General features: G+C 67.0%; 136 protein-coding genes, 2 tRNA genes and 2 other RNA genes (2 of these 140 only partly in view). 79 read left to right on the top strand and 61 right to left on the bottom strand.

Annotation, left to right across the window (positions count from 1 at the left end):
• The 7 genes from HRJ34_RS15565 to HRJ34_RS15535 all read right to left on the bottom strand — a co-directional run.
• Positions 1-325, bottom strand: the 5' end (the start) of a protein-coding gene (locus HRJ34_RS15565; protein WP_208631745.1) for a DUF2213 domain-containing protein. Its footprint begins 752 nt before the window's first position; only the first 325 of its 1,077 coding nucleotides appear in the window; the start codon lies at positions 323-325; the stop codon falls past the left edge of the window.
• 58 nt (positions 326-383) lie between these two features.
• On the bottom strand, positions 384-722 hold the full coding sequence (locus tag HRJ34_RS15560; protein WP_208631744.1) for a hypothetical protein: 339 nt from the start codon (positions 720-722) through the stop codon (positions 384-386).
• Positions 722-1,015, bottom strand: a complete 294-nt coding sequence (locus HRJ34_RS15555; protein ID WP_208631743.1) for a hypothetical protein — start codon at positions 1,013-1,015, stop codon at positions 722-724. Before HRJ34_RS15555 ends, HRJ34_RS15560 begins: the two co-directional genes overlap by 1 nt.
• A complete protein-coding gene (locus tag HRJ34_RS15550) occupies positions 1,012-1,356 on the bottom strand; it encodes a hypothetical protein (RefSeq protein ID WP_208631742.1) in 345 nt (114 codons plus the stop codon). The genes HRJ34_RS15555 and HRJ34_RS15550 overlap by 4 nt, the downstream gene beginning before the upstream one ends.
• 248 nt (positions 1,357-1,604) lie before the next feature.
• Positions 1,605-2,441 carry a phage minor head protein gene (locus HRJ34_RS15545; RefSeq protein WP_208631741.1) on the bottom strand — a complete coding sequence of 279 codons (837 nt, stop codon included), beginning with the start codon at positions 2,439-2,441 and terminating at the stop codon, positions 1,605-1,607.
• 3 nt (positions 2,442-2,444) lie between these two features.
• A complete protein-coding gene (locus HRJ34_RS15540) occupies positions 2,445-4,310 on the bottom strand; it encodes a phage portal protein (RefSeq protein WP_208631740.1) in 1,866 nt (621 codons plus the stop codon).
• 128 nt (positions 4,311-4,438) lie between these two features.
• Positions 4,439-4,515 (bottom strand) — tRNA-Met (locus tag HRJ34_RS15535).
• 174 nt (positions 4,516-4,689) lie between these two features.
• Here HRJ34_RS15535 and HRJ34_RS15530 point away from each other — a divergent pair.
• A complete protein-coding gene (locus HRJ34_RS15530) occupies positions 4,690-4,917 on the top strand; it encodes a hypothetical protein (RefSeq protein ID WP_208631739.1) in 228 nt (75 codons plus the stop codon).
• On the opposite strand, the gene terL is transcribed toward HRJ34_RS15530, so the two are convergent.
• The 16 genes from terL to HRJ34_RS15450 form a co-directional block, all read right to left on the bottom strand.
• The gene (gene terL / locus HRJ34_RS15525) at positions 4,914-6,413 is read right to left on the bottom strand and encodes a phage terminase large subunit (RefSeq protein ID WP_208631738.1); all 1,500 of its coding nucleotides are present in this window, start codon (positions 6,411-6,413) and stop codon (positions 4,914-4,916) included. The two genes, HRJ34_RS15530 and terL, sit on opposite strands and share 4 nt — an antisense overlap.
• The gene (locus HRJ34_RS15520) at positions 6,343-6,810 is read right to left on the bottom strand and encodes a terminase small subunit (RefSeq protein ID WP_208631737.1); all 468 of its coding nucleotides are present in this window, start codon (positions 6,808-6,810) and stop codon (positions 6,343-6,345) included. Before HRJ34_RS15520 ends, terL begins: the two co-directional genes overlap by 71 nt.
• Positions 6,807-7,460, bottom strand: a complete 654-nt coding sequence (locus HRJ34_RS15515) for a hypothetical protein (RefSeq protein ID WP_208631736.1) — start codon at positions 7,458-7,460, stop codon at positions 6,807-6,809. Before HRJ34_RS15515 ends, HRJ34_RS15520 begins: the two co-directional genes overlap by 4 nt.
• Before the next feature lie 7 nt (positions 7,461-7,467).
• Positions 7,468-8,106 (bottom strand): hypothetical protein, encoded by a 639-nt coding sequence (locus HRJ34_RS15510; protein ID WP_208631735.1) that lies wholly within the window; start codon positions 8,104-8,106, stop codon positions 7,468-7,470.
• Complete coding sequence (locus HRJ34_RS15505; protein ID WP_208631734.1) at positions 8,096-9,100, bottom strand: DUF1376 domain-containing protein; 1,005 nt, start codon at positions 9,098-9,100, stop codon at positions 8,096-8,098. The genes HRJ34_RS15510 and HRJ34_RS15505 overlap by 11 nt, the downstream gene beginning before the upstream one ends.
• The gene (locus HRJ34_RS15500) at positions 9,097-9,654 is read right to left on the bottom strand and encodes a hypothetical protein (protein ID WP_208631733.1); all 558 of its coding nucleotides are present in this window, start codon (positions 9,652-9,654) and stop codon (positions 9,097-9,099) included. Before HRJ34_RS15500 ends, HRJ34_RS15505 begins: the two co-directional genes overlap by 4 nt.
• Positions 9,655-9,658: 4 nt before the next feature.
• A complete protein-coding gene (locus HRJ34_RS15495) occupies positions 9,659-10,597 on the bottom strand; it encodes a hypothetical protein (protein ID WP_208631732.1) in 939 nt (312 codons plus the stop codon).
• Positions 10,594-11,835 carry a DNA-methyltransferase gene (locus tag HRJ34_RS15490; RefSeq protein ID WP_208631731.1) on the bottom strand — a complete coding sequence of 414 codons (1,242 nt, stop codon included), beginning with the start codon at positions 11,833-11,835 and terminating at the stop codon, positions 10,594-10,596. Before HRJ34_RS15490 ends, HRJ34_RS15495 begins: the two co-directional genes overlap by 4 nt.
• The gene (locus HRJ34_RS15485; protein ID WP_157783548.1) at positions 11,835-12,383 is read right to left on the bottom strand and encodes a hypothetical protein; all 549 of its coding nucleotides are present in this window, start codon (positions 12,381-12,383) and stop codon (positions 11,835-11,837) included. The genes HRJ34_RS15490 and HRJ34_RS15485 overlap by 1 nt, the downstream gene beginning before the upstream one ends.
• Before the next feature lie 97 nt (positions 12,384-12,480).
• Positions 12,481-12,699, bottom strand: a complete 219-nt coding sequence (locus tag HRJ34_RS15480) for a hypothetical protein (RefSeq protein ID WP_208631730.1) — start codon at positions 12,697-12,699, stop codon at positions 12,481-12,483.
• Positions 12,696-13,547: an SPFH domain-containing protein gene (locus HRJ34_RS15475; protein ID WP_226948803.1), complete on the bottom strand. Its 852-nt coding sequence runs from the start codon at positions 13,545-13,547 to the stop codon at positions 12,696-12,698. Before HRJ34_RS15475 ends, HRJ34_RS15480 begins: the two co-directional genes overlap by 4 nt.
• The gene (locus tag HRJ34_RS15470) at positions 13,540-13,764 is read right to left on the bottom strand and encodes a hypothetical protein (protein ID WP_208631729.1); all 225 of its coding nucleotides are present in this window, start codon (positions 13,762-13,764) and stop codon (positions 13,540-13,542) included. Before HRJ34_RS15470 ends, HRJ34_RS15475 begins: the two co-directional genes overlap by 8 nt.
• Entirely contained in the window at positions 13,761-14,222 is a 462-nt protein-coding gene (locus HRJ34_RS15465) for a hypothetical protein (protein ID WP_208631728.1), read from the bottom strand. The genes HRJ34_RS15470 and HRJ34_RS15465 overlap by 4 nt, the downstream gene beginning before the upstream one ends.
• Positions 14,222-14,431, bottom strand: coding sequence for a hypothetical protein (locus tag HRJ34_RS15460; protein ID WP_208631727.1), 210 nt, complete (start codon positions 14,429-14,431; stop codon positions 14,222-14,224). Before HRJ34_RS15460 ends, HRJ34_RS15465 begins: the two co-directional genes overlap by 1 nt.
• On the bottom strand, positions 14,432-14,572 hold the full coding sequence (locus tag HRJ34_RS15455) for a hypothetical protein (protein ID WP_016745771.1): 141 nt from the start codon (positions 14,570-14,572) through the stop codon (positions 14,432-14,434). It lies immediately after the preceding gene.
• Entirely contained in the window at positions 14,573-14,743 is a 171-nt protein-coding gene (locus HRJ34_RS15450) for a hypothetical protein (RefSeq protein ID WP_208631726.1), read from the bottom strand. It abuts the gene before it with no gap.
• A gap of 89 nt (positions 14,744-14,832) precedes the next feature.
• On the opposite strand from HRJ34_RS15450, the gene HRJ34_RS15445 reads away from it, so the two are divergent.
• Entirely contained in the window at positions 14,833-15,111 is a 279-nt protein-coding gene (locus tag HRJ34_RS15445; RefSeq protein WP_208631725.1) for a hypothetical protein, read from the top strand.
• A gap of 13 nt (positions 15,112-15,124) precedes the next feature.
• Here HRJ34_RS15445 and HRJ34_RS15440 read toward each other — a convergent pair whose 3' ends face one another.
• Together HRJ34_RS15440 and HRJ34_RS15435 are read right to left on the bottom strand one after the other, a co-directional pair.
• Positions 15,125-15,331: a hypothetical protein gene (locus tag HRJ34_RS15440; RefSeq protein ID WP_208631724.1), complete on the bottom strand. Its 207-nt coding sequence runs from the start codon at positions 15,329-15,331 to the stop codon at positions 15,125-15,127.
• Positions 15,328-15,570: a transcriptional regulator gene (locus HRJ34_RS15435; protein WP_051743655.1), complete on the bottom strand. Its 243-nt coding sequence runs from the start codon at positions 15,568-15,570 to the stop codon at positions 15,328-15,330. The genes HRJ34_RS15440 and HRJ34_RS15435 overlap by 4 nt, the downstream gene beginning before the upstream one ends.
• Before the next feature lie 84 nt (positions 15,571-15,654).
• Between HRJ34_RS15435 and HRJ34_RS15430 the strand changes: the two genes are divergently transcribed.
• The 29 genes from HRJ34_RS15430 (at position 15,655) to HRJ34_RS15295 (ending at position 31,870) form a co-directional block, all read left to right on the top strand.
• Entirely contained in the window at positions 15,655-16,314 is a 660-nt protein-coding gene (locus HRJ34_RS15430; protein ID WP_051743654.1) for an XRE family transcriptional regulator, read from the top strand.
• A complete protein-coding gene (locus tag HRJ34_RS15425) occupies positions 16,311-16,763 on the top strand; it encodes a DUF2846 domain-containing protein (protein WP_030089761.1) in 453 nt (150 codons plus the stop codon). The genes HRJ34_RS15430 and HRJ34_RS15425 overlap by 4 nt, the downstream gene beginning before the upstream one ends.
• Positions 16,764-16,765: 2 nt before the next feature.
• Positions 16,766-17,179, top strand: coding sequence for an HIRAN domain-containing protein (locus HRJ34_RS15420; protein ID WP_208631723.1), 414 nt, complete (start codon positions 16,766-16,768; stop codon positions 17,177-17,179).
• A 149-nt stretch (positions 17,180-17,328) separates the two neighbouring features.
• A complete protein-coding gene (locus tag HRJ34_RS15415) occupies positions 17,329-17,628 on the top strand; it encodes a hypothetical protein (RefSeq protein ID WP_208631722.1) in 300 nt (99 codons plus the stop codon).
• A complete protein-coding gene (locus tag HRJ34_RS15410; RefSeq protein ID WP_208631721.1) occupies positions 17,625-18,974 on the top strand; it encodes an AAA family ATPase in 1,350 nt (449 codons plus the stop codon). The genes HRJ34_RS15415 and HRJ34_RS15410 overlap by 4 nt, the downstream gene beginning before the upstream one ends.
• Positions 18,971-19,105, top strand: a complete 135-nt coding sequence (locus HRJ34_RS29480; protein WP_264319401.1) for a hypothetical protein — start codon at positions 18,971-18,973, stop codon at positions 19,103-19,105. The genes HRJ34_RS15410 and HRJ34_RS29480 overlap by 4 nt, the downstream gene beginning before the upstream one ends.
• A 182-nt stretch (positions 19,106-19,287) precedes the next feature.
• Positions 19,288-19,659 (top strand): HNH endonuclease signature motif containing protein, encoded by a 372-nt coding sequence (locus HRJ34_RS15405; protein ID WP_208631720.1) that lies wholly within the window; start codon positions 19,288-19,290, stop codon positions 19,657-19,659.
• Positions 19,656-20,045 carry a hypothetical protein gene (locus HRJ34_RS15400; protein WP_208631719.1) on the top strand — a complete coding sequence of 130 codons (390 nt, stop codon included), beginning with the start codon at positions 19,656-19,658 and terminating at the stop codon, positions 20,043-20,045. The genes HRJ34_RS15405 and HRJ34_RS15400 overlap by 4 nt, the downstream gene beginning before the upstream one ends.
• Before the next feature lie 13 nt (positions 20,046-20,058).
• The gene (locus HRJ34_RS15395) at positions 20,059-20,883 is read left to right on the top strand and encodes a hypothetical protein (RefSeq protein WP_208631718.1); all 825 of its coding nucleotides are present in this window, start codon (positions 20,059-20,061) and stop codon (positions 20,881-20,883) included.
• Positions 20,880-21,239 carry a hypothetical protein gene (locus HRJ34_RS15390; RefSeq protein WP_208631717.1) on the top strand — a complete coding sequence of 120 codons (360 nt, stop codon included), beginning with the start codon at positions 20,880-20,882 and terminating at the stop codon, positions 21,237-21,239. Before HRJ34_RS15395 ends, HRJ34_RS15390 begins: the two co-directional genes overlap by 4 nt.
• Positions 21,240-21,252: 13 nt before the next feature.
• Entirely contained in the window at positions 21,253-21,540 is a 288-nt protein-coding gene (locus HRJ34_RS15385; RefSeq protein ID WP_208631716.1) for a hypothetical protein, read from the top strand.
• 34 nt (positions 21,541-21,574) lie between these two features.
• Positions 21,575-22,582, top strand: coding sequence for a recombinase RecT (locus HRJ34_RS29630; RefSeq protein WP_226948802.1), 1,008 nt, complete (start codon positions 21,575-21,577; stop codon positions 22,580-22,582).
• Positions 22,582-22,854 carry a hypothetical protein gene (locus tag HRJ34_RS15375; RefSeq protein ID WP_157783552.1) on the top strand — a complete coding sequence of 91 codons (273 nt, stop codon included), beginning with the start codon at positions 22,582-22,584 and terminating at the stop codon, positions 22,852-22,854. Before HRJ34_RS29630 ends, HRJ34_RS15375 begins: the two co-directional genes overlap by 1 nt.
• Positions 22,854-23,060, top strand: a complete 207-nt coding sequence (locus HRJ34_RS15370; protein WP_208631715.1) for a hypothetical protein — start codon at positions 22,854-22,856, stop codon at positions 23,058-23,060. The genes HRJ34_RS15375 and HRJ34_RS15370 overlap by 1 nt, the downstream gene beginning before the upstream one ends.
• The gene (locus HRJ34_RS15365) at positions 23,057-23,194 is read left to right on the top strand and encodes a hypothetical protein (protein WP_208631714.1); all 138 of its coding nucleotides are present in this window, start codon (positions 23,057-23,059) and stop codon (positions 23,192-23,194) included. The genes HRJ34_RS15370 and HRJ34_RS15365 overlap by 4 nt, the downstream gene beginning before the upstream one ends.
• A complete protein-coding gene (locus HRJ34_RS15360) occupies positions 23,187-23,489 on the top strand; it encodes a MarR family winged helix-turn-helix transcriptional regulator (RefSeq protein ID WP_208631713.1) in 303 nt (100 codons plus the stop codon). The genes HRJ34_RS15365 and HRJ34_RS15360 overlap by 8 nt, the downstream gene beginning before the upstream one ends.
• Positions 23,482-23,703: a hypothetical protein gene (locus HRJ34_RS15355; protein ID WP_208631712.1), complete on the top strand. Its 222-nt coding sequence runs from the start codon at positions 23,482-23,484 to the stop codon at positions 23,701-23,703. The genes HRJ34_RS15360 and HRJ34_RS15355 overlap by 8 nt, the downstream gene beginning before the upstream one ends.
• Positions 23,700-24,260, top strand: a complete 561-nt coding sequence (locus HRJ34_RS15350) for a hypothetical protein (protein ID WP_208631711.1) — start codon at positions 23,700-23,702, stop codon at positions 24,258-24,260. Before HRJ34_RS15355 ends, HRJ34_RS15350 begins: the two co-directional genes overlap by 4 nt.
• Positions 24,257-24,568: a hypothetical protein gene (locus HRJ34_RS15345; RefSeq protein ID WP_208631710.1), complete on the top strand. Its 312-nt coding sequence runs from the start codon at positions 24,257-24,259 to the stop codon at positions 24,566-24,568. Before HRJ34_RS15350 ends, HRJ34_RS15345 begins: the two co-directional genes overlap by 4 nt.
• Positions 24,569-24,737: 169 nt before the next feature.
• Positions 24,738-25,106, top strand: a complete 369-nt coding sequence (locus tag HRJ34_RS15340; protein WP_208631709.1) for a hypothetical protein — start codon at positions 24,738-24,740, stop codon at positions 25,104-25,106.
• Positions 25,093-25,911 carry a hypothetical protein gene (locus HRJ34_RS15335; RefSeq protein WP_208631708.1) on the top strand — a complete coding sequence of 273 codons (819 nt, stop codon included), beginning with the start codon at positions 25,093-25,095 and terminating at the stop codon, positions 25,909-25,911. The genes HRJ34_RS15340 and HRJ34_RS15335 overlap by 14 nt, the downstream gene beginning before the upstream one ends.
• The gene (locus HRJ34_RS15330; RefSeq protein WP_208631707.1) at positions 25,911-26,276 is read left to right on the top strand and encodes a helix-turn-helix domain-containing protein; all 366 of its coding nucleotides are present in this window, start codon (positions 25,911-25,913) and stop codon (positions 26,274-26,276) included. The genes HRJ34_RS15335 and HRJ34_RS15330 overlap by 1 nt, the downstream gene beginning before the upstream one ends.
• A gap of 35 nt (positions 26,277-26,311) precedes the next feature.
• Positions 26,312-27,271 carry a tyrosine-type recombinase/integrase gene (locus tag HRJ34_RS15325; protein ID WP_208631706.1) on the top strand — a complete coding sequence of 320 codons (960 nt, stop codon included), beginning with the start codon at positions 26,312-26,314 and terminating at the stop codon, positions 27,269-27,271.
• Between the two features lie 310 nt (positions 27,272-27,581).
• The gene (locus HRJ34_RS15320) at positions 27,582-27,770 is read left to right on the top strand and encodes a type II toxin-antitoxin system HicA family toxin (protein WP_208631705.1); all 189 of its coding nucleotides are present in this window, start codon (positions 27,582-27,584) and stop codon (positions 27,768-27,770) included.
• Positions 27,771-27,801: 31 nt separating this feature from the next.
• The gene (locus tag HRJ34_RS15315; protein ID WP_208631704.1) at positions 27,802-28,191 is read left to right on the top strand and encodes a type II toxin-antitoxin system HicB family antitoxin; all 390 of its coding nucleotides are present in this window, start codon (positions 27,802-27,804) and stop codon (positions 28,189-28,191) included.
• A 96-nt stretch (positions 28,192-28,287) separates the two neighbouring features.
• Positions 28,288-28,926, top strand: a complete 639-nt coding sequence (maiA, locus tag HRJ34_RS15310) for a maleylacetoacetate isomerase (RefSeq protein WP_208631703.1) — start codon at positions 28,288-28,290, stop codon at positions 28,924-28,926.
• A complete protein-coding gene (locus HRJ34_RS15305) occupies positions 28,923-29,867 on the top strand; it encodes a DNA-methyltransferase (RefSeq protein ID WP_208631702.1) in 945 nt (314 codons plus the stop codon). The genes maiA and HRJ34_RS15305 overlap by 4 nt, the downstream gene beginning before the upstream one ends.
• Positions 29,868-29,954: 87 nt before the next feature.
• Positions 29,955-31,106 (top strand): LLM class flavin-dependent oxidoreductase, encoded by a 1,152-nt coding sequence (locus tag HRJ34_RS15300; RefSeq protein WP_012049544.1) that lies wholly within the window; start codon positions 29,955-29,957, stop codon positions 31,104-31,106.
• Positions 31,103-31,870, top strand: a complete 768-nt coding sequence (locus HRJ34_RS15295; protein WP_029992994.1) for an SDR family NAD(P)-dependent oxidoreductase — start codon at positions 31,103-31,105, stop codon at positions 31,868-31,870. The genes HRJ34_RS15300 and HRJ34_RS15295 overlap by 4 nt, the downstream gene beginning before the upstream one ends.
• 181 nt (positions 31,871-32,051) lie before the next feature.
• Here the strand turns inward: HRJ34_RS15295 and HRJ34_RS15290 are convergent, their stop codons facing one another.
• A complete protein-coding gene (locus tag HRJ34_RS15290) occupies positions 32,052-33,173 on the bottom strand; it encodes a helix-turn-helix transcriptional regulator (protein WP_012049546.1) in 1,122 nt (373 codons plus the stop codon).
• A 41-nt stretch (positions 33,174-33,214) separates the two neighbouring features.
• Between HRJ34_RS15290 and HRJ34_RS15285 the strand changes: the two genes are divergently transcribed.
• The gene (locus HRJ34_RS15285) at positions 33,215-34,102 is read left to right on the top strand and encodes an alpha/beta hydrolase (protein ID WP_208634375.1); all 888 of its coding nucleotides are present in this window, start codon (positions 33,215-33,217) and stop codon (positions 34,100-34,102) included.
• Positions 34,103-34,143: 41 nt separating this feature from the next.
• Here the strand turns inward: HRJ34_RS15285 and HRJ34_RS15280 are convergent, their stop codons facing one another.
• Positions 34,144-35,838, bottom strand: a complete 1,695-nt coding sequence (locus HRJ34_RS15280; protein WP_208631701.1) for an FAD-dependent oxidoreductase — start codon at positions 35,836-35,838, stop codon at positions 34,144-34,146.
• A 127-nt stretch (positions 35,839-35,965) separates the two neighbouring features.
• Here HRJ34_RS15280 and HRJ34_RS15275 point away from each other — a divergent pair, with 127 nt between their 5' ends.
• Together HRJ34_RS15275 and HRJ34_RS15270 are read left to right on the top strand one after the other, a co-directional pair.
• Complete coding sequence (locus HRJ34_RS15275) at positions 35,966-36,586, top strand: nuclear transport factor 2 family protein (RefSeq protein WP_029992998.1); 621 nt, start codon at positions 35,966-35,968, stop codon at positions 36,584-36,586.
• Positions 36,586-37,656, top strand: a complete 1,071-nt coding sequence (locus tag HRJ34_RS15270; RefSeq protein ID WP_016746545.1) for an alkene reductase — start codon at positions 36,586-36,588, stop codon at positions 37,654-37,656. The genes HRJ34_RS15275 and HRJ34_RS15270 overlap by 1 nt, the downstream gene beginning before the upstream one ends.
• Here HRJ34_RS15270 and HRJ34_RS15265 read toward each other — a convergent pair whose 3' ends face one another.
• The 3 genes from HRJ34_RS15265 to HRJ34_RS15255 are packed head-to-tail and all read right to left on the bottom strand — an operon-like array spanning position 37,657 to position 39,633.
• Complete coding sequence (locus HRJ34_RS15265; RefSeq protein ID WP_208631700.1) at positions 37,657-38,304, bottom strand: Dabb family protein; 648 nt, start codon at positions 38,302-38,304, stop codon at positions 37,657-37,659.
• On the bottom strand, positions 38,297-38,635 hold the full coding sequence (locus tag HRJ34_RS15260) for a hypothetical protein (protein WP_208631699.1): 339 nt from the start codon (positions 38,633-38,635) through the stop codon (positions 38,297-38,299). The genes HRJ34_RS15265 and HRJ34_RS15260 overlap by 8 nt, the downstream gene beginning before the upstream one ends.
• Positions 38,632-39,633, bottom strand: coding sequence for an NADP-dependent oxidoreductase (locus tag HRJ34_RS15255; protein ID WP_208631698.1), 1,002 nt, complete (start codon positions 39,631-39,633; stop codon positions 38,632-38,634). Before HRJ34_RS15255 ends, HRJ34_RS15260 begins: the two co-directional genes overlap by 4 nt.
• Positions 39,634-39,806: 173 nt before the next feature.
• On the opposite strand from HRJ34_RS15255, the gene HRJ34_RS15250 reads away from it, so the two are divergent.
• From HRJ34_RS15250 to HRJ34_RS15235, 4 genes are read left to right on the top strand one after another with little or no spacing between them, the layout of a single operon-like run.
• On the top strand, positions 39,807-40,634 hold the full coding sequence (locus HRJ34_RS15250) for an SDR family NAD(P)-dependent oxidoreductase (RefSeq protein ID WP_208631697.1): 828 nt from the start codon (positions 39,807-39,809) through the stop codon (positions 40,632-40,634).
• Positions 40,635-40,650: 16 nt separating this feature from the next.
• Positions 40,651-41,550, top strand: a complete 900-nt coding sequence (locus tag HRJ34_RS15245) for an NAD-dependent epimerase/dehydratase family protein (protein ID WP_208631696.1) — start codon at positions 40,651-40,653, stop codon at positions 41,548-41,550.
• 53 nt (positions 41,551-41,603) lie between these two features.
• Positions 41,604-42,269 (top strand): TetR/AcrR family transcriptional regulator, encoded by a 666-nt coding sequence (locus tag HRJ34_RS15240; RefSeq protein ID WP_012049556.1) that lies wholly within the window; start codon positions 41,604-41,606, stop codon positions 42,267-42,269.
• A gap of 60 nt (positions 42,270-42,329) precedes the next feature.
• Entirely contained in the window at positions 42,330-43,508 is a 1,179-nt protein-coding gene (locus HRJ34_RS15235) for a cytochrome P450 (protein WP_208631695.1), read from the top strand.
• A 13-nt stretch (positions 43,509-43,521) separates the two neighbouring features.
• Here HRJ34_RS15235 and HRJ34_RS15230 read toward each other — a convergent pair whose 3' ends face one another.
• Complete coding sequence (locus tag HRJ34_RS15230; protein ID WP_226948801.1) at positions 43,522-43,977, bottom strand: nuclear transport factor 2 family protein; 456 nt, start codon at positions 43,975-43,977, stop codon at positions 43,522-43,524.
• 189 nt (positions 43,978-44,166) lie between these two features.
• On the opposite strand from HRJ34_RS15230, the gene HRJ34_RS15225 reads away from it, so the two are divergent.
• Positions 44,167-45,915 (top strand): N-acyl-D-amino-acid deacylase family protein, encoded by a 1,749-nt coding sequence (locus HRJ34_RS15225; protein WP_208631694.1) that lies wholly within the window; start codon positions 44,167-44,169, stop codon positions 45,913-45,915.
• 189 nt (positions 45,916-46,104) lie between these two features.
• Here the strand turns inward: HRJ34_RS15225 and HRJ34_RS15220 are convergent.
• Positions 46,105-46,195 (bottom strand) — tRNA-Ser (locus HRJ34_RS15220).
• A 67-nt stretch (positions 46,196-46,262) separates the two neighbouring features.
• Here HRJ34_RS15220 and HRJ34_RS15215 point away from each other — a divergent pair.
• From HRJ34_RS15215 to HRJ34_RS15185, 7 genes are all read left to right on the top strand, one after another.
• A complete protein-coding gene (locus tag HRJ34_RS15215; RefSeq protein WP_208631693.1) occupies positions 46,263-47,192 on the top strand; it encodes a peptidylprolyl isomerase in 930 nt (309 codons plus the stop codon).
• A gap of 122 nt (positions 47,193-47,314) precedes the next feature.
• On the top strand, positions 47,315-47,722 hold the full coding sequence (locus HRJ34_RS15210; protein ID WP_208631692.1) for a PqqD family peptide modification chaperone: 408 nt from the start codon (positions 47,315-47,317) through the stop codon (positions 47,720-47,722).
• An 8-nt stretch (positions 47,723-47,730) separates the two neighbouring features.
• On the top strand, positions 47,731-48,732 hold the full coding sequence (locus tag HRJ34_RS15205; protein WP_208631691.1) for a phosphoenolpyruvate carboxykinase (ATP): 1,002 nt from the start codon (positions 47,731-47,733) through the stop codon (positions 48,730-48,732).
• A complete protein-coding gene (locus HRJ34_RS15200) occupies positions 48,725-49,399 on the top strand; it encodes a glycosyltransferase family 2 protein (protein ID WP_012049570.1) in 675 nt (224 codons plus the stop codon). Before HRJ34_RS15205 ends, HRJ34_RS15200 begins: the two co-directional genes overlap by 8 nt.
• Positions 49,396-50,073, top strand: a complete 678-nt coding sequence (locus HRJ34_RS15195) for a glycosyltransferase family 2 protein (RefSeq protein WP_208631690.1) — start codon at positions 49,396-49,398, stop codon at positions 50,071-50,073. The genes HRJ34_RS15200 and HRJ34_RS15195 overlap by 4 nt, the downstream gene beginning before the upstream one ends.
• Positions 50,067-51,752, top strand: coding sequence for an ATP-binding cassette domain-containing protein (locus HRJ34_RS15190; protein ID WP_208631689.1), 1,686 nt, complete (start codon positions 50,067-50,069; stop codon positions 51,750-51,752). The genes HRJ34_RS15195 and HRJ34_RS15190 overlap by 7 nt, the downstream gene beginning before the upstream one ends.
• Positions 51,749-52,840, top strand: coding sequence for a nucleotidyltransferase family protein (locus tag HRJ34_RS15185; protein ID WP_208631688.1), 1,092 nt, complete (start codon positions 51,749-51,751; stop codon positions 52,838-52,840). Before HRJ34_RS15190 ends, HRJ34_RS15185 begins: the two co-directional genes overlap by 4 nt.
• Positions 52,841-52,938: 98 nt before the next feature.
• On the opposite strand, the gene groL is transcribed toward HRJ34_RS15185, so the two are convergent.
• A complete protein-coding gene (groL, locus tag HRJ34_RS15180) occupies positions 52,939-54,588 on the bottom strand; it encodes a chaperonin GroEL (RefSeq protein ID WP_012049566.1) in 1,650 nt (549 codons plus the stop codon).
• A gap of 68 nt (positions 54,589-54,656) precedes the next feature.
• Entirely contained in the window at positions 54,657-54,944 is a 288-nt protein-coding gene (gene groES, locus HRJ34_RS15175) for a co-chaperone GroES (protein WP_012049565.1), read from the bottom strand.
• Positions 54,945-55,065: 121 nt separating this feature from the next.
• Here groES and lnt point away from each other — a divergent pair, with 121 nt between their 5' ends.
• The 6 genes from lnt to HRJ34_RS15145 all read left to right on the top strand — a co-directional run bounded on the left by lnt (position 55,066) and on the right by HRJ34_RS15145 (position 61,834).
• On the top strand, positions 55,066-56,832 hold the full coding sequence (gene lnt, locus HRJ34_RS15170; protein WP_208631687.1) for an apolipoprotein N-acyltransferase: 1,767 nt from the start codon (positions 55,066-55,068) through the stop codon (positions 56,830-56,832).
• Positions 56,833-56,916: 84 nt separating this feature from the next.
• On the top strand, positions 56,917-58,125 hold the full coding sequence (gene metK / locus HRJ34_RS15165; protein ID WP_016746579.1) for a methionine adenosyltransferase: 1,209 nt from the start codon (positions 56,917-56,919) through the stop codon (positions 58,123-58,125).
• A gap of 136 nt (positions 58,126-58,261) precedes the next feature.
• Positions 58,262-58,831 (top strand): class I SAM-dependent methyltransferase, encoded by a 570-nt coding sequence (locus HRJ34_RS15160; protein WP_208631686.1) that lies wholly within the window; start codon positions 58,262-58,264, stop codon positions 58,829-58,831.
• Positions 58,832-58,841: 10 nt separating this feature from the next.
• Complete coding sequence (gene trmB / locus HRJ34_RS15155) at positions 58,842-59,534, top strand: tRNA (guanine(46)-N(7))-methyltransferase TrmB (protein WP_208631685.1); 693 nt, start codon at positions 58,842-58,844, stop codon at positions 59,532-59,534.
• 128 nt (positions 59,535-59,662) lie between these two features.
• Positions 59,663-60,862, top strand: coding sequence for a tyrosine-type recombinase/integrase (locus HRJ34_RS15150; protein WP_208631684.1), 1,200 nt, complete (start codon positions 59,663-59,665; stop codon positions 60,860-60,862).
• Positions 60,863-60,928: 66 nt separating this feature from the next.
• Positions 60,929-61,834 (top strand): DUF3800 domain-containing protein, encoded by a 906-nt coding sequence (locus HRJ34_RS15145; protein WP_208631683.1) that lies wholly within the window; start codon positions 60,929-60,931, stop codon positions 61,832-61,834.
• Between the two features lie 38 nt (positions 61,835-61,872).
• Here HRJ34_RS15145 and HRJ34_RS15140 read toward each other — a convergent pair whose 3' ends face one another.
• Positions 61,873-62,889, bottom strand: coding sequence for a hypothetical protein (locus tag HRJ34_RS15140; protein WP_208631682.1), 1,017 nt, complete (start codon positions 62,887-62,889; stop codon positions 61,873-61,875).
• A 16-nt stretch (positions 62,890-62,905) separates the two neighbouring features.
• Positions 62,906-63,535 carry a hypothetical protein gene (locus HRJ34_RS15135; RefSeq protein ID WP_226948800.1) on the bottom strand — a complete coding sequence of 210 codons (630 nt, stop codon included), beginning with the start codon at positions 63,533-63,535 and terminating at the stop codon, positions 62,906-62,908.
• A gap of 270 nt (positions 63,536-63,805) precedes the next feature.
• Between HRJ34_RS15135 and HRJ34_RS15130 the strand changes: the two genes are divergently transcribed.
• Positions 63,806-65,175 (top strand): IS3 family transposase gene (locus tag HRJ34_RS15130; RefSeq protein ID WP_150289884.1). Its coding sequence is split into 2 segments (ribosomal slippage): positions 63,806-64,160 and positions 64,160-65,175, totalling 1,371 coding nucleotides; the frame shifts between segments, so codons are not numbered across the junction.
• Here HRJ34_RS15130 and HRJ34_RS15125 read toward each other — a convergent pair.
• Both HRJ34_RS15125 and HRJ34_RS15120 read right to left on the bottom strand, forming a co-directional pair.
• Positions 65,172-66,038, bottom strand: a complete 867-nt coding sequence (locus HRJ34_RS15125; protein WP_208631681.1) for a mechanosensitive ion channel domain-containing protein — start codon at positions 66,036-66,038, stop codon at positions 65,172-65,174. The two genes, HRJ34_RS15130 and HRJ34_RS15125, sit on opposite strands and share 4 nt — an antisense overlap.
• A 44-nt stretch (positions 66,039-66,082) precedes the next feature.
• Positions 66,083-67,393: an SLC13 family permease gene (locus HRJ34_RS15120; RefSeq protein ID WP_012049615.1), complete on the bottom strand. Its 1,311-nt coding sequence runs from the start codon at positions 67,391-67,393 to the stop codon at positions 66,083-66,085.
• A 102-nt stretch (positions 67,394-67,495) separates the two neighbouring features.
• On the opposite strand from HRJ34_RS15120, the gene HRJ34_RS15115 reads away from it, so the two are divergent.
• The 26 genes from HRJ34_RS15115 (at position 67,496) to HRJ34_RS14990 (ending at position 81,812) form a co-directional block, all read left to right on the top strand.
• Positions 67,496-68,344: a hypothetical protein gene (locus HRJ34_RS15115; RefSeq protein WP_029993035.1), complete on the top strand. Its 849-nt coding sequence runs from the start codon at positions 67,496-67,498 to the stop codon at positions 68,342-68,344.
• A gap of 225 nt (positions 68,345-68,569) precedes the next feature.
• The gene (locus tag HRJ34_RS15110) at positions 68,570-68,767 is read left to right on the top strand and encodes a hypothetical protein (RefSeq protein WP_208631680.1); all 198 of its coding nucleotides are present in this window, start codon (positions 68,570-68,572) and stop codon (positions 68,765-68,767) included.
• Entirely contained in the window at positions 68,764-69,099 is a 336-nt protein-coding gene (locus HRJ34_RS15105) for a DUF7736 domain-containing protein (RefSeq protein WP_125725397.1), read from the top strand. Before HRJ34_RS15110 ends, HRJ34_RS15105 begins: the two co-directional genes overlap by 4 nt.
• Positions 69,096-69,578: a hypothetical protein gene (locus HRJ34_RS15100; RefSeq protein ID WP_208631679.1), complete on the top strand. Its 483-nt coding sequence runs from the start codon at positions 69,096-69,098 to the stop codon at positions 69,576-69,578. The genes HRJ34_RS15105 and HRJ34_RS15100 overlap by 4 nt, the downstream gene beginning before the upstream one ends.
• Entirely contained in the window at positions 69,575-70,012 is a 438-nt protein-coding gene (locus HRJ34_RS15095; protein WP_208631678.1) for a hypothetical protein, read from the top strand. Before HRJ34_RS15100 ends, HRJ34_RS15095 begins: the two co-directional genes overlap by 4 nt.
• Positions 70,012-71,979, top strand: coding sequence for a DNA cytosine methyltransferase (locus HRJ34_RS15090; protein WP_208631677.1), 1,968 nt, complete (start codon positions 70,012-70,014; stop codon positions 71,977-71,979). Before HRJ34_RS15095 ends, HRJ34_RS15090 begins: the two co-directional genes overlap by 1 nt.
• Complete coding sequence (locus HRJ34_RS15085; protein ID WP_208631676.1) at positions 71,976-72,209, top strand: hypothetical protein; 234 nt, start codon at positions 71,976-71,978, stop codon at positions 72,207-72,209. The genes HRJ34_RS15090 and HRJ34_RS15085 overlap by 4 nt, the downstream gene beginning before the upstream one ends.
• Entirely contained in the window at positions 72,206-72,499 is a 294-nt protein-coding gene (locus HRJ34_RS15080; protein ID WP_208631675.1) for a hypothetical protein, read from the top strand. Before HRJ34_RS15085 ends, HRJ34_RS15080 begins: the two co-directional genes overlap by 4 nt.
• A gap of 31 nt (positions 72,500-72,530) precedes the next feature.
• Complete coding sequence (locus HRJ34_RS15075) at positions 72,531-73,532, top strand: hypothetical protein (protein ID WP_208631674.1); 1,002 nt, start codon at positions 72,531-72,533, stop codon at positions 73,530-73,532.
• The gene (locus HRJ34_RS15070) at positions 73,529-73,807 is read left to right on the top strand and encodes a hypothetical protein (protein WP_208631673.1); all 279 of its coding nucleotides are present in this window, start codon (positions 73,529-73,531) and stop codon (positions 73,805-73,807) included. The genes HRJ34_RS15075 and HRJ34_RS15070 overlap by 4 nt, the downstream gene beginning before the upstream one ends.
• A complete protein-coding gene (locus HRJ34_RS15065; protein WP_208631672.1) occupies positions 73,807-73,980 on the top strand; it encodes a hypothetical protein in 174 nt (57 codons plus the stop codon). The genes HRJ34_RS15070 and HRJ34_RS15065 overlap by 1 nt, the downstream gene beginning before the upstream one ends.
• Entirely contained in the window at positions 73,977-74,444 is a 468-nt protein-coding gene (locus HRJ34_RS15060; RefSeq protein ID WP_208631671.1) for an XF1762 family protein, read from the top strand. Before HRJ34_RS15065 ends, HRJ34_RS15060 begins: the two co-directional genes overlap by 4 nt.
• Positions 74,444-74,683, top strand: a complete 240-nt coding sequence (locus HRJ34_RS15055) for a hypothetical protein (RefSeq protein WP_208631670.1) — start codon at positions 74,444-74,446, stop codon at positions 74,681-74,683. Before HRJ34_RS15060 ends, HRJ34_RS15055 begins: the two co-directional genes overlap by 1 nt.
• Before the next feature lie 91 nt (positions 74,684-74,774).
• Entirely contained in the window at positions 74,775-75,230 is a 456-nt protein-coding gene (locus HRJ34_RS15050) for a hypothetical protein (protein ID WP_208631669.1), read from the top strand.
• A 6-nt stretch (positions 75,231-75,236) separates the two neighbouring features.
• Complete coding sequence (locus HRJ34_RS15045) at positions 75,237-75,707, top strand: hypothetical protein (protein ID WP_208631668.1); 471 nt, start codon at positions 75,237-75,239, stop codon at positions 75,705-75,707.
• A gap of 134 nt (positions 75,708-75,841) precedes the next feature.
• On the top strand, positions 75,842-76,378 hold the full coding sequence (locus HRJ34_RS15040) for an SOS response-associated peptidase family protein (protein WP_226948799.1): 537 nt from the start codon (positions 75,842-75,844) through the stop codon (positions 76,376-76,378).
• Between the two features lie 408 nt (positions 76,379-76,786).
• Positions 76,787-77,014: a CCDC90 family protein gene (locus tag HRJ34_RS15035; protein WP_208631667.1), complete on the top strand. Its 228-nt coding sequence runs from the start codon at positions 76,787-76,789 to the stop codon at positions 77,012-77,014.
• A gap of 87 nt (positions 77,015-77,101) precedes the next feature.
• A complete protein-coding gene (locus HRJ34_RS15030; RefSeq protein WP_208631666.1) occupies positions 77,102-77,320 on the top strand; it encodes a hypothetical protein in 219 nt (72 codons plus the stop codon).
• Positions 77,320-77,386: hammerhead ribozyme type II (locus HRJ34_RS15025), an RNA gene on the top strand. The genes HRJ34_RS15030 and HRJ34_RS15025 overlap by 1 nt, the downstream gene beginning before the upstream one ends.
• 143 nt (positions 77,387-77,529) lie before the next feature.
• Positions 77,530-78,084, top strand: a complete 555-nt coding sequence (locus HRJ34_RS15020) for a hypothetical protein (RefSeq protein WP_208631665.1) — start codon at positions 77,530-77,532, stop codon at positions 78,082-78,084.
• A gap of 270 nt (positions 78,085-78,354) precedes the next feature.
• The gene (locus HRJ34_RS15015; RefSeq protein WP_208631664.1) at positions 78,355-79,176 is read left to right on the top strand and encodes a hypothetical protein; all 822 of its coding nucleotides are present in this window, start codon (positions 78,355-78,357) and stop codon (positions 79,174-79,176) included.
• A 2-nt stretch (positions 79,177-79,178) separates the two neighbouring features.
• Complete coding sequence (locus HRJ34_RS15010; RefSeq protein ID WP_208631663.1) at positions 79,179-79,382, top strand: hypothetical protein; 204 nt, start codon at positions 79,179-79,181, stop codon at positions 79,380-79,382.
• An RNA gene (locus HRJ34_RS15005) (hammerhead ribozyme type II) lies at positions 79,381-79,461 on the top strand. Before HRJ34_RS15010 ends, HRJ34_RS15005 begins: the two co-directional genes overlap by 2 nt.
• Positions 79,462-79,693: 232 nt before the next feature.
• Positions 79,694-80,338 (top strand): hypothetical protein, encoded by a 645-nt coding sequence (locus HRJ34_RS15000; protein WP_208631662.1) that lies wholly within the window; start codon positions 79,694-79,696, stop codon positions 80,336-80,338.
• Between the two features lie 50 nt (positions 80,339-80,388).
• Positions 80,389-80,952, top strand: coding sequence for a hypothetical protein (locus HRJ34_RS14995; protein ID WP_208631661.1), 564 nt, complete (start codon positions 80,389-80,391; stop codon positions 80,950-80,952).
• A gap of 32 nt (positions 80,953-80,984) precedes the next feature.
• Entirely contained in the window at positions 80,985-81,812 is an 828-nt protein-coding gene (locus HRJ34_RS14990) for an ATP-dependent DNA ligase (protein ID WP_208631660.1), read from the top strand.
• A 695-nt stretch (positions 81,813-82,507) separates the two neighbouring features.
• On the opposite strand, the gene HRJ34_RS14985 is transcribed toward HRJ34_RS14990, so the two are convergent.
• The 23 genes from HRJ34_RS14985 to HRJ34_RS14875 form a co-directional block, all read right to left on the bottom strand.
• Positions 82,508-83,296, bottom strand: a complete 789-nt coding sequence (locus tag HRJ34_RS14985; protein WP_208631659.1) for a hypothetical protein — start codon at positions 83,294-83,296, stop codon at positions 82,508-82,510.
• A 1-nt stretch (position 83,297) separates the two neighbouring features.
• Positions 83,298-83,663, bottom strand: a complete 366-nt coding sequence (locus HRJ34_RS14980) for a hypothetical protein (protein ID WP_208631658.1) — start codon at positions 83,661-83,663, stop codon at positions 83,298-83,300.
• 4 nt (positions 83,664-83,667) lie between these two features.
• A complete protein-coding gene (locus HRJ34_RS14975) occupies positions 83,668-83,931 on the bottom strand; it encodes a hypothetical protein (protein WP_208631657.1) in 264 nt (87 codons plus the stop codon).
• A gap of 41 nt (positions 83,932-83,972) precedes the next feature.
• On the bottom strand, positions 83,973-84,347 hold the full coding sequence (locus HRJ34_RS14970; RefSeq protein ID WP_208631656.1) for a hypothetical protein: 375 nt from the start codon (positions 84,345-84,347) through the stop codon (positions 83,973-83,975).
• Positions 84,348-84,370: 23 nt separating this feature from the next.
• A complete protein-coding gene (locus tag HRJ34_RS14965) occupies positions 84,371-84,631 on the bottom strand; it encodes a hypothetical protein (protein ID WP_226948798.1) in 261 nt (86 codons plus the stop codon).
• Positions 84,628-85,335, bottom strand: coding sequence for a glycoside hydrolase family 19 protein (locus tag HRJ34_RS14960; RefSeq protein WP_208631655.1), 708 nt, complete (start codon positions 85,333-85,335; stop codon positions 84,628-84,630). Before HRJ34_RS14960 ends, HRJ34_RS14965 begins: the two co-directional genes overlap by 4 nt.
• A 47-nt stretch (positions 85,336-85,382) precedes the next feature.
• Complete coding sequence (locus HRJ34_RS14955) at positions 85,383-85,817, bottom strand: hypothetical protein (protein WP_208631654.1); 435 nt, start codon at positions 85,815-85,817, stop codon at positions 85,383-85,385.
• A gap of 79 nt (positions 85,818-85,896) precedes the next feature.
• Positions 85,897-86,154 (bottom strand): hypothetical protein, encoded by a 258-nt coding sequence (locus tag HRJ34_RS14950; protein ID WP_208631653.1) that lies wholly within the window; start codon positions 86,152-86,154, stop codon positions 85,897-85,899.
• Positions 86,155-86,176: 22 nt separating this feature from the next.
• On the bottom strand, positions 86,177-86,671 hold the full coding sequence (locus HRJ34_RS14945; RefSeq protein ID WP_208631652.1) for a hypothetical protein: 495 nt from the start codon (positions 86,669-86,671) through the stop codon (positions 86,177-86,179).
• Positions 86,672-86,673: 2 nt separating this feature from the next.
• Positions 86,674-86,970 (bottom strand): hypothetical protein, encoded by a 297-nt coding sequence (locus tag HRJ34_RS14940; RefSeq protein ID WP_208631651.1) that lies wholly within the window; start codon positions 86,968-86,970, stop codon positions 86,674-86,676.
• Between the two features lie 2 nt (positions 86,971-86,972).
• On the bottom strand, positions 86,973-89,756 hold the full coding sequence (locus HRJ34_RS14935; protein WP_208631650.1) for a LamG domain-containing protein: 2,784 nt from the start codon (positions 89,754-89,756) through the stop codon (positions 86,973-86,975).
• Between the two features lie 10 nt (positions 89,757-89,766).
• A complete protein-coding gene (locus HRJ34_RS14930) occupies positions 89,767-90,330 on the bottom strand; it encodes a DUF4376 domain-containing protein (protein WP_208631649.1) in 564 nt (187 codons plus the stop codon).
• Between the two features lie 10 nt (positions 90,331-90,340).
• Positions 90,341-93,271, bottom strand: a complete 2,931-nt coding sequence (locus tag HRJ34_RS14925) for a phage tail tip fiber protein (protein ID WP_208631648.1) — start codon at positions 93,269-93,271, stop codon at positions 90,341-90,343.
• On the bottom strand, positions 93,271-98,100 hold the full coding sequence (locus tag HRJ34_RS14920; RefSeq protein ID WP_208631647.1) for a coiled-coil domain-containing protein: 4,830 nt from the start codon (positions 98,098-98,100) through the stop codon (positions 93,271-93,273). The genes HRJ34_RS14925 and HRJ34_RS14920 overlap by 1 nt, the downstream gene beginning before the upstream one ends.
• The gene (locus HRJ34_RS14915; RefSeq protein ID WP_208631646.1) at positions 98,100-98,810 is read right to left on the bottom strand and encodes a hypothetical protein; all 711 of its coding nucleotides are present in this window, start codon (positions 98,808-98,810) and stop codon (positions 98,100-98,102) included. Before HRJ34_RS14915 ends, HRJ34_RS14920 begins: the two co-directional genes overlap by 1 nt.
• The gene (locus HRJ34_RS14910; protein WP_208631645.1) at positions 98,807-98,953 is read right to left on the bottom strand and encodes a hypothetical protein; all 147 of its coding nucleotides are present in this window, start codon (positions 98,951-98,953) and stop codon (positions 98,807-98,809) included. Before HRJ34_RS14910 ends, HRJ34_RS14915 begins: the two co-directional genes overlap by 4 nt.
• Positions 98,954-98,976: 23 nt before the next feature.
• Positions 98,977-99,687, bottom strand: coding sequence for a hypothetical protein (locus HRJ34_RS14905; RefSeq protein ID WP_208631644.1), 711 nt, complete (start codon positions 99,685-99,687; stop codon positions 98,977-98,979).
• Positions 99,688-99,785: 98 nt separating this feature from the next.
• The gene (locus HRJ34_RS14900; RefSeq protein ID WP_208631643.1) at positions 99,786-100,991 is read right to left on the bottom strand and encodes a hypothetical protein; all 1,206 of its coding nucleotides are present in this window, start codon (positions 100,989-100,991) and stop codon (positions 99,786-99,788) included.
• A 30-nt stretch (positions 100,992-101,021) separates the two neighbouring features.
• Positions 101,022-101,243 carry a hypothetical protein gene (locus tag HRJ34_RS14895; protein WP_208631642.1) on the bottom strand — a complete coding sequence of 74 codons (222 nt, stop codon included), beginning with the start codon at positions 101,241-101,243 and terminating at the stop codon, positions 101,022-101,024.
• Between the two features lie 11 nt (positions 101,244-101,254).
• Positions 101,255-101,767 (bottom strand): hypothetical protein, encoded by a 513-nt coding sequence (locus HRJ34_RS14890; RefSeq protein WP_208631641.1) that lies wholly within the window; start codon positions 101,765-101,767, stop codon positions 101,255-101,257.
• Positions 101,767-102,105, bottom strand: a complete 339-nt coding sequence (locus HRJ34_RS14885; RefSeq protein WP_208631640.1) for a head-tail joining protein — start codon at positions 102,103-102,105, stop codon at positions 101,767-101,769. Before HRJ34_RS14885 ends, HRJ34_RS14890 begins: the two co-directional genes overlap by 1 nt.
• 2 nt (positions 102,106-102,107) lie before the next feature.
• The gene (locus HRJ34_RS14880) at positions 102,108-102,452 is read right to left on the bottom strand and encodes a hypothetical protein (RefSeq protein ID WP_208631639.1); all 345 of its coding nucleotides are present in this window, start codon (positions 102,450-102,452) and stop codon (positions 102,108-102,110) included.
• 10 nt (positions 102,453-102,462) lie between these two features.
• On the bottom strand, positions 102,463-103,251 hold the 3' portion of the coding sequence (locus HRJ34_RS14875; RefSeq protein ID WP_208631638.1) for a major capsid protein. Its footprint extends 222 nt past the window's final position; only the last 789 of its 1,011 coding nucleotides appear in the window; its start codon lies beyond the right edge, outside the window — the gene reads right to left on this strand; the stop codon is at positions 102,463-102,465.

The raw sequence follows: 103,251 nt of genomic DNA, 5'->3' as shown, positions 1-103,251 counted from the left end.
GAAGGAACTCGCCGTCGCGCAGCACCTCGCCGCCGGTATCGCCCACCGCGAGCCGCTTCCAGTTGGTGGCGCTGACATCCTCGGCGGGATGGTCAACGGTGATCGGGCGATGGGCTGCGCTCTGCACGGCGTCGCGGGCGAAAACCTCGGCCTCGGGCCGGAAGATGCGATAGGGGGTGCCGTCAGGCTTGGGAGCCTGGCCTATTTCATGCGGCAGATAGTCCTGGACGTTGTTCGCCCTGGCCGCGCGGGCGACGGCGAGAAGGTGCCCCTCCCGCGTAATGCGGGCCGGTCCATCCAAAATGGCGCGATCTGTGAACAGCATGCGGCATTGGATGCCGCGCGGGGCGTGCTATCGTTACCGCCGTCAATTTTGAGGGGCGTTAGCCCGGCAGCCCGGGCTTTCCCGCCGCTACCCAATCGGCATGCCGGATGACCTTCCAACCATGCGGAGGCACCCAGTCAGGACCGACCGAGCCTCCCTTCACCTCCGCTGTGTAAACATGCGGTTCGAACAGCGGCTTGCCGGTTTCCGGGCCGTGGAACGAGACTGGCCCTTCCGCCCAATCGCGCCCAGAGGCGAGCACGAGCAGCGCCGCGCGGTCCAGTTTGGTGCGCAGGCCTTTGGCCACATTATGCGCGGCGGACAGGTCTAACCGAGGAGAGACGGAGGTGCTGACCAGTTCCTCGAATTCGACGCGATACGGTTGCTTATTGACCATCACACCCCCTCCGCCAGCGCGGCGTCGATCATGGCCTTCCACGAAAGCATCATCACTTCGGCGTCCGTCTCATATTCGCCGGTATCGGTTGCGCAGGCCCATTCCTCGCGTCCTAATGACGCCATTTTAACACTCGGCTCGCGGATCGCGGTGAGGACGGCGCGGACGCGCTCAGCATATCTTTGCTTCGTCTCATCTGATTGCTCGTGAAGCGGATTGAACGACACGCCTGGATTTGCGCTAGAGGTATCCAATTCCCACAGCGCCCGCGCGGCGCGCTCGATCGGGGTCATGCTTGATTCACCTGCAAAACTCTCTCAATGCGGTCCAGCTCGGCTCGCATCGCAGCTATTTGCTCAAGGCCATCCTTGGCGAAATATGTCTCGATAACATCGTCCAGCTTGAATCGGAAACTGAGCCAATGATTGTCGGCTTCGCCGAATTCACCTCGATTCCCCCAAACTTTCGGATGAGCGGCAATCTCTATCGCGCCATCTTTGAAATTCGCATGCGAGTGCCACTTGAATGCGATCGCGCGCTCCGCAACCACCCATTCTGCCTCGCCGTCATCCTCCAGCAGAAGATCGATAATCTTCTCCTCGGTGGACTTTCTGGTATCGGTCTCATCAGCCATATTCGATGCTCCTACATCGTTGTGGTCAGGGCCGGGCGCGGTTGCAGCCGCGTTCCGGCCCGATCGGGCGGCGTCTAGGACAAGCTCGCCGGCCACCGGTCCGCTCGTCCCCTACCGTTTCGTCTCCCATCGCTGGACTGTTGGCCCAGCCAGCGTTCCGAACCGCGCGAATCTAGGACGAGGGCCAGCACGGATCGCAGCAACCTCGAACCCGGCGACCATACCACCGCCGAAATTCCGGTCCAAGCTCAATCGAACGTGAGAACCGCCTGCTTCCGGCACCCGCAATAGGGCGGAACCCCCGGCATATCGTCCCGCGCGATATCGTCGGGGCCCTCGACCTGCTCGCCTGATTCCAGCTCATAAAGCTTGCCGTCGCGCGCCCGGTGCCATTTCCGGGCGTGGACCTTGCCCGAATGCCGATATTTGAACTGGCTGATCCCCGCATCGTGCATGCGCTCACTGTCGAGGCCCGAGGCGAGCTTGGCGAGCTGGTCCGACGCGATGAGCTGCGATCGACGCCGCGACATGCCGACCGCGTCGCGGATCTCCGCTGCGACCTCGCGCGCCGGCTTGCGTGCTTGCAGCCCGGCGAACACCGCCGACGATATGCGCTGGCGGGTCTGGTCGCTCACATCCTTGATGAGCGCGGTATTCCAGGCAAGCGTCTCACCGACGGTGGTTGGCGTACCGGACGCATAGAGGATCGTCTCGATATCGACGCCGGTCGCGCTGAGCACGGCGCCCCGCCACTGGTCGCGATGCCAGCGATCGGTGCGGAACGTCCAATCGCGCAGCTCGGGGATCAGGTCGAGGATCAGGCGGGTCAGCTCATCGCCGAGGATGCGGAAAAGGTCGCCGAGATCGGATGCGTTGTCCCGGATCGCATCGCGGACCGGCAGGGATCGCTCATATTCCGCCATGATCCGCGGTATCGCCGCCTCCCATGCCGCGCAGACACGGGCGTAGGCCGACCGGTACAGGTCGTTCGCCAGCATCTGCGGCGGCCGGATATCGCGGATGACGATTTGCTTGCGGCGCGGGTTGCGCGTGCGGCGGACGAGGGCGGCGAGGCTGTAGGCCACCGCTTACGCCTCTGTGACCTTGCTCTTCCAGTCCAGATCGAGCGGCTCAAACAGCTCGGGCCCGAACAGCAGGCGTCCGGTGAACGGTTTGATCGCGTCGAGGTCGATCCCCGCCGGCGCCTCGTAGGTCAGCGTGACATGGGGCTGATAGTCGCCGTAATCGTGGCTCCCGCCGGCGCGCACCATGGATTCATGCCGCCACGACAGCTCGGACGAGGCGAACAGCAGGACGACGGCATTCTCGCCCAGGCGCTCGATCGCGCGCGGGCCGCCGGGTTTGACGGCGATCTCGCCCTTCTCGTTCTCGTTCCAGCTTTCGCCCATCTTGATCGGATCGACCGCGGTGCGCGAGTAGAGGACGGTGACGTGCATGTCATCGGCCGGGAGCGTCGAGGTGAAGCCTACCGATTTAGCCCAGGCGATCAGTTCGTCCGCATTCAGGAGCTTGCGCTGGACATAGAGCGGACGGGGCTTCGCATCGGTGAAGAAGCGGGCTGCATCACCCGCCACCACGGTCGTGCGCGGCTGCCCCGCAATCGCGCTGGGGTCGCCGCCCAGATCCTCGCTCGTCGGCTCGGCCATGCCTCCATACCGCTCCGCCTCGGGCACCTCCTCGAGCGCTTGGTCTAGGCCGGGGATATATTCCCGCTCGGTGAGCAGGTTCTGGACGCCCTTGTTGAACGCCTCCTCCGGGATCGCGCCCGTGTTCATGAGCGCGGTGACGGCATCCATGGTCGTCTTGAACGTGTCCGCCTCTTCCTTCTCGGTGGGCGTCCACAGCGGCGCGAACTTCCACGTCACCTCATCGGGCTTCGACACGCCCGCCGACCGGAGCAGGATCGGATCGATCTGGTTGAGGCACGGCTTCGTTTCGAGGTTCTGCCCCGAAGCGACGGCCCGGTTCCAGTTGTCGGTGTCGTGCTGGCCGGTCGAGTTCATGCCGGCGGGCGAGCGGCCCATCAGGCGGGTGAATGGGATATCGGAGACGGCCGCGACGCGCTGGTCGAAAGCGTCCATCACGGCCGGAATGCCGGTCCAGGTGACCTGGTAATCGGTGACTGTCTCGCCTGCGTCGCCATTGGCACCGGCCGAGCGGAAAACGGTGGCGTTGAGGATGCCCTCACCCTCGGCGATGAGTCCGACGCGCTTGGCGATCCGGTCTTCGTCCATGCTGTCGAGGTCGGGAATGCCGATGCGCAGCAGCTTCGCCTTGCGGACGAGGGCGGCGAACCAGCTTTGCGTTTCATCAGCCCGCTGGACCTCGGTATAAACCCGGAGCAGGCGGCTATCCCCCCAGAAGGCATCCTCGTCAGATACGGTGCCGCCGGCCGGGATAGGCTCGCCACGGAAGCACACGACCCGGCTCGGGTGAATGGGCGTCTGCTTGCCGTTGCTGGAAACCTCCCACATCATGGGGGCGCCGTAGTCGGGGCTGGCGAGATCGCGGATCCAGTTGCGCCCACTGATCTGCCACCGGCTCACAACATTGACGGCAACGAGACCGCCTTGCGCGATCTGCTCGGGCTTGAGCGGCTGCGCATGGTCGCCCGCTGTGATGAGGATCAGGGCGCCGCCACCGATGCCGCGCAGCACCTCGGCCTGCTTGACCTTCGCCTGTAGCCCAAGCCGGGCCTCCTCGGCTTCGATCAGCGCGATATCGTCTTTCGACGCCTGCCAGTCGCGCCATTCGCGCACCCGATCATCGGCCGGGATCGCGATGACCTTCCGCAGCATGCCCGAGGACATGTACGCGACCAATGCGAGCTGGTGCGTGAAGACGTTGGGAAGCGCAGTCGCGGCGCGGTTGAAGGGATTGAGCCCGGCGACGGCGCCGATGGCGGTGCGAAGGCTGTCGGTGATCCAGGCCATTTCGCGGGTATGACGGCGCGGGCGGGGCGCAATTACCGCCGTCACGGCATGCGAGAAGGGCCGCCCCGAAAGACGGCCCTCTGTGGCGGCGCTACCCGCCCGATCATGACGACCTCCATCGGCCTATCTGGTGGCGGGGGCGGGATTCGAACCCGCGACCTTCGCGTTATGAGCGCGACGAGCTACCGGACTGCTCTACCCCACGTCGACGGGAGGAACCTGCCGGGCCCGGCATGCATCCGTTACCGCCGTCACAATAAGACGGCCGAGGTTTCCCCCGGCCGCCCGTTCAACAGGAGAGGTGCCTGAAAGGCGGACTCGTAATCACTCGAAACGCTGTTACGAGTTACCGCCGTCACAGGGCGGGAGGGGATTCGCGATGGGCAAGTTCGTGTTGCGCAAGCGCTTCGATTTTCCAGATGCTGCGGCAGAGACCGCCGCCTGGCTGAGAAGCCCGGACTTTCATCTCCGCGAGGTCGCGACCGTCGAGGTATCAGAGCGCGATGACGGTTGGTGGATCTATCTACGACTTGAAGGGCCATTCGTGAACGAGGCGACGATCGCAGATGCTGCGGATGCGCTGCCCGGCTTCGAGCGCGTCGACTAGATCAGCGCATCGATATTGTAGCTCGCGCCCAGCGCAAGCTCGTTGAGCGCATCGGCGAACGCATCGACCTGGTCGTCATGCACAGCGTTGGGAAAGGCGCAAATCTCATCGAGAAACGCCTCGTTCCAATCCGCGCGCAGCAGCTTGACGTTGCCGGCCTCGGCCTGGGCTGATGCCGGCTTGGCACGCGTGGCCTTGTCGCCGGTGGCGGGCTTCGAGACGACCGGAAAGCCCGCGAGAAGCCGCGTCTTGGTCTGAACGTCGGCCTTGCCGGCGGCCCCCGGGTCCTGGGTTAGGCGGACCGTGCAGCGCGCTCCATCCTGGGTCGCGGTGTTCTTGAGCACCCGCTCGACGCCGGCGGGCGTCCACTGGCCGCGCACGACGTGGTCGATATAGAACACCCCGTCGATACGGCACATGCGCAGCCCAACGGTCCAGTCCGGCGACGTTCCCGGCTTCGGGATCGACGCCGCGAAATCCCAGGCGCGGACCAACCGGTGTTTTCCCGCCGGCAGCGCATCGACGATCTCGAAATCCTCGCGCTGGAACATGCCCCCGGATCGCGGCGTCGGTCGCTGCTGGAACTGCCCCGCCACTGCGTAGGAGCCCATCGGTATCTTGTCGCGCTCCACGACCTCGCGCGGGAAGCGCTCCGGGAATAGCAGTTCGCCGGCATAGGTGCGCGGATCCTCGAAGCCGATCGACGTGATGCATTTGCGCTCGGGCTCGAACTCCATCGGGAGCATGAGGTGCTCGTACCCGAGCTTGAGCGACAGGATGACGCCCGAGACGTCGCGCTCGTGAAGCCGCTGCATGATGACGACGATCGCCGAGCGGATCGGGTCGTTGAGCCGGGTCGGCACCGATTCGCGGAACGTCTTGATCGTGGCATTGCGCTCGGCATCGCTGTCGGCACCGTCGACGCTATGCGGATCGTCGATGATCACGCGATCGCCGCGGCCGCCGGTGAGGCGCGAGAACGGCTTGCCCTGGCGGAAGCCGGTCGCCGCGTTGGTGAAGGCCATCTCGCCCGATCGGACCAACGGCGTAGGCCAGAGCGACTGGAACCATTCGGAGGTGATCAGGTCGCGCATTCGCCCGTTGTCGCGTTTGGCATAGTCCTCGGAATAGCTCGATCCGATGATGCGCGTCGCAGGGCGGCCGCACGGTCCCCACTCCCAGGCCGGCCAGAAGACACCGGCGAGGAGCGATTTCATCGTGCCGGGCGGGACATTGATCAGCAGCCGGTTGATCTGGCCGCGCGTGATCGCTTCGAGGTGCTCGCAGATGACGTCGATGTGCCAGCCATGGACATAGGGATTGACCGGCTCGAGCACCGACCATGCCTCGCGGACGAAGCCGGAGAGGGTGCGGCAGCGGTCCCGGATCAGGTCGACGTCACGAGCGATCCGCTCCCGTTCCCGATCAGCCGCCCGTCGCGCCTTCTCCGCTCTGATCTCTTCCAGGCTGGGCAATGCGAGAGCGGATGTGCTCAAGTTGGTCAAGCTCCTCGTCGGAAAGACCGCTCAGGTCGAATCGGATGGGAATCGCGCCGCCGGTTGGACCGCCATGACGCTCGACGATGAGGCCGAGCACCTTGGCCTTGCCCATCGTCGCGGATACGGCGGCGGCGCCCTGTCTGTGCTCGCGAGCGAAATCGCGATCCTCGTCGAGTTGACGGGCAATGTCGGCCGCGGTGGTAGTGGCCTTTTCGGCGGTCCGCTGCTGCAGTTCAGCAATGCGAGCCCGAACCCTTTCATTTCCATTCAACCGGGCCGCATTGCCACTGTTCGCTTTGAAGCCCGCCATGACATAGGACTTATCGACCGATTTGCCCTTGGCGCGTTCCTGGGCAAACTTCTCCCATCGGGCGTTATTGAGCGGGCCGCTCACCGCCCCTTCCTCCGCCCCGACTTGCTCTCAACCGTCACAATTACCCCGTCCCGCACGACAGCCTTGTGCCCCGTTTTCATGATGACCTTGCCACCGCCCATATCGTCGGCGAGCACCATTGCCGGCGACAGGATCTCCGCGTCGAGCTTCTCGATGTCGACGCCCTTGACCCGTTCGAGATAGCGGACCCGGGCATGATCGCTGACCCGCATCGGCCGGCTCGGGCAGGGCGGGGTGAACCCGTGCATGTCTTCCTCCAACACAAGGTTCATCTGGGCCCGGGGCGGGATGTTGCCCCAATCGAAGACACGGATCGGGCGCAGGCGGCGGCCGGTGACATAATCGGACCGGCGCGAGCCACGGAGCTCCTGCCGGCGGATGCGCTCGCCGTGCTCGGCCAGCCAGTTGGTGCGGGCGGCCTTCAGGTGGATGCGGCCCATCGCCTCGTCCTCGGCGATCTGCTCGATGATCCAGCGGCGGATGCACCGCCAGTTGGTGCGGAAATGCTCGTCCAGACCCTCCCACCCCATGCGGACATAGACCTCGCGGAAGTCGGCCGGCCGGGGGCGATACGGGCGCAGCAGGCCGGTGTCCGGCGTGCGCTTGCGCCGGATGGTCGTTTTTCGGGACGTGGTCGACTGCGCCGCCATGGTGATCCTATTCCGCCGCGGCCTGATGCTGACCATCGACGGGGAGCCGCATAGCTTCCGGCAAGTGCTCCTCCGGCACCCCCATCGCGAGGTAATCCTCCCGCGTCGGCGCCCGGGCCGGACCACGATTGGCGCGAGCCTCTCGCTCCGCCTTGGCATCGACGATGGACGCGAACCCGTTCTCTCGAAGGATATCCGCCACCTGTTCCGGCGTCGGGCGCTTGACCTCGACGGGGTCGGTTCGGGTGTAGGTCACCACCGCGCGGAGCCGGGCGAGAGCGCGCTTGCGCTTCGCGACCATAGGCTCGGCGATCTTCCTGATCGCGCCGACGCTCGGCATGTAGCCGCGCTCGCTGGCCTTGATCGCCTCGTCGATCGCATCGGCCGCGATGTCGCCCGGAAGGTCGGACAGTAGCCGGATCGTCTCATGCAACCATGCCGCCGATACCCTCGGGTCGCGGCTGTGGCCCATGGCCGTCCACATGATTGTCAGCCGGTCCTCGAGCCACTTGCCGTCGACCGGAAGCAGCGCGTTCTCCAGCCTGGCGATGCAAATGGGCACATGCGCAAGCTGGCCATCGCGGCGAAGTTCGCGAATGCCTTGCGCGACATCCCACGCCTCACCAGGCGCCGAGTTATCGGTCAATGCCGAGATTACGGCGCGCGGCAAGGATGGCTTCTGCGGGACTGGCGCAGAGGCCTCCTCCTCCTCCTGCCCCTGCTCGACCAGCGCGGTTCCGGGCTTGTGGCTCATGTCCATGGTCGTGCGCCTCCTTGCGCGCTCGGGCTTGGCGGATACTCGGATCGAAAAACTTGAGGCTGTGGATCGTCGTGGTCGCCGAGGCGACGGCATCGCGGATTGCGGGGATGATCTCGGTGTCGGGATCGAAACCGTCGCTCAGCCATTCGCGGGCCTGGTCGACGTGCCGGTTGATGGCGTTCGGCTCCAGGTGGCGAACTCCGCCGATGCGGCAGAGCTCGGCGGCGAGGGTTATCGGGTCATGGGAAGGGGGATCGTCGCCGAGCGCTGGCGCGCGCGCGTCAACGTCATCATCAATATTAGAATCTGTCCCTGTCCCTGTCCCTGTCCCTGTCTTAGCCGTGACCTGTTCCGTGACAGGCGTGACAGGTGTCACGTCCTTGGTTGTGACATGTTGGGTGACCAAGGCGCGCAGGTCACTCGTCTTGATGTTCCATTCCGCCGTGACGCCTGCCGCGCGAAGCTGGTCGAACATTTCCCGGCGCGCCTCTCGCTCGCGCTGCTTACGCTCTGATTCTCCTGACTTTTTCTCTCGATACTCCTGACGCGCCGGCAGCGCTTCAATCGCCTTCTCGGCGACGACAGGATGGTAGAGCCGACCGTCGCTGCACTTTACGAACCCGCGCAATGCGCCGGTCCTGATCTTCTTCCAGCGCGCGCCAGCACCGGAGAGATGCGCGAGGATTCGGTCATCATCAGGCAGGCTTGCAGCCGGAACTTGCACCCAGGACTTGCACCAGAGCACGACGGCCGCCTTGAATTCCTCGCCAGTCGAAAGCGCGGCGAGATCGGAATCGACCAGCCGGATCACGTCGAGCGGCATGAATGGCAGTCCGCGCAGGTCGCAATCGGGCGGCGTGAGGGGGGCGGGAGCGCTCATAGACGGCCTTCTCGAATGGTCCGGCCGCCGAACAGCAATTGGTCGCGCCAGGGTGGCGTCAATCCAAGCTGATCGCAGGCGTAGGAAAGCCCGCCGATGGCCTCGGCTTCGTCGTGCGTCGCGGGCTTGAAACCGAGCTGTCGGCATCGCTGCATCGACATCAGCTTGAGCTCGGCCGTCTTGGTTGCCCGCGGCATCGAGCCGATGAAGAAGCGGCGCCAGACGGTCATGTTGACCGACTTGATCACGCGACACCCCATCGCCTCGCCCCAGCTCGCGGCATGCGCGGCGAGGCCGTTGAGCACGCGGAGGGTGTCGATGTTGGTGTGGCCGCTCAGTACGCGCGCGTCGAGCGGCTCTTCCCAGAAAATGGCCTCGATCCGCCCAAGCGCATGCAGGTCGGACAGGTTCTGGTGCAGCTTGCAATAGACCAGGCCGTCCGAGGTGAACTCGGAACCGAGCACCCACGCGCCGGAAACCGGGCGAGGGTCACCAGGTCCCCAGCACGCGAACCCTGCGGAACGCTTGGACAGATCGAGGAAGATGGTCCGCATGGCGCTATTCGGCCGCCTCGGACACCATGGGACCGGGTAGCGGGCCGGCGGAGTCGACGATCTGCAACCCGTCGGCATCCTCGCCGAAGCTGTCGATGATCTCCTGCGCGCGGGTGCGGGTGAAGCGGCCGCAATCCGCGAACGCCGCCCAATCCTTGCCGGTGGGGTCGATGTAGAGGTTGGCGTCGGGGTCGAAGACGACCCATGCCTCGACATCGTCGGCGCTGGCGGTCGGGGCATCGCCCCCGCCGGCGAGATCGGAGTCGTCGCGCGGCACGGTCGCGAGCTGCGGCGGCCGACGCTCGCCGATCGGGATCACCTCGCCGCCGGCATCGCCGTTGCCCTGCGCGGCATCGACGAGATCGCTCGGCATGAAGATCTTCAGCTCCTTGAGCAGGCCGCGGAAGCAGCGCAGGTAATCGTCGCGCTTGCTCTCCTCCATGGCGTCGAGCCGGAAGGCGAGGCGCGCCGCCTGCGGCTGGATATGGGCCTGCTTCTTGATCGCCTTGTAGGCGGTCGACATCTCCTGCGCGGCCTCGCCGACCGTGCCCTGGGCCGGCCGGATATCCTCGCGGTAGATTTTCACCGCCATCTCGAAATCCGGCTTCGGGACTTCGCCGTTGACCGTTCCGGTCTGCTTCTTACGTCGTGCCATTGCTGGCTCCTCTGAGGTGGTGCTGGCGGGCCCGGCCAGCGCGGGTGTGGGGTGGTGCCCGCCGGTCGCAGCTATCTGCTCCCCGTCCTTGTCGACCGGGACTGCGCCGGCGGGCGTTTGGTAAATGAGCTCGAATGACTCTGGTGGCGGCGGTTCGCGCGCGTCGTCTTTGTCGATGAGCTCAGCCTCGCCGACCGAGATAGCCGCCATACGAGCGGCGGTCCCGATGTCGTGACCGTCCCGGCGCGCACGGCGGTAGATGCGAAGTTGCTGCGAGCCGCCGGTCACTCTGCCGCCTCCATCGCATCGAGCAGTCCGCCCCGGTCGCCGTCCAGCCGGCGGCGGGCGATGGCGGCATATTCGGGGTTAAGCTCGATCAGCACCGCGTGACGCTGCATGCGGTCGGCGACCAGGCCGATGGTGCCAGCGCCGCCGAACGGGTCGAGCACCGTCCCGCCGACCGGGCACCCAGCCGCGAGGCACGGCGCGACGAGCGCGGGCGGGAAGGTGGCGAAGTGCGCCTCGGAGAAGGCCGCCGTGGCGATCTCCCACACCTCGGGCGGGACGATCGGCGACAGGTCGGGCTCGTAGTTGCGAAGGAGGCGGTGACCGTCGTCTGGGGCGTCGGCCGCTGCCGGCCGGCCCTTTTCCCTACCGGCACGATGCACGGAGCCATGTCCGCCCGCGCCGGTATCCCATCCATCCGGCATCTTGTAACGGCGCTGGTTTCCGACCGTGCTGCGGACGCGGATGCCGTTACCCAACGACCCCGGATAGCCGTTGCTGTCTTCATCCTGCGCGCGAGGCATGCGCACCGCCGCGGCGTCGTAATAGCTCTTCGCCGACTTGGTCAGCAGGAAGATCTTTTCGTGCGCGGTCGACGGGCGATAGCGGCCCGAGCTGTCGGGCATGGGGTTGGGCTTGCCCCAGACGATCTCGGAGCGGACCCACCAGCCGGCATCCTGCAGCGCGATCGCGAGCCGGTTCGGGATCATGCACAGGTCTTTCGGCTTCAGCAGACCGCCAGCGACGATGCGCCCGCCGGCATCTTCCCGACGTTCGGCGTGGAGCCCGCCCGTCGTGCGCTTCCGGTAGTCCGGATCGTAGATCGCGCCAGCCGACGCATTGCCCCCACCGCGCCGCCCGACGCCCTCGGGAAACGGATTGCCGGGCTCCGGCGGGTAGATCGGCCCGACCGTGCTGAACGGCTTGTCCCGGAACGTCCGGTCATCATTGCCGGCGGCCTTCGTATCCGCCGCGCTGCGCCCGTTCGGCTTGGTGGCGTAGCAGTCGCCATAGTTGAGCCACAGCGTGCCCTCGGGCTTGAGGACGCGGCGGACCTCGTCGAACACGCGCACCATGACGTCGAGATGCTCGCCCAGCGTCGGCTCGAGCCCGATCTGGCCGTCGACGCCATAATCGCGGAGCCCCCAATAGGGCGGGGAGGTCACGCAACAGTCGATCGAATCGGCGGCCAGCTTGGCGAGTTCGGCGAACACATCGCCGATGTGGATGGTGACGGTCATCAGTACGCCTGCGCTTTCCGGCGGCGCTCTTTGGCCTCCATCTCTCGCGTGATGCGCTCGACGATGCGGCGACCTTCTGCCTCGGGTGATGCGCGGCGCTCGATATCGATTATGCCGTTGATGACCTCGATGCGCTCGGCTTTTGTCAAACCCTTGGTGCGGCTCAATTTGCGATATTCATCCCGTAGATGTTCGGGGATATGCGAAAGCTTCGTGGCGCTGATCCGGGGGCCGGCCTTTCGCCGCGATTCCGTCGTGTGACCGCTGAGCAGGTTCGGCGCTCCATAACGCCGCCCGACTTCGCGCTTGCGGGCCAACCATTCCGGGTCTTTCGCGGCACGTTTGATCGCGTGCCTGACTTTCTCGGTATGCTCGGCCTTGAACGCTGCATCCTGATAGCGCTCGCGCATGGCGGCGCTGCATTTCGCCCGATGGTCTGGCGAGGCATTCACGGCGATCGCATTGCACCGGCGGCAGTGGCTAGTGGGCTTGGCGGCCGTGCAGGCGTCGCGATTAAGGCAGTGCGGGCGAAGGGTGTCCGGCGTCATAGCGGACACCTCTGATATACACGAATTTGGCTCTCGCCAGCCCAACCGATGAGAATTTCTTCGGCCATGCGGCGCTGTCGAAGCGGGGTGCGGACGATCATGCCGGGAGCCCCAGCTCGGGCCGGAGCGCGCGGGCCGCCGCCGCGGCGCGAGACCGGCGGGTCGACCAGGCGGCTTGATGCGCCTCGGCCGCGCGCTGGCGGATGTCGCGGACAGCGCCGTCGGTGATGCTGTAGGAGCCGTCGCGTTCGCGGCGCGAGGTCGGCATATGCCCGACCAACGCGCCGTTGAGATGGCGATCGATATGGTGGGTCACTGCGACCCACCCTGAATGCAAGGTGACGCGGCCGAGCAGTAGACCGTGGAGGGCATCTTGCCGTCCCACTTCTGAACCCACTGGTAAGCTACGATCTTCGGGTTGTTCGCGATTGCTTCCGCGCGTGTCTTGATCGCCTTGGCTTCGGCTTCTGCCCGGATTGTAGTCGCCTTCGCATCAGCCTCCGCCTTGGCGACCCGGGCCCGACCTTCCGCCTCCATCGTGGCGACCGTCGCCTGCGCCGCGATCGCTGCCTGCTCGTTCTGTGCGCGGGCATTGATGCGGTCGAGGATGCTATCCGGGATGCGAACCGGACCAGCCCAGTCGAGTTGGTCGACATGCAGGCCCAGCGGCTCGAAATAGGCGCGCACATTTTTAAGGGCGGCGTTGATCAGAACCGTCTTTTTCGGCCCGTACACGTCCTCGACCGTCATCGTTGAGGCTGCGGCAACGATCGCCGAGCGGACCTTGTTGCGCAGCGGTCCAGCGACGATCCCGTCCATGTCGACGCGATAGGTCTGGAACAACTTCGGCGCCTTCTGCGGGTCGACCCGGTAGGCGACGGTCACATCAGCCGTGACGACCAGGCCGTTCTTGTCCTGGAAGGACAGTTCTTCGTTCGCATCCTCGCGACGCGACCACACATAGGAGTTGGTGAAGATCGGATATTCGTAGATCGTCGTGCCGATCATCGTCCAATAAGTGCCGACGCCGAGTGCGGCATTCTCCACACCTGCGTCCGAACCATATTGATTGACCTTGACGCCGACATGGCCCGGCTCAACGCGCGTGCAGGCGGCTACCGAAAGCATTGAGACGGCGGCCACGATCATGATACGCTTATTCATCGGATGATCCTTCCGTGAGGCCAAGCAGTTCACCAGCTTTCAGCAGGGCGGTGGCTGCTAGGCCGATTGCGAATAGGGCTGTGATCCCGGCGCCGATGAGCCCAGCATCGGTCTGTGTGTTGACGAGCGCGGGAATGGCGAAGCGGAACAGCGCGAAGACGATTCCACAGATGAGGATCGCGCTGAGCAGCGCGGTGACTTTGTCGGCCGAAGTCATGCTCCGCCTACCTTTCCTGCGCGATCGGCCAGGTGCCGCCCGGCCTGGGCGACGTTCGGCTTCTCGGTGTGGTCGATACGAGTGCCGCTCGGGCTGGCCGGATGGCGGGCGCGGGCCCATTCCAGCGCGTATTCGAGCGCGGCAATGGCGGCGTCGTCGACGTCGGTCTCGTCTGGCTCGGCATCGCTGATGGAGCGCTTCGCCGCCTCGAACGGCAGCGACAGCAACTCATTCGGGAAATCCTCGATCGCCGCCAGCTTCACGAAGCCGTCGAGCGGCATCATTGACGTGCCCGCGATCCATCCGCCGAGGGTGGAGGTCGAGATGCCGGTTTCGAGATGGAGCACCTTGGCCGTGAAGCCGCGCTTCTTCGCCAGCTCGAACATGCGGACCTGGGCGATGCTCACCAGAGCCGAGATTTCGGCATCGCGAGACGGGATTTCGTTGCGGCGCGCCATTATGCAGCGCTCCCATGAAGCCGGCCCATCTCGATCGCATAGGCGCGCCAGTCGTCGACCGGGCGCGCCACGATCATGTCGGGCTGGAAGTCGTACACAGGCACGAAGCGCAGCGGTTCAGCCATCACGAAGGCGTCACCGCCGTCGTCGATCAATTCCTGCCGGTGCGGGCCGTGCATGATCTCGGTGAGCGAGGTGGGGGCGGGCATCTATTCGCCCTTCACTCGATGAAGAGCTTCTTCGATCGTGTCGCAGATCGCGGCCGCGGCCAGAAGTACACAGCCGGCTGTAATGAAGCCCATCGCCATCTCGACGAACCCGACTATGCCAAGCACAATCACTCGGAACATCTATTCCGCCTCCTGACGAATGCGCTGCATCTCGATCAGCTCGGCATCCGAGAGGCCGGCCGGATCGTCGGTCGGCAGCGTCTCGGCGCGGGTCAGCAGCCAGTAGAAGAACAGGCCCAGGCCGACGGCGTAGAGCGCGACGGCGAGGACGAACCAGGCGAGCGGGCTCATCGGCTGGAACCTCCCCGGCGCCCGAGATTGCTCCCGAGCGCCGGTTCGGTCATCGTGCGGTTGTCGAGACCAGCACGAGGAGCGGATGCATGGAACCGATTGTTGGTAAGACGTACGAGGGTGGGACCGTCGAAATTGACGGTAAGTCCTTTGTCAGCGTCGTATTCAAAGGAACAACCATCGACTTTGCAGGACTGGCCGCGCCGCATTTCCACGGCTGCTCCTTTCACGATGTGCGGTGGAAGTTCAGCGGCGCCGCGCAGCTTACCGTCGAACTGCTGCAAGCCTTTCAGGAGGCCGGGAATCAGGCGCTCATCGACGCTCTGTTTCCGCCGCCAAAGAAGCGCAGGCTCCCGACCCGGAGGTAGTGGCGGGCGCATCTCAGCGCGTCTCCCAGATTGCGACGCTGCGCAGCGATGCGCCGCGTCCGCTATCCAAGATGAGCACGCTCCCCGGCCCGCGGACTTTCCCGCAGGGTTGGGCCAGCGGCGGGCTATTGGTCGTCATTGCGGCCAGACCGTTCTCGGGGTCGAGCCGGCGCAGATCGCGCTTGAGCAGCGCGTAGGCGTTCGGGTCGGGGGCGCTCATGCCGCGGCGCCTTCCGGTGCTTCGGACGGATATATGTCAGGGCGCAACTGGTGTCGGTCGACGCCCAATGCAGCGGCCTCCACCTTCAGGACATACTGCGGTGGGAGGGCGGCGCCCTTTTTGAGCAACTGCCAGATATTCCCTTGGGTACATCCGCAGATCTTGGCGAAGTTGGTCTGCCCGCCAGCCGCCTCAACGGCTTTGGCGAAGGCGGCGTGGGGGGTCATGAGCTTAGCCATGACGACGCTTTGTAATAGCAATCTATTGTGCTCGCAATAGACAACTTCAATAGCGGCCTATTCCGCAGTCGCTATGATCGCGCCATGGCGGAAAGCATTCAGGTTCAGCGGCTGAAAGAGGCCATGGCTGCGGCCGGTTTCGACCAGGCGCGCCTAGCCAAGGAGGCGGGCTGCACCCAGGGCGCCATCAGCCAGATACTTCTGGGGAAAACGCAGCGATCGCGATACCTGGCAGACATTGCGAGTGCGCTCGGTGTTTCCGTGCAATGGCTCCGGGGCGATAGCGATTATGTGGGCGGCCCGACGCCGAGTGCCTCACCGGCGCGCGACGGCCAGTCTATTGCGCTGCGCCATGTCGACCTGAGCTACTCGATGGGTCCGGGGACCAATATCGATGATTATGCCGACGAGAGCTCCTTTGAGTTCGATGCGGCGCTGTTGAATCGTATAACCCGCTCGCCGGCGGACCGGCTCTTTGTAGCCAGCGGGGGAGGGGACAGCATGTTCCCCACGATCATCGACAATGACCTGGTCGTGATCGATACCGCGCAGCGCATCTTGAACATGCAGGACCGCATCTGGGCTATCAGCCTCTACGGAGCAGGGGCAATCAAGCGGCTCCGCACAGTCGGACCGGGCAGGATATTGGTCATTTCGGATAATAAAGACGTCGACAACCAGGAAGTGTCGGCGGAAGACATATATTTGCTAGGGCGGGTCATCTGGCTGGGGAGGCGGATGTGATTAAAGGGGTGGTGGGTGCGATCCTTCTTGCGGCGGCCGTGTCAGCCAACGGGCAGACTACCGTCGACGCAGTAAATCAAGTGGGCCCTGAAGCCGTGGCGACGGCCGATGCTGCGCCAGCCAACGGAAAGATTATCATCTATCGGCCCTCGTCGATCATGGGCATGGGGATTGCCTGCCCCGTGCGGTTCAAGGGCCACGAACTGGTGGAGCTCGGCCGCGGCAAATTTGCGGAGTGGGAAGTCCCCGCCGGCCGCTATATCCTGAACAATAAGACGAGCAGCGTGGAAGTTACCGTCGATGCCGGTGGATCGAGCTATGTTCGCTGCACGATCAAGCCGGGCTTTATGACGGGTCGCGCCGATCTCCAAATTGTCGATCAGGAGAGCTTTGCAGAGCACCAAGCCGACTTCGAGCGCAAGGAGATCGCGGTTCCGTCAGGATCGTAAATTTGCCGCGTCAACTGTCTCTGCTCGTTAAAGGGGCGGACTATCCTAATCGCAAACCGCGGTCTCGCGGCCAAATTCCTCGCAGGTTCGAGATCGCGACTTGCGTCCCGGGCGAGCCGCTTCAACTCGTTCTAGAGCCTGACAACCCGGCCGATCCCAACGCCATCATGATCGTCACTCAGCGCGGCATCCAGATCGGATACGTTGCGGCCGAACGCGCCCCGTTCATTGGTAAGCACATGCGCGAAGGGGCCGCCGTTCTGGCAGTGTTTCAAGAAGCAACGCAGCGAGGAGCGATCATCCGCGTTTCGCTTGATGGCAGCGTCCCCGAGCTCCCGGAGCGGCGCGAATCGCTGAACCCGCAACCGACGGATTACGACCACTATTTCAGCGACCCAATCTGGCCGGACGACTGAGCGTAATAGCAATCTATTTTTTCTGTTGACGCGGAATAATAGATAGCTATTTTCATCCTCACCGCTGATCGAGACATCCCCAGCTCGTCAGCGTCCCCAGGCGCCGCGCTCAAGCCCCCCCGAGCGCGGCGCCGCATCGAGGATGGCTCATGAACGCGCAGACGAAGATCGTCGCCGCAGATGGCTGGACCGCCCACGACGGCGGCGATTGCCCGCTGCCCTATGAGACGCTGATCCAGGTCCGCTTTCGCAACGGCATCGAGGATCGCAAGGCGCACTTCGCCGGCTTCTGGGCCACTGGCCTGCGCGACGCGTGGCGGCATCAGGGCCCGCGGGACTGGCATATCGTGGCTTATCGGTTCGTGCCGGTTGCTCCGGTCGTCAACCTGCCGGCGCGCCATGATCGGATTGCGGCCGAGCGGGCCGCGCTGCGGAGCGTGGCGGCATGAGCTGGGAAAAGTACGGCTCGCCCTACGATCCGAACTACCGCGGGAAAATGCAGCGCCCGAAGGAGAATGGCGCGCGCGAACACCGCAAGAGCCAAAGCCGCATGTGCTGGTGCGGCGATCCGAATTGCAGCGTCGGCCTCGAAGGCGCGGCCCCTGGAGGAGGATCGTCAATGTCGAGCAATTTCATCAGCCCGAGCGAATTCCAGCGTATGATGGAAGAGACCGTTCGCATCAGCATATCGACGGGCTTTCGGCCCGGCGCATCCGCATATACTGAGACGCGCTCTGGTCCGCCGTCTTCATATTCGGCAGCTCGAAACGCCGTTGAGAAATATCTCTCCAAGGCGCCGCAGCAGACATTCGACGACATCATCGGCAACGATGAGGCGCTTGGGCAATTGCGCGATGCCATCCAGGCTCCCGTAAAGCACAAGGCGCTCTACGAGGCCTACGGCATGAAGATGCCCAAGGGCGCACTTCTGTCGGGGCCTCCGGGCTGCGGCAAGACGATGTTCGCGCGCGCCGCTGCATCCGAGATGGAGCGCCTTTACGGCGGCGAGGTCGAGTTCATCTCGATCTCCGGCTCGGAATTGCAGTCGAAATTCATCGGCGAGACGGAAGAGCGGATCAAGGCGATCTTCACCTTCGCCCGTGAGTACAAGGCCTATCGCAAGCACCCGCTGCTCGTTTTCATGGACGAAGCGGAGGTTCTTCTCCCGGACCGGACGGGCCGTGTCCGCCGCGTCGCCCCTTGGGAGGAATCGCAGGTCGCGACATTCCTCGCGGAAATGGACGGCATGCACGAGAGCGGGGCGTTCGTCCTGCTGGCGACAAACCGTCCCGAGGTTATCGATCAGGCGGTACTTCGCGATGGCCGGTGCGATTTCAAGATCACCGTCAAGCGCCCGACGATGGAGGCGATAGAGGTCATCCTTCGCCGGAACTTCGACGGGATTCTGATCGGCGATGACGGCATCGCCCAGTTGGTCTTCGCGGCAGTCGAAACGCTCTCCGATCCTCACAAGATCATCGCCGAGGCGCATGCGATCGGCCTGGACGTCGAAGAGCTCAAGGTGAAGGATCTCGGGCACAAGCACTTCCTGCTCGAGCACATTGTCTCGGGCGCCATGGCAGCGTCGGTTCCCAATCGCGCCAAGCGCTATGCCTTTGCTCGCGACAAGGTGAGCGGCGTTGCCAAGGGCGTCACTGTGGCCGACGTGGTCGCGGCGGTGAACGACCTGTTCGAGGAGAACAAGGCGCTCGACCACTCCTTTGCGCTCGACGAGTTCAAGCGGGAGCTGATGGAGGAGGTGCGCACTCGCGCCAATGCGGAGAGCCGGTCGTGACGGTGTCCCACATCCTCTGCACTGGCGCCATGATCGCCGCAGGCATCATTGCGGTCATCGCGATCGTCATCAGCTTCCGCGAGAGCTGGCACGAGTTCCTCGACGCGCTCGGTCGGAGCGCAGGCGAATGAAGGGTTCGTGCATCAGATGCGGCGCGGCCACGCGGAAGCGCGCGTTCAAATATTGCTCTAGGGAATGCTTCGCGGCTTCTCTCCGTGTCGCTCCTGAGGACCGCTTCTGGTCTCACGTCGACCGGCGCGGCCCAGACGAGTGCTGGCTTTGGACAAGCTATATTGGCCCAGCCGGCTATGGGATGATCAGCGTAAACCGCCGCCCAATGGGTGCACATCGCCTCGCATATAAGATTGCGAACGGCGAAGATCCCGGTGACCTGTGCGTCTGTCACCGCTGCGATGTGCGGGCCTGCGTCAACCCAGCGCACCTTTTCCTTGGCACCATCGCGGAAAACAACGCCGATATGGATGCAAAAGGGCGGCGCCGGACCAAGTCCATGCCGGGCACGGCCAGCCCTAACGCGAAGCTCACTGAACAGGCGGTGATCGCGATGCGGTCGCAGTTTCGGCCGGGACGTCGTGGGGACGTGCCGAAAGCGTCCGCGCAATTCGGGATCTCGAAAACGCAGGTCGCCCGCATTCTCCGGAGAAAAACATGGGTGCATATATGATCTCGCGCCCGACGCTGATCTACAATCAGGCCGGCGATTTGCCCGAAGGCTTCACCGGGTTCGACCCAGATTTACCAAGGGCCGGCTTTTACCGCATGCGCCTGCGCAGCGGTGGCGTGTTCGTCGCGATCCGCATCTGGTTCGGCCAGCCCCGCGACCCGCTGACCGGCGACCTGATGGACCGGTCCCTCAGGTGGCAAGCCACTGCGAATGGACAGCCGATCGATCTCGACCGGGTCTGGCCGCAGTGCGCCGCCGACCCGATCGACGAGGCTGAGGCGCGCCACCTGATCAAGCTCCAACGCTGGGGCCGCGAGACCGGCCACGCCGCGCTCGCCGACCCGACGCGCAAGCTCAACCATTTGTCCACGCCGCTCCAATTCTAACCGGGAGATCGATATGACCCGCATAGCTGCCGCCGTCGCCAATGACCCCGCGGAAAACCCGCGCGCCGTCATCGGCTCCAACCGTCCCCCGATCGACGAGCAGGTCGTCATCGACCTGGCCGAGGCGCTCGTCGCCGAGGGCCTGACCAAGCGCATCGAGGACCTGCTCGCCAGCTTCGGCCGGGCGCCTGAAATCACGTCGCCCGAGATCGCCGGCCGCTACGCCGAGATCATCAAGCAGATGGTTGCGGCCCAGAAGGCGGTCGAGGCCGAGCGCGAGAAGCTGAACCGGCCACTGCTGACCGCGCAGCGCGCGTTGAAGGGCAGGGCGGACGCTGTCGTCGCTTCGCTGAAAGAGGCGGAGACCGTCGCCCGCGCCCGCCTCAAGAAGTTCGACGACCATATCGCTGAGCTCGAGCGTCAGCGCGAGGCGGAGGCCCAGCGCATCGCGGAGCAGGAGCGGCAGAGATTGCAGGCGATCGCCGATCAGGAGGCGCAGAAGGAGCGCGATCGCCTGCAAGCCATCGAGAACGAGCGCGCCGCCGCCGAGGCGCGCGAGGCTGCGGTCGTCGAGGTCCAGGCCGAGACTGTCGAGGTCGCGGTCGAGGTGACCACCAACGCCGGCCCGATCGCCCAGGGCGATTTCGGCGCCAAGGTCTCGCGCACCACGACGTGGAAGCACGAGATCATCAGCGTCCGCCAGTTGCCCGACAGCATCCTCAAGCACGCCAAGGTCGTCGAGGCGATCGACAAGGTGATCGCGGCGCAGGTCCGCAGCGGCACGCGCGAGATGAAGGGTGTCCGCATCTTCGCCGAGACCGGGATTGCGATCCGGTGATCCGCGATATCGAACAGGCCCACGCTGCGCTGGCCGATGCTATTTGGTGGCTCAAGGGCTTCGCCGCCGCCCGTCCGGCATCGATAGATGAAGGTGCGGGCGAGCACCGGCAGATGGAGGCTCGGCTCCAGGACGTGCGCAACTGGCTGCACTCGCTGACCACGGGCAGCTTCCGCCGGCTCGGCGATGAGAAGGCGATCGTCATGACCTACGCCGAGTTCGAGAGGTTCGTCGACGCCGCCCGTCCCGCTGCGACATGGGACGATCTCAAGCTCGCCAGCGACACCGCCAAAACCATTCTCGACGCTTACCGAGACGAGGCGACGCGGTCGCGCGGTCTCGAAATCCCTTTCTGAGGAGGCCCAGACCATGACCGTTTTTGTCGCCTGTAAGTTCCGTGCGTCGGACACCCGCACCTACACCTACGCATACGAAGGGGATGAGACCTTCGCCCCCGGCGATATCGTCAAGGTGCCCGACAACCGCTCCGATGGCTGGAAGCGCGTCGAGGTCGTGTCGGTGAGCGACCAGGCCCCGCCGTTTCCGTGCAAGCCGATCCTCGGCCGCGTCGAGGACGTGCCCGCCGAACCCGACGTGTTCCAGGCCAACGACACCCCCATCGATCGCGACGGCTTGGACCCCGTCGTCCAGTTCTGACCCCATCCTCCGGAGAACCCGACCAATGAACCAGATGACCAACCGTCCCGCGCGCGCTGCCGCCATGCAGCGGCAGGAGAACGCGATCCAGCAGAACGTCCAGCGGATCGAGGAGGCGAAGGCCGCCGCGCCGCGCAGCGCCCTGCAGATGATGGCCGAGCGCCTCAACGTGCCGAGCACTGTCCTGAAAAGCACCCTCATGAACACCGTCTTCAAGGGCGCGAAGGACGACGAGTTCGTCGCGCTGGTGATCGTCGCCAACGAGTACCAGCTCAACCCGCTGACGAAGGAAATCTACGCCTTCCCGGCCAAGGGTGGCGGCATCGTGCCCGTCATCTCGGTCGATGGCTGGAACACGATCATGAACCGCCACCCGATGTTCGACGGGATCGAGTTCAACGACATCCCCGACGCCGACGGCAACCTGCTGGCGATCGAAAGCGTGATCTACCGGAAGGACCGGACCCGGCCGATCAAGGTCATCGAATATCTCGACGAGTGCAAACGCTCGACCGAGCCGTGGAAGATGATGCCGGCGCGCATGCTGCGGCATAAGGCGCTGATCCAGGGCGCGCGGCTCGCCTTCGGTTTCTCGGGCATCTACGACCAGGATGACGCGGAGGTCGGTGACATCGGCCCCGGCCTCTCACCAGGCCCCATGCCGATGCGCGACATCACGCCCCAGCGCGCGCCCGAGCCGCGCCAGACTTCCCGCCCGGCGATCGCCCACGATCCCGACACGGGCGAGATCGTCGAGAGCGAAGGGGAGACGGCCGCCCGCCTCGATCGCGAAGGCTATGCCGCGATGGAGGGCCGCGATCAGTCGCAGATGGGCGAGGCCCAGACCACCGTCGATGCGGCCGAGGCCATGATCGCGGAGATCGTCGCGCTGACCGAGGTGGCCGAGGTCAACGCCTACGTTCGCGACGCCGATTTCTCGCTGCTCGACGACGACCAGGCCTCGGCCGTGCGCGAGGCGGCGGCGGAGCATAGCGAGTTGATCATGCGGGCGAAGGCTGCGGCGACGAAGGAAGGGCGGTGATGGAATACGATGACCTTCCTCCCGAGCTGCTCAAACAACTGAGCAAGCGGACTGCCGAAGATCGGATCGCGGCGGTTATCGACAAGCCGATGGTGGTCGACGAAATTCTCATCGCGCTCTGGCGCAGGCATAAGGTCGCCTACAAGCGGCAGTTCATCGTTAACAAGCTGTATCGGATGGCGAATTCTGGCCGCATCGCTTCAGTCGATGGCCGGAAGGGCATGTATGAACCCGTGGACGCCCGCATCGAGGCGCTGAAGGGCGACCGGTGATGGATTGGGATCGCTTCAACGACCAGTTCCGCGAGACGCCATCGGAGCGCGCCGAACGGCTGCATCGCTCTCGTCGCCGCCAGCAGGCCGAATGTCAGCATGACTTTCAGGGCTGGCGAGAGTTTTCCGACGGTCGAGGGGGTGAGCGGGTCTGCACCAAGTGCGGCATGGGAGCGATGGCGCACACGCTGTCGCTGGACATATGACCCGCGCCCCCATTCCCCCCGCCTTCCGCGCCGCGCCGTTCGGCCCGATCGACCTGTACGCGGTCCAGCTCCGCATCTGGGCGGCGAAGCTGATCGTGCGCGCGCGGCGATATCCGGAGATTTTCCATGGGTGATCTCGCCGCCCTGTCGCTCGCTTGGCTGGCCTCGCCGGCCTATGTCGATCTCACCACCCGGCAGGCCGCGATCCTCGCCATCGTGTGCGACGAACCGGGCGTCCACACCGTGCGCGGGCTCGCCAAGCGCCTCGGCGTTTCCAAGCCCGTCATCACCCGCGCGCTGAACAGCTTCGGCTCGATGGGTCTGGTCCAGCGCGTGAAGGACGTAGACGATCGCCGTAGCATCTTCGCCGAGGCGACCGACGCCGGGCGGAGTGTGCGGGCAGCGATGCGGGGTCTGACGCATGATTGACCGCCTGGACCCCGCCACCGACCGCACCGTGCCCGCGACGGCGCAGTACCCCGGCATGACCCAGATCATCCGCGGAGGCCGCAGCTTCCAGGTCAGCGGCGTCGGCCCGGCGACCAAACAGATACTGGAACTTCACGCCAAGGCCGTGATGCTCGGCGAGGCGCTCCCGGATTACGGGCGGCGCTGGCCGGAGGTTGAGGAGCAATCAAAATGACCACCGACCCCACCCGCGCGGCGGAGATCGTCGTCCGTGCTGAGAAGGCGATTGCTCTTGGAAAGGCAACTGGTAGCGACGGGTCGCGCCTTCCGAGCAATATTTACGTCATCGCCGAAGAGCTTCTCGCCCTCGTGCAGCGCCCCACCGATACCGCGAGGGCGAGGGCCATTTGCTATCGTGATAGCCTTGGCCGAACGAAAGAGGCTCGCACGGCCGACGAGGTGCATGAAGCGTGGTCGACGATCACCGAGCACTCGAAAGTCTGGCCATACGCGAAGCGGTTTCTGTTCCGGATCGGATTGACTGATGAGCGCGGCAACGTCGTAACCGCCGATACCCCCTCGCCTGTAACGGATGAGACGGCACTGAGCGGGGAGGTTGAACGTTGTATTGTTCAGCTTGAGCGGTTGTCCGATTGGCTGCTGTCTAACGATCTCGACATGAAATTACCCGAAGAGATCGACGCCGATCCGCGCGACATCGCCAACTGGCTGCGATCCAAGGTTTGGACTGAGCGCGCTGCTGGTCAATGGCACCCCGGAGATGAAGCATGAAGACAATGCTCAGCGCTTTCCGCACGACTGTTTCGCGCGGCGGGGAAAAACCCAGCTACGAGATGGTGTTCAAGTTCGCCAGCATGGAAGACATGCACACGGCTGATCACGAGTGGCATGCCTACCGCGCCGCCCTCGCATCCACCCCACAACCGGCGGCAGCGGAGACAATCGAGCTGGCCGTAGCAGCCGAGCGCGAGCGGTGCGCGAAGATCGTTGAGAACGCTGATCTTGCGATCGGCATCGGCACCAACCTGCGACCGGCACTTGCCGCTTCGATCCGCCAGAGCGCGAAGGGCGGCGAGTGATGAGCATTTTATGTCGGATCGGATTGCACTGCTGGCAACGACTGTTCGAGGAACGTCTGTACGGCGATATCCGCCTCATGGCTGATTATCGTTATGTCGATCAGTGCACGCGCTGCGGTCGAAAATCCGAAATCTTAGGCAAGGACCGCCCCACCACCGGAGCCGACCAATGAGCGAAGAAAAGGCGCCCGACGTTGCGGCGGCCGTTTACGACAAGACGGGTCGCGAGATTCTCGTCGGCGACGTGCTGAAGGTGTTTCACTTCACCGAAGCGCGTCGGAAACGTCACTTCATGTACAAGCAAGTTGTCGACCGCATCGCGATCGGCCGTTCGCGTAAGGCGAACTATCTCTTCGTCAGCCATCTCGCCATGAAAGAGCGAGGACAGAAGGACGACGGCTACTATTTACCCCTGAATGGCCTCGTACTCGCTGACTACGAGATCGTTCAGGGCCTTGAGGCCAACTGGCATGACGGTCGTCCACGCGTCTCAGCCCTCCGCCAGCACCTCATGGAGAAGAACGATGTCCAGGGATGAGCAGGTCGAGGCGCGGGCGCGGGAGCTTGTCATGGCAGCTTATGCGGAAGCAGGCATGCAACCGCAGCCATGGTTCCTCCATGATGACCCGGCAAGTTTTCGGGGCAGCGATTATTTCCTATTCAAAGCCATCATCGAGGCCCTCCGAGGCGCTTCCGGCGGTGGGCTGGAGGAGACCGATTGCGAAACCTGTCAGGGGAATGGTGAGATCGTCCTCGATTGGGACGTTTACCTCCACCCGCCGGAGGATGCTCCCGCTGATGCTGGAGTTGCCGACTGCCCGGATTGCGATGGGACGGGGAAGGTCGATGCCCCCGACCACCCCGCAGAAAATGCAAAGTCCTCGGGCGAGGTGGATGAGGAGGAGGCTTACCAGATCGGCAAGCGTGACGGGTTCGAGGAAGCAGTTGCGCACATCGACCGCCTGACAGGGGGCGACGGTGAGTATTTCGCCAGCACGATCCCCGGTCGCGGATGTCCCGACCACGAGACGATGATCCGCGGCATTGTCGATCGATTCGAAGCCCAGCCGGGCGAGGTGGATGGATGGCAGCCGCGCATCGGCGATGAGGTCCGCGCGTCGGAACATTTCCTGATGAAATATGGCGAGTGGCGCGATCAGCCCTTGTGGGTGGCGGGCTTGCAAGCCTGCGACCGCGGCGGGATCAACGTCTCGGTTTCGGAAGATTGGCCCCGGAATAGCCGCTCCCTGGGGCTGACGGACGGCTTCTACATCAACAGGCATGGTCGTCCGAACGACCTTGTCCCAGCCGCCATCGCGCGCAGCGGCAATGGGGAGGGGTGATGCGACCTGTCACGAACACCCACGATGGGGACCTCGCCGCCGACCACGTCTATTTCCCCGATGAAGCCGCCGCGCGCCTCAAGATGGGCAAGGCCACCCTCATGAAGCACGTCGCCAATGGCGATGTCCGCGTGATCCTTGTCGGCCTCGGGAAAAAGCGAAAGCATGTTCGCTTCGCCGAATCGGACCTCCGCGCCTTCGAGGATAGCCGTCGATGTCAGTTTACTCCCGTAAGGGCTCGCCCTTCTTCCAATACGAGTTCGAGATCCAAGGTGCTCGATTTCGAGGATCTACGAAGGAAACTACGCGGCGAGCAGCCGAGCGCGCGGAAGCGCGGATCCGGGCGCAGGTCGAGGAAAGGCTGAAATCGGGCGCGTCGCCCAAGGAGGAAGTCGTCGAGATGACGCTGGGGTCCGCCGTCACCCGCTTCTGGCTGGAGAAAGCCCAGCACGAGAGCGATAGCCAGAGCGTCTGGTATCAGATGGAGAACCTGGTCGCGGGGCTGGGCAAGAACAAGCTCCTGTCCGAGATCAGCATGTCCGACCTCGCCGAATATCAGGCGCGCCGCCGCGGCCAGAAGACGCGCTTCGGCCGACTGCCCGCCAACCAGACCATAAATGCCGAGTGCCCCGATCTCATCCGCCGCATCTTCAACCGCGCCGAGAACGCCTGGTCCGATGAGGATTCAAGGGTGAACACGGGCGCGGCGAAGAAATGGGCCGAGCTCAAGCTGCGCCGGCCGAAGCCGCGCAAGCGCGAGCTGAGCGTCCAGGAGGAGGCGCGTCTCAACGAGCACCTCCGCGAGGACTATGCCGACGTGATCGAGTTCGCGATGCTGACCGGACTTCGCCGCGCCGCGCTCCTGCTGCGCTGGTCGCAGGTCGATCTCGACGCCGGCGTCATCACCTATGAGCGCAAGTCGCTGCACGACGACGATATAGGCTTCCTGCCGATCACCGCGCGCATGCGGGTGCTGCTGCTCGCCCAGAAGGGACGGAACGCGCATTGTGTCTGGACCTATGTCGCCAAGTCGACGCGCAATGGTCGGAAGCGGGGCAAGCGCTATCCGATCACCGAGGAGGGGCTCAAGTCGGCGATGCGGCGGGCGATCACAGGCGCCGGGATCACCGACTGGCGGGTCATCCACGACCTGCGCCACACCGCAGCCACGCGGACCCTGCGGGCGTCGAAGAACATCAAGGCGGTCCAGGGCATGCTCGGCCATTCCGACATCGCGTCGACCAGCCGCTACGCTCATGTTCTGTTGGAGGATGTGCGCGAGGCGATGGATGCAGCGAGTCCCCGCAAATCCCCCACAATCGTCAAATCTGCTAAACCGAAATCGGCCAGAAAGGCTTGAACTATATGACGAATTTCGAAAAACGCACCGCTGGTCCCAAACCAGATGCGCTACCAGCCTGCGCCACTCCCCGACGCGGGAACGCCTTAGGTTCCGGCCCCATTTTCCGCAAGCGATGATTGGCGGAACGGAAGCGAGCGGCATCGAACGGCAGGCGAGGGGAAACGAAAGTTCCGGAATGGTCCCGGACCCGTCTCCAGCCTTTGATGTATTCACGCATCGGCGATGAGGAGTGTGTATCTTATATGTATAAGAGCCTTGAAATCATCCAATCCGATGTGTATAAACATACTTATCGAAGGGGTGGGAGATGCGAAGCGCTGACGTCATCAAGAAGTTGGAGGCTGATGGTTGGAGAGAGGTACGGCAGAGCGGAAGTCACAAGCAGTTCCGCCACCCGACGAAGCCCGGCACCGTCACCGTGCCCCACCCGAAGAAGGAGATGACCACAGGGACGTTGAAAAGCATCGAAAAGCAGAGCGGAGTGGGGCTTCGGTAGTGGAGCCCGTCGCAATGAAGTGAGGCCAAGCATGACCACGATCTTCTATCCGGCCATCATCGAACGAGCGCCCGATGGCTATGGCGTGTTCTTTCCCGACCTGCCTGGATGCACCTCGGGCGGCCGCACCGTGCAGGAAGCCGCTCGCATGGCCGAGGAAGCGCTGGACGGGCATCTTCTCGTCACGGCCCAGCACGGCGAAACCTTGCCCGAGCCGTCCGAGCTTGATGCGGTCGAGCGTGATCCCGAGGTCGACGAGGTCGCCCGCATCCTGGTCCGCGCGCAGAAACCCGGCCGGGCCATTCGCATCAATATCACCATGGATGAGGGCCTGGTCGCACGGATCGACCGCGCATCGAAGAACCGTTCGCGGTTCATCGCCGATGCGGCGCGCATGGCGCTCGCGTCGACCGAAGCCTGAGCGTCAGCGCCCGGCGGCTGCCGCACAATCGCCTCAGGCGGCGGGGCGATGACAGCGCCGCCGCGCGCCGCTAAGCATCGGGCGGAAAGGTATCGCATGAAACTGTACAGCTATTTCCGCTCCTCGGCCGCCTATCGCGTCCGCATCGCGCTCAACCTCAAGGGCATCGCCGCCGAGCAGCAGGCGGTGCATCTGGTCAAGCCCGATCCGCTGCCCGCCTTCCGCCGCGACGTCAGCCCGCAGGGGCTGATCCCGGCGATCGAGGACGCGGACGGGCTGATCGTCCAGTCGGTCGCGATCATGGAATATCTGGAGGAACGCCAGCCCGATCCGCCGCTGCTGCCGCAGGGCCTGGCCGAGCGCGCCTATGTCCGCGCCGCGGCGCTGCTCGTCGCCTGCGACATCCATCCGCTCGCGAACCTGCGGGTGCTGCGCTACCTCAAGCGCGAGCTGGGCCACGACCAGGACGAGATCGACGCCTGGTATCGCCACTGGGTCGAGGACGGGCTCGGCCGGCTCGAGGCGTTCGTCGCCGGCAGCGGGCGGAACGGCCGCTTCATCCATGGCGACGCGCCGACCATGGCCGATTGCTGCCTGGTGCCGCAATTGTTCAACGCGCGGCGGCTGAACTGCGCGATCGATGCCTTCCCGACGCTGCTCGCCATCGACGCCGCGTGCGGCGAGCTGGAGGCGTTCCGCCAGGCGCATCCGTCGGTCCAGCCCGACGCCGAATGAGCGGGGCGGGGGCCGAGGCCGAGTGCGGCGCGGCGGCGATCCCGATCCTCGATCCGGCGGCGCTGGGACAGGCCGACTGGGGCGCGGCGGACCTGATCGTCCACGGATCGGCGCGGGCGGCGCTCGACGCGATGCCGGCCGGATCGGCGCATGTCGCGGTGACCAGCCCGCCCTATTTCGGCCAGCGCGACTATGGCGTCGCCGGCCAGATCGGGATCGAGCCGGACCCCGACGCCTATGTCGCGACGCTGGTCGCGGTGTTCCGCGCGCTGCGCCGGGTGCTGCGCGACGACGGGACGCTGTGGCTGAACCTCGGCGACAAATATGCGGGCGGCGCGCTGCTCGGCATGCCGTGGCGGGTCGCGCTGGCGCTGGTCGCGGACGGCTGGCGGCTCCGCTCCGACATCGTCTGGCACAAGCCCAACGCGATGCCGCATTCGAACAAGCGGCGGCCGACCCACGACCATGAATATGTCTTCCTGCTCTCCAAGACCGACGATTACCGCTACGACGCCGATGCGATCCGCGAGCCGCACCGCACCTTCGGCCCCGACAGCCGGATGCGCGGCGGGCGCGGCCATTTCGGCCGGCGCGGCGGCACCCCGGAACAGGGCAAGAATCGTGGCGATGCCAACCTCCATGACGGCCGCTGGGACCAGGCCTTCCACCCGCTCGGCCGCAACCGGCGCACCGTCTGGTCGGTGTCGCTCGGCAAATATCGCGACGCGCATTTCGCGGTCTTCCCGCCCGCGCTGATCACGCCCTGCATCCGCGCGGGCAGCCCGGAGGGCGGCGTCGTCCTCGATCCCTTCTTCGGCGCCGGCACGACCGGGCTGGTCGCGCGGGCCGAGGGCCGGCACTTCGTCGGGATCGAGCTCAACCCCGATTATTGCGCGATGGCGCGCGATCGCATCCTCGCGGGCGGATCGGCGCCGGCATAGTCTGAACAGACGATGCCGGCCGATCCGGCGCCCTGTAGTTTCGCTTCCATGCTGCCGGACATCGGCGGGTCAAGGAGAGCGAACGTCATGAAATTCTCGATCATCTACGAAGCGCAGATGGCGGACACGTCCCCCGAATCGGAGGTGCGCTGCTTCAACGAGATCGTCGAGCAGGTGATGCTCGCGGAACAGGTCGGCTTCGACAATGTCTGGTGCGTCGAGCACACCGCGCTGACCCAATATGCCCATATGTCGGCGCCGGAGACGATGCTCGCCTTCCTCGCCGGCAAGACCAGCCGGATCGGCATCGGCCATGGCGTCGTCTGCCTGCCGCCGGCGATGAACCATCCGGTCAAGGTGGCCGAGCGGATCGCCACCCTCGACATATTGTCGGGCGGGCGCGTCCATTTCGGCATGGGCAAGGGCGGCACCCAGCAGGAGGCCGGCACCTTCGGCTACGACCTGGCCGAGCTGCAGCCGATGATCGACGAGTCGATGTACCTGATCCCCAGGATCATGACGCAGGACGAGATCGAGCACGACGGCAAGTACATCAAGATCCCGCGCCGCCCGATCCACCCGAAGCCGCTGCAGACGCCGCACCCGCCGCTCTATTATGCCTGCACCCGCGAGGCGACGCTGGAGCTGGCCGGCAAGCGCGGCATCGGCGCGCTGGTGCTCGGCTTCTCGGGCCCCGAGGAGATCGCCCGCAAGAACGCCGTCTATCGCGAGAATTTCCGCAACCGGAAGGCCGAGGACCAGGTCGGCGTGGTGCCGACCGAGCATCTCGCCGCCTTCTGCGCGGCCTGCGTGCTCGACGACCGCGAGGAGGCGCGCCGCATCGGCCTGCGCGGCCAGCGCTTCTTTGCCGAGGCGATCGCCCACTGGTACCAGGGTGGCCCCAAGCCGTCGACCGACGACCTGTCGGCGGCGGAGCAGGAGGCCGCGTTGAACCAGGGCAAGGAAGCGGTCGTCGCCTATCTCTCCGAAGAGAAGATCACGATCGGCGACGAGCATACCAGCAACTATTCGGTCGCCGAGGATGCCTATGGCAATGCCGACGACTGCATCCGCTACGTGACCCGATTGCAGGAGGCCGGCGCCGACGAGGTGCTGTTCCTGTTCCAGATGGGCACGGTCCCGCACGCGTCGATCCTGGAGACGATCCGCAACATCGGCACCAAGGTGATCCCGCACTTCCGCGCCCAGGCGCAGCAGGCGGCGGTCGCCGCGGAATGAGCGGGGGCAGCTTCGAGGGCCAGGTCGCCCTCGTCACCGGCGGCGGATCGGGCATCGGCCGCGCCGCCGCCCGGCGCTTCGCCGCCGAGGGCGCCGCGGTGGTCGTCGCCGACCTGAACGGGGAAGGCGCCGCCGCCACGGCGGCGCTGATCCGGGAGGCCGGCGGCCGCGCGACCGTGGTCACCGCCGACGTCGCGAGCGAGGCCGACAACCAGGCGATGTTCGACGCCGCCGAGCGCGACTATGGCGGCATCGACCATGCCTTCCTCAACGCCGGCATGCTCCAGCCCTATATCCCGTTCGAGCAGGTGACGACGGCGCTGTTCGACAGGCTGATCGCGGTCAACCTGCGGGGCGCCTTCCTGGGGCTGCAACTCGCGCTCGCGCGGCTGCGGCCGGGCGGAGCCTGCGTCGTCACCGCCTCGGCGGCGGGCCTGATCGGCTTCTCCGAGGCGGCGGCCTATGCCACGTCGAAGCACGGCCTGGTCGGGCTGGTCCGCTCGGCGGCGCGCGCCTTCGCCGACAAGGGGCTGCGCGTGAACGCGGTCTGCCCCGGCATGGTGCTGACCCCGATGAACGGGATCGCGCAGGACGACGCGCTCGCCGAGGAGCTGTCGCATCCCGGCTATCGCGGCGGCCTTTCGGCGCAGCATATCGCCGAGGTCGCGCTGTTCCTGATGTCGAACCGCGCCGCGGGGGTCAACGGACAGGCGCAGCTCGTCGATTCGGCGCTGCTGTCGTCTTTCCCGCCGCTCGATCTTTAGCTCTGTTCCGGGTTAGATCGAGACATTGCCCCCCCGATGGTCATTCCCGCGAAAGCGGGAATCCACGGTCACGGCACATTCAGCCTCTTGGGGGCCTTTATCCATGGATTCCCGCTTTCGCGGGAATGACGGAAAGATGGGGAAACCGGCAGGATTCGATCAAATCCGGAAAGAATCTAGGTCAGGGCGCGGGGCGCGACAGGCTGGGCAGGCTCTGATGGACGAGCTGGACGAGCTGGCTCTGCCGCTTGACCCCGGTCTTGCCGAAGATCGAGCGCAGGTGCGCGCGCACGGTGTTGGCGGAGATGCCGAGCCGGGCCGCCACCTCGGCCGGCGCCAGCCCCTCGGCGAGATGCGCGGCCACCGCCGCCTCGCCCTGGGTCAGGCCGAGCAGGTCGCGGATCGCCTCGGCCGAGATGCGCGGCCCATGGGTCGGATCGGTCAGGAACAGCACCGCCGCCGGGCCGCCGCCCGCCGACACGAATTCGGGGGCCGGCGCCTGGCCGACCACCAGCAGCAGGTCGCCGGTGCCCGAGGGTCGCTCGATCCGCAGCGTCAGCGGGCCGTTCTCGTCGCTGCGGGCGAGGCGCGCCTGGAGCTGGCGGCCGATCTCGGCATCGTCGAAGGTCAGCGCGTCGCCGCGCAGCGCGATCCCGTCGCGCTCGGCCAGGATGGTCGAGGCCGGCGGATTGAGGCGCAGCACCTTGCCGCGCCGGTCGAGGATGATCACGCCGACCGCCATCTGGGCGACCGCGCCGGCATAGATGCGCTGCTCGGTCTCGCCCGCCGCCAGCCGCTCGAACAGCGCCAGCGCGATGCGGAGATGGGGGACCAGCGTCTCCAGCCGGCGGCGGTCGGCCGGTTCGAAGCGCGGCCGGTCGGCGGCGCGGGTCAGCCGCAGCCGCATCTCGAGCCGGCTCGCCTCGCCGATGTCGACGCCCAGAATCTCGTCGCTGGTCTGTTCGAGGAAGGCGCGGAAGGCGGTCTTGCGGTCGAGCGTGGTGGCCGGCACGAAATCGCGGAAGCGCGCGACCTTGCCCTCGGGCAGGCCGACGAACGGGTCCTCGGCGAACAGGCGGCTGTTATAGTCGGCGCCGACGCCGGGATCGGCGTTGGGGGTCAGGATCATGCCGGGCTGGTCGGCCTGGCGCGGGGTGAGGATCAGCGTGGCCCAGGTCGCGCCGGAGGCCTCGCCGAGCCGTTCGAGGAAGGCCGACCACGGCTCCTCGTCGAGCAGGCTGGCGAACAGCGCGGCGAGCACGCCGGGCATGTCGGGATATTCGTCGGGCGTCGGGTCCGGCATCAGGAGAGGGGAATAAAGTGATTGATCCGGTCTTGCAGCAAATGATTGAGGCGATGGCGGCAAGCGGCTTCGCCTTGCCCGACCCGCTCGAGGCGACGGCGATGCGCGCGCTGATGGACAATCCCTTCCCGACCGCGCCGATCGAGGTCGCCGAGGTGCGCGACGTGGAGGTTGACGGCGGCGCCGGCCCGATCGCGGCGCGGCTCTACCATCCCCGGCTGGGCGAGACGCTGCCGGTCGCGGTGCTGTTCCATGGCGGCGGCTGGGTGGTCGGCACGCTCGACACGCATGACGGCCTGGCCCGCGTGCTGGCGCGCGACGCGGGCTGCGCGGTGCTGTCGGTCGCCTATCGCCTCGCTCCCGAGCATCGCTTCCCCGCGCCGGTCGACGACTGCATCGCCGCGGTGAAGGGCTTGCCCGCCCGGGCGGCAGGCTTCGGCATTGACGCCGGCCGCCTCGCGCTGGTCGGCGACAGCGCCGGCGGCAACCTCGCCGCGGTGGCGGCGCTGGCGCTGCGCGGCGGCGCGGTCGCCCCCCGCGCGCAGGTGCTGTTCTACCCGGTGATCGACAACGACTTCACGACGCCGTCCTACCGCGCCAATGCCGCGGGCGGCCTGCTGACCAACGAGATGATGGCCTTCTTCTGGGATGCCTATCTCGGCGCGGCCGAGCCGCACGAGCTGGCGATGCCGATCCGCGCCGCCGACCTGACGGGCGTCGCCCCGGCGACGATCGTCCTCGCCGGCAACGATCCGCTCCATGACGAGGGCGCCGCCTATGCCGCTAAGCTGCGCGCGGCGGGGGTTCCCGTCGATCTGCACGACTTCGCCGGCGGCATCCACGGCTTCGCGAGCTTCTTCGGCATCGCCCCGATCGCCGACGAGGCGGTCGCCGTGGTGGCGGCGGCGCTGCGCAAGGCGCTTGGCTGATCTGGGGGAGGGGCGGCCGGATCGGCCGCCCCTGTCCAGGTTCAGCCCGGCTCGTTGGCGCGCACCGCGTCGGCCGCCGCCAGCCAGCCGAAGGTCATCGCCGGCCCCAGCGTGGCGCCCGCGCCCGGATAGGAATAGCCCATCACCGAGGCGGCGAGGTTGCCGACCGCATAGAGGCCGGGGATGGCGCCGCCGCCCTCCGACAGGACCCGGCCGGTGCCGTCGGTGACGAGGCCGCCATTGGTGCCGATGTCGCCGAGGTGGATCGGGATGGCGTAGAAGGGGGCCTTGGCGAGCGATCCGAGGGTCGGATTGGGCGCCACCCGCGGATCGCCGTAGAGCCGGTCATAGGCGGCGTCGCCCCGGCCGAAATCCTCGTCGCGGCCCTGCGCGACCATCGCGTTGAAGCGATCGACCGTCGCGCGCAGTTCCGCCGGATCGACCTTCATCTTCGCCGCCAGCGCTTCGATCGTCGGCGCCTTGACCAGCACCTTGCGCACCGCGGCGGACAGCATCCAGTCGGGGAACCCCGGGATCACCGGACCGGCCGGATAGCGCGCGCGGTAGCGGCCGTCGAACAGCAGCCAGCTCGGATCGGTGGCCGCGCCGGGCGCGCTCTTCGCCATCATCGCCTCGCCGAAGCGGTGGTAGGACAGCGCCTCGTTGGCGTAGCGGCGGCCCGCCTGGTTGACGATGATCGAATGGGGCAGCGCCCGCTCGACCGTCGACAGCCGGCCGCGATCTTCGCCGGGGATGCGGAACACCGGCGCCCACCAGGCCGAATCGAGGTTGCGCACCGCCGCGCCCAGCTTCTGCGCGGCGATCAGCGCGTCGCCCTCGTTGTTGATTTGCGATCCGCTCGCCTGCGGCTGGCGCGCGCCGGGCAGGTGCGCCGCGCGCATCGCCGCGTTGCGCTCGAACCCGCCGGCGGCGAGGATCACGCCGCGCCGCGCGCCGATCCGCAGCTCGCGCCCGCCGTGCCGCACGGTCGCGCCGGCGACCCGCCCCTTCTCCTCGATCAGGCCGAGCAGTGGGCTTTCCAGCCAGACCTCGGCCCCGGTCCGGTCGAGCGCCTTGCGAAGCTGGGCGAGCAGCGCGGTGCCGAGCGTCAGCCGCCGGTCGCGCGGGCTGCGCAGCCGCTGCGGGATGTCGAGCCAATAGCCCGCCATCACCTTGACGATCACCTTCATCCAGCCCTTCGGCCGGAACAGGACCATGTGGGTCTCGGCCAGCTTCCAGTTGATCCGGCCCCACAGGCTGGCGGCGGGCGAGGCGCGCTGCATCGTGTCGAACGCGGCGCGATCCATCGTCCGCGCGTCGACCTCGCCTGGCATCAGATGGGTGCGATAGCCTTCGCGGCTGCCCTCGGTCTCGGGGTAATAATCGGGGTAGGGCAGCGCGGCATAGTGGACGTCGGCCTCGCGCTCGACCCATTCGAGCATGCGGTGGGCATGGTCGACATAGGCGCGGATCTGCTCGTCGGTGACGTTGGGCGCGGTCAGCCGGCGGATATAGCCGAACGCCTCGTCGAGGTCGTCGGGATGGCCGGCCTGCGCGGCGAGATGGCTGCCCGGAATCCAGATGCCGCCGCCCGATGTGGCGGAGGTGCCGCCCCACAGCGCGCCCTTCTCGACCACCAGCACTTCGGCGCCCGCCCTGGCCGCGCGCAACGCCGCGACCAGCGCGCCCGCGCCGGTCCCGACCACCAGCAGGTCCACTTCCCGATCATATGCCATGTCCCCTCCGGTCCTCTTCTTCTATGCTGTGGCAGAATCTGCACTATGCGAAATTAAACGAACGTGTATCAACGCAAAGTGACAGATTCCAGTGGAATGATGATATGGTCTGCGTGGAGAGGATGCGGTGAACGACGACATTATCAAGCGCCTCGACCGACTCGAGTCGATCGATGCGATCCGCCAGCTCGCGGCGAAGTACAGCCTCGCGCTCGACATGCGCGACGCCGACGCCTGGGTCGGCCTGTTCCCCGAGGATGTGAAGGTCGGCAATGGCGAGACCGGCCGCGCCGCGCTGCGCGCCTGGTTCGACGACACGATGCGGCAGCAGTTCGACGGCACCTCGCACCATATCGGCGGCCATATCATCGAGTTCGACGATCCCGATCATGCACAGGGCGTCGTCTATTCCAAGAACGAGCATGAGACCGGGCCCGAATGGGTGATCATGCAGATGATCTACGTCGACCGCTATGAACGGATCGACGGCCGCTGGTATTTCCGCCGCCGCCTGCCGCTCTACTGGTACGCGACCGACCTCAACAAGCCGCCGATCGGCGGGCGCAAGATGCGCTGGCCGGGCCGCGAGCCCTATGAGGGCGGCTATCACGACTATTTCCCGTCGTGGAAGCGCTTCTGGGAACGCAGTGGCCCCGACGAGTCGCCGGTCGCGCCGCCCGCGCCGCTGGAGAGGTTCATCGAGACGATGCGCGGCGGCGCCGGCGCGCCGAAGGTGCGGGTGCGCTGATGCCGGCACCGACGTTGTTCGATCCCGTCGCGCTCGGCGCGCTGCGGCTGGCCAACCGCATCGTCATGGCGCCGATGACGCGCAGCCGCGCCGACGAGGGCGACCGCCCGACCGACCTCCATGTCGACTATTATGCCCAGCGCGCCGATGCCGGCCTGATCGTCAGCGAGGGCATCCACCCCTCGATCGTGGGCAAGGGCTATGCGCGCACTCCCGGCCTCTACGACGATTCGCAGGTCGCGGCCTGGCGCAGGGTGACCGACGCGGTCCACGCGCATGGCGGGGTGATCGTCGCGCAGCTCATGCATGTCGGGCGGATCGCGGCACAGGCGAACCGGCCGGCGGGCGTCGACGTCGTCGCCCCCTCGGCGATCGCGGCGAAGGCTAAGCTATGGACCCCCGCCGGAATGGCGGGGACGATGGCGCCGCGCGCGCTGGAGACGCAGGAGATCGCCGGCGTCGTGCAGGATTACGCGCTGGCCGCGGCCCGCGCGATCGCCGCCGGCTTCGACGGGGTCGAGCTCCACTGCACCTCGGGCTATCTGCCCGCCCAGTTCATGGCGACCGGCGCCAACCGGCGCACCGACCGCTATGGCGGGTCGGCCGCGAACCGCGTCCGCTTCGTCGTCGAGACGATCGAGGCGCTGGCGGGGCGGATCGGCGCGCGCCGGGTCGGCTTCCGCATCTGCCCCGGCAATCCCTTCAACGACCTGCACGACGACGACCCGGCGGAAACCCATGCGGCGCTGCTCGATGCGATCGGCGGGCTGGGCCTCGCTTATTGCCACCTGATCGAGATGGCGACGCCGCAGGCCGTCGACCATCGCGCGCTTGCCGCCGCGCATTGGCGCGGGCCGCTGATCCTCAACGACAGCCTCGACCGGGCGAAGGCCGAGACACTGGTCGGCGCGGGCATCGCCGACGCTGCCTCCTTCGGCCGGCCGTTCATCGGCAATCCCGACCTGGTGGCGCGCTTCCGCGACGGCCATCCGCTGGCCGGCTTCGACCCGACGACGCTCTATGCCGAAGGGGCGACGGGCTATACCGACTATCCCGCCTATCGCGCCTGATCAGGCGACGATCACCGGACGGTCGATCGCGCAGAAGCTGTGGACGAGCAGCGGATGGACCAGGAATTCGGTATATTCCGGGTCGAACCAGCGCTCGACATGGGCCCAATGCGCCGGGTGCATCATATAGGCGCCCTCCAGCCCCGCCCGATCGGCATATTCCTGTTCCCAGACATGGGTCCAGCCGTGCAGCCCGCTCGCCTCGTCGGCGGTGGCGAGCTGCCAGCGGCGGATCGAGCGGATCGCGCGGGGCATGGCGGCGGTCTGCGCGCCGAAGGCGGCGAGCCGCTCCGGCGTCGGGTCGATCGCGGCGCGGAACAGCGCGACGCGGTAGAGGCCGCCGCCGTCGACCGGCCCGCCGACCGCGCCGCTCGCATAGCCGACCGCGTCGAGATGGGTGGTGGCCGCCGGATCGGCGAGCAGCTTGGCGGCCGGGGCCCAGGCGTCGCTGTCCAGCGCCGCGTCGCAGGCCGCGCGGTCGGCGAAGCTCGCGCGCCAGATCGCGTCGCCGCCATTGTAGACGCCGGGCAGGGTGGGCGCGAACAGCAGCGCTTCGGCGCCGATCGCCGCGCTCGCCTCGGCGATGACGGCCATCGCCGCGTCGCGGCGGTCGGGGGCGAAGGTCGGGATCAGCAGCCGGTTATACATTGGCGAGCGCCTCCAGCGCCTCGGCGGGGGCATAGGTGCCGCGCCTGCGCGACAGGATGAAGGGCGGGGCCTGCTCGTTCCACCAGCGGGCGACCTCCGCATCGCCGCGCGCGCGGTGCTTGGCGGCCCAGACCGCGCCGGCATGGTCGGCCTGCCAGACCAGCAGCAGCCGGTTGGGCGCGTCGTCGAGCCACATCGCGGGCTCGACCATGCGATGCACCAGCGTCAGCCCGCGCGCCTCGTTGCCCGGCGCATAGTGGGTCATATAGGCGTCGAGGAACGCCGCCCCCATGCCGGGCCGGGTCTCCACCTCGTCGACGATCCAGATCATGCGAGCGTCTCGTCGACGGCGAGCAGCAGCTTGCCCCGGACATGGCCGTCGGCGACGCGGCGCTGCGCTTCGCCCGCCTCGGCGAGCGGCAGGACGTCGATCCGCGGCGGCCGGATGCGGCCGGCGGCGAGCGCCTCCACCAGCGCATTGAGCTGGCGCTCCTGCCGCTCGAAGCTGGCGACGGTGGGGAGGATGCGGACGCCGCGCTCGGCGGCGCGCGCCGGATCGGGCATCGGCTCGTCGGCGATCAGCGTGCCGATCGGCGCGACGATGCCGCCGGGGCGGACCATCTCGATCGAATCGAGCAGGCTGCCCTGCCCGACCGTGTCGACCACCAGGTCGACCCCCTCGGGCGCCCAGGCAGCGACCGCCTCGCGGACCCCGCCCCGGCGATAGTCGATCGCGAGGTCGGCGCCGAGGCCGCGGACATAATCGAGATTGGCGGGGCCGCAGGTCGCCGCGACCTTCGCGCCCGCCATATGGGCGAGCTGCACCGCGAAGCCGCCGGTGCCGCCCGCGCCGCCGTTGACCAGCACGTGCTGGCCCGCCGTCGCGCCGCCGACGTCGAACACCGCTTCCCAGGCGGTGATCGCCGCGGTCGGCAGCGCCGCTGCGTCGCGGAGCGAGACATGGTCGGGCAGCTTCACCACCCGCTCGCGGTCCGACCGGACATATTGCGCATAGGAGCCGCGCTCGCCCTTGCCCTGGTTGGAGGCGGTGACGACGCGGTCGCCGACCGCGAGGCCGGCCACGCCTGCGCCGACCTCGGCGACGATGCCGGCGGCGTCGAAGCCGACGACGAAGGGGAAGGCATAGTCGAAATAGCGCGACAGCCAGCCCTCGCGCGCCTTCCAGTCGGCGGGATTGACCCCGGCATAGGCGACCTGGACGACGACCTGGCCCGGCTCCGCGCGCGGCCGTTCGATCGTCGCGAGCTCGAGCACCTCGGGGCCGCCGAAGCGATTCAGGACCATCGCCTCCATGGTCGAATCGGGCATCGTCTCATTCCTCTCCGTATCGCTTATTTCGCAATATTGTGACGATATGAAAACGCAAATGCAAAGGTAAAGTCTTATTCTGCTACATGATGCGTTGTGCAACCTTGCATCGGGCGGCGTCTCATATTAGCCAGTGGCCGACCGCCGGAGAGCGGCCGCGAGAGGAGGCGCCGATGTTCGACTTCACAGGCAAGGCCGTGCTCGTCACGGGCGGCGGCGCCGGCATCGGCCGCGCCACGGCGGAGGCGTTCAAGGCGGCCGGCGCGCGGGTCGCGACGATCGAGATCGATCCCGTCCGGGCCGAGGAGGCGCGCGCCGCGCTGGGCGACGACGCGCTGGTCGTCGTCGGCGACGTGACCGACGCGGCGGCGGTCGCCGACCTCGCCGCGCAGGTCGACGCGGCGTTCGGCGGGCTCGATGTCCTCGTCAACAATGTCGGCGACTTCCTGATGCTTGCCAAGCCGTTCGACCAGCTTTCGGATGCCGAGATCGCACGGCTCTACGCGACCAACCTGGGCCAGGTGTTCGGCGTCACCAGGGCGATGATCCCGCTGCTGCGGCGCAAGGGCGCGGGCGGCAGCATCGTCTCGGTCTCCTCGATCGAGGGGTTTCGCGGCATCCCCAACTGCGCGGTCTACGCCGCGTGCAAGGCGGGGCTGACCGGCTTCACCCAGAGCCTGGCGCTCGAGCTTGGCCCCGGGGGCATCCGCGTCAACCTGATCGCGCCCGAGACGACCGACACGCCGCAGGTGCCGGTGTCGCTGATGATCCCGGAGGAGCATCGCCGGCACATCCAGAACTGGATTCCGCTCGGCCGCTTCGGCACGCCGCAGGACATGGCCTCGGGCATCCTGTTCCTGGCGAGCCCGCACGCGGCCTGGATCACCGGCACCGCGCTCCACATCGACGGCGGCGCGCTGGCGGCGGCGGGCTGGTACCGCGATCCGCGCGGCACCTGGACCAACCTGCCGGTGCTGTCCGGCAACGGCCTCGATTTCTGATCCGAAAGGGATAGGCATGAAGATTCTCGTCGTCGGCGGCGCCGGCATGATCGGCGGGCGCACCGCGCTCTATTTGCAGGGCAGGGGGCATGAGGTGGCGATCGCCGGCCGCAACGCCCCGGCCGCCGGCACGCCGCTCGGCCGGCTGCCCTTCCTGCGGGTCGACTATGTCGCCATGGACTTCGACCGCGCCGCGCTCGGGGTCTTCGACGCGCTGGTCTTCGCCGCCGGCAACGACGTCCGCCACCAGCCGCAGGACGGCGGCGACGCCTATTGGCACGAGGCCAATTCGGTCGGCGTCCCCCGCTTCTTCGAGGCGGCCCGGGCGGCGGGCGTTCGCAAGGCGGTCAACATCGGCAGCTTCTATCCGCAGGCCGCGCCCGAACTGGTCGCGACCAATGCCTATGTCCGCTCGCGCAAGGTCTCGGACGAGGGCGTCGCCGCGCTCGCCGGTGACGATTTCGTGGCGATGAGCATCAACGCGCCGTTCGTCGTCGGGTCGGTGCCCGGCCTCGTCGTGCCGATGTTCGCGGCCTACACCCAATATGCCGAGGGCAGGTTCGCGCCGATGCCCGAATTCGCGCCGCCGGGCGGCACCAACTTCATCTCGACCCAGTCGCTCGCCGAGGCGGTCGAGGGCGGGCTGGAGCGCGGCGCGGCCGGCGCCTCCTATCTGGTCGGCGACAAGAACATGTCGTTCCAGGACTATTTCGGCGCCTTCTTCGCGGCGGTCGGGCGCGACGCGCCGCCGGTGCGCGACGAGGAGCATCCGATGCTGCCCGACGGCGCGATCTTCTTCGGCCGTGGCAACAATCTCTTCTACGAGACCGATCCGCAGGTCGCGACGCTGCTCGGCTATCGCCGCAACGACGTCGTTCCCGCGATCCGCGAGATCGTCGCGCAATATAGAAGTTGAGAGGGCACGGGCCGGCGCTTGATTCCGGGCGCACCGAGCGGGACAATGAGCCGGTGAACGCCGATCCATATCCCAGTCCCGCCCGCCAGGCCGGCCGCCCGCGCCGCCTGACCCTCGACCGTCTGCTCGACACCGCGATCGAGCTGGGCCTCGCCGATCTCAACATGAAGGAACTTGCCGCGCATCTCGGCGTCGGGATCGCCACCCTCTATCGCTATGTCGAGAATCGCGACGCGCTGATCCGGCTTGCCGCCGGCCGCCAGGCGACCCGCTCGGCGCCGGTCGACAGCGGGCAGCCCTGGCGGGAGATCGTGCTCGACTATGCCGCCGCCCTGTTCAGCTCGGTCGGGCAGCAGCCCTCGCTGATCATCGAGTTCGTCGAGGCGCGCTGGGGCATCGCGGTCGAACTGGAGTTCGTCGACGGCTTCCTCGGCGCGCTGGAGCGGCGCGGCTTCGCGCCCGGCGAGGCGATGGCGCTCTACCGCGCGATGGCGAAGATCGTGCTCGGGGCGGCCGTGGCGGCGGGCCATTTCGCCGCGCTCGCGGCGCGCGGCACGACCCAGGCGCGCGAGCTGCGGCAGGCGCTCGGCAGCTTCGAGGCCGACGAGCTTCCGCACCTGCGCGCCGCCGCCGACGACTATGCCGACGAGGTCGCGGCCACCGCCTGGCGCCCGATCCTCGACGCGGTGCTCGACGCGACGGAGGCGCGGCGCGGCTGAGAGGCCGTTGTCCGGCCCGGACAATAATGATAAATAGGTTCCGATATGGGAGCCGATGCCATGGATGCGACGATCGAACCTGACGAGCGGCGCACCGCCTTCGGCAGAATCCCGTCCCGCATCGCGGTCGAGCGCGACGCGGCCGGGGTGTGGCACGTTCGTGGCTTCGCCGCCGCGCGCGCCTTGCTGCGTGGCGATTCGACCAGGCAGGCCGGTTTCAAGGCCGAGCTGATCGAACGGGTGCCCGGCCGGGGCAAGGTCCCGATCCTGTTCCTCGAAGGCCGGCCGCATCATGAGCAGCGCCGATTGACGGCGCCCTTCTTCACGCCGCGCGCGGTCGACGCGCGCTACCGCCCGCTGATGGCGCGGCTGGCCGATCGGGTGATCGGCGATTTCCGCCGGCAGGGGCGCGGCGAGCTCAGCGCGATGGGGATGGAGATGGCGGTCGGCGTCGCCGCCGAGGTGGTCGGCCTGACCGACAGCCGGCGGCCGGGGCTCGACCGGCGCATCAACGCCTTCTTCGCCGACGGGCTGGAGCAGGGCGGCGGGCGGCTGCGCCGGATCCGGCAGGCGCTGGTGGCGCAGTTCCGCCTGCTGCGCTTCTACTGGATCGACGTGCGGCCGAGCATGGCGGCGCGGCGCGCGCGGCCGCGCGAGGATGTGATCTCGCACCTCCTCGCCCAGGGCTATAGCGGCACCGAGGTGCTGACCGAATGCATCACCTATGGCGCGGCGGGGATGGTCACGACGCGCGAGTTCATCACCGTCTGCGCCTGGCACCTGATCGACGATGCGGCGCTGTGCGCCCAGTATCTGGGGGCGGACGAACCGGCGCGCCACGCGCTGCTGGAGGAGCTGCTGCGGCTCGAACCGGTGGTCGGCACGCTGTTCCGGCGGACGACCTGCCCGGTGACGCTCGGCGGGGCCGAGATTCCCGAGGGGGCGATGGTCGCGGTCGACGTCCGCGCGGTCAACGCCGATCCGGCGGTGAGCGGCGAGCGTCCTCTCGCCAGGCAGCCCGGCCGCTGCCCGGCCGAGCGCGCGGGCGCGCCGGTGCTGAGCTTCGGCGACGGCGCCCATCGCTGTCCGGGCTCCTTCCTGGCGATCCAGGAGGCCGACATCTTCCTGACCAGCCTGCTCGCCGTCCCCGGCCTGCGTTTCGAGCGGGAGCCGCAGGTCGGCTGGAACGACCTCGTCACCGGCTACGAGCTGCGCGAGGCGTGGCTGGCCTGCGACTGAGCCGGCGCTTCCGTCAGCCGGCCACCACCGCCGGCGACCCCTCGGTCAGCGCGACGGTGTAGACGCGGCGCGCGACGCGCCAGCCGGCGGGGGTGCGCCGCAGTTCGTCGGCATATTGGCCCCACATCGAATAGAGCGCGCCGTCCTGTGCTCCCCGGCCGCGATGGACGGCGTAATAATGGACCTTCGCCCGGGCCGCGTCGCCGTCGACGCTGATGCGGAAGTTGAGGACATTGTGGTGGGTCGCGCCGCAGCTCGACTGCGGGCCCAGATTGGCGTGCATTGAGGCGATCAGGCTGGCGCGGTTCGGGCTGATCACGCCGGGTCCCAGCGCCTGGCTATAGTCGCCGACGCAATCCTCGGTGAACACCTCGTCCATGCGGTCGAACGTCTTCGAATCGACGATCTCGCAATAGCGGACATAGACCTGCTCGATCGCGTCCTTGTCGATCAGCTCCTGGAGCGACATGCCTTCCCTTTCCTCTATGCTGCGCAGAAGATCGGCCTCATCGCCGCTGCGTTTGGTCGCGTGGATCACCTGATGATCGCTTATGCGTCGCGATATGATCCCCCGATATCCGCATGATGGGGCGCTTTCTTGTCGCTTGTCCAGCCGGGGGATAGCCTCGGGATCACACGGAAAAAACGGGAGAGGTCCATGTCCAGCATGCTGATCAAGAATGGGACGATCGTCGACGGCACCGGGGCGCCGCGGCGCGGGGGCGACGTCCGCATCGAAGGCGACCGCATCGTCGAGGTCGGCGCGGGGCTGTCGCCCCGGCCCGGCGAGGAGCTGTTCGACGCGGCCGGCTGCTACGTCACGCCGGGCTTCATCGAAAGCCACACCCATTATGACGCGACGATGTGGTGGCAGCCCGATCTCGATCCGCTGCCCGGCAACGGCGCGACCACGGTGATCCTCGGCAATTGCGGCTTCACCGCCGCGCCGCTGTCGAAGGAGAAGGCCGCGCAGCTCGAGATGATCAAGATCTTCTCCTTCTTCGAGGACATCCCGCTGAAGCCCTTCCTCCAGAACGTGCCGTGGGATTGGGAGAAATGGTCGGAATACAAGGCGTCGATGGCCAGGAACATCACGCTGCCGGCCAATTATTCGGCGTTCGTCGGCCATATCGCGCTGCGCCTCGCCGCGATGGGCATCGAGGCGTGGGAGCGGGCGGCGACCCCGGCGGAGATCGCCCGGATGGCCGAGCTGCTCGAGGATGCGCTCGCCGCGGGCGCGCTCGGCCTGTCGGACAATCTGCACGACCATGACGGCGACGACCGCGCCATCCCGACGCTGCTCGCCGACGATGCCGAGTTCGAGGCGCTGTTCGCGGTGATGGAGCGCTATCCCGGCACCACCTACCAGTGCATCATCGACACCTTCATGCGGAAGACCGGGCCCGAGAGCCTGGTGCGGCTCGGCCGGCTTACCCGCGGGCGCGGCATCCGCATGCAGATCGCCGGCGCGGTCCCGACGCTGGAGTTCCAGAAGGACATCCTGCCCGCGCTGGAGAAGACGCTCGGCGAGCTGCGCGCGGACGGGGCCGACATCTGGCCGGGCTATGCCCATGTCTCGCCGACCAGCACGCTCAGCCTGATCAAGTCGCTGATCTTCGCCCAGTCGAACGACTATGTCTGGCACGAGGTGGTGCTGGCCGAGACCCATGAGGAGAAGGCCCGCCTGCTCGCCGATCCCGACTGGCGCGCCCGTGCGCGGGAAAGCTGGGACACCAAGGCCTGGCCGCATTCGCCGATGAACAATCCGCAGGACCTCTACCTGCTCGACAGCGAGAACGGCGCCGGCCCGGTCGGCGGCACGCTCAAGGCCTTCGCCGACAGCCGCGGCCTGCACCGGTCGGACGCGATGGCGCAGTGGATCCTGGAGAACGGCACCCGCTCGACCGTCCACATGGCGCCCTTCCCCAAGGACGAGGACCTGACCGTCCAGCTGATGAACGACCCCCGGTCGGTCGGCAACATCTCGGACGCCGGCGCGCATCTGCAGATGCTGTGCGGCGGCGGCGAGAACATCCTGCTCTTCACCAAATATGTGAAGGAGGAGCTGATCTCGCTCGAACAGGCGATCCACATCAAGACCGGCAAGCTGGCCGACTTCTTCGGCCTGCACGACACCGGCGAGATCAAGGCCGGCCGCCGCGCCGACCTGGTGGTCTTCGATCTGGACGAGATCCGCTATCGCGACATGGAGAAGCGCTTCGACGTGCCCGACGGCGACGGCGGCACCACCTGGCGCTTCACCCGCCAGGCCGCGCCGATGCGGCTGACCCTCGTCAACGGCGTCAAGACCTTCGCCGACGGCCAGTATACCGGCAATCGCCCGGGCCAATATCTGGCCCCGACCGAGGCGCCGGCCGACCAGCGCGCGTTCGAGGCAGCCGAATAAGCCAGTCCGGACATGGGGGAACGACGGCGGCGCCGGGAGGCGCGTGGGGCGGGGCGATACCCGGATCGATGCGATCCCGGCAGGCTCCCGCGTCACGCGCCGCCCGGCGCCGCGGCTGTTCCAAGGCGTGTGGGGGCGGTGCCAAGGCTTTGGGTGCTGAATTATTAAGCAATTGATTTTACTGAAAAATGGCGGAGCGGGAGGGATTCGAACCCTCGATACGGTTTTGCCGTATACTCACTTTCCAGGCGAGCGCCTTCGACCACTCGGCCACCGCTCCGCATGCGCTGGAAGGCCGGTTCCCTAGCGGGTGGCGACGGGTTCCGCAAGGCGCGGGAGCATGTATCATGGCCGGCATGAACGACCGTCCCCGCTTTCTCCGCTTCGCCCTCCGGCCGCTCGCCGCGCTACTGCTCGTCGGCGCGCCGCTCGGCGCGTCGAGCTCGCCGGCCAGGCCGCTCTCCTCGGCCGACATCGTCGCGGCGGCGCCCGCCGACGCCTGGGTGGCGGTCCCGCCCGAGGATCTGCTCGTCGTCGATCTGGAGGGTGGCCGGCAGGTCGTCATCGCGCTCGCGCCCGGCTTCGCGCCGGTTCATGTCGCCAATATCCGGCGGCTCGCGCGGAGCGGCTGGTTCGCCGGCATCACCGTCAACCGCGTGCAGGACAATTATGTCGTCCAATGGGGCGACGCGACCGAGAAGAAGCCGCTGCCCGACGGCATCGTCGCCAGCCCGCCCGCCGAATATGCGCGCGCCCTGAAGGGGCTCGGCTTTCGCGCGATGCCCTATCGCGACGCCTATGCCGAGCGGGTGGGGCATGCCGGCGGCTGGCCGGTGGCGAGCGACGGGACGCTCGCCTGGCTGCCCCACTGCTACGGCATGGTCGGGGTGGGACGGAACCTGGCCCCCGACACCGGCACCGGGGCCGAGCTCTACGCGGTGATCGGCCATGGTCCGCGCCATCTCGACCGCAACATCGCGCTGGTCGGGCGGGTGCTGTCGGGGATGGAGGCGCTGAGCGCGCTGCCGCGCGGCACCGAGGCGCTCGGCTTCTACAAGGAGGGGACGCCGCGTCCGGCGATCGTCGCGGCCCATATCGCGGCGGACATGCCCGCCGCCGAGCGACCGGCCTTCGAGCTGATGCGCGCCGATTCGCGGAGCTTCGCCGACTGGCTGACCGCGCGCGCCAACCGCAAGGACGATTTCTTCATCCGTCCGGCGGGCGCGCTCGACATCTGCAACGCGCTGCCGCCGGTGCGGGCGACCTTGCGCAAGTGACGGCATCCCCGCTTCCGGTGCGGCGCGCCGATCCGTCCAGATCGGCCGGACCATGGCGCCCCCCAAGCCCTTGAATCCCCGAGATGAGCGTGTAGTTTGGCGCGGTTTTCGGGGGAAGTTTCATGACGTCAGCCAGTTTCGAAGGCGTCGCCGCGCGCATGTCCTACGAGGATCTCGATGGCGAGATCATCGCGATCGATTTCCAGAGCGGCGCCTATTATAATCTGGCCGGCACCGCCGCCGAGATCTGGCGCCATGCGCTGGCCGGGAGCGGGCGGGATGCGATCGTCTCCGGTGCCGCCGCGGCGTCGGCGGACGCGGCCGCCGCCCGGCATGAGGCCGGCCGGCTCCTCGACGAACTGGTGGCGCTCAACCTGATCGCCGAAACGGGGCCAGAGGGGGATCGCCCCGCGCCGTTCGCCACGTTCGAGACGCCGTTGATCGAGAAGTTCGAGGATATGGCCGAGCTGATCCAGCTCGATCCGATACATGAGGTCACCGCGGCCGGCTGGCCGCACGTCCAGGTGTGACGCCGGCGATGATGCCGGGGAACGCGGCGGCGGTCGCGACGAGCGACGGTCTCGCCCGCCGCTGGACCGGCCGGTTCGGCGGGCGCTCGATCAGGATCGAGGCCGACGCCGCGACCGCGACGCTGCTCGCCGCCCTGCCGCCTCCGGAGCCGATCCCCGTCGCGGCGCCGGATCTGTCGATCCGTTTCGAGAGTGGCGCGCCCGACCCGCGCGATCAGGCCGATCCCGCCTGGCGGGTGCATGACCGCTGGGCGCGCAGCGAACAGTTGCGCGTGCGCGGCGATGGCGGGACGCGCATGATCTTCGATCCCTTCTCGCGCAGCGTCGTGTCGCTCGGCGATGCGGCGGGCCGGATCTGGTTCGATACCGCGCAAGCCTTCGCGCCCTGGGTCGCGGCGGCGCCCGCGCTGCAACTGCTCGACTGGTGGGGGACGCCGCGCGGGCTGCTCGCGACCCATGGCGCGGCGGTTTCCTTCGGCGGCGCGGCGGCGGTGTTGCTCGGGCCGGGCGGAAGCGGGAAATCGACCTTCGCGGTCGAGGCGGCCGAGCGGGGCCATGGCTTCCTCGGCGACGATTATGTGCTGGTCGAACCCGGTTTCGCGCCGCGCGTCCACGCGCTCTACCGTACCGCGAAGCTGGGTCGCGACCGGGGCGACGCGCTGCGCCGCTTCTCCCGGCTGGCGGAGGGCGAGCCGGACGACGACAAGGACGTCTTCATCGCCGCCGGCGCCGACGTCGTCCGGTCCGCGCCGATCGTCGCGATGATCGCGCCGGTGATCGGGGACGGATCGGAACCGCGCCTGGCCCCGATCGGCCCCGCCGATCTGGTTCGCCGCGCCGCGCCGTCGATCCTGCGCCAGATGCCGGGCCTGGAGGCCGAGAAGCTGGCGCTGCTGTCGCGCGCCGCGCGCGCTCTGCCCTGCTACCGGCTCGATCTCTGCCGCGATCACGGCCGCAACATCGGTGCCGTCGAAACGCTGGTCGCGGCGGGAGCGGGCCCACATGGCTGACAGCATTGCCGTCGTCATCCCGGTGCTCGATCGCGCCACCTTGATCGGCGACGCGCTGGACAGCGTCTTCGCCCAGACCCGCCGGCCCGAGCAGATCATCGTCGTCGACGACGGTTCGACCGACGGCACGCTCGAGCTGCTGCGCGGCTATGGCGATCGGATCACGATCCTCACCAGCGATCGTGCCGGCCCGGCCGGCGCGCGCAATCGCGGGCTGGCCGAGGTGCGCTGCGGCCAGGTCGCCTTCCTCGATTCGGACGATCTGTGGCGGCCGGCCGCGCTCGCGACCCTGTCCGACGCGATGACGGCGGCACGGGCGGATGCGGCCTGGGGATTGGCGGAGACCGAGGTGATGGCGGGCGGCGCGCTGCCCAACCCGCTCTGGCCGATCGCGGCCACCCGGCTGGTGTTGATCCCCTCCATGCTGTTCCGCACCGCGTCGCTCCGCGACCTCGGTGGTTTCGACGCCGATCTCCGCTTCGGCGAGGACGGCGATCTGGTGATGCGCATGCGGCGGGAGGCATGGGCCGTCGTCGAACTGGACGAGGCCGTCCTCCTCCACCGCCGTCACCCGGACAACATGACCCTCGATCGGCAAGGCGCGGCCGGCGCCTGGTTCGACCTTGCCCGTAAGGCGATGCACCTCCGGCGGAGCCAGGGCCGATGACCGCCCCCCGCGTGTCCGTCCTCACCGCCGTCCGCAATGGCGCGGACTGGCTCGGCGAAACGATCCGGTCGGTCGCGGGCCAGTCGATCGCGCATGAACATGTCGTCGTCGACGACGGGTCGACCGATGCGACGCCGGACGTCGCCGCCGCCCATGCCGGCACGATCCGCTATGTACGCCGCGATCCTGCCGGCGCGCCGGCCGCGCTCGGCCATGCCCTGTCGCTCGCGACGGCACCCTATGTCACCATCCTCGACGCCGACGACCTGATGGCCGACGACGAGCGGCTGGCGCGCCAGGCGGCGGTGCTCGATGCCCATCCCGCCATCGATCTCACCTTGGGCCAATATCGCGAGTTCGCGTCCGGTGCCGCGCTCGAACAGGGGCGCTGGCAGGTCCGTACCGAGCCGCAGGCCGGCTTCCTCACCGGGGCGGTGATGTTCCGCCGCGATCTCGCGCTGCGCATCGGTTTCGACGAAAAGCTGGTGCTCGGCTGGTTCGTCGATTTCGTCGTGCGGGCCCGCGAAGCCGGCGCGCGGGAGATGGTGACCGACGATCTCGTCTTCCTGCGCCGCGTCCACGGCGCCAACACGACGATCGTCGAGAGCAACCGGCAGAGCGACTATCTGGCGGTGGCGCGGGCGGCGATCGCCCGGCGACGGCGGCAATGCTAGGCGGCGATCCGCAGGCCGGCGGCGCGCCCGACTGGCGGGCCTTCACCCGTCTCGGCCGTGGCGATTATCCGTCGCTGCTCGCCGGGACCCTGGCGACCCTGCTGCGCAGCGCCCTGCTCATCGCGGCCACGCTCGCGATCGCGCGGCTGATGACGCCGGACGGCGCCCGGCAGAGTTGGATGCTGGCGGCGGTCGCGGCGGCCTGCACGATCGCCTCGGGCATCGCCGCCTATGCCGCGCGGGCGGTGACGGTGGGCGCGGTCAAGCGCGTGAACGCGCGGCTGCGCATCGCGCTGGTCGAAGCCACCCTCGCCTTGCCTTCGGGCGCGGTCGAACGGATCGGCGCGGCACGGCTGCGGCACATCCTCGCGCAGGACAGCGAGCGGCTCGACTGCATGGCCAATGCGTTGCTGGGGGTGATCCTGCCGGCGATCGTCACGGCGGTCGCGATCCTCGCGGCCTTGATCTGGATCGCCCCGCTGGTCGGGCTTTCCGCAGCGCTGCTCTGCGGCTTGCTCGTCCTGTTGCGCCGCGGCTCCGCCCGCAAGATGCGTCGCCTGGTCGACGAGGCGCAGGAGGCGATCGAGCGGCTCGATTCGGGCATGGCGCTGCTGCTCCATCGCCATGGGCTCGCGCGATCCTCCGCCAGCGAGGATTTCGAACGCGCCGAACGGTCGCGCCAGATCGAGGAGACGGCGCGGTGGACCGGGACGATCGCCAGGCGAATGGCGCGCCTGTCCGAGGTGGAGGGCGCGCGGACCGCGCTCGCCATCCTGGCGCTCATCCTGCTCCTCGCCCATGCGCCGGCCGATCTGCTGGCGATCGACCGGCTGGCGCCGCTGCTGTTCCTCCTCGTCCTGTTGCGCGGCGCCGTCCAGCAGGCGCAAAGCGCGGTGCGCGACGTCGATGGCGGTCGTCCTGCGCTCGTCCGCGTCCAGCAACTCCTGGAGCATGGGGCGCCCACGGCGTCGGCGTCCGGCGTCGCGCCACGCGACTGGATCGTCGAGGCGCGCGGCATCGCCTTCGGCCATAGCGACGATGCGCTGCTGCGTGGCGTCGACCTGGCGCTGGCGGCCGGCGAGGTGACGGTCGTGTCGGGCGCCAACGGCACGGGCAAGACGACCTTCCTCGCCATCCTGCTCGGGCTGATCACGCCGCGATCGGGCGCGGTCTTGGTCGACGGCGTCGATCTGCGCGAGATCGACGGCACGACCTATCGGCGGGGGATCGGCCATGTCGCCCAGTCGGCGGTCCTGTTCCCGGGGACGATCGCGGACAATATCGCCTATGGCGATCCGGCGATGGCGCGCGCGATCGTCCGCCGGGCCGCCGAAGCGACCGGTGTGGCCGGCTTTGCCGACGCCTTGCCGGGTGGGCTCGATTTCCGCCTGGGCGACGGTGGCGCGCCGCTATCGGGCGGACAGCGCCAGCGGATCGCGCTGGCGCGCGCGCTGGCGCGGCGGCCACGCCTGCTGATCCTCGACGAGCCGGGCAACCACCTCGACGCCGATGCCGTGCAGGGGCTGGTCGCCGCGCTCAGGGCCCTCGCCGATGCGCCCGCGGTGCTGATCGTCAGCCATGATCCGGTGATCATCGCCGCGGCCGATCATCATTATCGGCTGGCCGACGGCATCCTGCTCGCGCCGGACCGGCCGGCCACCATATCCTCCGCCGCATGACGCCGCGCTCCCGCTATCTGCCGACGCCCGATCAGCATCTGCTGCTCGAAGCGCTGATCCGGCCCGACGACGAGGCGGCGATCGCGGCGCGGGCGTGGCTCGACCGCATCGTCTTCGACGATGTCGACCTCGGCACGCGCCGCCTGTTGCCGCTGTTCCATCTGCGGATGCGAGAGCTGTCGATCGACCATGCGCTCGACGGCCGGATCCGGGGCATCTATCGCCGCGCCTGGTATGTCGACCAGCGCCACGGGCGGATGCTGGCGCTGTTGCTGCCGAAGCTGGTGGCGGGCGGCGTGCCGGTGATCCTGCTCAAGGGGGCGGGGCTCGGCCTGACGGTCTACCCGAACACGACGCTTCGTCCCTATGACGATGTCGACCTGCTCGTGCCGCACGCCCGGATAGAGGCTGCGCGCGATATCCTGTTGGCGGACGGGTTCGCGCTCCATGGCCACTTCGCGCATTCGATCGGGCTTCGGAAAGCCGATCATCTCGACATCGATCTTCACCATTCGCCCTACCGTGATGCGGTGAACCGCGACCATGCCGCTCCCTTGTGGACGCGCGCGCGGCCGATCGGCCGCGCCATGGACGGCGTGTCGGTACTGGGCCCCGAAGATCAGCTTCACCACACCTTGCGGCATGGGCTGAGGCGGAACGCCGTCTCGCCGGTCCGCTGGGTCGTGGACGCGGTCCATCAACTCCGCGCGGCCGGCGACGCGTTCGACTGGGATCTGCTGGTGGCCGAGACGATGCGGCTCGACATGGTCGAGAGCAGCCTGCGGGGGCTGGCCTATCTGCAAAGTCTTGACGAACGGATCGTCGACCGGCGCGCGCTCGCCCGCCTGACGGCCGCGCGCGGCTTGGGCTCACGGTTCCATTTCCACCTCGAAAACAACCAGGGTCCGTTCGCCAACTGGGCGGCCACGCGGCGCAATACGCGGGGATTCGATCGCGTTCGGCTGCTGCTCGACCGTTATTCGCGACAATGGGGCATCACCGCGCCGCTGCCCTTCATCCGCCACGCCGTGGTGCGCGGGTTCGACTGGCTGATCTGGCGGCGCCTGAAGCGCCGGCGCTCCGCCTGACCTGATGCCGCAAAAAGAGAAAGGGCCCGGGGATCGCTCCCCGGGCCCTTCCCGTTTCCGATGACCGGATGGTCGACCGGACTTCGGCGATCGCTCGCTTAGAAGTCCATGCCGCCCATGCCGCCCATGCCACCCATGCCGCCGCCGGGCATGGCCGGGGCCTTGTCCTCGGGCAGCTCGGCGATCGTCGCCTCGGTGGTGATGAGCAGGCCGGCGACTGAGGCCGCGTCCTGCAGCGCGGTGCGGACGACCTTGGTCGGGTCGATCACGCCGGCGGCGACGAGGTTCTCATAGACGTCGGTCGCGGCGTTGAAGCCCTTGGTCTCGTCATTCTCGCGCAGCAGGTTGCCGGCGACGACCGCGCCGTCCTGGCCGGCGTTCTGGGCGATCTGCTTGACCGGAGCCGAGATGGCGCGACGGATGATGTCGATGCCGCGGGTCTGGTCGTCGTTCGCGCCCTTGAGGCCGTCGAGCGCCTTGGTCGCATAGAGGAGGGCGGTGCCGCCACCGGGGACGATGCCTTCCTCGACGGCCGCGCGGGTCGCGTGCAGCGCGTCGTCGACGCGGTCCTTGCGCTCCTTCACCTCGACCTCGGTCGCACCGCCGACCTTGATGACGGCGACGCCGCCGGCGAGCTTGGCCAGGCGCTCCTGGAGCTTCTCGCGGTCATAGTCGGACGTGGTGATCTCGATCTGCTTGCGGATCGCCTCGACGCGGCCCTTGATCGCATCGGCCGCACCGGCGCCATCGACGATGGTGGTGTTGTCCTTGTCGATCGTGACGCGCTTGGCGGTGCCGAGCATGCCGATGGTGACGTTCTCGAGCTTGATGCCGAGATCCTCGGAGATCAGCTCGCCGTTGGTCAGGATCGCGATGTCCTCGAGCATCGCCTTGCGGCGATCGCCGAAGCCCGGCGCCTTGACGGCCGCGACCTTCAGGCCGCCGCGCAGCTTGTTGACGACCAGGGTGGCCAGCGCCTCGCCCTCGATGTCCTCGGCGATGATCAGCAGCGGACGGCCCGACTGCACGACCGCCTCGAGGATCGGCAGGATCGACTGCAGGTTCGACAGCTTCTTCTCATGGATGAGGATGTACGGGTCGGTCAGCTCGACCTGCATCTTCTCCGGGTTGGTGATGAAGTAGGGCGAGAGGTAGCCGCGGTCGAACTGCATGCCCTCGACGACGTCGAGCTCGAACTCGAGGCCCTTGGCCTCCTCGACGGTGATCACGCCTTCCTTGCCGACCTTGTCCATCGCTTCCGCGATCTTCTCGCCGACTTCCTTGTCGCCATTGGCCGAGATGATGCCGACCTGGGCGACTTCGTTCGAGCCGGCGACCGGCTTCGAGCGGGCCTTGAGGTTCTCGACGACCTTGGTGACCGCGAGGTCGATGCCGCGCTTCAGGTCCATCGGGTTCATGCCGGCCGCGACCGACTTCAGGCCCTCGCGGACGATCGCCTGGGCGAGCACGGTGGCGGTGGTGGTGCCGTCGCCGGCCAGGTCGTTGGTCTTCGAGGCGACTTCGCGGACGAGCTGCGCGCCGATGTTCTCGAACTTGTCCTTCAGCTCGATTTCCTTGGCGACGGTGACGCCGTCCTTGGTGATGCGCGGGGCGCCGAACGACTTGTCGATGACGACGTTGCGGCCCTTCGGGCCCAGCGTGACCTTCACCGCGTCGGCGAGGATGTCGACGCCGCGCAGGATGCGCTCACGGGCGTCGCGCGAAAACTTGACGTCTTTCGCTGCCATGATCTGAAATTCCTCTGTCTAGAATGATGTATCTGGTTGGATTGGCGAACGGTCCGGACCTTCCGGCCTCAGCCAACAATGCCAAGGATGTCGGATTCCTTCATGATCAGCAGGTCTTCGCCGTTGATCTTGACCTCGGTGCCCGACCATTTGCCGAACAGGATCTTGTCGCCGGCCTTGACGTCGAGCGGGGTGACCTTGCCATCCTCGGCCTTGGAGCCGCCGCCGACGGCGACGACTTCGCCTTCCTGCGGCTTTTCCTTGGCGCTGTCGGGGATGATGATCCCACCGGCGGTCTTTTCCTCGGCCTCGACGCGGCGGACGAGCACGCGATCGTGCAGCGGACGGAAACTCATGCGCTTCACCCTTTCCTAGCAATCTTTCGGCAAGGGCCGGGCCGGCCCGCCGAATCCCTCAGGTTGGAAACTTTTAGCACTCACCGGAAGCGAGTGCCAGCAAGCATATGTGCAGCGCCCCATGGGCTGTCAAGCGGACCCCTCCGGCATTTTTTCGCCGATTGGCGAACGCGCCTCTTCCCGGCGGTGCGGCGGTCGCGATATGGGGGAGCGTCCGTGTGGTTCAAGCTGGGTGATGCGTAAACTTATCCCGTTCAAATACCCGGCGATCGCATTCGGCCTGGGGCTCGCCTCGGCGCTCGGTTTCGCGCCGCTCAACTGGTGGTTCGTCACGCTGCTGTGCATGGCGGGGCTGATGGCGCTGCTGCTCGACGCGCCGCGGGCGCGCGACGTGGCGTGGCGGGGCTGGTGCTTCGGCGTCGGCCACTTCACCTTCGGCAACAACTGGATCGCCACCGCCTTCACCTTCCAGGACGCGATGCCGCATTGGCTGGGGGGCATCGCCGTCTTCCTGCTCGCGCTCTATCTCGCGATCTTCCCGATGCTCGCCGGGCTCGGCGCCTGGGCGCTCAACCGGCTGCCGCGGCTGGCGCAGGCGCGGCGCAATCGGATCGAGCGCGACCAGCGGTTGAGCAAGCTCAAGGGCCTGATCCCCGCCGGAATGGAGCCGCAGGCGGCGACGGCGCCGGTCGCGGCGCCCAGCCCCTTCGCCTTCATCCCGCTGTTCGCCGGCTGCTGGATCGCCGCCGAATATCTGCGCAGCATCGCCTTCACCGGTTTCGCCTGGAACCCGCTCGGCGCGGTGATGGTCGCGCCAGGCACAGCCGAGCCGGCCTGGATCGGCCTCACCCGGCTGGTCGGCACCTACGGCCTGTCGGGCTGGGTGGTGCTGCTGTCGGGCATATGGCTGCTCGCCGTGCTGCCGGGCACGAAGCGCCAGCGCTGGCAGCGGGTCGGCGTGGCGCTGCTCGTCGCGATGCTCGCCCAGATCCTGTCGGCCTGGCTGCTGCGCCCGCCGCCGCCGCGCGCCGGGCCACGCATCCTGGTCGTCCAGCCGAACATCAACCAGAACGAGAAATGGGACCCGAAGCTCCAGCTCGCCAATTTCCGCCGGCTGAGCGAGCTGAGCGGCAAGCCCGGCCCGCAGCCGCGGCTGATCCTCTGGCCCGAGGCCGCGACCGCCGACTTCCTCGAGCTCGACCCTCCGGCGCGCGCGCGGATCGCCGGCCTGCTCGGGCCCAGGGACAAGGTCCTGCTCGGCGGCGACGCATTGATCTTCGACAAGGCGGGCGAGCTGGCCGGCGCGCACAACAGCCTGTTCGCGCTCGACGCGCGCGGCGACATCCTCGGCCGCTACGACAAGGCGCATCTCGTCCCCTATGGCGAATATCTGCCGGCGCGCACGATCCTGTCGGCGATCGGCCTGTCGCGGCTGGTGCCCGGCGACGTCGATTTCTGGTCGGGGCCCGGTCCGGCGACGATGACGGTGCCCGGCTTCGGCAAGGCCGGCATCCAGATCTGCTACGAGATCATCTTCTCGGGCCAGGTGGTCGACGCGCGCAACCGTCCCGATTTCCTGTTCAACCCATCCAACGACGCCTGGTTCGGCCGCTGGGGCCCGCCGCAGCACCTCGCCCAGGCGCGGCTGCGCGCCGTGGAGGAGGGGCTTCCCGTGATCCGCTCGACGCCGACCGGCATCTCGGCGGTGGTCGATGCCGACGGGCGGCTGCTCCACAGCCTTCCCTGGCACCAGGCGGGCGCGATCGACGCGGTGCTGCCGCCGCCGCGCCCGGCGACGCCGTTCGCGCGCTTCGGCAACCTGCTGCCGCTGCTGTTCGCGGCGTTGCTGGTCGCGGGTGGAATTGCCATCGCCTTCAAGCGCCGCTAAGGGACATATAACGAAGTCTTTATATCCTTAAGTCCGTTTGTGGGCTAACAGGCGGCGGTCATTCAAGAAGGCTCATCGATACCCATGCGCAGCAATTATCTCTTCACGTCGGAAAGCGTGTCCGAAGGTCACCCGGACAAGGTCGCGGATCAGATCTCGGATGCGATCGTTGACCTGTTCCTGTCGAAGGACCCGGAGGCGCGGATCGCCTGCGAGACGCTGACGACCACCCAGCTCGTCGTGCTGGCGGGCGAGATCCGCTGCAAGGGCGTGTACGAGGACGGCGCCTGGGCGCCGGGCGCCGAGGAGGAGATCGAGCGGACGGTGCGCGAGACCGTCAAGGCGATCGGCTATGAGCAGGACGGCTTCCACTGGCAGACCTTCCGCTTCGAGAACAACCTGCACGGCCAGTCGGCGCACATCGCCCAGGGCGTGGATGCGAGCGGCAACAAGGACGAGGGCGCCGGCGACCAGGGCATCATGTTCGGCTTCGCCTGCGACGAGACGCCCGACCTGATGCCGGCGACGCTCTATTACAGCCACAAGATCCTCGAGACGATGGCTGCCGACCGCCATTCGGGCGCGGCCCCCTTCCTCGAGCCAGACACCAAGAGCCAGGTGACGCTGCGCTTCGATGGCGGCAAGCCCGTCGCGGCGACCGCGATCGTCGTCTCGACCCAGCACGGCAAGGGCTATGACGAGGGCGCGAAGGAGGCCGAGCTCAAGGCCTATGTGAAGAAGGTGGTGGCCGACGTGCTGCCGGCCGATCTGCTCTCCGACCAGACCGTCTACCACATCAACCCGACCGGCAGCTTCGAGATCGGCGGTCCCGACGGCGACGCCGGCCTGACCGGCCGCAAGATCATCGTCGACACCTATGGCGGTGCCGCGCCGCACGGCGGCGGCGCCTTCTCGGGCAAGGACCCGACCAAGGTCGACCGCTCGGCGGCCTATGTCACCCGCTATCTGGCGAAGAACATCGTCGCCGCCGGCCTCGCCCGGCGCTGCACGATCCAGCTCGCTTATGCGATCGGCGTGTCGGAGCCGCTGTCGCTCTATGTCGACACCCACGGCACCGGCACCGTTGCCGACGACAGGATCGAGGCGGCGATCCAGGGCATCAAGGAACTGGGCGGCCTCACCCCGCGCGGCATCCGCACCCATCTCGGCCTCAACAAGCCGATCTATCGCAAGACCGCGGCCTATGGCCATTTCGGCCGCAAGGCCGAGGGCGATCACTTCCCCTGGGAGCGCACCGACCTCGTCGACAAGCTCAAGGCCGCGCTGGCCTGATCCCTGCCATGCGCCCCGCGCGGACAAGGTCGCGCGGGGCGCCCGGACCGCTTTTCGTGATGTCCCGACGGTCAGGTGCTTCCACCCGGCGCCAAATCGGCCTAGGGGCATCGGCGTGACGTCGAGCGGAGCGCCCATGTCTGATCTCGCGGCCTTCCTGCGCGCCTGGGCGAAGGATCCGCTCGGCATCGCGGCGGTGGCCCCGTCCGGTCCGTCGCTCGCGCGTCTGATCACCGCCGAGATCACCCCCGACATGGCCCCCGTGATCGAGCTGGGGCCCGGCACCGGCGTCTTCACCAAGGCGCTGCTCGAACGCGGCCTCCAGCAATCGGACCTCGTCCTCGTCGAGAATGAGGCCGATTTCGCCCGGCTGCTCGAAACCCGCTTCCCGCAGGCCCGCATCCTGCGCGGCGATGCGGCGCGGGTGCGTCGGCATCGCGCGCTGTTCGGCGGCGAGCTGGCCGGGGCGACGATCTCGGGCCTGCCGATCCTCAGCATGAACGCCGGGCAGCAGATGAAGATCATGGCGGGCTGCTTCGGGCTGATGCGTCCCGGCGGCCGCTTCTACCAGTTCAGCTACAGCCCGGTCTGCCCGATCCGCCGCCCGGTGCTCGAGCGGCTCGGCCTCGAGGCGCGCCGGCTGTCGAGCACGCTCCGCAATCTTCCGCCCGCCGCTGTCTATGAGATCGGCCGCGTCGACGAGTGATGGTTTCCCGATGAACGACCCTTTGACGATCCGCCGCCTCTATGGCCGGCGCCAGGGCCACAAGCTGCGCCAGGGCCAGGCCGAACTGGTCGAGCGGCTGCTGCCCGAGATATCGGTGCCCGAGACGGGCGAGCTGACCGCGTCCACGCTGTTCGGCGACGCCGAGGGGCGGGGCCGCCCGCTCGAGCTGGAGATCGGCTTCGGCAAGGGCGAGCATATGGCGTGGCAGGCGAGCCAGCGGCCCGGCCACGGCTTCATCGGCTGCGAGCCCTTCCTCGACGGCGTGGTCGGCGCGCTGATGAAGGTCGACGAGCTCGGCCTCGCCAATGTCCGCATCCACATGGGCGACGCGATCGAGGTGCTCGAACGCCTGCCCGACGCCTCGCTCGACCGTGCCTGGCTGCTCCACCCCGATCCCTGGCCCAAGGCGCGCCACGCCAAGCGCCGCTTCATGAATGCCGGCCCGATCGGCCTGATCGCGCGCAAGATGAAGCTGGGCGGCGAGTTCCGCTTCGGCACCGACCATCCGGTCTATGTCCGCTGGGCGATGATGGTGATGGGCCAGTCCCCCGACTTCGAATGGCTGGGCGAACACCCCTCCGACTTCCTCGTCCGCCCCGACGACTGGCCCGAAACCCGCTACGAAGCCAAGGCCCGGGCGAAGGGGCACGAGGTCTGGTACATGAAATATCGGCGTATATAAGGATACGATAGCGTAGATTTTTCGTATCTTTATCAGGTTGTTATAGGCAATTACCTACGTTATTATGCGCTATCGCTTTCGCTGCGGTGATTGCAAAGTGATTAAACAATCACGGCCCAAGGTGACGCATGGCAACCGGCAAAATCACGAGGGAGACGGTCGATCGTTTGCAGGCCGGCTCATCACCCGCATTCCTATGGGATGACGCCCTGAAGGGTTTCGGTGTGAGGGCGTCCACGTCGGGATCGAAGACCTACATCTTCCAATATCGAATGGGCGGACGCGAGGCGAAGACCAAGCGCTACACCATCGGTAAGCACGGATCGCCGTGGACAGCAGCCACTGCCCGCATGGAAGCGGTGCGAATCCTTACCATGGTGCGTCAGCGCACCGACCCCGTCTATGCGGATAAGGAAAGACGACGGGAGGCGGTTGAGCTAGCGTTCGATGCCTACGCTGACCGATTTGCTAAATCCTGCACTGGCAAGGGATGGCGCGCCCTCGTCGATCGGTCGCTTCGCCTCCACCTCGTCCCGCTGATCCGCGACAAGCCAATTACGCAGATCATTCGGACAGATATCGTCATTGCGCTGGACGAGATCCCGATCGAGCAGATTGCCAATCGCCGGAACGTGTTCGCCGTCGCGCGACGGCTATTCCGCTGGGCCGTCAGTCGCGGTGATATCAAGATCAGTCCTATGGAAGGGATGGAAACTCCCAAGGCGGTAAAGCCGCGAGATCGCTGGCTCACCGATAAGGAATTGCCGCGGATCTGGAATGCGGCTCCCCTTACTCACCCGTGCTTTGGACCGATTGTCCGATTGCTGATCGCAACAGGCCAGCGCAGGGAAGAGGTTTCGGGCGTGGACTGGTCCGAACTCGATCGTGAGGCCCGGATGTGGACGCTGCCGGGCGAGCGAACCAAGAATGGCGAGCCCAACTACATCCCGCTGAGCGATCTCGCCATCGCCGAACTCGATCGGGTTGCTGGCAGGGAGAAATGGCCATCACGGGGGCGAACGTTCGCAACCTCGACCGGTGGAGGCTTCTCAGGGTTCGCCAAGGGCAAGCTCAAGCTCGACAAACTCATCGGGGAGGACGGCGGGGAGCCGATGCCACCTTGGCGTCTGCACGATCTCCGTCGAACCGTGGCGACAGGTTTTCAGCGGCTGGGCGTCCGCTTTGAGGTCACCGAAGCGATTTTGAACCACGTGGGCGGATCGCGGGCCGGTGTGGCCGGCATCTATCAGCGCCACGACTGGAAGCCGGAGAAGACCGAGGCCTTGCGCGCCTGGAATGACCATCTCCAGAGCATTTTGTCTGACTAGGTCGCCCGCGTTCGAACGAGAATGGTCTGGGTAACATTCGCCGCGACGCTGCGCTAAATCAGCCCAATGCTGAGAGCTTATGTCGACGACTCTGTTTCCAACACCGGCGATCGGCGGCTAGTGCTTGCTGCGCTGATCCAAAGTGAGGCGATATGGGCGGCGTTCGAAGTGGATTGGCGACGCGCGCTCGCCGAGCCACCAGCGATCGCCTATTTTAAGATGGCCGAGGCGCAGAACCGGCGCGACCAGTTCAAAGGCTTTTCGGAGAAAGAGCGCAACCGCAAACTCCACGCACTCGCCGACGTCGTCGCCCGTTATGCCCCCTGGGGGTTTCATGCCTCGGTCAGCACGACTGACTACCGCGAATTGATCGAGCCGGTCGCGCCGTTCCCTATGCGAACGCCCTACTTCCTACTGTTCTACGCGATCGTGTTCGGGGTAGCACGAATGCATGAGGCCCTCAGCGTCAGCGAACCGTGCGACTTCATCTTCGATCAACATTCCGGGCTCGATAAGAAGACGCTGCCGATGCTCAACGACATGATCGCGTCCTCCGGCGGATCATGGGTTGGTCAGATCAGCGGCAGTGTTCGGTTTGCCGACGACAAGGACGAGGTCGCTATTCAAGCCTCGGATTTTCTAGCGTGGCTTATTCGACGCGATGGCGATGGCCCATTGCCGCCCGGCTGCGACGGGTTGATGGACAAGCTCGTCATCTACGGCGTCAATCGTTTTACCGACATCGATAGGGCGCGGCTCGAGCAGATCAGCGCTGGCTTCTCGGAAATCCCGCGCGCGAACTCTATCGACAAACAGGGTTGGCGGGAAATGATCCCGATCTGGGAGGGCGGTCACGCCAAGGCAGTAAACGATGCTGCCATCGCCGCCGGGCTCTATCCACCCGAGGATAAGCAATCCGGGGGATCTCCCGCCGCTCATTCAATAATACGCCGAGCTTCAGAACAGCACTAAGCCGTTTATGCCGTCGAGGTTAGATTCAACGTACACACTTAGCGTTGGGCGAAAAGGCTGCGGACCGCCCTAAGCGTTCCGACTTGCCTCGTTTGGAAGCCGCGAACAAGCGCGGTCAGTCGGAGGTTTATCTTGTCCTCGCCGCCGTAAAATCGGTGGCGATTCTTGAAGCGCTCGAACTTTCCGTCGCGACGATCAGGCATTAACACGAAGCGCTCGATCACTATACCGTCTTCGATCACCTCGTAACCTTTAGGCATGTCGTCGAGCAGCCCATCGTGGATTAGCAGATTGCGGATTAGTTCGACCTCGGTGACCTCGTCGCAGGTCTCGAACAAGGTGCCCACCACCTTCTCACGCGCGAGCTTCTTCAGCTTTTTTCGGTCCCCAAACATGAAGTTTGATGACGCGAGTCTCGGATACGTCTTGAAATCCTTGCGGATCGATTCGCTCTCGCAGGCGAGCTTGGCGAGATAATCGAGCAGGCTGTGCATTCGGATGAACAAGAATCCGAGCGTCGAGAACAGCATGGTCACGGTGGGCGACGTGCTCCAACGAATGCTGTCTTCGACAGGAATCCCGGGCGTGAAGAAGGGCTCCAAATTGAGGATGCGGTAGAATTCGCCAGTGAGCTGGCTCACTTCCTTCGTACATTCCTGGATCGCGGAGACGAGTACCTGGCAATCATACAGATAAAGAAAGCGGTTGAGCTCGGGGAATGCCGCAAGCTTGACCAGCGCCGTCTCAAAGGCGTCACGGCGGATGGGCGCTTCGGAGTTGAGCCCGGCTTGGCTAAGGAAGGGAGGAACGTGGGGGAGTAGCTTCCGGTAAATACCGAGTCCGCCGAAGATGCTCGCTGCGAGGTCGTCGTAAAGCGCGACACATTCGGCTTCCACCGCGTAAAGGCCGTCATCCTCAAGCGGACGCCAACTGCCATCCGACGTCTGGAGGAAGCAGTCGCCAGCTAGGCCATCTGCAAAGCGTGTCGGCACCCCGTTGAGCTGCAGGACGGGAGAATCCGGACCAATAGGTTCGACACCTTTTCGACCGATCATTGGCGGCTCGGGACGATCATGGTTGTGCCAACATCGGTGGTGCATCAGCCAGATAGTCCCGGTAGGCGAACATGATTAGGTCTCGCACGAGCTCGATCAACCCGCTCGTCGGCGTGCCGTCAAAAGGATCGCCATGGGCCATCGCATTGCGACGATCCTCCAAGGTTGGTTTCGTTTCTCCGGTTAGCTGGCCGATCGCCGTTCCACCGCAACGTGCGATCATCGGAATTTGAGCGTCGGTAAGCCCCTCCTTGTCGACCAAATGTCTGAGCAACGCCTTGAAGGAATATCGGATCGGCTGGGTCATCGCCTCGGGCGACGACGGATCGACCCTTTTGGTCGGAAGGCGGGGCACGACATGGCCAAAGCGATCTTTCAGCGCGAGTTCCAGCGTCGTAAGTGCGACCAGCTCAGCGCCTTTGATGAGGTCCATGTCGATCCAGCCCAGAAGGAACAGCTTCTGCGCCCGCTCAAACTTCAGGCGCACTATGTCCGGAATGCGGGGATCGAGCGAAAGGTTGGCGACGAATGCCCGCCACTCATCCGGGGTGCTGAAGCGCCAGAAAGCGACCGGATTGCCGGGCGCAGGCCATATCAACACCATGGGTTCTGGCAGCGATGGCAGGTCATAGTGTGGTATGGTCATTGTTGGAGCTTGACCCAGCGCGTGGTGCAGGCGAAGCCTATTTTCGCTCGGTCGCCATGCCCGCACGCGTCAGCAGATTGTTGATACTTCGCGAGACAGATGTCAGCTTGGCTGGTGTACGAATTTTACAAGCCACTTCGCAACTTCCTTCGCGGCTTCAATCTCTGGAGCGGTCTTGGCGCGACTGTCCGCCGTCAGCGCCAATGGCACAGATTTGAGGTTGTGATGTAAGGAGGATTTGGGCTTCGTCGTAGTGACGAAGGAACGAAGATGAAGCCCAAATCCTCAAGCGTAAAATCGGCCCGCAAACCCAAGGCGTCGGCCGAACAGGTGGTGAAGGATATCCGGCGCGCGACACGCCGGCATTTCTCGGCGGAGGACAAGATCCGCGTGGTTCTGGAGGGCTTGCGCGGCGATGACAGCATCGCGGAGCTGTGCCGCAAGGAGGGCATTGCCCAGGGCTTGTATTATACTTGGTCAAAGGAGTTCATGGAGGCCGGGAAGCGTCGGCTGGCGGGCGACACCGCCCGTGCCGCGACGAGCGGCGAGGTACAGGATCTGCGCCGTGAGGCGCGTGCCCTGAAGGAGGCCGTCGCCGACCTCACGCTCGAAAACCGGCTGCTGAAAAAAAGCATGATCGCGGATGGGGGAGACCCCGAATGAGGTATCCGGGATCCGAGAAGCTGGAGATCATCCGCATCGTCGAGCAGTCGCACCTGCCGGCGAAGCGGACCCTCGACCAGTTGGGCGTCGCGCGGCGGACCTTCTACCGATGGTATGATCGCTATCTCGAAGGCGGCCCCGAGGCGCTGGAGGATCGTCCTTCCGCGCCGAGCCGGGTCTGGAACCGCCTCCCCGGCGCCATTCAGGACCAGATCGTCGAGATGGCACTGGAGCAGTCCGATCTGTCGCCCCGCGAACTGGCGGTGCGCTTCACCGATGAGAAGGACTATTTCGTCTCGGAATCAACGGTCTACCGCCTGCTCAAGGCGCATGACCTGATCACCAGCCCGGCCTTCGTCGTGGTCAAGGCGGCCGACGAGTTCCATCGCAAGACCAGCCGCCCGAACGAGATGTGGCAGACCGATTTCACCTACTTCAAGATCATCGGCTGGGGATGGATGTACCTCTCCACCGTGCTCGACGATTTCTCGCGCTACATCATCGCCTGGAAGCTGTGCACCACGATGCGGGCCGAGGACGTGACCGACACGCTGCAACTCGCGCTCGAAGCCTCAGGCTGCGACCACGCCACCGTCAGGCACAAACCAAAGCTGCTCAGCGACAACGGACCGAGCTACATCGCCGGCGAACTCGCCGACTGGATCAAAGCCCATGACATGAGCCATGTTCGCGGCGCTCCGCTACATCCCCAGACCCAGGGCAAGATCGAGCGCTGGCACCAGACCCTGAAAAACCGCATCCTGCTGGAGCACTACTTCCTGCCTGGCGATCTCGAACGGCAGGTCGAGGCCTTCGTCGAGCATTATAACCATCGCCGCTATCACGAGAGCCTCGACAACGTGACACCGGCCGACGCCTATTTCGGCAGGGCCGCCGCCATTATCGAACGGAGGAAACGCATCAAGCGAAAGACCATCGAACAGCGACGCTTGCTTCACCGCAAGCTCGCCGCCTAAACATCAACCCCAGACGAGGCCCGATCTCCTCTTCTCTGCGCAACCATCTGCGCCAAATGTCCCGACGACGGACAGCCGGGCTTCACCGATCGGTCCATCAGCAGGATCAGGCCGGACAGCAGGTTGCCGAAGGTCTTCTGCAGGCCGAAGCCGACCGCGAGGCCGAAGGCGCCCGAGAAGACCGCGAGGGCGGTCAGGTCGATGCCGAGCAGGTCGATGCCCATCAGCGCGGCGACGACGACCAGCGTCACCGCGACCAGCTTCTGGATGAGGACGCGCTGATAATGATCGAGGCTGCGGGCCTGCTCGATCGAGCGGCCGATCAGCCGGATGGCGAGGCGGGTCCCCGCGAACAGCAGCGCGACGACGACGATTCCGTTGAGCACCCCGAGCAGGCTGATGCGCCGCGAGCCGACCGGCAGGCTGGCCGCGCTCAGCCCTTCCAGCAGCGGTTCCAGCCCGCGCAGCACCCCGGCCATGGCGCCGACGAAGGCGCACAGGCCGATCAGCCAGGCGACCCCGGCCGCGAGGCCCGCGCCGCGCGCGATGCGCCGGGCGAGCAGGCCGGCGGCGAGGCCGGTCGCCGCCGCCAGCAGCAGTTGCGCGGCCAGCTCGTCCAGCCGCAACGCGCTCGCCGCGATCAGCAGGACCAGCGCGACGGCCGACCGGATGATGGCGCAGAGCGGCGGCGCGAGGCGGGCCTCCTCCTGCGCGTCGCCCCGGCGCCAGCGCCGCAGGATCGCCGGTCCCAGCAGCTTCGCCGCCAGTTGCCCGGCCGCGAAGGAGCCGGCCGCGATCAGGGCGGCGAGCAGCGCCTGCTGGATGGCGCGGTCGCCCAGGCTGGGCAGGACGAAGAATTCCATGCCTATTCAGAGCCAGAAACGGGGCGGGGTTGCAAGGCGCGGGTTCAAAAGGGGAAGGCGTAGAGGATCGCCAGCATGGCGACGCCGAAGGTGATCAGGTTCAGCGGCAGCCCGATCCGCACGAAGTCCATGTAGCGATAGCCCGCCATCTGATAGACGATGACGTTGGTCTGGTAGCCGAAGGGCGTCGCGAAGGCGGCGCTGGCGGCCATCATCACCCCGACCAGGAACGGCCGCGGGCTGACCCCCAGGCTCTCGGCCAGCGCCACCGCCACCGGCGTCACCAGCACGGCCACCGTCGCGTTCGACAGCAGCTCGGTCAGCACCATCGTCAGCAGGTAGAGCACCGCCAGCGCGGCCACCGGGCTGAGGTCGTGGACGCTCGCGATCAGCAGGCGCGAGGCGGCGGCGGCGAGCCCGCTCTCCTCCATGGCGATGCCGATCACGACCATGCCGGCGATCAGGATCAGGATTTCCGGCTTGAGCCCGCGATAGGCCTCGTCGGCGCTGACCACGCGCAGCAGGATCAGCGCGACCGCCCCGGCGAACGCCGTCGACGCGATCGGCGCGACCCCGGCGGTGGCGAGCAGCACCGCGCCGACGAAGGTCGCCAGCGCCAGCGCCGCCTTGCGGAGGTTCAGCGGGCGCTTCTCGGCGAACAGCCGGGAATCGCCGATCTGGGCGCTGGGGATGTGGAGCGGATCGATCGGCGCGTCGGGCCCCTCGCGCTGCTCGCTTTCGTGGCGGCCGCCCAGCAGCCGGCCGCTCAGGAAGAACAGGTAGAGCCCGCCCGCCAGCGCCATCGGCAGGCCGACGGGGGTGATCTCGAAGATGCCGAAGCGCGGCTGCCCGGCGACGCTCGCCATGTCGTCGACCAGCAGGTTGGTCGACGTGCCGATCAGCGTGCAGCAGCCGGTCAGGATGGTGACGTAGGACAGCGGGATCAGGAAGCGCTTCGGCGAGAGCTTCAGCGCGTTGGCGACGTCGCGCACCACCGGGGCGCCCAGCACGACGATCGGGGTCGAATTGAGGAAGCAGGAGACCGAGCCGATCATCGCCAGCAGCATCCAGATGCCGGTCGCCCCGAAGCGGCGGCATAGCGCCACGGCGGCGGCGATCGCGCGATCGAGCAGGCCCGACAGCTCGAGCGCGTAGGCGATCACGAACAGCGATGCGAGCGCGATGATCGCCGGGCTGGCGAAGGCGCCCTGGACGTCGATCGGCCGGACGACGCCCGTCATCAGCAGCACCGCCGCGCCCGACAGGGCGACCACGTCGGCGCGGATCCGGTCGAGGATCAACGCGGCGACGACCGCGGCAAGAACAACCAAGGTGATGATCTGGTCGGCCGTCATGCGCGCCCTGCGTCGGCCCGCATCGCCGGCCTGTCAACGCCTTGCTGCTGGAATCGCTGATTTTTGTCTGGAGGATGGCCCGGTATTTGGTATCACCTGCGCATGCATGAGCCCAGCATCAGGACCAGCCGGCTTGTGATCGCGGCCGGTCTGGCGGCCGTGATCCTGGTCGGGGGCGCCGGTTTCCTGCTCGGGCGGCAGACCGCGCCCGGGCCGGTCCCGGTCGCGCCGCCGGTCGTCGCGCCGGCGCCCGCGCCGAAGCCGCCGGTGGAGCGGCTCCTCCACCGCGCCGAACTGGTGGCGCTGGCCCGCGAGGCGGCCGATGCCTGGTCGACCGGCGACGCGCTGCCCGACGGCCTGCGGCGGGCGGCGGGACAGCGCTTCGAACTGGTGCTGCCCTTCGGTTGCAGCGGCCCGACCGGCCCCGACGAGCGGCTGCCGATGCAATGGGGCTATGACGACAAGCAGGAGACGCTGCGCATTTCGGTGACGCCGGTGCAATGGCGCGCCGTCGACTGGGGCTATGATGCGGGCGACGCACGGCGCGCCGAGGGCTTCTGGGTCGCCCGCCCCTGGTCCTCCAGCGATCGTTGTCCCGAGCGCCGTCCGCCGTCGACGCCGAGCGGGACCGAGCCGATCACCCTGCCGGGCCAGTCGCTCGCAGTCGCCCAGTTCCTGCCCGCCGACGCCGACGGCCGGATCGCGCGCAACGGGCGCCCGCTGGAGGTCGTTCGCCGCGTCGCCCGCGCCGACTTCGACCCGAGCCGGGGTTTCCGGCTGCGCATCGCCGGCCGTGTCGATCGCGACCCGGAACCGGTGCGCTGCGTCCAGCCGGGGGGTACCGAGCAACGCCCGATCTGCGTGATCAAGCTCCGCATGGACGAGATCGCGATCGAAAACGCCGCGAACGACGACATCCTGGGCCGCTGGCCCCTCGCCAACGGCCGCTGACGCGGCTTCGCCTCACGGCGTGGGCGGCCGGTCCGGGGTCATGGGAGATGGAGGAAGCGACGTGGTGGAGCTGAGGGGTCTGCCGAAAGCAGTCTCTCTCAACCACTTAGTCCTGACCAACCGTGAAAATCGGCCTACGGATTCCTTGGGCATCCGGAGCCTCGTTGTCCAACCTTTTCCGGGGAAATTGCGGGGTCGCATCGGCCTTCGGTTCAGCGGTGACGCATGACGAAGGCATCTCGTCGCGCTCAGCGCCAGGCCCACGGCATCAAACTGCCGGCGGGGCCCTTCACCCGCGATTTCATCATGTCGGCCAAGTCGCCGTCGGGCGGCTGGAGCCGTGATCAGCTCGCAGCCTGGGGGATCGGCTGGCCGCCTCCAAAGGGGTGGATCGATCGGCTGATCGAAGGGGGTGCGGCATGAGCGCGCCGGAGCCCCGCCTCGCCGTCCACCAGTTCAGCAGGGAGGAGGCGATCGAGTTCGCCCAGACCGGACGGTGGAAGCCCCTGAGCCCGAAGGAGCGCGCGCTGGTCCAGCTCAGGCAGGAATGCCTCTGCATGGACTTCTCCGCCTTCCATGAGGGTATCACCGAACTGCTCGGCCGCCCGGTCTATACCCACGAGTTCGCCGATCCTGACCGGCTGTGGGAGGAATATCACCGCGGCGAGCCGATCGGGCTGGACGAGATACTCGCCAAGCTGCCGGCGCACCTCAAACCGATCGTGGTCATCGTCGACCAGGGCGGTGACGCATGAGCATCCGCGCGATCCACGCCATCTTCGAATGCGATGGCTGCGGCTGCGAGTTCGGCGCCGACATCGACACCGCTGCGACGAGGCCGCTCCGTTGGTCGATGATCGATATCGCCAACGACGCCTTGCGCGGCGGTAGCGGGTGGATACGACACCACCGCGAAGTCGACGTCGGCTCCGTATCCTACCAGCGCGGCAAGCACCTCTGTCCGAAATGCACCCGGGCGGAGGACAATCGCCACCTCGAATCGTGCGTCGACCCGGATTGTGACGGCTGCAAGCCTGAGATCGAGAGCGCGAATGACGATATCTCCGGTCGCGCGATTGGGCGCGCGGTTGCCTCCCATGTTCGCGACAAGCTCGGGCTGCGGCGGGAGGGTGAGAGCGTCCATGAATACTGCCTGCGCGCCGGCATTCCGATGAAGCAGGCGGCTCCGAAGCCTGCTGCCGATTACGACAGCTATCTCGGAGATGACGCATGAGCGCGCTCCGCCCCCATATCCGCGCGGCGCGTGCGCTTGCCGAAGCGTTCGCATTCGAGGCCAACGAAACGGGCGATGAGCGCAACGGTTTGCTGCTCTGCCGCATCAGCGCTGCGTATAGCCGCGCCGCGAAGTCGATGGAGGCGATAGCGGAGGCCGACAGTTATGCCGCCTACGATGATCGGCTCGCTGCTTTGAGTAGGGAGCTTGGCAAGGCCGAGGCGGAGCTGATCTCCGTTCGATCGGCGCCTGACAGTGCCAATTATCATGGTCGGAGTCGGACGGAAGCCGCACAGCGCGAGGTGAAGCGCCTCAGAGACGAGGTCGATCGCCACCTTAAGAGCGGTCCCGACCCCGTCGTCATCCACCGCCAGAGCGCGGGGCAGACGGCCGAGGCGCTGGCTGGCTGGCCGGTCCAGCGGGAGGGCTGCTGATGTACCAGCAGGGCCTCTTCATCGACGGCTTCGCCGGGGGCGGCGGCGCCAGCACCGGCATTGCCATGGCGATCGGCCGCGAGGTCGACCACGCGATCAACCATAGCGAGACCGCGATCGCCATCCACAAGGCGAACCACCCGAGCACCGATCACCACTGCACCGATATCCGCATCCCGATGCTGCCGCGCGCGGTGACGAAGGGGCAGCGCGTCTGGGGCGCCTGGTTCTCGCCCGACTGCAAGGAATACAGCAAGGCGAAGGGTGGCCCGGTCAAGGATCGCAGCATCCGCGCTCTCTGCTGGGAGGTGATCCACTGGATCGAGGAGGTCGATCCCGAGGTCGCCTATCTCGAGAACGTCGAGGAATTCGAATATGCGGCGCCGCTCGACCGCAACGGCGTCCCGATCGCGGAGCTCAGCGGCAAGGACTTCCAGAAGTTCGTGCGGATGATCCGCCGGACCGGCCGCGTCGTCGATTGGAAGAAGCTTCGCGCCTGCGACTATGGCGCTCCGACGTCGCGCTTGCGGCTCTACATGGTCATGAAGAAGAAGATCCCGGGCGTGAAGACCGTGATCGTCTGGCCGAAGCCGACGCACGCGCCGGCGAACGACAACCGGGTGCTGAGCGGCGAGCTGCAGCCCTACCGCACCGCGGCCGAATGCATCGACTGGTCGATCCCTTGCCCGAGCATCTTCGACCGTAAGAAGGACCTGGTCGACGCGACGAACCGGCGGGTCGCGCACGGCGTCATGCGTCATGTCGTCCTGGCGGCGCAGCGCGGCGTCCGTCCCTTCATCGTGCCGGTCACCCATAGCAAGGGTTGGAGCAGGACCCACGATTCGCTCGACCCGCTGCGGACGATCACCACGGCCAACGGCGGCGAGCTCGCTGCGGTCGACGTCGGCCTCGCGCCGCACATCACCAAGTTCCGCAAGGGAAGCGCCGGCACGCCCGTGAGCGATGCCATGCCGACCGTCTCGGCGAACGGCGAATCGAACCATCCGGGCGGCGCGGTGCCGCTGGGCGTTGTCGGGGCGACGCTCTACCGAACCCGGAACGGGGAGCGGAAAGGGCAGGCGCCACGTGCTCTGGATCCCGACAAGCCCTTGGGCGTCGTGGCGGCCGAGGCTTCCGGCTTTGGCCTGGCTCAGGTCAGCGCAGCGCCGCTCATCGATCGCCAGTTCTCCGGATCGACGCCGCAGCCTGCCGATGAGCCCATCGGCGCGACCATGGCAGGGGGTGGCGGCAAGAGCGCACAGGTCAGCGCTTTCCTCACGCGCTTCTACGGCAGCGACAAGCGCGCGGCCGGCGGCGATCCGAAGGTGCCGCTGCCCACGACCCGCGCCGGCGGGACGCATCACGGCGTCGTCACAGCGCACCTTGAGCAGGCCAATGGCGGGCCGAGGAACCTGAACAGCGCCGGCCGTGACGCTCGTCGGCCGCTGTCTACCGCGACCACGACTGGTTCTCAGCAGCGGATCGTCGAGACCACGCTGATCGAAGAGGGCTCGCTCCCACCCGAGATGCTCGAGCGCGCTACGATGGTCGCCGCGTTCCTGGTCAAATACTATGGGACCGACGGCGAGAGCGAGACGGCCCAGCACCAGCCCGTCGACCGGCCACTGGACGCGATCACCACCAAGGCGCGCTTCGCCGTCGTCACGGTGACGATCGACGCGGTGACCTATGTGATCGTCGACATCGGCCTGCGGATGCTCAAGCCGCGCGAGTTGGCGCGGGCGCAGGGCTTCCCCGACAGCTACGTCCTCGATCCCGAGTGCTGGTACACCACCAAGCCGAGCAAGAAATACCCGCAGGGGCAGCGCAAGTTCGGCCGCCTGCCCGTCCACGAGCAGATCAAGGCAATCGGCAACAGCGTCTGCCCGCCAGTCGCCGCGGCGCTGGTACGCGCGAACCAGCCTGGGCTCCCGATCGCGGATCCGGAATGGAGGATGGCGGCATGACGGGCCGGTTCACCATCCAGCCCAACGGCACGATCGTCGAGCGGGCGGTTTCGCCGGCCGAGGAGCGCGCCTCGCATATCCACTGCGCGCGGGTGTATCTGCGCGAAGCGAGGCTCCGCCAAGCCTCACAGCCGAAGTTCGCGGCCACGCTTAGAGAATGGGCGGGGAATGCCCGTCGCCGGGCGGCGGCGATCGACGCCCGACCGGCTCAGATGGACATGTTCGCATGACCCGCCGCTGCGCCAACTGTTTCAATGCCGATGGCATCGTTCGCATGTGGGGCACGGTGCTTTGGTGTCGCCCGTGTGCCGCTGGGGCTGGTGCGGTTGGTCGCCGCGCTCTGGTGCGGCATGACCATGTCAATGATCCCGAGGCATTTTCACCGGAAGTGCTCAAGCAAATCGCCTGCGGTCCTATCATGGACGGCAACGCCCTATATCTGCCGGCGGGGAAGATCAGCATGGCCGAAGCCAAGGCTCGCGAGGCATCCCAGATCGTTGGCGATGAGCCCTCGACATGACCGAGATCAACAAGATGTTCGGGTGGGAAGGGTGAGCGGGTTGCTTCATCTCGCCGAGCCCGACAGCCGCCGCTTCGTCATGTTCAGCGGCGGGGAGGGCTCTTACCGCGCGGCGAAGATCGTCCGCGCGCGGCATCCGGAGGCTCCGCTCGGCCTCGTCTTCACCGACACGCTCTATGAGGACGCCGACACCTACCGCTTTCTGATCGAGGCCGCTGCCGATGTGTTCGATCGCCGGCTCAACTGGACCGTCCGTGCCGAAGATTTCCCCGATTATCGGGTCGCCGAGGACGTGCCGATCGAGGAATATCGGGGTAATCCGGAATGGCGCGCTTTCCTCGCGGATCTGCGGGCGCGGACGATGGAGGCCATCCCCGAGCTCGTCTGGCTCGTCGAGGGCCGCGACGTCTGGGAGGTGTTCCGCGACGAACGGTTCCTGGGCAATAGCTCTGTCGATCCGTGCTCGAAAATCCTCAAGCGCCAGATGGCCGATGCATGGCGATCGGGAAATTGTCGCCGGATCGGTGAATTGTTCGGTCCGCCTGATGTGTTCTCGGTCGGCATCGGTGATCATGAGGCCCATCGGTACGACGATGGAAAGGGCAGGGGTATCGGCCCTCGGACGGCTGAAGACGGCTGGATCTACGACGCGCCGCTGCTGACTGACCCGTCCGACTTCCCCAGCTTCTTCATGGCGCCGATCGAGACGTTCGGCCTTCGCCGCTGCCGGCTCTACGGCATGGGCTACGGTCACGGGAACTGCGGCGGATTCTGCTGCAAGGCAGGCCAGGCCCACTATGCCAACCGTTTCAAGGTGCAGCCTGAGCGTTTCGCCTACGACGCGATGATGGAGCGGAAGGTGGGCGCTTTCCTCGGCGCCGAGGTCTCGATGCTCACCGATCGCCGCGGCGGTGATGGCAAGAAGGTTCTGACCCTGGACGCCTTCGCCCAGAGGTTAATCGCCGAGCCGGGCACGGTTTACGAGTACGAGCCGGGCGATGCCGGCTGCGCATGCTTCGGGGTGGCGGGATGACCACCCCCGCCGGCCAGGTCGGGCTCAACTGCCCGCATTGCGGCGACAACCTCACCCGTACCTATGTCGCGCGCAGCTATCCGTGCCCGGGCGGCCATCGCCGGACGCGCTATTGCAATCGGTGCCACGAGCAGAACGCGACGATCGAGCACGTCGTCAACGTCCGGCGCAAGTCGCTCATCATCGACCTGGAATCGCTCGAGCCCTCAACCGGCCGCCTGATCCGCGCCATGCTGCGCGAGTTGAAGGTGCCGTTCACGAACCTGGTGGACTGATGGCACCCAAAGCTACCATCGCCAGTGCCATCGTCATCCAGGCCGACCGATTCGACCTCCTCCGCTGCCGGTGCCCGGTCTGCCTGCTGCTGGACGCGCGCTATCCGGCCGAGGGCTTCCAGCTCGCGCTGTTCCCGTATCGGCCGGCGCAGGTGGCAAGGCGGAGGCCATGAAGATCGTCCCGTTGACCCTGCGCGAGGCTAACGACTTCGTCGAACAGCACCATCGACACAGCGCCAGGACGTCGAACGACGGCGGGAAGTTCGCGATCGGGCTGGAGGTCGGCGGCGAGCTCGTCGGTGCTGCGATCGTCGGGCGCCCGGTGGCGCGCATGCTGCAACGGCCCGGCGCTGCCGAACTCCTCCGATGCTGCGTTTCGCCGATGGCGCCGCGCAATGCCTGCTCCCGCCTTGAGGCGCGGTGCAAGCGCATCTGGCAGCAGATGGGCGGTACGCGGTTGCTGACCTACACGCTGGCGCGGGAAAGCGGCGCGAGCCTGCGCGCGACTGGTGCCGTCCGCGAGGCGACCGTCGACGCCGAATCATGGAACCGGCCGAGCCGGCGGCGTGCTGCGCGGTCGATCGAGGCCGAGGACAAGGTTCGTTGGTCGTGGACGCTCCCGGAGATCCCGGCCTGATGACCACCGCCCGCAACCGCCTCTCGACCCGCGGCATCGGCGCGGATAATAGGCTCGCCATGAGCTACCCCTACACCCCGGCCTACGTCGAGACGATCCTGCGCAAGCTGAGCGACGAGCGGCTCGCGACGATCACGCCGGCCGATTTTCAGCGATATTGGGCGGTCAAGATCCTGCCGACGAAGATCGGGCAGGAGCTGATCGATGCGGAGAGGGCGGCGCGGCGGGCGAAGGGGTGATGACCCGTTATTGACTCCGTTGTTCGTTTAATGTTCTCATAATCACACCCCAACACGAGTCGGGCGACGGCGCCCGCATATGGACACGATCATGAGCACAGCAACGCTGGTGCGCACGCACCACGGCGCGAAGACGCGCGCCCGCGAAACCTATGAGACCGATCCGCAGGTCGAGACCCTGTACCGTGGCGACCTGGCCGGCGCGATCGCCGCGGCCAGATCCCTTCCGGCGCCGCAGCGCGCCAGCGCCCGAATCGAGACGGACGAGCATTTCTATGGCCCCGACCTGTTCGACACGATGACGGCCGAGAGCGTGCCGCTTGCCGATTACGACCTGATCGACGGCTCCAACATCGTCCGTCTGGAGAAGGGCGCGCTCGAGCTCCTGCGCGGCCACCGCCAAATGATGCCGCCGGCGTCGATCCTCAACGACCAGATCGAGGTCATCACCGTCATCCTGCGCCACAAGAAGACGATCCAGGATGTCGAGGAGCTGGACGGCAAGCGCCTGATCCGAATCACCGCGGCCGACATCGAGGCGGCTTGATGACCTATGGGCAGCGGGCGTGGGCAGGCGGTTTTTCCTGCCTGGACGAGCACGGTCGGCTCGATGAAACAGACCCGGGACGAGAAGCCCGAGCACTTTTCGGTGAAGGTCAGTTGCGACATCTGTAAACAGTGGCGCGACGTCGATCTCGACGCGATCATTGCGCGCAAGGGGGCCGACTTCTCGCTGGTGAACAGGCGGGCCCGCTGCAAGCTGACGCGCGGCTGCCGGGGCTGGAACCGTTTCTTCTACCAGGGCGGCGTGATGCGCCCGCTGTGGACCCAGGAACAGGTTGAGAAATGGATGCGGGCCGACGCGGCGCGCCGATCGGCGGAGAAGCTCGGCCGGGAGAAGGTGGTGCCTCTGCTGCGCGGGCGCGACTTCCGGCTCGACCCACCACCGCGCGGGATCGATCAGTTGCTATGGGCGGTCTGCACGGATGAGGAGCGGCGGGAGCTGATCAGGAGGAGGGGATAGTCCTTAACTTGCCTGAGCCAACCGGAGCGCGCAGATTGGCATGACGACCGAGGGAGGCCGAAATCTGCAACCACTACCGAACCAACCCGGACGCGATCCCGAGCTGGCGCGAGTACATCGGATGGTCGCTGTCGATGCCAGAAGAACCCTTCGCCAGCGATGTCTACCCGAAGCGCAAGGGCCTCATCGTTCGCCAAGAGGCCGGCAAGATCGCGACCGATGTTCGCTCCTGGGGCATCACGACCAAGATCAAGGGCGCCTCGGGCAAGATGCTCGACAAGGCCGTCACCAACGTCCGCAACCTCTCTAGCCCTTTCTGGAAATCGACGCTCGCGAAGCCCGAACAGCGCTGCCTAGTGCCGTTCACCACCTTCGCCGAACCGACGCTCGATCCGCACCCGGAGTTTGGCAAGAAGGGTGAGCACTGGTTCAAGCTGCCGGCCTATCCCGTGGGCGCATTCGCCGGGATCTGGCGCGGCGGCGAATATGCGTTCCTGACCTGCGAACCGTGCGCGCTGGTGGCGCCGCTGCACCCGAAGGCGATGCCGGTCATCCTCCATCCCGAAGATTACGAGGCGTGGCTGACCGGCGACCTCGATGCTGCGTGCAACCTGGCGCAGCCATTCCCGTCGCAGATGATGGAAGTCGCGACCGTCTGGCCAAAGGGGTAAGGCGCCGGAATCGGTCGGCTTGGCATTCGATCGTCAGGCGTCCCCGTCGAAGCGTGCCTCCGGCCTATCCGGCTGTCGTCTGCCAATCCGGCTGCGAGAATCTACGATCGGCCTCGGTCGCAGCACTGTACCTCACACGATTTTCTTACCGTGCTCTCGAAATTGATACAATCCGCATAGTCGATTCGGCGATCTCGTCGAAAAAATGCGGTTCCCAACCGCTTACGCCCGCGGGCGCGCCAGGAAGGACCCGCGCGCCCGTCATCAGTTGATGGATGGATGATCGCAAAAATATTTGCGTGCATGGCCACGCAACTATTGCGCGGATCGTTGAGTTGTGTCTTTATCTGATTCGCCGACCGATCGCATTGAGCGACGGCCCCGGCTGGAACGAAAGGACATAGCCCGATGGGCATTGACACTCTCACCTATTCCCAGAGCCTTGAACAGGCCGGCTTCAAGCGCGCGCAGGCTGATGCTATTGCGGCGGGCATGGGCAAGGCCGCAGCCGACCTGGTCACCAAGGCCGATCTCGACGCGGCTATTGATCGCGTCACCATCCGCGTGGGTGCGCTCCTCGCCGCAGGCTTGGCCATCAGCACGGCCGTTCTGGGCCTGCTCATCTCCCTTCATTGAGCCGAAACCGGGCGACCAGCTCGCCCGGTCGCGTCGCAGCTTGCCCAAGCGGCGCCTGATGATGGCAGGGCTTGAAGGGAACGATTGATGAGCGTCGATCTGAAATTCATACCGTCCACGTTCGGTGGCGGCTGGCTGATCCCGGTTAGCTCGGAGGCGCGCGAGGCCTTCACCAACCAGTTCGGGGAAGAAGCGGCACCCTTGGCCCCGCTGGGCGACGAAGAGGGCTGGATTATTGAACCGCGCGACATGCGCGACCTGATGAACGATATCCGCGCGGACGGCTGGGATTTGCTGCTTCCGTAAGGCGAAACCGGGCTCCGGCCCGGTCCGCGCGCCATGGGCGAGCGCGCGCTGATGAGCCCGCCCACGAACGGAGAAACCTATGTCTCGTGATCGCACCCGCACTGCGGAGGCCAAGGGCCGCCGCATGACCCGCCGCAGCGAACGCCGCTTCAAGTCCGCGCTGGCACTGCTGTGCCTCGCTTTCCCCGGCCAGCTCTAAGGGAGGGCGGATGATGGATATCACGCCAGAGGCGGCCCTGCAGGAGCTCGCCAGCCGCCTTGTCGAACGCGAGGTGATCTATTGCGTTTCCGGCCTGATCTCGACGCTTTCCGCGCGCGAGTGGGACGGGAGCGACGGCATTGACCCGGACGAGCTGTACGCGGTCAATTTCAAGGCGCCCGACGCCGACAATTACCGGGAGGCGGCAGAATATGCCGGCGATGAGGAATTGCGCTCCCTCAAGGTCGAGGAACTCGCCACCGGCGGCTTTGTCTGGTCGCTGATCGGCGACGACAGCGATAGCGATCCGTTTCCCAAGGCTGTCGACGCATGGCGCGCCGGCTTCGCCGACCTCGGCGCCGACCAGCCGGCGGGCGACGAAGTCTATGAACATTGGATCGTGTCGGACTGGCTGGCGGAGCAACTGCGCGAGCGCGGCGAGGCCGTAAGCCACGACATATCCGGCCTCGTCGTCTGGGGCCGGACCGCTACCGGACAAGCTATCTCTATGGATAGTGTCATAAAGGATATCACCCGCGCGCTTCATATGGATCGGGGGGCGTGAGCATGGCGCGGAAAGTAAACTCTGTAGCGCGCCGTACCGCTGATGCCCTTGCTGACGCCTTAGACGATGCGCTCGAAGATCTAAGGAGTTGGGCTGAATGCTCCACAGAAGGCATGACGCCAGCCGAGAAGAGGCGCCTGCGCGGCTGGGAGCGCACCCTCAAGCGATACCGCGAACGTAGTTAGGCGAAACGCCGCGCGGTCCGCCGCGCGCGCGTCCGGCTGGGATGGGCATCCAGCCGCTGATGAGCCTGCCCGTGAAAGGAATGACATGAATGCTCTGAACAACGCGCCCTGGATGACCGGGGGTCTATTTGACCCGATCGGGACCAATTTTGACCCCAACCGCTATAGGGCGGTCGAGGTGCGCCCGGTGACGCAGGATCATGACGGATGTCACGCCCATATTCGGGGCGACGGGGTCCTGCCTCATTTCTGGGGCGTCTACCTGATCGACGCGGAGGGGATTGCGGAGTGTGTGGCGGACTTCGCAACCGAGCGGGCCGCCGACTGCATCGCAGAGGCCCTGATGCTCGAATACGGGTTGAGCGGCCGAAGCACACTGCGGGGACCGATCACGAGCCACGACTTGACCGAGGCGGCCCAATGCCTGTGGGAGGCAGTCCTAGACGCTGTGCGGGGGGATGCCCAGCCGGACGACAGTTGGCAAGCTTCCGCAAAACTCTCCTGCGAGAACATTGGATATGGTGAGGTCCGCCGCTGGATGCTCGACCTCGCGCCAGACTGCCATACCGCTTGGGTCCGCGCCACCGAGACGGAAGGCTACGATAGCTGCTTTGACTGGGAGTTTGTCCCTGCATGGTTGGCAAGCCTCGATTGGAGCGATGGACAGCCGTTTGTCCGGCCTGATGCACCGGTGAAGTCCGCGCCTAAGCCGTCGGAACTCGTGGCCCCACAGGACATCGCCGCTGAACTGGCAGAGCGGCTGGAGACCCTGTCCCGCGCAGTCGCGTCGCCGGATCGTAGTTCCGGCAATGACGCCGTCGCCGATGCGGCCGACGACACATTGAACGATGCGCTCGCCGATGCGCGCTGGCTCCTCGCCCGCATGGGCGTGACGGTGGAGGGCTGATCATGGCGAACCACGCGACCAGCCGCCAAGGCGACCACATCCGCCTGTCCATCATCCTAGGCAAGCTGCAGGGCCACGAGAGTACCGTCATGCTGATGAAGGGCGATTACGACGACAGCCCGGCCTACGACGCGATCGAGGCGGCGGCGGACAAGCTCGGGGAGGCATGTGCCGCCCTGCGCGAGGCGATCACCGCCATCCAATAGCCGAAACGCCCCCGCGCGCCAGCCGCGTGGGGAGCGTCCGCCCGGACAGGCCGACCGGGCGCTGATGAGGCAGGCCATCGAAAGGAACAATATGAACGTGCAACCTCTCACAGCGCACGAACTCTACGTGCTATCCGCTGCGGTCCAGTGGGCCGGACATTTCGCGATCGGCGCCGGCGCCACGTCGGGCGGTCCTTCCTTAGCTGAGATCGGCCGCGCTACGCGGGTTATCGAAAAACGGGGACAAGCCGTATATCACAGCGCTGCCGTCCGCTCCTTGATCGACGCTCAGCCCTGCCCCTCTAACCCAAATGGGCGCTGACATGAAAATCTACGTCGTCAAAGGTGAGCATTGGTATGTGCCCGGCGTAGCAACGTCGCTGCATTGGACGAAAGCCACCGCCGATGCGAAGGCGGGCGAACTGGTGGACCAGCTTATCGCCGATCTCGACAATGAGATTGAACGGCCTCACTTCGTCGAGCCTGCCAGCGGCCGATGGGAGGATCGCCTCCAAGCCGCCCAACTGGCGAGGATCACCGGCGCCGATGAAGAACTGAGCGACGAGACTCGCGCCGCCATCAAGGGAGAGCATGTCTTCGGATACGACAGCCCGGCCCACTATTTCGGTGAGGTTTCCGAGAGCGATATCTGGATCGAGGAATGCGACATCGCCGAGCCGCCGGTACCGATTGTCCGCGTTACGCTTGAGGGCGGATACGTCCAGGCGATCTCAGCCAGCCGCCCGGTCAACGTCACGGTGATCGACCATGACACCGAAGAAGCATCGGATGATTCGGTCATCTGGGATATCCCGCAGGACGACGGGACCACGGAACCAGCCTTCGTTTCGATCTGGGAGATTGGCGGCGCGCAGCTCGACGAACCGTGTTCGGACGACTGCCTAGGCGAAATCGCTCGGGCAGCCATCGCCAAGGCGGAGGGCCGCGACCAATGACCCACGCAACTATTGCGCGCACTGCGCCGCCGGTTCATGCTGACGGCGACATGAACCCCAACGACATCGACACCAGCCGCGCGGAGCGCATAGGCTTCTTCTCCACCTATGAGGAGGGCAAGACGCACTGGACCGAGCTCGCGGTCTGGTTCCTGACGGAGGAGCGGTGGCGCCGCCGGCCGTTCCTGTCCGAGCTCGTCGGCAAGAGCCGCATCGCCGGCCAGGTCGACAAGGTCCAGCGGATCAGCGGCGGCTCTTTCGAGAAGGTGGTTCGCCTGTTCGACGACACGGCGCCGGCCCGCGCCGCGATCGAGGAGGCTCGGAACTGGCTGCGCGATCATGGGCGGGACGAGGTGACGGGGCTTCCCCGCTCGTTCGCGCTGCCCAAGACGGACGAAGAGGCATTGACCTGGCTCTATGGCCAGCCGGATGAGGGAACGACGCTGCTGCGCATGCTGTCGCGTGATTTCGACATCGGCGAATCCACGATCCGGGCGGCGCTCAAGAACGGGACGCCGGTCAAGCTCCCCCTGCTGTCGGTGCTGCGCTGGTTCGACCGCGAGGCGTTCCGGCGGGATCGGGAGAACGGCAAGTTGGACGGAGAGGGGGAATGAACATGCACCCCGCTCTCCTCCCCCGCGGCCCCATGGCGGGGCAGCTCTGCCAGCTCGTCGCCGACTTCAACGGCCAGGTGCCAGCCGGCGGGTGCATCCTCGAGCCGAAGCTCGACGGTATCCGCGCGCTATGGATCGACGGGCAGCTCGTCACGCGTGAGGGCGCGCCGATCGAAGGTGCCGGGCATATCGCCCACGCCCTGCGCTGGCTGGACCGCGACGGGGCCGTGCCGCTGTTCGTCGACGGCGAATATACCGTCGGCACCTTCGACGAGACCCTGCGCCATTTCCGCAGCCGGGGGCAGCGCGGCGACGCCGGCACCCTCCATGTCTTCGATGTCATGCCCATGCGGGTCTGGCGCGGGCAGGACGTTGGCCACGCGCTTCACGCGCGGCGCAAGCGGGTCGACGAGATGTTCGAGCCGCTCGGCGCGGCGGGCATCGTTCCCATGCCGTGGGGCTGGATCGACGACGCGGAGGACGCGCGGCGCGCGGCGGAGGCGATCTGGGACGCCGGCGGCGAGGGCGTCGTGCTCAAGCATGCCAATTCCACCTATCGGCTGGGCCGGTCGAGGAACTGGCAGCGGATCAAGCGGATCAACACCTATGAGGTGCGGATCGTCGACACGGTGGCGCAGGCCGAGCACCCCGACCGGCTGGGCGCGATCATCGGCGACCTGGACGGGGAGCGGGTGCGGGTCGCGCAGGGCTTCACCGATCGCGAGCGGTTCGACCTGTGGCTGCGGCGGGAGAGCCTGCCGGGGATGCTGGTCGAGGTCGAGGCGATGGAGCGGACCGAGACGGGCAAGTTGCGGCACGGGCGCTATGTTCGGCTGCGCTTGGATAGGGGGCTCTCGTGACGTCGCGCGCTCATCGCGTCGGCGACCGTTTCGGCCGGCTCGAATTGGTCGGATGGCGCGTCGTCGATCGCCGGGGATACTGGGTATGCCGATGCGACTGCGGCAACGAAGCCTTGGCGCTCAGCTCCAGACTGTCGTCCGGGGAAAAACGGTCATGCGGCTGCTACCGCAAGGAAACTGCCGCGGCCCAGGGCAGAGCTAACACCAAGCATGGACGGCGCGACACGGCCGAGTACAGGATATGGAGGGGCATGCGGAACCGCTGCTCCAACCCTGCCTATGAAGATTATCATCTCTATGGAGGTCGAGGCATTCGCGTCTGTCAGCGGTGGGACGATTTCCCGGCGTTCGCTAGGGATATGGGGCCTCGGCCCGCAGGATATACGATCGAGCGCATCGACAATGATCAGGGTTATCATCCGGGGAATTGCCGCTGGGCCAGCCGTGCTGAACAATCCGCCAATCGGCGCATCAACCGGCCGATCACCTTCGGCGGCCGGACACTCCTACTAGAACAGTGGGCGGCTCGTATCGGGATATCACAGTCCAGCATGTGGCAAAGGTTGGAGCGGTGGCCGCTCGAACGGGCCCTGACCACGCCCAAGCTGCGCTGAAACGCAAAAAGCGCCGGGCGGTGGGGTCTCCCCCAGCCGCCCGGCGCCTTGAACCGGAATCCGATGTCGAAATATGCGCGGTCAGATGATCGATAGGATGCTCAAATCCATCTCGTACTTGCGCACGATCGCGCCGCCGGTCGCCGGCTGGGGCCTGACATAGCCCATATAGGTCCGCCCCTGTCGGTACGGACCGGCCTCCGGATCGAAGCACCAGAGCGCGACGCGTCGCTTGCCGAGATACTGGAGCAGCGGCTGCCACAGCGTCTCCCAGTCCACCTCCGACACCCAGCTTATCTTGAAGTCGAGCGTGCGCAGGATCAGGCCGGGGGTGTCGTCGACCACGCCATTGCGGGCGATCTCGATCTCCCCCAGGTCCTCCGGCCCCATCTGCCAGCCGGGGTTGTAGAAGTTGGCGCTCCGCACCGTCTTGCCCAGCACCAGCGACGCTGCGGTGAAATCGCCGGTGTGCCCGCCGATGTCGATCCGCCACCAGCGATAGGTCTGCACCGAGGGGAGTTCGAGGTGGCTAGAATAGAGCCCGTCCTCCCGGGTGATCGCGGGCGAGATGAAGGGCCGCGCCGTGCTGTCATAGGGCGCGGACGATCCGTCGACGTCGGCCTGGCTCGCGCCCAGCCGCAGGCGGATCGTGGTGCCCGGCAGGGCATTGGCCCAGATCATCGACATGAAGTCGATCGGCTTGGTCGTGCCGAAGTCGCCGCGCACCCACAGATTGCTGTTGCCGGTCGATTGCCAGACCATGCCGGTGAGCGCGACTTCGCCCAGATGCGATGCCGGCCGGTTGCTGCGCTGGTTGCCGCAGCTCAGCGTACCGAGGGAAAGAGGAACGACGGCGAAAGGCTTTTCCATGTCACCCCCAGAGCATGACGGTGGTCTTGTCGTTGCCGGCGTCCTCGGTGATCGCGACGATGGCGCAGGGCATGTTCGCCTGGCGCTCGTCATCGATCAGCGTGGCTGCCGGCGTGACGGTGTTGAAGGAGAGCGCGAGGCTCCCCTTCACCTCGGTTGAGAAGCGCCTGCGCTCGTCGCCCACCAGAGCCAGCCGCTCGTTGACCAGCGCCTGCGCGTCGGTCGACGAATCGAAGAAGCTCTCGAACGGCTCGTCCTTGGGATCGCGGGCGACGTCGCCGTAGCGCGCTTTCATCAGCGCGCTCACCGCCTCGACGGTGCGGAACTCGCGCAGGACGAAGCCGATGCGGGCGGGGATTGCCGGCACCGGCTCAGCCCTTCGCCGCTTCGGCCGCCGCGGCGTCGACCGCCGCTGAGAGCGACAGGATCTCGGCGTGGAGCGGTTCGAGGATGGCGTTGAGCTGGTCGAGGCCCTCCGCCTGGCCAGCCGCCCGCATGTCCTCGGCTGCCTCCGTGGCGACGTCGATCACGCTGGTGGCGATCTCGACGATGCCGCCGACGATCGGCAGATCCGCCGCTACCTTGAGCAGAGCGCTGGCGTTCTGCGCCAGGGTGATGATCTTGGAAATGTTCATGGCATGGTCCTTCTTGGTCGGGGTTGCGGGGCGGCCGGCGATCAGCCGGGCGCGAACGATCGCAGCGTCACGGTCTGGCGGGTCAGCGCGGCGACATGGGCGGCCATCTCCGAAGCGGTCTTCGCCTGCTTGGCGAGCTTGAGGGCTGTGGTGCAGGCGCGGTTGACGTCACGCACGGCCTGGGCGGTGGCGCCGTGGATCGTTCGGTCCTTGAGCCGCGGCAGCACGAGCTTGAGTGCGGCGCGATAGGCTACCTCGGCGCGGAGGAGATTGCGGGTGCCTTCGACGGTGACCAGGTCGATGACGGAGGTCGCGCTCGAAGGGGCGGTGTTGCCCGGGGATTCTACGCGCTCGCCGACGCAGGCGCACAGGGTCAACACGGCCGCGACGGCGACCGCGAAACGGGTAATTCGCATTGCACTTCTCCTGGTGATGGGCCTCAGCCCTGGACGGTGGTCTCGTTGGGCGGGTTCGGCGCCGGCGCGGACTGCTGGAGCTGCGCGCTCATCCGGTCGACGCTGCGCTGGGTCCAGCGTTCCTTGATCGTCGAGATGATCGCCATGAACACCGCCACATAGGCGGCGGCCTCGCCCTTCTCTCCGGCATGGATCGATAGGCCCGCGAGGACGCCGACGATGATGGCGATGACGCCGAGCAGGATCAGATCGGCGCCGTGGTCGCTGTTGGGTATGATGCTCATCCGAGGATCCTCATCAGCTTCGCATCGAGAGCGAGGACATTGTCGAGCCCGACCGCGCCCCCGTTTGTGATCCGGCGCGCTTCCTTGAGGTCGCCGCGGTCGATCGCGGCGTTGACGTTGCCCGCCCGCCAGAAGTCGCAGGCGATCAGCAGTGACACCGCCGGCAAGCGCGCCAGGTCGGGATGCTGCAGGATGCCGAGGCCCAGCCGCTTTTCGGCCGCCTCATAGTTCGCGCGGAAGGTCAGCATCAGGAACCCGGAGCCGCGCCAGTCCCAGCCGTCGTCGTCGTCGGTGCCGTTGAGCTCGTTGCCCATGCGGCCGCCATAGACCTTGTTGGCGAGGGCGATGTCCTCGCGGTCGGGGTCGCTCGGATCCCAGGCGAACGGCAGCGCGCTCGCGAGCGTCGGGAAGCGGCTCGGCCAGACCTGGGTGATCCGCTTCGCGCTGTAGCGGAGATTCTCTTCCCAGACCGTGAAGCCACCGGTCTCGTTGCTCCCCTGGCCGAGGAAGTTCGCGAGGCGCGCCGGCGTCGCATCGATCTGATAGGCGGGCAGGTGGACGATGCACGCCCGGGCGAGCTCGTCGATGACCTCGGGCTTGGCAGTGGCGCCGACGACGCGCAGGAGCGCGGAATAGGTGAGGCGGCCGGGTACGCCGTCGGGCGTCACCCCCAGTCGCTTCTGGGCGGTTTTCCAGTCGATCATGTCAACCTCGTTCAGTTGGGGAGGGGGAGGGTGCCGCGGCCCAAGGATCATTCCTCCGGGGGGGCGTTGGATGCGGCGAGATAGGCGGCCTGGATCGCGGCCTTCTCGGTGGCTTCGGCCTGCTCCTGCTGGGCACGCCGCTCCTTGATCTTGCTGACATATTCGGCCGCCTTCTCGGGGGCGGCCTCCATCACCATCAGCAGCCCTTCGAAGAGCTGCAGCGCATTGTTGAGGCGATGACGGAGCACGGCCATCTGGGCTTCGCAGAGCGCTCGCTCGCGCACCTGGTCCTGCTCGAGCTTGGCGATCCGCCCGTTCAGCGTCTCCACCAGGCTGAGCGCGACGTCGTCGGTTTGCGCGCGCTTCTGGCGGCGGTGGTCGAGCAGCGCCTTGATCAGGCTGCCCCCGCCGATCCCGGTGGCGAGGGTAGTGAACAGCACGATCCATTGCTGGACCGCGCCGCCGGACGCGGCGTCGATCATGGCAGTCTCCAGATATGAAAACGCCCGCTCGAGGCGGGCTGGGTGGACGGCAGTGGGGAAGCAGGGGACAGGCGGGCGGTCAGCCCTTGGCGTTCATCTCGGCGCAGCGCGCGCGCAGGCGATCGCCCTTGTGGACGAGGACGTTGATCATGCCGGTGATCTCGCCGAGATCAGCCGCATCGGTGATGACCTCGCCGGCCGCCTTCAACCCGTCGATCGTCGCCTGGACGGGGCCGTCGAGAAGCTGCTCGACGATCGCGTACCCGCCGGCCGCGCGCTTCGCGAGCAGCCGATCGAGCTGCGCCTGCTCCGTCTTGTTCAACCCATTCTCGCTCATGATGTCCTCCTTGGTGGGCGGCCTATGCCGCGCCGAAATCCTTCACGGCCTGGTCGGCCGCATCGACGATCGCCTGCGCCGCCGCCCGCTCGGCAGCGTCGGCGACGATCTCGGGGTTCGGCACCGTCTCGATGCCGGCCGGCTCGCCCGTCTCGGGATCATAGGCCGGCCGCTCGATCGTCGCCGGCAGCGGATCGATGGCGGGCGCCAGCTCGATCGGCTCGCCATCCTCGTCCACGCCCATGATCGCCGGCCGACCATCGGCGAGGCGGTAGCGGGCGAGCCGCTCGATCGCGGCGCGATAACCGGCCAGGGCGATGTTGAAGAGGTTGTTCGCCTCGTTCACCGCGTTGTCGGCGATCCACTGCTCGGCCCAGGCGAGATAGGCCGGATCATCGGTGACAATCCCCTGCTCGCGCTCCCACTGCGCCCGCTCGGCCTCGAAATGACGCAGCCCGCGCTTGACGGCCTGGCGATAGTCGAGCGCGACATCGCCCTTCTGGATGAAGATCGTCATGGTCAGGTATCCCGCTGTGCAACGATGGCGACATCGACGGTGCTCGGGGCCACCGCCATGACGACGCTGTAGAGGAAGCCGTCGAAGCTGATCGTGTAGTCCTCGCCCGCGCCCGGCCGGAACAGCGCGCCGTTGACGAACACCCGCTTCGGCCGCCAGCCCTGCGGCAGCGGAAAGGCGGTCTGCGTACCGTTGCCGGCGAACAGGAAGTCCTGCGTCTCGCTAGCTCGAACCTGCGCCCGCAGCGCGGCCAGTTCTTCGCGGAGGTTCTGGGCTGGCTTTTCGATATAGACGGTCATGATCAGTCATCCGCTACGAGGTTGTTGGCCGCCGAGATCGTCGCGCCGACCGCGTTGGTGGTGTTCGCCACGCGGCGCAGCCCCTGGAAGACGCTGCGCCCGGCCGAGGTGCCGATATGGAGCAGCCCGTTGTCCTGATCGTGGGCCACGGCGGTGACGGCATCCGACGTGCCGTAGAGGGTGCAGGCCGCACCGGCCTGGAATAGCCGCCTCTCGTCGGCATGGTTTTTGCGTATCTGCTCGGAGGAGGGGGCGGTGGCGCCGATCCGCCACAACGCCAGCGAATGATCGCCGCCCGTGGTCGTCTGAACCCCCTGGCCAAGCCGGATGATCGCGCCCGAGAAGCTGATACTGGCCGCCTTCGCTTCCGAAGCCACCAACACGCCGTTGCAGTACAGTTCGGCCACGCCGCCGCGCCGCAGAAGCGCGACGAACGCCCACATGCTCGCGCCACCGCTGAGGGTGTACGAGATCGGGTTGGTGCCGATGTAGCCCGACAGGACGCCGGCATTGATCATCAGGACGATGCGCCGGGTCGCATCCGGCGACCCCGGATGATTGCGCTCGAACATGCGGAAGGCGCTGGCGAAATTGGGCACATTGACCCAGCCCATTACGCAGAAGTCACCCGTGCCAAAGTCGAGGTTGGCGTTGAACGGCTGCTCCAGATAATTGCTCGCAGAGAAGCCCGAATAGCCGACCAGATCGGCGCCGGCCGCCACGGCGGTGCGGGCGACGGTGCCGTTGATCTCCAGCGGCAGGCCGATGCTCGACCGATCAGGCACGGCCTCGACCACCGAGATATCGTCGAACACGACCGTTCCGGCGCCATAGACGCTGATCTGGATTTGAGGATTGGTGGAAAGCGCGATGAACTGGCCGGTAAAGGTGCCGGCCACGGTGCCCCCGGATTTCGAGAAGCCCCCGACGCCGTCGACCACGGCGAACGAGCTGCTCACCGTGCCGCTCACCACCGTCCATTTGACCCGATAGCAGCGGCCGACGACCGTCGTGATGTTCTGGCGGATCAAGCCCCTGTTGGCCGTGTCGACGCCGGTCAGCGCCGCATTGCCGCCGGTCAGGTTGCTGCTCCCGGTCCCGGTCGGCGTCTCCGACCAGCCCGTCGCCCCGGCGGCGAAATCGCCGTTCGTCACCAGCTCGGCGCCCGCGACCAGATTGGTGGCGTCCTTCGACGCCAGCCAGGCCCCCTTGACCGCGCCGACCATCCAGCCCGTGTTGAAGGTGGCGCTGATGTACGCGATCATGCTGCCCGCGAAATTCGCCTCATTGGGGAGCAGCAGGTTGAGCCCGGCGGATAGGCCGAACGCAGCGATATTCCGATATTTCGAGATCGCGCGCGGCTGACCGTCACGGTTGTCCGCTCCCATGCGGGTCGGCGTCGAGTCTGCGGCGAACCGGAAATCGAAGCTGGTGCTGTCGGCGGTCGGGATGCTTGTCCGAACCCAATTGCGGTACAGAACGCCGCCCCCACCGGCCACGGCCAGGAAGCCCGGCCGGATGATCACGTCGAAGCAAACCCCCGAACTGGCGGGCACCCAATCCGCGATCGCGCCGTCGGGGTGGATGATGCTCACCCCGGCGTTGGTCGCGGCGGCGATCGTCGCGATCGGGAGCCGCGAGGCCGGGTCGATCGGCGCATCAGGCATCACCGCCATGTCAAGGCCATTGACGTAGGGGTTCACCAGCGCCTGTCCCAGCGTCACATTGGCCGTGGTGAGTTGGGGCCGGGCCGTGGTGGTCGACCAACCCGACTGGACGTAGATGCCGCTGGCGTCGCCACCTTGGCCGTTGCCGTACCATGTGTTCCGATCAGCGGCGAGATCGAGCACACCGAAGCCGCCATAGCCCGCATTGGCGGCGATGTAGATGCGCCCGTTCAGCGCGCGGACCTTGGTCACAACGGTCGCGCCATAGGCGGGGATCACGTTGCGGATATTGGCCCACATCGGTGCCGTAGGATCGTCGTTATCATAGACGAAGATATTCGAGCTATCGACCAGCACGATTAGGGCGACGGCCGGGAACTCGCGCCGCGCGCCCCGCAATGCCGTATTGAGCGGCTCGTTATACCAAGCCGTGTGCTGGCACCGCTTGCGCCAGGCGCCGCCGTCGCTGTCCTTCGACGTGTCATAGACGAACACGTCGACCGCCGAGACGGCCTTGGAGAGCGCGACCAGCGACAGGTTCTGATAGGCGACGGCCGCCGCCGCGCTCTGCTGATAGCCATAGGCGAGCGCGGTATTGGCAGCGACCTCGGCCCGCTTCGCCTCGACAAGATCGCGCGCCGTCTCGGCCTGCGTTTTCGACGCGGCGGCGGCGGTCGCGCTGTTGCCGGCTGCCGTGGCCGAGGCGGCAGCCTCGCCCGCCTTGGTGTTGGCCGTCGTCGCGCTGCCGGCGGCGGCCGTCGCGGCGGCCTGCGCATCCTCCACCGACGTTCCGATCGACGCGACGCTGGCCGCCGCCGCCGTGGCGGCCGCCTCGGCCGCCGCCGCGAACTCGGCGACGGTCCCGCCCGCGATCGTCGCCCAGCGCGCCCAGCAGGGGAAATAGACGGTGCCGCCGCTGCCGTTGAGGATCGGATAATAGCCGAGCGGCCCGTGCGTCGGATCGGTCGACGGCTTGCCATCCGCGTCGAAGCTGTCCGGATCGGTGGTGCTGCCCGCGACCAGGTTGAAATTATACTGGCGCAGGGCGTCGCTGGCGTCGGCGAGATCGCCGACCCGCGTTGCCAGGGCCACCAGGGTTGGATTGTCGATTTCAGGCATGCGCCATCCTTCAGGGCAGGGGTGGATATCCGGCGGTGATGTCGATCGCGGCGAGCGCCGCTTCGTCCACCGCCGCGTCGATCAGGGTGAAGATGGCGTTGGCGGCCGTTCGGCAGGCTTGCTCATGCGCCGATGCGGCGTCGCCGACCGCCATCATCTGGGCCGCGTCGAGCGTGGCCTCATTGTCGTCGGCCAGGGTCCACTCGATCGACCAGGCCGGATCATCGTCCAGATGGCGCGCCGCGAGCGAAGCGTAGCGCTCGATCGCGGCGAGGCTATCGCGGCCGGGGCCGCTGTCGGTCTGGATCGCCCCGATACCTGCGACGGTGATGCCTTGGCCGATCCGCTTGCGACGGACCCGCTTCGCCTCTTCCCGCCGCGCCGCCTTCAATTCGTCGAGGCCGGGAACATGCAGGATGAAGGCGGTCCCATCCTCCGACAGGCGTCCTTCCGCCCATCCGTCGATCTCGACCGCGACTTCGCCGGGACGGATCTTGGCCGCCAGATCGTCGGCGACCGGGAATTCGCAGATCCGCGCTTCGCCGCCGGGAAGGCCGATCGCGTACATCACCATCGCCGCGCTCCTACTTGTACCGGATGAACACGATGACGCCCGAGCCCGAGCGCATCTCGACATCGCCGCTATCGGCCAGGAATTGCGGCCCGATATGATAGGTGCCGGCCGACAATGACCACGTCGCGGGAAAGGATGGGTTCGACATGTAGGCGCCATCACCCGACGACGGCCCCTCGACCGAACCGATCACGGTTTCGGCCGCGTTGTAGAGGATCATGCGGACGATCAGCGACGACGACCCGATATAGTTCGCCCGGCCCATGAACAGCACCAGCACGTCCGCCGCATAGTCGAGGGTGAAGGTGTGCCACGCCCCCGACAGGACGTTGTACCAGCCACCGTTGGACGTGCGGGTGCTGCCCGAAAGCGTCGACTCGACCTTGGTGACGCTGTTGCTGATCAGGTTCGGGGTGCTGACCGATCCCGTCGTCTTGAGGTTGCCGTAAATCTCGACGTTGCCGCCCGCGACGCGCAGCACCATCGTCCAGCCCGAGCCGGCGGACGGGTTGGAGATATGGACCTCCTTCGCCCCGAACGCGACGTTGCTGGTGGTGACGCCCGGCGAGGTCTCCGCGCGCGCCGAAATGAACGCCGTCGCGCCGCTGCTGGTGTTGGTCGTGACCGACCAATAGGCGCCGGTGCGGCCCTGCAGGCTGGAGATCGCGCTGCTGTGCGTCGTGACGGTGGCACTCACTCCGCTGATCGATGCGCTCAGCGACGCATAATGGTCTGCCTCCGTCGTGGTCAGGGTCGCCAGCGAGGTCGACAGGGTGCCGATGCTGGCGGTGTTCGCGCTCAGGGTCGCGTCGTGGCTGGTGAGGGTGGCATTGACCGTCGTCAGCGCCGAGGCGCGCGCCGAGCTTTCGTCGCTGATCGCCTCGCTCAGCGTCGATACCTGCGCGGCGAGGTCCGCCTCGACGCCATCGACCTGCGATTGCAGGTCCGCGATCGCCGTCGTGCGCGCGCCGGCTTCGTCGGTGACCGCTTCCTGGACGGTGACGATCGCCGCCTCGCGGTTGCTCGTCTCCGTCGCGAGCGCCGCGGTAAGCGTGGAGATTGCCGTGACTCGCGACGCCGCCTCATCGGCGATGGCGGTCTGGAGCGCGGTATAGTTGGCCGTGATTGTCCCGCCGAGCGTGGTCAGCGACGCCGAGATCTCGGCATCGCGCTCGGCATAGGTCTGGGTCGGGCTGACCTTTACCGCATCGACGTCAAGGATGAAGGATGCCCCATCGAGCGACTTCGCGCCGATCAGGCTGATCGTGGTGACGATCGCCTCGTCCCCCTCGATCCGCTCGCGGGTCTCGCGCCGCTGGACGGTATGGAGATGTTCCCCATCCATCCAGGTCAGCCCTTGGGCGCGGCCCTCGCGTGTCTCGCCGAGGAGCATCGTCTTGAGGTAATCGGTCACCAGTTGCGAGAAGTGCTCGCTCGCCTCCTCAACCCGCGCCAACGTAGCGACAGCGTCGGCGATGACCTGTTCGGCCAGCCGGTCAGCGACATAGGTCCCCTCTGGCGCGCCGCGCGTTGCATCGGGCTCCGCCGGCTGCAGCGCGGCGACGGGTGTCCCGTCGGGATAGGCGATCAGGACGCCGGTCAGCCGGTCGTCCAGCAGCGTCCAATAGGCGCCCTCGGCGGGGAAAATGCCCGCGGCGGGGGTCGCGTTGATATATTCCCAGCGGGTGGTCGACCCGTCACCCTCGACGACGTCGGCAATGTTGCCCTGCCGGTAGATCCTCTCCGCATCATAGGGGCCGACCAGGATCAGCGTGTAGGGACTGGCGATCTCGTCGAGGCTATGGACGCGCCAGCACCGGTCGGCGCCGAAGGCGATGCGCGAATATGGCGGCGACACGTCCGCCTCGCTGTTCTCGACCACCATCGGCATCTGCCGGGCCTGCGCGTCGAGGGTGACCACCGGGTCGTCCAGCGAGATTCGGCTGGCGAACAGCCGGCCGGTCCAGTCGACGCCGGCCTGGGCGTTGCACGGGCGGGCCAGCCGCTGCGCGAATTCGAGCAGGCTGGTCTGGTCGGTCAGCACCACATTGACGTTGCGCGGCACGGCCGTATCGAGCGCCGCGAGCGAGGCGCTGTCGATGAACGCGCTGTCGACGCTGGCGATCGCGGCGGCGGCCGAGATGATCGCGCCGGTGCGCCGCGGCCAGGTGCCCCCGACCTTGTGGCCGTCGACGTCGCCGGTGATCACGCCGGCCGGCGGCGCGCCCAGCCGCACCATCCCCTGCGCGAGGCAGGTCGCCCAGCGCCCCGGCGGGATCGCGCCGGCGACAAGCGCGGCATAGCTCGCATAGTCCGCCGCTGGCGCGCCGTAGCTCGAGGCGCGCTCGAACAGCGCGTTTACCGCCTGGATCGGCCCATAGCCCGAGAACTGGAAGACCGAGTTGACCTCGTCGACCAGCACCGGCTCGACATTGCGCGCGCGGCCGAAGATCAGCGGCTTGACCTGGCCCTTGAGGTCCTCGCCGCCCTCCGCGCCACTCGTGCCGGCATAGGTGCGGTTGAGCAGGTCGGCGTCGAGCGCCGTGGTGTCGACAGAGGCGGTCGGGCGGAGCTTGTTGGCCTTCGAATCGTACCGGTCGACCTTGCCCTTGAACCAGACCGGCCACGGCCATGCGTCGGTCGCCTCGCCGCGGTAGATCGTGATCTTCGCCGACGGCCAGAACAGACGGCGCGCGTTCGCATACTGCTTGGCCAGCCGGTCGATCTGCAGCGACAGCGAGGCGGTGCCCAGCGCGACGGCGGTCGAGAAGTCGCCGTCGAACAGCGTCATCGACCGCGTCGGCATCTCGCTGACCGCGGGCCACCAGGCCTGATCGCCCAAGCCGGTGATCTCGCGCAGGTCGGCGGAGGCGGCGCGCAGCGTCACCCGCTCGCCGGTTGTGGGATCGAGCGGTTCCAGTTCAACCAGGATGTGCGGCATCAGAAGTTCAGTCGCGCCAGATAGGGGTTGGTCTCGATGTTGGCGGCACCCGGCGCGTTGGCGCGAATCGCGGCGAGGATGGCGTTGAGGTTGACGCCCATCCCGGCGAAGCCGTTGGCGATCGCCCTCTCCACCGCGCTCAAGCCGTCGACGACGGGGGTATTGTCGTTCGTGGCGGCGGTGGGCGTTTTCGCGTCGAACGGCGTCTGCGCGCCGGTGGCGATGTCGATCAGCGCCTGCTGGTGGTCGAGGGCGCTGGTGGTCACCGACTTCACCTGGTCGACCAGGTCGAAATAGCCCTGCTGGCTGCCGTACAGCTGCCGCGCGATCTCGAGCACCGTGTTGGCCGCGTCGGTGAAGGCGTCATAGTCGACGTTCGGTCCGCCGGCCTGCACCGCCGCGGCGAGCGGATTATAGGCGGCCAGCGCGTTGGTCAGCCGATCCCGCAGCGACAGCCCGCCGGTCTCGCCGATATTGAGGTCGTCGAGCAGCCCCTGCAGCGAGGAGCGCATCGCCGACGTGGCCTGCTTGATCGTCTCCGCCCGCTGCAGCGAATAGAGCTGCTCGAGCTGGGCATATTCCTCCGAGCTCGCGCCGGCGGCGGCGAAGACGCGCTGGAGATCGGTGAACTGCTTGTCGAGCTGCTCGATCGCATAGCCGGTCGGATCCAGCGTTTGCTTGAGCGTCTGGAACACGCCCTCGAACTTGGCCGCGCGCGACAGCGCCGCATCGAGATCGCTACCCTGTTCGAGCAGCCGCTGGGTGCCGGGGCGGATATTCTTGATCGCGCCGTCGCGGATCGCGTCGGCGATCGCCGCCTGGATGGCGTCGGCCTCCTCCTTGAAGCTCTCGGTGCCGGCGCCCTTGGTCCGGCCCGACCCGGTCGGGTCGACGACATATTTTTTCTTGCGGGCGCCGATCGAGACCGAGAAGTCGCCGATCTCGCCGCCGAGCGCGTCGGCGATCTTCTGCAGCGTGCCGGTGACGCTGTTGCCGAGATTGTCGGCCGCATCCATGTACGACTTGCTGTTGCCCGACACGGCATTGGTGAACATGCCGGTGGTGGAGTCGTAGCCGAGCGTCGCCGAGCCCTTCTTGGTCTTGGTGAACAGGCCGCCGACCAGGCCACCCACCAGACCGCCGACGATGCCGCCGAGCGGGCCGGCGAATGCAGCCAGCTTGCCGAGCTCCTTGCCGAAGGTCTTGCCGAGCTCCTTGCCGGCGACCTTGCCCAGCGAGCCGCCGACCGAGGAGCCGATCTGGGCGCCCTTGTCACCGCCAAACAGGAGGCTGCCAACGGTGCCGCCGATCGCGGCACCACCGAGCAGGTCGCCGAGGCTGTTGCCGACCTTCTGCAGGATGACGGCCGCCTCCTCGAGGACCCCTCCCTTGCCCTGGACCGCATCTCGAAGATTGTCGCCGAGCAGCGATCCTACTTTGCCGAAGGCCGCGCCGACCGAGGGAAAGCCCTTCGTCAGCAGGTTGGTCTGCTTCTCGAGCTCGAAGGCAACGTTGCGCTGGGCGTCGACGATGATCTCGCTGCTCGCGTTGTCGTTGGCTGGAGAGAAGCCCAGCTTCTCGCGGGCGTCGTCGAGCGCCTCCGCAACGGCAGTCCGCAGATCACCTGCCAGTGCAGACCCATTCGAGAGGGGAAGGTTCGCCGATGAGGCGAGGCCGCCGAAGCTGACGCCGAGCAGGCCGACATCGCTGTTGAACGATCCGCCACCCGTGCCGCTGATCGCCGCCGTCGCGGCCGACAGCGTGCGCGCGAATGTCTCCACCGCATCCGCCGCCTTGAGCGTCGCGGTTTCCATCCGGTGCTGGGGATTGACGAAATCCGCGAACTGCTTGTCCACGCCCTTGAAGAGCTGCTCGGAGGCGACCCGGATCTGCGTCTGGACATAGCTGTTGACCAAGTCGGAGCCGAAGCTGCTCAGCGACTTGAGCGGGTTCTTGAACGACAGGGTCCGGCCGGCCAGCCGCTCCAGCGCGCCCTGCACGTCGGTGACGATGCCGGCATAGGCTTCGACGACGCGACGCGTCTGCTCGGCCTCGCGGCGCTGAGTCTCATAGGCGCGTGCGATCGCGAGCACCTGCTCCTTCTGCTCGGGCAGCAGATTGCCGATGCGGTCCTGGAGCGAATAGATGTTCTGGAGCGCGTCAGCCTCGGCATCATAGCCGGCGGTGCGCAGCGCCTGGATATCCAGCGCGCGTTCCTGATCCTGGACGAACTGGGCGAAGCGGGTGTCGCGGCCGGTCTCCACCACCGTCTTGGCGAGGCGGGCGTCGAGGACGATCTGCTCCGACTTCGCGTCATTGAGCGCGCCATATTTCGCGATCGTCTCGTCGAGATAGCGGAGCGCCGCGGCCTGCTGGTCGGCGAAGCGGGGCTGGGCATCGAACTGGGAGGAGATGCGACGGATTCGCTCCTCGGCCGTCGCCTGCTCATTGGCGAGCTTGGTGGCTTCGCGAACTTCCTTGTTGTGATCGGTCCGTGCGCGGCGGGCGGCTCGCTCGGCGTCGACAGCGCGGTTCAGCTCCGTATTCGCCGCATCGAGCTCCTTGCGATACGCTGCCTGAGCGGCAGTGTCGGACTTCCTGATGTTCTTCCCTTTGAGCTGGACCTGCTCCAGTTTGGCGCGCGCGCGCTCGACATCAGTGGTCGCCGTAGCCAGCTTGCTAGCCAATTCGATCGACCGCGTAATATCGGTGTTGTCCTCGCGCCGCGCATCGACGAGCTTCTTCTGCGCAGCGGTCGCGGTGCCCTGTGCGACGGCGACGCGGGCGAGCTGCAGATTGGTAGCATCGAGCGCCTTTTTCGCATCGTTATAGGCGAAGGCGACCTTCTCGACGTCCTTCGCGGCCTGCGTCATCGACTTGTCTTTCGCCGCCGCCGCATTGACGATTTGCACCGCCTTCTGCGCGTCGATCGCGCCGCTCTCGAGATCCCGATAGGTCTGTCGGAGAATCTTCAATCCTCCGGCGGACACGGCGTTGGGGTTGGCGATGCGGCCCGTGGGATCAAGGCGGCTGCCAGCCTGCGTCAACGTGTCGAGAAAGCCGGACTGCGCACGGTTGAACGTCTTCTGCTGGTCGTCGCGCTGCTTTTCGAGATCACGCTTGCCGTGGAGGATGTCGAGCCAGTTGACCTGCTCCTTGATCTTGCCAGTCGTCCGATCGAGAAAATCGGCTAGGTCGCTCTGTCGCTTGGCCAGTTCGTCCGACGCCTCACCGGCCCCGAACAGCGCGGGCGCGAACTCGGCGAGCAGCGCGATCGCGGTGATCAGGCCGAAGCCTAGCGGTCCGGACAATTTCTCGGCGACGGTTCCGACCTTGCCGCCGAATCCGGTCATCGCGAAGGCGAGCTGCGGAAGCTGTTGAACGAGGACGGTCGATAGCTTCTGACCTGAGGCCAAGCTGACCGTGAAATCCTGGAGCTGCTGCCCTGTCTGAACGAGCGCGAAGCGCTGGGCGCGCAGGCCGTCGTTGCCCCGGAAGAGGCTGTCGGTCAGGCGATTGTTGGACTGGATCACCGCTGTGGTTGCGGACGCCGCCTGGTTGAGCGTCGTCTGCAACTGCTTCATGGCCCGCGCCTCCTGTTCGGCGGCGGCGGCGACGTCCTCCTGCTCGCGCGCAGCGGCCTGAGCGGCCTGCACCAGCCGGCGCGTCTCCTGGGACAGATCACCCTCGGACCTTGCAGCCCGTTCCGACGCGGTCGCGACCTCGCGCAGCGCGATCGCTTGGGCTCGGGCGGCGTTTGCGGCGCGCTCATAGGCTTCGACATCAATGGCCAGCGCCCCGGAAGTGTTTCGGGGGGCCGCCAGCGCACCGGCAGTGAGTTGCTGGATGGTCTCAATCTGCTGGCGGAACCGGTCAATCTCAGCCGACGGCGCGAAGGCGCTCTGGGACTCGAGGGTCCGTCGATAGGCGATCGCCTGGCGCTCGGCTGCTTCCTGGGCCCGGGCGAGGTCCAGCCAGGCCTGCTCCGCTTCCTGCGCGGCGCGCTCCTGCGCCTGAAACGCCTGCTGGAACACGGCTGCGGATTCGGACGCGCTACGCGCCGCCTCGGTCGCGGTGACGCCGACGACGCGGTTGATCTGCGCGAGCATGTCGGCGGAGCGCGCGGCATTGCGCTCGGCATCGGCAAGATCCTGGAGCGCGGCCGCCTCGCGGAACACCTCGGCGGCGGCGGCGGCCGACTTGCCCGTGGTCGCGCCGACGCCCTGCCGCGCGAGGACCGAATCGAACGCGTCGCGTCGCTGGCCCTGCAGGACTTCGGATTGGGCCGCGGCGGCCTGCTCCAGGTAGAGGTTGCGCATCGCGGTCGCGAGCGCGGACGTGCGGCTGGCGGTGGCGTCGAGCTGCTGCTGGAGCTTGGCATAGCTGGCCGTCTGGGCGTCGGCCATCGCCACGGCCTGGCGCGATTCGACGACCTGCGCCTCGAGACCCGCCAGATACTGCCGCGTTTCGGACGAGACGTCCCCGGTCTGGCGCGCGAGCTGGCGTGCGGCATCGAACAGCGCCTTCACCGTCTCATGATAGGCGCGCGCCTCGCGCGCGGCCTGTTCGAAGCCGGGCAGGTTCAGATCCAGCCGCCCGTTGTCGTTCAGCGATCGGCTGATCGCGTCCTTGGCCAGCCGGCCGATATCGTTGAAGACGCCCTGGAATTGCTGGCGGATGCTCTCCCCCGACCCGGCGAACGCGCTGTCGATCGCGCGCCGCGCCGCGAGGGCGCCCTGCTGGGCGTCGCGCTCGAACGCCGGAAAGCCGGCCGCGTCCCGCCGATATTCGGCGGTGATGAACATCGGGAAGGCGCTGCCGTTCGACATTATCGGACGTTCCTCAATTCCTGGGCCAGGATGCGCGGCTGGTTGGCTGCCGCCTGCGCCGCCACGCGCCGGGGCTCGATGCGTTGTCCGCGCGACGTGCGGCGGATGCCGACGAAGGCGATGATGAAGTCGACACGCTCCCGGCTCGCGCCGATCGCGCCGCGCTTCGGCAGTCGCCGCGCACGGCCGGCGCGGCCGAAGCGGTCGACGGTGACGTTGCGGACGATGAGCAGGGCCTCGCCGGGATGGCGTCCGTCGATCTTGACGAGCGGCCCGATGCGCTGGGCCAGCCCGGTCGCGTTGTAGAGCGCGGGCGTCATCTTCCGGCGCTGCGCCCGGGCGGGGATCTCGGGGGTCGCGATCCAGAGCCACCCCTTGGTCGGCACGATCTCGCCGCCCTCGCTGTAGATCTCGATCGCGCCGAGCGTGCGCTCCGACCGGCCCCTGACGTGGATATCGCCCGACACCTTGAACCCGTCCGCCGTGCGGTGGACGCGCCCCCGTCGCTTGTCCGACCCCGCCCCGATCGCGCCCGCCAGCCGGCCGAGACCGGCCCCCGCCATGTCGGCGCGCACCAGATCCTTGCCCTGCTGCGCGCCGATATCGGTGGTGTTCCACATCGCGCGCAGCAGCTTGTTCTCCATGGCGAGCTGCGCGCGGGTGGTGCCACGGGCCGGCGTGCGGATCGTGGAGCGGAAGATCGGGGTCATTTCTGCTTTCGGAAGCGGGCGACCTCGCGACCGATGATCGCGAAGGCGCGGGTCAGTTTGACCGGCTGGTCGAGGACGGCTCCCCCGTCCGGGTAGCGGGCGACGACGCCCCATTCGTTGGTGCATTGGAAATAGAGCTGCACCAGGTGTCGCTCATGCTCGCCGATCAGGCGGGCGGGGTTGCCGGTGAAGGTGCCGACGCCGTCGATCCGGCATTGTCCTCCATTTCCCCGGATGACGTCGTCGTCGAACCATTCGGGGTGGAGGGTGCAGGCGACGGCGATGGCGAGTTTTTTTCCTCGTCCCCCGACAGGTTCATCTCCTTGGTCGCCCGAGCAAGGAGCGACAGGAAGGCTAGACCCTCGCCGACGATGTCGATGCTTCGCGCCTGGGCGGCGCGCTCGACCTTGCCGAGGCCCTTCTCGATCGCGTCGATCGTCGCCATCGGCACCTCGCCGTCTTCGAGCGCGAAGGGGACGTCGATGCCCGACCAGCCGGCCAGCACCAGCGAGAGCGCGACGCGCGGGCTCTCCTCGAGGAACAGGCTGTTGTCGGCCGCCATGCGCGCCAGCCGCGGCCAGTTCTCGGAAAGGCGCCGCTGCAGGTCGATGATCGCCGAGACCTCTGCGTCGTCGATCCCGATGGTCGGCGCCTCGCCTTCGGCGCCGGCGGCGCGCCACTGCCGGAGAGCCTCCTCGAGCCGGTCTGCGGCGTCCCAATAGGCTTGCAGCCGGGCGGATTGCGCGTCGAAGGTGCTCGGCGTCCAGAGACTGGCGAGGGCCACCAGCATCTCGGCGCGGATGTCGACCGGGACGTGGAACTGCAGCCCGGCCGAGCGGAGCGCGTGCCGGTAGCGGGGCAGGATTCGCCCGGTCATCGGCCGGAGCCAGAAGACCGGGCCATCCCGCAGGTCTTTGAGCGATTCAGGCCGGTGCTCGACCTGATCGGTTCCGGAGGTTGCGGTCATGTCGCCCCTCAGAAATACGGGAACACGATCGAGACGGCCTTGCTCGGGTCGTCCAGATAGGCGGTGACCTGGTCGGTGTAGAAATCGCCGCCAACCTGAGGCTCGGGCGAGGCGAAGCGGGCGTCGGCCGCCATGAAGCCGATATAGTTGCCGCTGCCATAGCCGTAGAGCGCCTGGATCGGATGCTTCGACTGCGCCGTGCGCAGCGCCAGGATATCCAGATAGGACAGCGCGGTCCGGTTGAGGTTGAGCCCCATCGACCGGCGGGTCTCGACGAGCTCGGCGCTCTCCGACCCCGACGACCGGTTGGGATTCGGACGGAAGCCGACCCGCGGCGACAGGTCGAGCGAGATCGAGGAGCCGCCCATGCGCTTGCCGGCGATCATCATCTTGCCGCCCTTGAATGGGGGCACCGTCGTCGCGAGGCTGAGCGCCGGGCAGGACTCCTGCGAATAGCCGTGCAGTTCGCCCGAATAGGTCAGCGACAGGCGCGGGAGGTCGCCGCCGCCGTCGCGCGCCGCCGTGGGCAAGGTGAGGGTGGCGGCCGACGGGGCGAAGCCCTGGAACTCCATCCGGAGATTGCCCTGCCAGGTGACGACCGAGGCGATCGGCGGCGCGTCCGAACCCGACAGCGTATAGGCGAGCTGCTGCGGGATCTGATATTTGCCGGTGAGCGCCGAATCGAAGCGCTCGGCCAGCGTCGCCTTCTTCGCTGCGTCATAGGCGGCGATCATCGACAGGGTCGCAGCGGTCACCGATCCGGCGCCGGGCAGCGCGACGGCGAGGCCCTTGTAGAGGTCGGCCGTCGCCGCTGCGGTGGTGCCGAGGATGGCTTCGGTCACGGTCGATCCCGCACCGAGGTTTTCGGCCGCCACCGGGATCGCCGCCGACACGACATTCTCGGTGAAGCCCAGCGTGCGCAGCATGCGCCCAAGGATGAACGCGCCGGCCACCGGCGGCGCCGACCCACCCGGTCCGCACAGCGGCACGTCATAGGTCACGTCATAGGTCGTGCCGACGATCAGGTCGCCGGGGCGATGGATCGTGCCGTTGTAGCGCGGGTCCTGCTGGGTGATGTCGTTCGGCTTGATCGACAGGTTCGCGATCCCGACCATGTCGGTCGTATCGGGCGCGGCATAGGTCGTCGCGTCGGCCTGAAGCTTGAAGGCGAGCCCGGTAAAGGGCACCTGGTCCTTGACGATAGGTGCGTCCATGATGGTCTGTCCTTATGATGGAGGGAAGGGTCAGGCGTCGCCGGCGACGGCCGGGTCGCTCGGGTCGCTGACGGGGCCGGGTTCCGGTTCAGCGGCCTGTTCGCCGCGGTTCCGAAAGTCGGCCTCGTTGGCGGCCGCGAAGGCGGCGGCGGCGTCGTCGCCCTTGAGGCAGGCGGCGTGCAGCGCGTTGAAGTCGACGCTCGTCGCCGACAGCCGCGGGGCCACCGCGGCATGGGATGCGATCTTGGACATGGCAGTCTCCGTCAGGAAATGGGCCCGAGCGGCCCGATGATGGTGAGGAAGTCGGCGTCCGGCGTGATCCACTGGATCTGCGCCAGGGCCATGATCAGCCCGGCGTCGGCGCCCTGCTCCTCGTCCGGCGTGACGCCGGTGAAGGCGAGGTCGCGGGTCAGCCCGCCGAGGGTGATGTCGGCATGCAGCACGCCGATGAGCCAGGCGACGATCGCGGCCTGCCGGGCGTTGATGGAATTGAGCTCGCCTTCCGCGGTGGCGATGTCGAAGGCGAACTCGCACGCGTGGATCAGGTGGCTCTGGTCCCAGCGGGTGAAGTTGGTCGTGCCCATCCGGACATGGAGGCCGCCGACCTCTGTCTCCTCGGGGGTGAACGGCTGCGCGAACGGGCGGTCGCAGCAGATCAAGAGGCCGTGGCCGGGGGAGTCCTCGGCGGCAGCGGCGGCGGTCAGGACGTCGATCAGGCGCAGCAGCACCTTCCGGCCTGCGGGGAGGCCGGTCACGTCAGTCGGAAAGCTGGGCATCAGCGTTTCAGCTTGAGCTTGCAGACCCACCAGTTGCCGCTCTCGTCGGACCGGGGATCGATGGGGGTGAAGTCCTGGCCGAGATCGACCAGGCGGACGACGCACTGAGCGTCGGGGCGGGCGGGCACGAGCGTCTTGTGCAGCTCGACGGTCCGTTCGCCGACGATGGCGCCGGTGGCGCCGAAGCTCTCCACGCCCTCGCTATGATCGACGAACGCCTTCATCGGAATCGGCGACCCGACCCCCGCCCCGGAAGGGGTGTAGAGGATCGGATCGCCGAGCCGCTCGAGCGTGACCGCGTCGAGCATGCTGTCGAAATCGGACAGCGAGACGGGCATGGTCAGTCGGCCGGAGGTGGGGGGGCTTGACCGGGATCGGCCGGTGTGGCGGGAGCCTTCGGCGCGCCGCCCGCCTTCGCCGGTTTCCCGGCCTTGACGCGTCCAGCGACCTTGGCGGCGGCACGCGCCGGCGTCGCCGCGTCCGAGCTGCTCTTGACCTTCTCGGCGGCGCCCTTCTTCGCCTTGGGGTCGATCTTGCCGGCCTTGACCAGGTCGTCGATCCTGTCCGCCGGCACGCTCGGCCACTGCGCCGCCTCATCCTTGTTGTCGGGATCGCCGTGGACGACGCCGGCGGCGGTGACGATGGTGAAGGCGACGAGCGCCTTCACCTGAAGCAATTCAGCCATCGTCCCCTCCCTACGCGCCGGTCCTGCCGTTCAGCAGGGCCTCCGGGGTGGTGCAGATGTGGAGCGGATAGGAGGCGACATCGATGTCGACGAACTCCTGCCGGCCCGACGGATCGATGATCGTCTGGGAATAGCGCTCCAGGCCGCGGGTGTTGACGAAGGGCAGCCCTTCCGCCGGCGAATAGGCCACCTCGAACACGTTGCGGACATTCGTCGGGATGAACTTGCACTTGGTCGAGCCGACGCTGAGCGTCGAATCGTCGTCGGTGCCGCGATAGTTCACCCAACGCACGCCCCAAGCGAAGATCTCGTCGAAGGTGGTGTCGTTGCGCAACTCGCGCGCCGCCGAGGTCTGCAGATAGGTCGCGCGATATTCGGGGTTCTCCTGCATGTTGTCGTAGAACTCGTCGCCGCACAGCGCGAGGATGCCCATGCCCGGCAGTGCGCGTCCGCCGAGCGCGCGAAGCATCGGCCGCTTGACGTTTTCGGCGATGAACTTCTTCACGCCGGTCCGCGATCCCCAGTTGAAGGCGATCTCGGTCGGCTGGGTGATCCCGAACTCGTCATAATAGTCGTAGATCACCGATCCGTCGGCATCGAGCAGCACGCCGTTGATGGCGCCCATGCGATGCACCTCGAAAGTGAGGTCGAGATCCTGGCTGAGATCGGCCATGCGATTGCCGACCTCGGTCTGGACTGCCTCGAGCTCGTTCTCCGAGCCGAACGCGCGGATGCCCTGCAGCTCGTCGGCCATGAGCTTGTCGCTCTCGGCCAGCCGGACGGTGTTGAAATTCCGCAC

Origin of the sequence: Rhizorhabdus wittichii, assembly GCF_017607425.1 — a bacterium.
GTDB classification, from domain to species: domain Bacteria; phylum Pseudomonadota; class Alphaproteobacteria; order Sphingomonadales; family Sphingomonadaceae; genus Rhizorhabdus; species Rhizorhabdus wittichii.
Note: the sequence above shows the minus strand (reverse complement) of the source record. Positions and strands in the feature narration are given on the sequence as shown.

Excerpts from the sequence above, each read along its gene's own strand:
- HRJ34_RS15560 (WP_208631744.1), bottom strand. The coding sequence starts at position 722 with ATGGTCAATAAGCAACCGTATCGCGTCGAATTCGAGGAACTGGTCAGC.
- HRJ34_RS15555 (WP_208631743.1), bottom strand. The coding sequence starts at position 1,015 with ATGACCCCGATCGAGCGCGCCGCGCGGGCGCTGTGGGAATTGGATACC.
- HRJ34_RS15550 (WP_208631742.1), bottom strand. The coding sequence starts at position 1,356 with ATGGCTGATGAGACCGATACCAGAAAGTCCACCGAGGAGAAGATTATC.
- HRJ34_RS15540 (WP_208631740.1), bottom strand. The coding sequence starts at position 4,310 with ATGGCCTGGATCACCGACAGCCTTCGCACCGCCATCGGCGCCGTCGCC.
- HRJ34_RS15530 (WP_208631739.1), top strand. The coding sequence starts at position 4,690 with ATGGGCAAGTTCGTGTTGCGCAAGCGCTTCGATTTTCCAGATGCTGCG.
- HRJ34_RS15515 (WP_208631736.1), bottom strand. The coding sequence starts at position 7,460 with ATGGCGGCGCAGTCGACCACGTCCCGAAAAACGACCATCCGGCGCAAG.
- HRJ34_RS15505 (WP_208631734.1), bottom strand. The coding sequence starts at position 9,100 with ATGAGCGCTCCCGCCCCCCTCACGCCGCCCGATTGCGACCTGCGCGGA.
- HRJ34_RS15500 (WP_208631733.1), bottom strand. The coding sequence starts at position 9,654 with ATGCGGACCATCTTCCTCGATCTGTCCAAGCGTTCCGCAGGGTTCGCG.
- HRJ34_RS15490 (WP_208631731.1), bottom strand. The coding sequence starts at position 11,835 with ATGACCGTCACCATCCACATCGGCGATGTGTTCGCCGAACTCGCCAAG.
- HRJ34_RS15485 (WP_157783548.1), bottom strand. The coding sequence starts at position 12,383 with ATGACGCCGGACACCCTTCGCCCGCACTGCCTTAATCGCGACGCCTGC.
- HRJ34_RS15475 (WP_226948803.1), bottom strand. The coding sequence starts at position 13,547 with ATGAATAAGCGTATCATGATCGTGGCCGCCGTCTCAATGCTTTCGGTA.
- HRJ34_RS15470 (WP_208631729.1), bottom strand. The coding sequence starts at position 13,764 with ATGACTTCGGCCGACAAAGTCACCGCGCTGCTCAGCGCGATCCTCATC.
- HRJ34_RS15465 (WP_208631728.1), bottom strand. The coding sequence starts at position 14,222 with ATGGCGCGCCGCAACGAAATCCCGTCTCGCGATGCCGAAATCTCGGCT.
- HRJ34_RS15460 (WP_208631727.1), bottom strand. The coding sequence starts at position 14,431 with ATGCCCGCCCCCACCTCGCTCACCGAGATCATGCACGGCCCGCACCGG.
- HRJ34_RS15455 (WP_016745771.1), bottom strand. The coding sequence starts at position 14,572 with ATGTTCCGAGTGATTGTGCTTGGCATAGTCGGGTTCGTCGAGATGGCG.
- HRJ34_RS15450 (WP_208631726.1), bottom strand. The coding sequence starts at position 14,743 with ATGAGCCCGCTCGCCTGGTTCGTCCTCGCCGTCGCGCTCTACGCCGTC.
- HRJ34_RS15445 (WP_208631725.1), top strand. The coding sequence starts at position 14,833 with ATGGAACCGATTGTTGGTAAGACGTACGAGGGTGGGACCGTCGAAATT.
- HRJ34_RS15440 (WP_208631724.1), bottom strand. The coding sequence starts at position 15,331 with ATGAGCGCCCCCGACCCGAACGCCTACGCGCTGCTCAAGCGCGATCTG.
- HRJ34_RS15435 (WP_051743655.1), bottom strand. The coding sequence starts at position 15,570 with ATGGCTAAGCTCATGACCCCCCACGCCGCCTTCGCCAAAGCCGTTGAG.
- HRJ34_RS15430 (WP_051743654.1), top strand. The coding sequence starts at position 15,655 with ATGGCGGAAAGCATTCAGGTTCAGCGGCTGAAAGAGGCCATGGCTGCG.
- HRJ34_RS15415 (WP_208631722.1), top strand. The coding sequence starts at position 17,329 with ATGAACGCGCAGACGAAGATCGTCGCCGCAGATGGCTGGACCGCCCAC.
- HRJ34_RS15410 (WP_208631721.1), top strand. The coding sequence starts at position 17,625 with ATGAGCTGGGAAAAGTACGGCTCGCCCTACGATCCGAACTACCGCGGG.
- HRJ34_RS15405 (WP_208631720.1), top strand. The coding sequence starts at position 19,288 with ATGATCAGCGTAAACCGCCGCCCAATGGGTGCACATCGCCTCGCATAT.
- HRJ34_RS15400 (WP_208631719.1), top strand. The coding sequence starts at position 19,656 with ATGATCTCGCGCCCGACGCTGATCTACAATCAGGCCGGCGATTTGCCC.
- HRJ34_RS15395 (WP_208631718.1), top strand. The coding sequence starts at position 20,059 with ATGACCCGCATAGCTGCCGCCGTCGCCAATGACCCCGCGGAAAACCCG.
- HRJ34_RS15385 (WP_208631716.1), top strand. The coding sequence starts at position 21,253 with ATGACCGTTTTTGTCGCCTGTAAGTTCCGTGCGTCGGACACCCGCACC.
- HRJ34_RS29630 (WP_226948802.1), top strand. The coding sequence starts at position 21,575 with ATGACCAACCGTCCCGCGCGCGCTGCCGCCATGCAGCGGCAGGAGAAC.
- HRJ34_RS15375 (WP_157783552.1), top strand. The coding sequence starts at position 22,582 with ATGGAATACGATGACCTTCCTCCCGAGCTGCTCAAACAACTGAGCAAG.
- HRJ34_RS15370 (WP_208631715.1), top strand. The coding sequence starts at position 22,854 with ATGGATTGGGATCGCTTCAACGACCAGTTCCGCGAGACGCCATCGGAG.
- HRJ34_RS15365 (WP_208631714.1), top strand. The coding sequence starts at position 23,057 with ATGACCCGCGCCCCCATTCCCCCCGCCTTCCGCGCCGCGCCGTTCGGC.
- HRJ34_RS15360 (WP_208631713.1), top strand. The coding sequence starts at position 23,187 with ATGGGTGATCTCGCCGCCCTGTCGCTCGCTTGGCTGGCCTCGCCGGCC.
- HRJ34_RS15355 (WP_208631712.1), top strand. The coding sequence starts at position 23,482 with ATGATTGACCGCCTGGACCCCGCCACCGACCGCACCGTGCCCGCGACG.
- HRJ34_RS15350 (WP_208631711.1), top strand. The coding sequence starts at position 23,700 with ATGACCACCGACCCCACCCGCGCGGCGGAGATCGTCGTCCGTGCTGAG.
- HRJ34_RS15345 (WP_208631710.1), top strand. The coding sequence starts at position 24,257 with ATGAAGACAATGCTCAGCGCTTTCCGCACGACTGTTTCGCGCGGCGGG.
- HRJ34_RS15340 (WP_208631709.1), top strand. The coding sequence starts at position 24,738 with ATGAGCGAAGAAAAGGCGCCCGACGTTGCGGCGGCCGTTTACGACAAG.
- HRJ34_RS15335 (WP_208631708.1), top strand. The coding sequence starts at position 25,093 with ATGTCCAGGGATGAGCAGGTCGAGGCGCGGGCGCGGGAGCTTGTCATG.
- HRJ34_RS15330 (WP_208631707.1), top strand. The coding sequence starts at position 25,911 with ATGCGACCTGTCACGAACACCCACGATGGGGACCTCGCCGCCGACCAC.
- HRJ34_RS15325 (WP_208631706.1), top strand. The coding sequence starts at position 26,312 with ATGACGCTGGGGTCCGCCGTCACCCGCTTCTGGCTGGAGAAAGCCCAG.
- HRJ34_RS15320 (WP_208631705.1), top strand. The coding sequence starts at position 27,582 with ATGCGAAGCGCTGACGTCATCAAGAAGTTGGAGGCTGATGGTTGGAGA.
- HRJ34_RS15315 (WP_208631704.1), top strand. The coding sequence starts at position 27,802 with ATGACCACGATCTTCTATCCGGCCATCATCGAACGAGCGCCCGATGGC.
- maiA (WP_208631703.1), top strand. The coding sequence starts at position 28,288 with ATGAAACTGTACAGCTATTTCCGCTCCTCGGCCGCCTATCGCGTCCGC.
- HRJ34_RS15305 (WP_208631702.1), top strand. The coding sequence starts at position 28,923 with ATGAGCGGGGCGGGGGCCGAGGCCGAGTGCGGCGCGGCGGCGATCCCG.
- HRJ34_RS15300 (WP_012049544.1), top strand. The coding sequence starts at position 29,955 with ATGAAATTCTCGATCATCTACGAAGCGCAGATGGCGGACACGTCCCCC.
- HRJ34_RS15295 (WP_029992994.1), top strand. The coding sequence starts at position 31,103 with ATGAGCGGGGGCAGCTTCGAGGGCCAGGTCGCCCTCGTCACCGGCGGC.
- HRJ34_RS15290 (WP_012049546.1), bottom strand. The coding sequence starts at position 33,173 with ATGCCGGACCCGACGCCCGACGAATATCCCGACATGCCCGGCGTGCTC.
- HRJ34_RS15285 (WP_208634375.1), top strand. The coding sequence starts at position 33,215 with ATGATTGAGGCGATGGCGGCAAGCGGCTTCGCCTTGCCCGACCCGCTC.
- HRJ34_RS15280 (WP_208631701.1), bottom strand. The coding sequence starts at position 35,838 with ATGGCATATGATCGGGAAGTGGACCTGCTGGTGGTCGGGACCGGCGCG.
- HRJ34_RS15270 (WP_016746545.1), top strand. The coding sequence starts at position 36,586 with ATGCCGGCACCGACGTTGTTCGATCCCGTCGCGCTCGGCGCGCTGCGG.
- HRJ34_RS15265 (WP_208631700.1), bottom strand. The coding sequence starts at position 38,304 with ATGTATAACCGGCTGCTGATCCCGACCTTCGCCCCCGACCGCCGCGAC.
- HRJ34_RS15260 (WP_208631699.1), bottom strand. The coding sequence starts at position 38,635 with ATGATCTGGATCGTCGACGAGGTGGAGACCCGGCCCGGCATGGGGGCG.
- HRJ34_RS15255 (WP_208631698.1), bottom strand. The coding sequence starts at position 39,633 with ATGCCCGATTCGACCATGGAGGCGATGGTCCTGAATCGCTTCGGCGGC.
- HRJ34_RS15250 (WP_208631697.1), top strand. The coding sequence starts at position 39,807 with ATGTTCGACTTCACAGGCAAGGCCGTGCTCGTCACGGGCGGCGGCGCC.
- HRJ34_RS15245 (WP_208631696.1), top strand. The coding sequence starts at position 40,651 with ATGAAGATTCTCGTCGTCGGCGGCGCCGGCATGATCGGCGGGCGCACC.
- HRJ34_RS15235 (WP_208631695.1), top strand. The coding sequence starts at position 42,330 with ATGGATGCGACGATCGAACCTGACGAGCGGCGCACCGCCTTCGGCAGA.
- HRJ34_RS15230 (WP_226948801.1), bottom strand. The coding sequence starts at position 43,977 with ATGTCGCTCCAGGAGCTGATCGACAAGGACGCGATCGAGCAGGTCTAT.
- HRJ34_RS15225 (WP_208631694.1), top strand. The coding sequence starts at position 44,167 with ATGTCCAGCATGCTGATCAAGAATGGGACGATCGTCGACGGCACCGGG.
- HRJ34_RS15215 (WP_208631693.1), top strand. The coding sequence starts at position 46,263 with ATGGCCGGCATGAACGACCGTCCCCGCTTTCTCCGCTTCGCCCTCCGG.
- HRJ34_RS15210 (WP_208631692.1), top strand. The coding sequence starts at position 47,315 with ATGACGTCAGCCAGTTTCGAAGGCGTCGCCGCGCGCATGTCCTACGAG.
- HRJ34_RS15205 (WP_208631691.1), top strand. The coding sequence starts at position 47,731 with ATGATGCCGGGGAACGCGGCGGCGGTCGCGACGAGCGACGGTCTCGCC.
- HRJ34_RS15200 (WP_012049570.1), top strand. The coding sequence starts at position 48,725 with ATGGCTGACAGCATTGCCGTCGTCATCCCGGTGCTCGATCGCGCCACC.
- HRJ34_RS15195 (WP_208631690.1), top strand. The coding sequence starts at position 49,396 with ATGACCGCCCCCCGCGTGTCCGTCCTCACCGCCGTCCGCAATGGCGCG.
- HRJ34_RS15190 (WP_208631689.1), top strand. The coding sequence starts at position 50,067 with ATGCTAGGCGGCGATCCGCAGGCCGGCGGCGCGCCCGACTGGCGGGCC.
- HRJ34_RS15185 (WP_208631688.1), top strand. The coding sequence starts at position 51,749 with ATGACGCCGCGCTCCCGCTATCTGCCGACGCCCGATCAGCATCTGCTG.
- groL (WP_012049566.1), bottom strand. The coding sequence starts at position 54,588 with ATGGCAGCGAAAGACGTCAAGTTTTCGCGCGACGCCCGTGAGCGCATC.
- groES (WP_012049565.1), bottom strand. The coding sequence starts at position 54,944 with ATGAGTTTCCGTCCGCTGCACGATCGCGTGCTCGTCCGCCGCGTCGAG.
- lnt (WP_208631687.1), top strand. The coding sequence starts at position 55,066 with ATGGGCTGTCAAGCGGACCCCTCCGGCATTTTTTCGCCGATTGGCGAA.
- metK (WP_016746579.1), top strand. The coding sequence starts at position 56,917 with ATGCGCAGCAATTATCTCTTCACGTCGGAAAGCGTGTCCGAAGGTCAC.
- HRJ34_RS15160 (WP_208631686.1), top strand. The coding sequence starts at position 58,262 with ATGTCTGATCTCGCGGCCTTCCTGCGCGCCTGGGCGAAGGATCCGCTC.
- trmB (WP_208631685.1), top strand. The coding sequence starts at position 58,842 with ATGAACGACCCTTTGACGATCCGCCGCCTCTATGGCCGGCGCCAGGGC.
- HRJ34_RS15150 (WP_208631684.1), top strand. The coding sequence starts at position 59,663 with ATGGCAACCGGCAAAATCACGAGGGAGACGGTCGATCGTTTGCAGGCC.
- HRJ34_RS15145 (WP_208631683.1), top strand. The coding sequence starts at position 60,929 with ATGCTGAGAGCTTATGTCGACGACTCTGTTTCCAACACCGGCGATCGG.
- HRJ34_RS15140 (WP_208631682.1), bottom strand. The coding sequence starts at position 62,889 with ATGATCGGTCGAAAAGGTGTCGAACCTATTGGTCCGGATTCTCCCGTC.
- HRJ34_RS15135 (WP_226948800.1), bottom strand. The coding sequence starts at position 63,535 with ATGACCATACCACACTATGACCTGCCATCGCTGCCAGAACCCATGGTG.
- HRJ34_RS15125 (WP_208631681.1), bottom strand. The coding sequence starts at position 66,038 with ATGGAATTCTTCGTCCTGCCCAGCCTGGGCGACCGCGCCATCCAGCAG.
- HRJ34_RS15120 (WP_012049615.1), bottom strand. The coding sequence starts at position 67,393 with ATGACGGCCGACCAGATCATCACCTTGGTTGTTCTTGCCGCGGTCGTC.
- HRJ34_RS15115 (WP_029993035.1), top strand. The coding sequence starts at position 67,496 with ATGCATGAGCCCAGCATCAGGACCAGCCGGCTTGTGATCGCGGCCGGT.
- HRJ34_RS15110 (WP_208631680.1), top strand. The coding sequence starts at position 68,570 with ATGACGAAGGCATCTCGTCGCGCTCAGCGCCAGGCCCACGGCATCAAA.
- HRJ34_RS15105 (WP_125725397.1), top strand. The coding sequence starts at position 68,764 with ATGAGCGCGCCGGAGCCCCGCCTCGCCGTCCACCAGTTCAGCAGGGAG.
- HRJ34_RS15100 (WP_208631679.1), top strand. The coding sequence starts at position 69,096 with ATGAGCATCCGCGCGATCCACGCCATCTTCGAATGCGATGGCTGCGGC.
- HRJ34_RS15095 (WP_208631678.1), top strand. The coding sequence starts at position 69,575 with ATGAGCGCGCTCCGCCCCCATATCCGCGCGGCGCGTGCGCTTGCCGAA.
- HRJ34_RS15090 (WP_208631677.1), top strand. The coding sequence starts at position 70,012 with ATGTACCAGCAGGGCCTCTTCATCGACGGCTTCGCCGGGGGCGGCGGC.
- HRJ34_RS15085 (WP_208631676.1), top strand. The coding sequence starts at position 71,976 with ATGACGGGCCGGTTCACCATCCAGCCCAACGGCACGATCGTCGAGCGG.
- HRJ34_RS15080 (WP_208631675.1), top strand. The coding sequence starts at position 72,206 with ATGACCCGCCGCTGCGCCAACTGTTTCAATGCCGATGGCATCGTTCGC.
- HRJ34_RS15070 (WP_208631673.1), top strand. The coding sequence starts at position 73,529 with ATGACCACCCCCGCCGGCCAGGTCGGGCTCAACTGCCCGCATTGCGGC.
- HRJ34_RS15065 (WP_208631672.1), top strand. The coding sequence starts at position 73,807 with ATGGCACCCAAAGCTACCATCGCCAGTGCCATCGTCATCCAGGCCGAC.
- HRJ34_RS15060 (WP_208631671.1), top strand. The coding sequence starts at position 73,977 with ATGAAGATCGTCCCGTTGACCCTGCGCGAGGCTAACGACTTCGTCGAA.
- HRJ34_RS15055 (WP_208631670.1), top strand. The coding sequence starts at position 74,444 with ATGACCACCGCCCGCAACCGCCTCTCGACCCGCGGCATCGGCGCGGAT.
- HRJ34_RS15050 (WP_208631669.1), top strand. The coding sequence starts at position 74,775 with ATGAGCACAGCAACGCTGGTGCGCACGCACCACGGCGCGAAGACGCGC.
- HRJ34_RS15045 (WP_208631668.1), top strand. The coding sequence starts at position 75,237 with ATGGGCAGCGGGCGTGGGCAGGCGGTTTTTCCTGCCTGGACGAGCACG.
- HRJ34_RS15040 (WP_226948799.1), top strand. The coding sequence starts at position 75,842 with ATGCCAGAAGAACCCTTCGCCAGCGATGTCTACCCGAAGCGCAAGGGC.
- HRJ34_RS15035 (WP_208631667.1), top strand. The coding sequence starts at position 76,787 with ATGGGCATTGACACTCTCACCTATTCCCAGAGCCTTGAACAGGCCGGC.
- HRJ34_RS15030 (WP_208631666.1), top strand. The coding sequence starts at position 77,102 with ATGAGCGTCGATCTGAAATTCATACCGTCCACGTTCGGTGGCGGCTGG.
- HRJ34_RS15020 (WP_208631665.1), top strand. The coding sequence starts at position 77,530 with ATGATGGATATCACGCCAGAGGCGGCCCTGCAGGAGCTCGCCAGCCGC.
- HRJ34_RS15015 (WP_208631664.1), top strand. The coding sequence starts at position 78,355 with ATGAATGCTCTGAACAACGCGCCCTGGATGACCGGGGGTCTATTTGAC.
- HRJ34_RS15010 (WP_208631663.1), top strand. The coding sequence starts at position 79,179 with ATGGCGAACCACGCGACCAGCCGCCAAGGCGACCACATCCGCCTGTCC.
- HRJ34_RS15000 (WP_208631662.1), top strand. The coding sequence starts at position 79,694 with ATGGGCGCTGACATGAAAATCTACGTCGTCAAAGGTGAGCATTGGTAT.
- HRJ34_RS14995 (WP_208631661.1), top strand. The coding sequence starts at position 80,389 with ATGAACCCCAACGACATCGACACCAGCCGCGCGGAGCGCATAGGCTTC.
- HRJ34_RS14990 (WP_208631660.1), top strand. The coding sequence starts at position 80,985 with ATGGCGGGGCAGCTCTGCCAGCTCGTCGCCGACTTCAACGGCCAGGTG.
- HRJ34_RS14985 (WP_208631659.1), bottom strand. The coding sequence starts at position 83,296 with ATGGAAAAGCCTTTCGCCGTCGTTCCTCTTTCCCTCGGTACGCTGAGC.
- HRJ34_RS14975 (WP_208631657.1), bottom strand. The coding sequence starts at position 83,931 with ATGAACATTTCCAAGATCATCACCCTGGCGCAGAACGCCAGCGCTCTG.
- HRJ34_RS14970 (WP_208631656.1), bottom strand. The coding sequence starts at position 84,347 with ATGCGAATTACCCGTTTCGCGGTCGCCGTCGCGGCCGTGTTGACCCTG.
- HRJ34_RS14965 (WP_226948798.1), bottom strand. The coding sequence starts at position 84,631 with ATGAGCATCATACCCAACAGCGACCACGGCGCCGATCTGATCCTGCTC.
- HRJ34_RS14960 (WP_208631655.1), bottom strand. The coding sequence starts at position 85,335 with ATGATCGACTGGAAAACCGCCCAGAAGCGACTGGGGGTGACGCCCGAC.
- HRJ34_RS14955 (WP_208631654.1), bottom strand. The coding sequence starts at position 85,817 with ATGATCGACGCCGCGTCCGGCGGCGCGGTCCAGCAATGGATCGTGCTG.
- HRJ34_RS14950 (WP_208631653.1), bottom strand. The coding sequence starts at position 86,154 with ATGAGCGAGAATGGGTTGAACAAGACGGAGCAGGCGCAGCTCGATCGG.
- HRJ34_RS14945 (WP_208631652.1), bottom strand. The coding sequence starts at position 86,671 with ATGACGATCTTCATCCAGAAGGGCGATGTCGCGCTCGACTATCGCCAG.
- HRJ34_RS14940 (WP_208631651.1), bottom strand. The coding sequence starts at position 86,970 with ATGACCGTCTATATCGAAAAGCCAGCCCAGAACCTCCGCGAAGAACTG.
- HRJ34_RS14935 (WP_208631650.1), bottom strand. The coding sequence starts at position 89,756 with ATGCCTGAAATCGACAATCCAACCCTGGTGGCCCTGGCAACGCGGGTC.
- HRJ34_RS14930 (WP_208631649.1), bottom strand. The coding sequence starts at position 90,330 with ATGGTGATGTACGCGATCGGCCTTCCCGGCGGCGAAGCGCGGATCTGC.
- HRJ34_RS14925 (WP_208631648.1), bottom strand. The coding sequence starts at position 93,271 with ATGCCGCACATCCTGGTTGAACTGGAACCGCTCGATCCCACAACCGGC.
- HRJ34_RS14920 (WP_208631647.1), bottom strand. The coding sequence starts at position 98,100 with ATGTCGAACGGCAGCGCCTTCCCGATGTTCATCACCGCCGAATATCGG.
- HRJ34_RS14915 (WP_208631646.1), bottom strand. The coding sequence starts at position 98,810 with ATGACCCCGATCTTCCGCTCCACGATCCGCACGCCGGCCCGTGGCACC.
- HRJ34_RS14905 (WP_208631644.1), bottom strand. The coding sequence starts at position 99,687 with ATGACCGGGCGAATCCTGCCCCGCTACCGGCACGCGCTCCGCTCGGCC.
- HRJ34_RS14900 (WP_208631643.1), bottom strand. The coding sequence starts at position 100,991 with ATGGACGCACCTATCGTCAAGGACCAGGTGCCCTTTACCGGGCTCGCC.
- HRJ34_RS14895 (WP_208631642.1), bottom strand. The coding sequence starts at position 101,243 with ATGTCCAAGATCGCATCCCATGCCGCGGTGGCCCCGCGGCTGTCGGCG.
- HRJ34_RS14890 (WP_208631641.1), bottom strand. The coding sequence starts at position 101,767 with ATGCCCAGCTTTCCGACTGACGTGACCGGCCTCCCCGCAGGCCGGAAG.
- HRJ34_RS14885 (WP_208631640.1), bottom strand. The coding sequence starts at position 102,105 with ATGCCCGTCTCGCTGTCCGATTTCGACAGCATGCTCGACGCGGTCACG.
- HRJ34_RS14880 (WP_208631639.1), bottom strand. The coding sequence starts at position 102,452 with ATGGCTGAATTGCTTCAGGTGAAGGCGCTCGTCGCCTTCACCATCGTC.